Here is a 112033-nt window from a genome sequence, read left to right as displayed (position 1 = left end):
TTGGTGGCGTAGCCCACGGCCTTGAGGTAGCGGTCGTCCAGGTGCTCCAGGCCGGCCAGCAGCACGCCGTTCTTGGCCTCGGCGAACAGGTAGTCCTTGATCTCCACGATGCTGGGCACCGCGTCCTTCGGGTTGCCGAAGAACTCCAGGCACACGGTGCGCACGGCCTTGGGCATGCGGTGCACGATCCAGCGCGCGCTGGTGATCAAGCCGTCGCAGCCTTCCTTTTGGATGCCCGGCAGGCCGGCCAAGAACTTGTCGGTGACGTCCTTGCCCAGGCCCTCTTTGCGGAACACGCGGCCGGGGATGTCCAGGCGCTCGGTCTTGAGCAGCTTTTTGCCGCTGGCGTCGAAGGTGCGCAGCTCAAAGCTGGCCACGTCCACGTCGTGGATCTTGCCCAGGTTGTGGTTCAGCCGGTGCACCTCCAGCCACTGGGCGTCGGGGGTGACCATCTTCCAGCTGGCAAGGTTGTCCAGCGCCGTGCCCCAGAGCACCGCCTTCTTGCCGCCGGCGTTCATGGCCACGTTGCCGCCGATGCAGCTCGCTTCGGCGCTGGTGGGGTCGACGGCGAACACGAAGCCGTGCCGCTCGGCCAAGTCGGCCACGCGCTGCGTGACCACGCCGGCCTCGCTGAAGATCGTGGGCACCTCGCGGTCCAGGCCCGGCAGCTGCAGCATCTCGACGCCGCGCAGGGCCTCGAGCTTCTCGGTGTTGATGACCGCGCTCTTCCACACCAGGGGCACGGCGCCGCCGGTGTAGCCGGTGCCACCGCCGCGCGGGATGATGGTCAGCCCCAGCTCGATGCAGCTGGCCACCAGGCCGGCCATCTCGGCCTCGGTGTCGGGCGTCAGCACCACGAAGGGGTACTCGACGCGCCAGTCGGTCGCGTCGGTCACGTGGCTGACGCGGCTCAGGCCGTCGAACTTGATGTTGTCTTTGGCGGTGTGCTTGCCCAGGGCCTTGGCCGCGGCCTTGCGCAGGTCGTAGACCTCGCGGAAGCGCGCCGCGAAGCGGTTCACCGCCTCGCCGGCCAACTGCAGCAGCTCGCCCACGGCGGCGTCGCGGTCAGGGTCGGCCGCCGGGTTGCGGCGCTTGTCCACCTCGCGCAGGCGGTGCATCAGCGCGTCCACCAAGGCCTGGCGGCGCTTGGGGTTGGCCAGCAGGTCGTCTTCCAGGTAGGGGTTGCGCTGCACCACCCAGATGTCGCCCAGCACCTCGTACAGCATGCGCGCGCTGCGGCCGGTGTTGCGCTGCTGGCGCAGGCTGGAAGCCAGCTCCCAGGCGCGCGGACCCAGCAGGCGCAGCACGATCTCGCGGTCGGAGAACGAGGTGTAGTTGTACGGAATCTCGCGCAGGCGCGGGGCGTCGGCGTTGGCGAGATCGGGGTCGGCAACCCCCAGCAGGGCGGTCGTCGGCAATGGGGCGTTCATGGCAGGAAATGGGCCGGCGGCAGCGGCTTTTCAGGGGAACGGGCCCCCTTCGGGAGCCCAGGCTCAAGGGTAACCGAGCGCCTTCGCGCCAAAGGCATAACCTCTGGGGGAGCAGGCCCAAGACTCCGCCATCCACGAAAGCCGCCATGTCCCGCCCCATCGCCCTGTCCACCCCCTGGCTTTACCCGTTTTGGATCGCCCACCGCGGCGCGGGCCGCAGCGCCCCGGAAAACACCCTGGCCGCCTTCCGCCTGGGCGCGGCGCACGGCTACCGGGCCTTCGAGTGCGACGTGCAGCTCTCTCGCGATGGCGTGCCCTTCCTGCTGCACGACGACGCGCTGGCCCGCACCACCACCGGCCAGGGCCTGGCCTGCGAGCAGACCTGGCAGGCCTTGTCCTTGTTGGATGCCGGGTCCTGGCACAGCGCCGCCCACGCCGGCGAGCCGCCGTGCAGCCTGGCCGCCCTGGCGCGCGCCGCGCAGCAGCAAGGCTGGGCCCTGAACCTGGAGCTCAAGCCCAGCCCCGGGCAGGCCGCGCGGGTGGGCGCGGGCGTGGCGGCTTGGCTGCGGGCGCATTGGCGGGGCGCCACGCCCCCCTTGCTCAGCAGCTTCGAGCCCGAGGCGCTGCGCGCGGCGCGCGAGGCCGATGCCGGCTGGCCCCTGGCCCTGCTGCGGGAGCGCTGGTCGGCCGAGGTGCCCCGGCAGGCGCTGGACCTGGGGGCCTGCGCGGTGGTCTGCCAGCACGCGTCCTTGGACGCGGAGGCCATCCAAGCCTTGCACGACGCCGGGCTGCGGGCCCTGGCCTACACGGTCAACGAGCGCGCCGAGGCCGCGCGCTTGCAGGCCGCCGGCGTGGACGGCTTGATCACCGATGCGGTGACCGAATTCAAGCCCTGAGTGGCCGCCGAGCAACGGAGCGGCGCGCGGAACTGATCCAAATCAAGCCGGCCAACGCCCCGGCGTTCGGCCGCCGATCGACTTGACGCAGCGCAAATCCAAGGGCTTTCCCGAGGGGTGCAATGGCGCCATTCCAAACCCACTTTGAATGGAGTCCATCGATGAGCCGCAAGCAACTGACCACCCTCGTTCTGGGCACGTTGGCCGCCACCACCTTGCTGGTGGCTGTGCCCGCCGCCCACGCGCAAGACAGCGGCGACTGGATCGTCCGCGGCCGTGCGCTGCGCCTGGATTCGGCGAACAAGGACAGCACGGGCCTGGGCCTGTCGGTCAACGACAAGACCTTCCCCGAGCTCGACATCACCTACTTCTTCGACAAGAACTGGGCCGCCGAGCTGGTGCTGACTTACCCGCAAAAGCACGACATCCGCTCCAACGGCACCAACATCGGCTCGCTGAAGCACCTGCCGCCCACCCTGAGCCTGCAGTACCACCTGGATGCCAGCGGCTGGCGCCCCTACGTCGGCGTGGGCGTCAACGCCACGCTGTTCTCGTCGAACAAGTTCGTGCCCGCCGTGCAAACCGCGCTGAACCCGTCCATCGGCGGCAGCAGCTTCGGCCTGGCCTACGGCCTGGGCTTCGACGTCCCCGTGGGCGGCGGCTGGCTGTTCAACGTCGACGTGAAGAAGGTCAAGATCGCCACCGACATCAAGAGCAACGGCACCAAGGTCGGCGAGTTCAAGGTCGACCCGACGCTGTTCAGCATCGGTTTCGGCAAGCGCTTCTGACGCCCACACCAACGCCACCAACCCCCAAGCCGCCTTCGGGCGGCTTTTTCGTGCCCGCCGCCTAGACTGCCGGCCCTCTCCTTCCGTCTCGCCACCGACCATGCCCTTGGCGCACGAGTTCGACGTCGCCGTCGTCGGCGGCGGCTACAGCGGCAGCCTCACCACCGCTCACCTGCTGCTGCACTCGGCGCTGGCCGGCCGGCGCATCGCGCTGCTGCACGGGCCCACGCGCCCGGGCCGCGGCCTGGCCTACGGCACCTGGGACGACAACCTGCTGCTCAACGTGCCCGCCGGCAACATGAGCGCCTGGGACGGGCAGCCCCTGCACTTCGTGCAGCACCTGCAGCGCATCGACCCCAGCCTGCACGAAGGCTCTTTCGTCTCGCGCCGCCTGTACGGCGATTACTTGGAAGCGCAGTTGCAGCAGGCCCGAAAGGCGTCGGCGGCCGAGTTGCAGGCCCTGCCCTTGTCGGCGACCGCCGTCGTGCCCCTGCCTGGGGGCGGCTTCCGCGTGGCCACGCACGACGGCCCCGCCGTGCACGCCCGCCGCGTGGTGCTGGCCCTGGGCCACCTGCCGCCCCGGTGGCCGGCCCCTTGGGACGCCCTTCCCCCCGGCCAGCCCGGCTTGCTGCGGGCCGACGACGCGGCCGCGCTGCAGGCCTTGCCCGCGCAGGCCCCGGTGTTGGTGCTGGGCACGGGCCTCACCGCCGTCGACCTGCTGTTCCAACTGAGCAGCCATGCCCCGCGGCAGGTGCTGCTCCTGTCCCGCCGCGGCCTGCTGCCCCAAGCGCACCGCAACAGCCCCCAGCGCCCCACGACCGACGCCACGCCGCCGTGGCACGGCGCCGACGCGCGCGCCTTGCTACGCGGGCTGCGCGAAGCGGCCCAGCAGCGCGTGCAGGCCGGTGGCGACTGGCGCGACGCCGTGAACGCGCTGCGCCCGCACACACCGGCGCTGTGGCAGGCCCTGCCGCTGCGCGAGCGGGCGCGCTTCGCGGCCCGCTTGGCCCCGTACTGGGACGTGCACCGCCACCGCTTGGCCCCGGTGGCCGCGCACCGCCTGGCCGCCCTGCGCGACAGCGGCCAGGCCCAGGTGCTCGCCGGGCGGGTCCTGGAGGCGGCGCCCGACGCAGGCGGCTGGCGGGTGGGCTGGCGCGCCCGTGCCGACGGCGCGGTGCGCGCGCTTCGGGTGGCCGCGGTGGTCAACGCCACCGGGCCCAGCACCGACCTGGCGGCCGCCGACGACCCGCTGCTGAAGCAGCTCCTGGCCACCGGGCAAATCGCCCCCGACCCCTTGCGACTCGGTCTGGCATTGGGGCCCGACTTGGCCCTGCTGGACGCGCAAGGCCGGGCCCAGCGCGACCTGTTCTACGTGGGCCCGTGGCTGCGCGCCGCGCGCTGGGAAGCCACCGCCGTGCCGGAGCTGCGCCAGCACGTGCGCAATATCGTCAATGCTGTTGCTAGCTCACTCTGAGTGATGGCCTGCGGGATCATTCGCGTGCGCCCGATTGGGTAACCGAACGCTTCGCCTTTTCCGCGTAGCGATCCATGGACTGTTGAATCGTGGCCCGCAATTTCTCAACCGTGGTGCCACGTAGGGAAGTGCTCAACCATTTGCAATATTTGTGAGGGTCGTAAGACTTGGCGGCTTGCAGCATCCTGTTGCCGAGCTCTTCGGCGAACGCCTCCAATGCTGCCGCCTCCTTCTCCGAAACGGAGTCGAGCTCGCTGGCATTTGCGGCAAGGATTGGCTCGACGGCCTCTGCCATTCTTCGATTCATGGAGACGAACTCGGTCTCAAGTTCGGCGTGCGACTCAGGTGATGCCTCTTTGCAGTACGCCACTACTCGAGCCGGCCCGGACTTGTAAACCGCAGCAAGTCCATCCACCAGATTCGTCGCTGCATTGACTGGCATGGTCACAATGACCAACGCGGCGGACACCGCCGACGTGCACTTCGCGATTGACATGCTGATGACCTCATTCGGCCTTGAGATGGTGGGCCGACGATGTTAGGTCTAGCGATGGCTACCCGCCTGCTGCCCCCCAGTTGCAGGCCCCAGCAAATCAACAGCATGGCTTGGCCGCCCGGTCCATAGCCACGATCGAAACCACCCCAACTCAAGGCAGCATCGCCTCCGCCGGCTCGGGCGGCTCTCCCGCCTCGTCGGCCAGTTGGGGCAGCGTGGTCACCGCGCGCAGCACCGGCGAGCGCCACGCGGCCAGGGCCAGCAGCAGCGCGCTGGCGCCGGCGAAGCCCAGCGCCCAGCGCAGGCCCAGGTGCTGGCCCAGCCAGCCCCCCAGCAAGGCGCCCGGCGCCCCGGGCAAGACCGTGAGCCAGCGCATGGTGCTGGTCATGCGGCCGAGCAAGGGGCTGGGCGTCACGGCCTGGCGCAAGCTCAGGAAGTTGATGAACATCAGCACGGCGCCCAGGCCGAAGCAGCCGAGCATCAGGCCGAAGGCCAACACGCCCAAGGGACCGGCCGGCGCCACCGCCAGCAGCACCCAGCCAGCGCCCGTGACGGCAATGCCCAGCACCAGGCAGGGGCCCGGCCCCAAGCGCTCGCTCACGGCGTGGCCCTTGAGGCTGCCCAGCACCGTGCCCACGCCCAGGGCCACGTAGGCCAGGCCGATGGCGCCGGGGCTCAGGCCCAGTTCGCGCGAGGCCACCAGGATCTGCACCACCATGGCGCAGTAGTGGCAAAACTGCCAGGTGCCGATGACCCAGGCCAGCGTGGGCAGCAGCGCGTTGCCGCGCACGAAGTGCAGGCCGGTCAACAGCTCCTCTTTGAAGCCGCGGCCGCTGGCGCTTTGGACGACCTCGCGGATGCGCAGGCCGCGCAGCACCAGGGCCGAGGCCGCCAGCAGCAGCGCGTCCACCACCAGGGCCAACGGGGCGCCCACGGCCTTGATGAGCAAGCCGCCAAAGGCCGGGCCGGCCACCTCGGGGCCGCTGGAGGCCAGGGCGTTCTTGGCGTGGGCCTCCACCAGGCGCTCGCGGGGCACCACCTGGGTCAGCACCACCTGCGCCGCGCTGCCGGCCACCGTGTGCACGCTGCCCAGCACGAAGGCCACGACGTACATCCACTCCATGGTGAGCCAGCCCAAGGCTTGCGCCACCGGGATGGTGACCAGGGCCGCGGCCAGGGTGAGCTCGCCCACCACGTAGACCGGCAGCTTGCGCACGCGGTCCAGCCACACCCCGCTGGGCAGCGACAGCAGCACGAAGGGCGCCAGCTCCAGCGCCGTGAGCAGGCCCATTTGCTGGGGCGTGGCGTGCAGCAGCAACGCGGCCGTGAGCGGCAGCGCCAGCATGGTGATCTGCGCGCCGGTGGACGACATCAGGATGGACGACCACAAGCGCCGGTAGGCGCGGTCGCGCAGCAGGTCGTCGGGCTTGAGGCGGAAGCGCTCTCGCAGCGCTTGGAGCCAATGGGACAGGGAGGACACGGACAACTACTCCGGGGAACGGCACACGTGGGGGTCGGCGCGCTGGGCGGGGGCCCAGGCCGCGCCGCGCGGCGGCGGCAGCGCGCTTACGTGGCGTCGAGGAGTTTGGTCATGCGCCGCAGCTTAGGCCGGCTGGGCTTGGATGACTTTCGTCAGGGGTCGGCCCGACCTGCCAAGTACGCACCACGAGCGGGCACCTTTCGCGCCGTACGCACCACATTAGCGCCTCATTCGCACCATCGCGGGGCTTGTGGTGGTGCGCAGCACGCACCAAGGCGGGTACGCAATTTGCTGCCATGCACGCTTTCTGTGCCACCCTTCCCGGAGCATCGCCTTGGCGCCCCCCACCACCTCTGCCGACGTCCTCTTCATCCTGCTGGGCGCCATCATGATCTTGGCGATGCACGCCGGGTTTGCCTTTTTGGAACTGGGCACGGTGCGCCACAAGAACCAGGTCAACGCGCTGGTCAAGATCCTGAGCGACTTCGCGGTCTCCACCCTGGCCTACTTCTGCATCGGCTACACGGTGGCCTACGGCGTGAGCTTCTGGGGCAGCGCCCAAGCGCTGACGGCCCAAAACGGCTACGCGCTGACCAAGTTCTTCTTCCTGCTGACCTTCGCCGCGGCCATCCCGGCCATCGTGTCGGGCGGCATCGCCGAGCGGGCCAAGTTCAACCCGCAACTGGCCGCCACCTTCGCACTGGTGGCCTTGGTGTACCCGTTGTTCGAAGGCATGGCCTGGAACCAGCGCTTCGGCTTCCAAGCCTGGCTGGCCGCCCAGTTCGGCGCGGAGTTTCACGACTTCGCCGGCTCCGTGGTGGTGCACGCCGTGGGCGGCTGGATTGGGCTGGCCGCTGTGCTGCTGCTGGGGCCCCGGCAGGGCCGCTACCGCAAAGACGGCGGCATCGCCGCCCACCCGCCCAGCTCCATCCCCTTCTTGGCCCTGGGCGCCTGGATCCTGATCGTGGGCTGGTTTGGCTTCAACGTGATGAGCGCGCAGACCCTGGACAAGGTGTCGGGCCTGGTGGCCATGAACTCGCTGATGGCGATGACCGGCGGCACCCTGGTGGCCCTGCTGCTCGGCCGCAACGACCCCGGCTTCGTGCACAACGGGCCCCTGGCCGGCCTGGTGGCCGTGTGCGCCGGCTCCGACCTGATGCACCCGCTGGGCGCCTTGGTCACCGGCGGCGTGGCCGGGGCGCTGTTCGTGGGCATGTTCACCGTCACGCAGAACCGCTGGAAGATCGACGACGTGCTCGGCGTGTGGCCGCTGCACGGCCTGTGCGGTGCGTGGGGCGGCGTGGCGGCCGGCGTCTTCGGCTTGCCGGCCTTGGGCGGGCTGGGCGGCGTTGCGTTCGCCAGCCAACTCGTGGGCACCGCGGTCGGGGTGGCCATCGCCTTCGGCGGCGGCGCCTTGGTATACGGCGTGCTCAAGCGCACCGTGGGCCTGCGCCTGGACGCCGAAGAAGAGTTCAACGGCGCCGACCTGAGCATCCACAAGATCTCGGCCACGCCCGACAGCCCGGCCTGAGCCGGGCTGCGGCTCAGCAGGCCACGGCGGCCCCGTCGCGGCGCGGGTCGCTGGCGGCCACGTAGCCGTCCACGGCCGGGTCGCCCTGCGGATCGATCCGCCAGATGAACTGACCGGCGCCGAAGTCCTGGTAGCTGTCGTGGATGTCGCCCAGGTGGTGGCCGGCTTGCACCAAGCCCTGCAAGGTGGCGGCGGGCCAGTGCGGCTCGGCGTTGAGGGACAAGCCCTCGTTGAAGCGCCAGCGCGGTGCGTCGCAGGCGGCCTGCGGGTGCTGTCCGTAGACCAGCATGCGCACCAGGGTTTGCAGGTGGCCTTGCGGCTGCATGTTGCCGCCCATGACGCCAAAGCCCATCTGGGCGCGGCCGTCCTTGGTGAGGAAGGCCGGAATGATGGTGTGGAAGGGCTTCTTGCCCGGGCCCACCTCGTTCACGTGGCCGCGCTGCGTGGTGAAGCAGGCGCCGCGGTTTTGCAGGCTCACGCCGTAGCCCGGCAGCACCAGGCCCGAGCCGAAGCCCATGTAGTTGCTTTGGATGAAGCTGACCTGCATGCCGCGCGCGTCGGCCGTGGTCAGGTAGATCGTGCCGCCCTTGATCGGGTTGCCGGCGCCGTACTCCTGCGCCTGCGCCGGGTCGATCAGCGCCGCACGCCGGCGCAGGTAGTCGGGGTCCAGCAGTTGCGCCGGCGTCAGCGCCATGGCGCGGGGGTCGCCCACGTGGCGGTAGACGTCGGCGAAGGCCAGCTTCATGGCCTCGATCAGCAGGTGCTGGGTGCGCCAGTCGTCCACGCCGTACTGGCCCAGGTGCAGGTGGCGCGCCATGCCCAAGGCCATCAAGGCCGCAATGCCCTGCCCGTTGGGCGGGATCTCGTGCACCGTGTGCCCTTCGAAGTCGGTGGCGATCGGCGCCACCCACTCGGGCTGGTAGGCCGCCAAATCGGCCGCGGTGAGCGCGCCCCCGCCTTGCGCGGCGAAGGCCGCCAGCGCCGCGGCCACCTCGCCGCGGTAGAAGGCCTCGCCTTTCGTCTCGGCGATCAGGCGCAGGGTGCGTGCGGCGTCGGGGAAGGCGAAGCGCTCGCCCACCTTGGGTGCGCGGCCACGGGGCAAAAAGGCCGGGGCGAAGCCCGCGCCGTTGGCCAGCTCGGGCACCTGCGCGGCGCGGGCCCATTTGTCGGCCACGCCCACGGGCACGGCGTAGCCGCGCTCGGCGATCTCGATGGCCGGGGCGATGACGTCGGCGAAGGGCAGCGCGCCGAAGCGCTGGTGCAGCGCCACCCAGCCGGCGACGGCGCCTGGCACGGTCACCGTGTCCCAGCCGCGCGTGGGCATGGGGCGGTCGCCGAACCGCTCCCGCGTCCAGCCCATCGGCGCCGGGCCGCTGGCGTTCAGGCCGTGCAACTGCGTGCCGTCCCACACCAGGGCAAAGGCGTCGCTGCCCAGGCCGTTGGAGCAGGGTTCCACCAGGGTCATGCAGGCGGCGGTGGCCACGGCCGCGTCCACGGCGTTGCCCCCGCGTTGCAGCAGCTGCAGGCCCGCTTGCGCCGCCAGCGGGTGGCTGGTGGCCACCACGTTGCGGCCGAAGACGGGGCTGCGTCGGCTGGGGTAGCCGGAGGTCCAGTCGAAGTCCATGCCAGGGCTCCTGGTGGCGAAGGGGCGTTCAGCGAACGTGGGGGGCGCTGCGCAGCGTCTTCACGGCGCCCTCGCCCAGCGCGGCGCCGAAGCGCTTGGCCAGGCGCTCGGCCACGTTGTCGTGCGGGGTGTAGTCGATGACCTCTTCGGCCCCGACCACCTCGCGGGCCACGTGGTCGAGGTTGGCCAGGCCGTCGGCCAGGCCGAGTTCCACGGCGCGGTCGCCGTTCCAGACCAAGCCCGAGAAGGTGTCCTTGTCTTCCTTCAGGCGGTCGCCCCGGCCGGCGCGCACGGCGGCGATGAACTGCTGGTGCACGCCGTCGATCCAGCCTTGCGCCAGCGCGCGGTCGGCCGGCTTCAGCGGCGAGAAGGGGTCGAGCATGGCCTTGTGCTCGCCGGCGGTGATGAGCCGGCGCTCGACGCCGAGCTTTTCCATCAGACCGGTGTAGCCGAAGTCGTCGATCAACACGCCGATGCTGCCGACCATCGAGGCCTTGTCGACGTAGATGGCGTCGGTGGCCGAGGCGATGTAGTACGCGGCCGAGGCGCACACGTCCTCCACCACGGCGAACACCGGTTTGTCGTGCAGCGCGCGCAGGCGCTTGATCTCGTCGTACACGATGCCGGCTTGCACCGGGCTGCCGCCGGGCGAGTTGATGCGGATCACCACGGCCCGCGCGCCGCGGTCTTCGAAGGCGTTCTTCAGCGACGACACGATGAGCTCCGCGCTGGCCTCGGAACCGGCCGCGATCTCGCCGCGCACCTCCACCAAGGCCGTGTGCGGCGTGCCCGTGGTGGCGGCCGGGTGGTTGGGCGCCCACAGGCTCCACACCAAGAAGGCGCCCAGCGCCAGCCAGAGGAAGCGGAAGAAGTTGCGGTTGCGGCGCTCGCGGCGCTTTTCGGCCAGGAAGTCGCGCGCCAGCTCCAGCGCCAGCTGCTCGTGGCGGGCCAGGGCCGGGGATTCGGCCGCCGGGGCCGCGGCCGGCGCAGCGGGGGGCGCCTTCAGCATGTCGTCCGGGTTGGGGGTCGCGTCGGGCAGCGGCGGGGTGGGATCGGACGGGTTCATGGCAGGGGGGCCGGGGGCGGCTCGGAAGGGTCGGGGGGCGGCAGGGGCCGCTGATGCTGGCTAGGGTACCAACGCACTTGGCCGTTGGCTTCGGTCACGGTGACGGGAATGAGCCCGGCGCGGCCGCAGCGGCCCATCACGCAGGCGCCGGTGCTGGGGGAATAGACGGCCCCGTGCACGGCGCACAGGATGTAACGCTTGTCACTGTCCAAAAACTCGTCGGGCTGCCAGTCCAGCTCGGTGGGCACATGGGCGCAGCGGTTCAGGTAGGCCACCACCTGGCCGTCGAAGCGCAGCGCGAAGGCGCGCTCTTCGCGGCCGCAGTACAGCAGCTCCCACTGCACGCCCTTGCCGCGCTCTACCAGCGCGGCGCTGTCGCACACCCACAGGCCCTCGTCCAGCGCGGGTTCAACCATGGGTCATCAACCAAGCGTGCAGGCTGGGCACGTCGTGCAGCACGGCCAAGGGCCTCAGGGCCTCCAGCTCGGCCACCGGGTGGGCGCCAAAGCTCACCGCCAGCGCCGGGGTGCCGGCATTGATCGCCAGCTGCAGGTCGTGCGTGGTGTCGCCGACCATGAGGGTGCGCTCGGGCGCCACACTCAGCTCGTCCATCAGCTCGTTCAGCATCTGCGGGTGGGGCTTGCCGGCGGTTTCTTCGGCGGTGCGGGTGGCGTCGAACAGCGTGCGCAGGCCCACCTGGTCCAAGGCCTCGTCCAGGCCCCGGCGGCTCTTGCCCGTGGCCACGGCCAGGCGGTGGCCGCGATCCTTCAGCGCGTGCAGCAGGGGCACGATGCCGTCGAACAGGGTGACCTCGTGCACCGTGGCGAAGTAGTGCTTGCGGTAGGCGTGGCCCATGTCGCGGTAGCGCTCGCGCGGCAGGCCGGGCGCGGCGATCAGCAGGGCCTGCTCCAGGCCCAGGCCGATGACGTGCTGCGCCTTCTCCTGGCTGGGCTCGGGCAGGCCCATCTCGCGGGCGGCGGCCTGGATGCTGCGCACGATGCAGGCGGTGGAGTCGAACAGGGTGCCGTCCCAGTCGAAGGCAATCAGCTCGTGGTTCAGGGCGTGATTCAAGAGGGGGGACCGCACTGGTTGAGGGCAAGACAGGGGATTGTCCTGCGACCCACAATGCCCCGATGACCCCCACCCTTGTTTGGCTGCGGCGCGACCTGCGCCTGCACGACCACGCCGCCTTGCACGCGGCCTGCAGCACCGGCGGCCCCGTGTTCGTGGCCTTCGTTTTCGAGCGCGACATCCTGGACGCCCTGCCCCGCACCGACCGGCGCGTCGAGCTGATCTGGCACGCCCTGGCCGACATCGAGCGCCAGCTGCGCGAACGCGGCGTGGGCCTGATCGTGCGCCACGGCCGCGCACGAGAAGTCATCCCCGCCCTGGTGCATGAACTCAAGGCCCAGCGCCTCGTGTTCGCCCACGACGACGACCCCTTCGCCCTGGCCCGCGACGAGGCCGTGCGCGCCGCCCTGGCCGGCGTGCGTGTGGACAGCGTGCAAGACGTGACCGTGTTCGAGCGCCGCGAGCTGCTGACCGGCGCCGGCAAGCCCTACACCGTGTTCACGCCCTACAAGAACGCCTGGCACAAGGCCATGGCCGCGGAAGGCGCCGCCTGCCTGGCCGAGCGCGTGCCGAACCTGGCCGCCCTGGCGCCCTCCCCCCTGGCCACCGGCCTGCCCAGCCTGGCCGACCTGGGTTTCGAGGCCACCGACCTGCACGAGCGCTACCGCGGCGGCGCGACGCAAGCCCGCGCGCAGCTGGCCGAGTTCGTCAGCGAGCGCATGGCCGACTACGCCGACACGCGCAACTTCCCCGCCGTCAAAGGCCCCAGCTACCTCAGCCCCGCGCTGCGCTTCGGCCTGGTGGCCCCGCGCGAACTGGCCCGCGCCGCCTGGCCGCTGCGCGAGCAAGAGGGCGCCGGTGGCTGGCTTAACGAACTGATCTGGCGGGACTTCTACCACCAGGTGCTGCACCACCACCCTGGCGTGGTGCACGGCCCGCTGAAGACCGACTACGCCCGCGTGGTGTGGGACGAAGGCCCCGAGGCGGATGAGCTGTTCGCCGCCTGGTGCGAGGCCCGCACCGGCTACCCGCTGGTGGACGCCGCCATGCGCCAGCTCAACCAAACCGGCTACATGCACAACCGCCTGCGCATGGTGGTGGCCAGCTTCCTGTGCAAGCACCTGGGCCTGAACTGGCAGCGCGGCGAGGCCTACTTCGCCGAAAAGCTGCTCGACTTCGACCTTGCCGCCAACAGCGGCGGCTGGCAATGGGCCGCCAGCTGCGGCTGCGACGCCCAGCCCTACTTCCGCATCTTCAACCCCACGTCCCAAAGCGAGAAGTTCGACGCCAAGGGCGTGTTCGTGCGCCGCTACCTGCCCGAGCTGGCCCGCCTGACCGACGGCGCGATCCACGCGCCTTGGGCGGCCAAGCCGATCGAGCTGGGCGGTCTGCGTTTGGGCGTGGACTACCCGCGCCCCGTGGTGGACCACGCCGAGGCCCGGGCCAAGACCTTGGCGCGGTACGCGGTGGTGAAGGCGGGCTGAACGCCGGAAGGGGCCATGGCCTGACCCCTCGCCTGGGGGCCGAGCGTGCCCCAGGCGCTTTCTAGAATCGCCGGTTGGCCACCCTTCGGTGGCATCCAAAACAAGATCCTAGGGAGGAACGATGCTTGCATCGATGGGGAAGCCTTGGCTGACGCTGGGCGTTTGTGCGCTGTTGGTGGCTTGTGGTGGTGGGGGCGGCGACAGTCCAAGCCCGTCGCCGGCGCCCGCCCCTGCGCCCGCACCGGCCCCTGCCCCACCCCCGCCCGACGCCGACGGCGACGGCACGCCAGACGCCAGCGATGCAGCACCCCAAGATGCCTTGTGCGCGGCCGCCAGCGACACGTCCAATGGTCAGTGCCTGCGAAGGGTGCTCGCGGGGATGCGTTTGCGCGTCATCGGACATGGCGACGGCAAGGTCTACTTCTACGGCGAGGGCGACGCGCTCAAGCTCTACGGCTACGACCTGAAGACGCGCCATTTCATCGGCGAAGGCACGATCCAAGGCACCACCCCCACGGCCATGGTGTACGCGCCCGGCCTGACGCGGGTGTTCGTCGGCGATGGTCAAGGGCAAATCCGCGCCTATGGCCCCGACTTGCGCCCGGTGGCTGGCACCTTTGCCACGACCCCGATGGCGGTGCGTGGCTTGGCTGCCGCGGGCACCTACCTGGTGGCCCAGGACGACAGCGGTGCATGGGCCAGCCACCACGTTTTTGATGGCACGGGCAAACGGGTCATGAGCGAGGAATGGAACCACCCGCTCACCCAATGGGCCTGGGACGCCAACAGCAACCGGCTGTACTACTTCCGCGACGGCATGAGCCCCAACGACCTCATGTACGAGCGCATCGATCCGACCACCGGTCGGATCGTCGAGCGGGGCGAATCGCCCTACCACGGCAGCTACAACATCCAGGGCCCGATCCGCGTCAGCAGCGATGGCAGCAAAGTGCTTTTGGGCAGCGGCGACGTGTACGCCGCCCCGGCCCTGACTTGGTCCGGCCGCGTGCCGGTTGAATTCCAAGACGCGGACTGGCTGTCGAACGGCGAGTTGGCCGTCGTCGCCAACGACCGGCTGACCCGGTACGACGTCCGTCGCACCAAGGTCGAGGAACTGACCCTGGGCAACGGCCAACTGCTGGCGATGGTCAAGGACAGCGGCAAGACCGTGCTCGTCGTCAAGCGCAGCGATCGCTTGGACTTCGTGGACTACGAACCATCGGACGACAGCGACAAGGATGGCTACGCCAACGCCATCGACAAGTTCCCGCTGGACCGCACGGCCGCCGTGGACACCGACAACGACGGCTACCCCGACGCCTTCCTGCCGGGGTTCACCCAGGCCGACAGCCCCACGGGACTGAAACTCGACCACTACCCGCAAGACGCTGCCTGCTACGCCTTGGAGCAAGGCGATGGGCGCAAGTGCAACCCCCTGCTGTACGCCCCCGCGCCCGGTGCGCTGCAGGCGATGACCGACGCGCAGGGTCAGGTGCTGCTGTTCGCAGCCGACCGCGACCGGCTGTACCGCTGGTCGCCCCAGACCCGCACCTGGTTGTCGCCCCTGGCGGTCGGCCAGGTCGACGGCGCAGGTCGTCGCCTGCTGCCCAAGAAGGCGGCCTACTCGAGCACGCACCGCCGCATCTACCTGGGCTATGAGAACGGCCAGATCACGGCGATGGACACCGTGGATGGAGCCACCGAGCGCGCGTGGGCGCAGGTGGCCCTGCCGGTCTTGGGGGTGGCAGCCGTGGGCGAGCACGTGATGGCAGTGGACGCCAGCGGGGCCTGGGCCACGCACTACGTGTTCGACGCCTCGGGCAAGCTGACGGATAGCAAGGAATGGAACTACGTGTCGGAGCACTTCGAGTGGGCCCCGACGCAATCTCGCGTGTACTTCTTCCGCGACGGCACGTCGCCCAACGACTTGCATTACGAGCGGATCAGCGCCGCAGGCAAGATCGTCGAAAGCGGCGAAACGCCCTACCACGGCGAGGTCTGGTTCACGGGCCCCATCCGTGTCTCACAGGGGGGCGCCCGCATCGCCTTGGGCACCGGGGACGTGTACAGCACCGTGGACCTGCGGGTGGTGGCCCAGTTGGGCGGCCCCCTGACCGACCTGCAATGGCTGAGTGATGAGTCCTTGGTGTCGGTTGGTACTGAGGGTGGCTGTCGCCTGACCCGGCACAACAGCAGCCTGGCCCTCAGCGCACAGCAGTCGTGCAACGGCCAGCCGCAGGCGCTGGCGCGTGTGGGTGACAGTCTGTGGCTGATGAGTTGGGTCCAAGGCCAACTGGTGTTCAGCCAAGTCAGCTTCCCTTGAGGGATCTCGAGCCGACGCAGCGCCCTTCGTCAGTGGCCCCACACCAACTTGCCACCGTGGCTGAGCGCCGCGTGTGACAGCGCGGTGGGCGCCACGGCCTGGCCGTTGAGACGCACCACCGGGCCGCGGCCACTCAGGCGCAGTTGCCGCCCGTCGGCCAGTTGCAGGGTGGCGCCGCGCACCAGGGGCTGGCCCAGCACGTAGTGACCCGAGGCCGGCTGCGCGGGGTAGAAGCCCAGCATCGCGAAGACCAGCCAGGCGCTCATCTGCCCCGCGTCGTCGTTGCCGACGATGCCGTCAGGGCGCGTGCTGTAGAAGCGGCGTACCACCTCGGCCACGCGGGCGTGGCCTTGCTCGGGGCGGTCGCTGAAGGCGTAGAGCCAGGCGATGTGGTGGCTGGGCTCGTTGCCGTGCGCGTACTGGCCGATCAGCGCCTCCTGGCCCAGGTGCTTGTCGGGGTTGGGCACGGGCAAGGTGAAGAAGCGGTCCAGCCAACGGCCCAGGCCCTCGGGTCCGCCCAGGCGCTCGCGAAAGCCCTCGGGGTCGTGCAGGGCCGGGGTGGCGGTGTACTGGTAGGCGTTGGCCTCGGTGTAGTCGCCCGGGTTGTTCATCGGGCTGGTGGCCACCACGGGGTCGAAGGGCTCGCGCCAGCGGCCTTGGCTGTCTTTGCCGCGCAGGGTTTGGGTGCCTTCGTCAAACAGGTTGCGCCAGCTGCCGGCGCGCCGCGCGAAGCGCTCGGCCAGTTCGCTGCGACCCATCAGGCGCGCCACCTGGGCCAGCGCGGCGTCGCCGTAGCCGTACTCGGCCGTCTTGCTGACCGCCTCGCCCGGCGCTTTGTCAAACGGCAGGTAGCCGTACTGGTCCAGCCACTGCCAGCTGCGTTGCGCCCAGGCGGGTGCGCCGGGGCGGTCCTGCGTGCTGGTGGCCAGCATGGCCTGCAGCGCGGCCTCGCGGTCCACCGCAAAACCCTTGGCGATGGCGTCGGCGATGACGGGCAGGGCGGGGTTGCCGATCATGGTGTGCGTCTCGCGGCCCATCACGGTCCACAGCGGCAGGTAGCCCATTTGCTGCTGGTGGGCGACGAGGGTGCTGACGAAGCCGGGCACGCGCTCGGGCACGATCAGCGTGTACAGCGGATGGCTGGCGCGGAAGGTGTCCCACAGGCTCAGCGTCGAGTAGTACACGCCACCGGGGGCCTGGATCACCCCGCCCTGGGGGCCACGCACGCGGCCGTCCACGTCGGCGACGTTGCTGGGGTGCAGCAGGGTGCGGTAGAGCGCCGAGTAGAAGAGCCGCTTCGTGCCGGCGTCGGCATCGATCTGGATGCGCGACAGCAGGCGGTTCCAGGTGGCGTCGGCCTGCTGGCGGGCGATGTCGAAGCCCAGCGGGCCGATGGCGTCGAGATTGGCGCGCGCGCCGGCCTCGTCCACGGTGGACACGGCCACGCGGGCTTCCAGCTGTTGGGCCTGGCCGAGATCGAACGCCAGCAGCAAACGCGGCGCCTTGTCGCCCTCGCGCGGCGCCACCACGGCCTGCGCGGCGATGGGCCGGTTGAAGCGCACGATGAAGCTGGTCTGCCGCTCGACCCAGTTCTTGGCGTGCACCGTGCCCGTGACCTCGCCGCGCGCGGCGTCCACCGCGTGCTGGCTGTGGGTGACGCGCGGGCCGTCGCCGAACAGCAGGCCGTGCTGCATGTCCACCAGCACCTGCACGCGGCCGGGCCGGGCAAAGGTGTAGCGCTGGAAGGCCACGCGCTCGGTGGCGGTGAGGTCCACGCGCACGCCCAGGTCTTTGAGCGTGACGGCGTAATGGCCCGGGCGGGCGCGCTCGCTCGCCTTGTCGTAGGCGCTGCTGAAGTCGGTGGTTTGGGCCGTCCAGCGCTGGCCTTGCGCCGGCTGCAGCAGCACGTCGCCCAGGTCGCCGATGCCCACGCCGCTCATGTGCGTGTTGGAAAAGCCCAGGATGCGCGGCGCGCGGTACTGGTAGCCGCCGCTGAAGCTCCAGCCCCGGTCGGCGTTGTCGGGGCTGGGGAAGACCATGCCGAAGGGCACCGTGGCGCCGGGCGTCACGTGCCCCGTGCCGTCGGTGCCGATGAAGGGGTCGACGTGGCGGGTGAGGCCTTGCGCGTGCGCCCCTCCCAGGGCGGCCAGCAGCAGGGCGGCCAGGGTTGTGCGCATCAGCGACCCAGCAAGAAGGTCAAGGGCTCGTGCAGGCGGCGGGCCCAGTCGACCTCGTTGTGGCCGGTGCCCTCGTACACCCGGGTTTGGTAGCGCGCGCCGGGCACGAAGCCTTTCTCGGCCATCAGCGCGTCGATGCGCGGCTGCGCCTGGTCGTACTGGGCGTCCAGCTCGGTGGTGCCGCGGTCCATCCACCACTTGACGGACGCCGGGTCGGGCAGCGCGCCGCGCAGGTAGGCGATGGCGGCGCTGGGCACCTCGTCGTTGCGCTGGAAGGTGCCGATCCAGTGCGTGCTCAGGCAGGCCGCGCCGCCGAACACCTTGGGGTGCTCGCACAGCGCGTAGGCGCTGATCAGCCCGCCCATGCTGGAGCCCATCAAGAACGTGGCCTCGCGCTCGGGCCGGGTGGCGTACCTGGTGTCGATCGCGGGCTTGAGCTCTTCCACCAGAAACCGCAGGTAGGCGTCGCTTTGCGAGCGGCCTTGCAGGCCCTGATTGACAAGCCCCTGGCGCAGCGGCTCGGGCAGGTGCGGCAAGAACTTGGCGGGGAAGTACTCGGCGTGGCGGAACTTGCCGTTGTTCCAGGGGCCGACCACGATGAAGTCCTGCACCTGGCCCGCGGCCATCAGGCGCGCGGCCGCCTCGTCCACGTGCCAGGCCTTTCGGTTCCAGGTGGTGCTGGGGTCGAACAGCATTTGGCCGTCGTGCATGTAAAGCACGGCGTAGCGCTTGGCCTGCGGGTCGTAGCCCGGCGGGAGCCAAACCTCGACGTGGCGGGGGTCGACGAACTTCGACGGGAAGTTCGCCAGGCGCTCGACGCGCCCCGCGCGGGGGGTTTGCAAGGCCTGGGCCGGGGCGGCGGTGGGCGTCCACAGCGGGGCGGCGATCAGCGCGGGCGCCATGGCCAAAAAGGTGCGTCGGGTCATGGGGTGGGGGTCTCCGTGGCGGTGTCGTGGCAGGCCTGGTGGAAGCAGGCGCAGATGATGGCCCACAGGGCTTCGGCGTCGGCGAATCGGTCGCAGGGCTCGCCCTGCCAGGGGTCGGTGGGCGCGGCCTGGGTGGCCTGTTGGTAGTGCAGCCACATCGCGTGGGCGCCTTCGCCCACCGCCATGGGCAGCAGCTCGGCGTTGAAGCTCAAGGCGCTGCCGGGCTCGGCGTGGCGCAAGAAACCGGCGCAGCAGGCCGTCCACATCGCGCGGTAGTGGTCCAGGTACAGGCCCGGGCGGTCCAGCGGCGTTTGCAGGCAGCCGCTGTTGCCAATGCGGCCGTGAAAGGCGCGCACCCGCTCGAACACCGGCTGCAGGCGGGCCATGCGCTCGGCGAACTCGCCGCCGTAGGTCAGCTCTTGGCCGGTGTACCAGTGGCTCAGGTCGGCGGTGAAGCGCAGGTCGGGGAAGCGCTCCACCCAGCGCAGCGTGCGCCAGATGTCTTGCGTGGCCGTGGCGCGGTGCGTCTCCACGAGCAACCGGTGCCCGTGGCGGGCCTGCGCTTCCAGCAGCGCGGCGGCCAGTGCGTCCATCTCGGCGTCGCTGTCGAAGCCCGTGCCCAGGTGCAGGTTCGTGTAGAGCAGGCCCTCGGCGCGGTGCTGGCGGGCCAGGGGGTCGAGCTGCTCGGGCCGGGTCACGCGGGCGATGCCGCTGGCGTCCAGGCCAGCGCGCTGGATGGCACCCCACCCATCCCAAGCCTGGGCGCCTTCGTAGCCCTCGGCCTTCAGCAACTGCAGCTGCTCGTCCAGGCTGGCGCGCCAACCGCGCGAGGCCGGCGGCAGCGCCAGCAGGGTGCCCAGGTGGATGTCTTTGCGCAGGCGCATGGCGGCCTCAAGCCCGTTGCCACACCACGGGGTTCTTGCGCGTGGCGATGACTTCGCCCTCGCGCGCCCCGGGGCACCACTGGTCGCGGTCGTTGGCCTGCACGGGGTTGAGCGCCGGCACCAGGCGCATCGCGGCGTCCATGTAGATGACCGTCATGACCGAGCGAGGGCGATCGCTGACGTTGGCGCCGGCCTTGTGGAAAGTCCAGCCCAGGTGGAAGCTGACCTCGCCGAGCTCGAAGGCGCCGCTGACGAACTCGAAGCCGTGGCGGGCCATGTTGGCGCTGATCTTGTCCTCGCTTTCGTCGCTGATGCCAAGGTCGCGCCCAAACTCGACCGACTGGCTGCGCGCGTAAAACCCCAGCGGCCCCATGGCCTCGGGCACCGCCTGCAGCGGGATCCAGGCGGTGACGGTGCGGTCGCTGGCCAAGGGCCAGTAGTACTGGTCGGCGTGCGCGGGGGTGATGCCACCGCCCGGCTCTTTGTAGAGCGACTGGTCGTGGTACAGGCGCACGCCGCCCACCTGCAGCAGCTCGGCGGCGATGCGCCCCAGGCGTTGGCCCATCACGAAGCGGCCCACCAGCGGGCTTTGCTCCCACAGGTTCATCACCTGCAAGAAGGCTTTGTCGTAAGTGCTGCGTTCTTCGAGCGGACGCTGCTCGGTGTTGAGCGCGATGGTCAGGCGCGTGATCTCGGCACCGTAGTGCGCCAAGGTCTCGGGCGAAAGCACGTCCTTGAGCTTGATGAAACCGTCGCGGCGGAACTGCGCGATGTGGGCGGCGCTCAGGGCGTAGGGGGTATCGAGGTCGATCATGGTGGGGTGGAGGAGCTCAGGCATCGAGGCCCAGAAACACGGCCGCACCGCCGGCGAGCCCGGCGTCGGCGGAGGTGGCGAACTGGGCCCACAGCACCCGCGCGCCGGCCCAGGCCTCGGCCAGGGGCGCCGGCGTGGGCAGGGCCTGCGCGCCCAGGTTGAAGGCGCACAGCACGGCCTCGCCTTGCCATTCGCGGCGCAGCACCAACAGCGGCCCGTCGGCCACCAGCGCCGTCAGCGTGCCCAGGCGCAAGGCCGGGTGGCGGCGCCGCAGGGCGATCAGGGCGCGCGTGGTGTTCAGCATCGAGCCCGGGTCGGCGGCTTGGCGGTCCACCGCCAGCGGCGCATGGGCCGGGTCGGCCGGCAGCCAAGGCGGGGCGGGGCTGAAGCCGGCGTGCGGCGCCTCGGCCACCCAGGGCATGGGCGTGCGGCAGCCGTCGCGGCCTTCGCTCAAAGGCCAGTTGGCGATGCCGTAAGGGTCTTGCAGTTGCTCGAAGGCGAGCCGGCTTTGCGGCAGGCCCAGCTCCTCGCCTTGGTAAACAAATAGCGTGCCGCGCAAGGCCATGAGCAAGGCCATCCAGGTGCTGGGCGGCAAGGCGGCCTGGGCGGCGTCGCTCGGGGCCCCTGCGCTGAGCGCGAACGAGCCGCCGGCGCCGGCGCCCCAGCGGCTGGCCACGCGCACCGCGTCGTGGTTTGAAAACGCCCAGGCCGGCCAACCGCTGTGATCGGCCCAGGGGGCCAGGCGCTCCATCACCGCCGCCGCGTCGGGCCGCGGGCCCAGGAATGCGAAGGAGTAGGCCGTGTGCAGATGCCGCGTGCCCTCGGTGTAGGCCTGCATGGCGCGCACCGGCTCGGGCCCGCCGAGCTCGCCGACGCTGAATCGGTCTGCCCCTCGTCGGACGGGTACGTCCACCGATCCCCCGTGGGGATGCGGGCCGGCTTGGGAGCGGCCCGGCGCTCGGCCCGCTGCGTCGGAGTACGCGTCCAGCAGCGCGCGCAAGCGCTGCATGAAGGCCAGGCTCTCGGGCTGGTCGGCGTTGAACTGGTGGCGCTGCATCAGCACCGGGCTGTCGCCGCGCTCGCCCGGCGGCAGCGGCGGGTTGTCGCGCAGCAGGGGGTCGTGGGCGTAGAGGTTGGCGGTGTCGAGCCGGAAGCCGTCCACGCCGCGGTCCAGCCAAAAACGGCCCACGTCCAGCACGGCGTCTTGCACGGCCGGGCAGTGGAAGTTCAGGTCCGGCATCTGCGGCAAAAAGTTGTGCAGGTGGTACTGCTTTCGGCGCGGCTCCCAGCGCCAGGCCGGGCCGCCCATCCAGCTTTGCCAGTTGTTGGGCGGGCTGCCATCGGGCTTGGCGTCGGCCCACACGTACCAGTCGGCCTTGGGGTTGTCGCGGCTGCTGCGGCTTTCCACGAACCACGGGTGCTCGGCCGCTGTGTGGCTCCACACCTGGTCGATCACCACCTTCAGGCCCAGCGCGTGCGCACGCGCCACCAGCGCGTCGAAGTCGGCCAGCGTGCCAAAGCGCGGGTCGACGCCGCAGTAATCGCTCACGTCGTAGCCGAAGTCGCGCATCGGGCTCGGAAAGAAGGGGCTGATCCACAGCCCGTCCACGCCCAGCGCGGCGATGTGGTCCAGGCGCGCGGTGATGCCGGGCAGGTCGCCCACACCGTCGCCGTTGCTGTCGGCGTAAGAGCGGGGGTAGACCTGGTACAGCACCGCGCCCCGCCACCACGGGTGGGCCGAGGGGGCGGGGGCGGCGTTGGCAGCAGGGGGGACGGGCAGCGTCATGGCGGCGTCAGTGTGCGCAAACGCCCCCGCGCCAACTGCCTGCAAGGCCACCGATACTGACACTCATTCAACACTCAAGCCGGATCAAGCCCGCCATGAAGGTCAGCTGGGAGTCATCCGTCGCCGGCCCGCAGCACAGCGTGCGCTTGCTGCGCCTGCACCTCGCCGCCTTTGCCGCGCCGCTGCACGCGCACGACGCGCTGGAGCTGACCTGGATCGAACGCGGCGCGGGCCTGCGCTTCGTGGGCGGCGACGTGGCGCCCTTTGACGACGGCGACCTGGTGCTGCTGGCCCCGGGCCTGCCGCACACCTGGCACACCCGCGGCGAGCCCCCCGAGGGCGTGCGCGCCACCGTGCTGCAGCTGGACCTGACGGCCGCCGCCGCCCTGCTGCCCGAGTGGCGCCAGCAGGCCCTGCCCCTGCTGCAGCGCGCCGGCCAGGGCCTGCGCGTGCGCGGGGCCCTGCACGCGCGCACCAGCGCCGCGCTGGCCGCCCTGCCCCACGCCCCAGGCCTGGCCTTGCTGGGCGGCGCGCTGGCGCTGCTGGGCACGCTGGCCGATGCCCCGGACGACGCGCTGGCCCCCATCGACCGCAGCGCCCCCCGCGTGGCGCGCCCCAAGGCCACCGTGCAGCGCCGGCTGGACGGCCTGCTGGCCTGGGTGCAGGCCAACCTCGGCGCGCCCTTGAGCGCGCAGGAGGCCGCGGCCCACCTGCACGTCACCCCCGGCGCCTTCGCGCGCAGCTTCCAGCGCCTGGTGGGCAAGCCCTTCAGCGCCTACGTGAACGACCTGCGCGTGGGCGAAGCCTGCTTGCAACTGCGCCAGTCCGACCGCCCCGTGGCCGAGGTGGCCCAGCGCTGCGGCTTTGCCACCCTGTCGCACTTCAACGCCGAGTTCCGGCGGCGCACCGGCACCACGCCCCGCGCGTACCGGCAGGGGCGCTGAACGGCTGACCCGGGCCGCGGCGACACGCGCCTCCCGGCGGCCGCGGCCTCCAAGGCCCTCAGGCGCGCTGTTCGTCGCGCAACGTCACCACGGCGAGCCACCCGCAAGCCACGGCGAGCAGGCCAAACACGCCGATTGACGTCCACGTCCCGCCCTCCATCACCCCGGGGTGCAACACCGATTCGAAGATGTCCTTCGGGTTGACGTAGACGTCGATGGGCGCCCCCGGCACGTAAGCGCGGGCCAGTTCCTCAACCCGCGCCTGTGGCCCGCACGGCGCGGTTCCAAAGCTGCGGTTCCGGCCCGAGAAATGACCGCCTTCGAAGTCGTAGGTGTAAGCAAGGTCCAGGCAGTGGCCCACCTTGCGCCCACCGTCTCGCACTTGAACGGCGACAACCCGGCCCTCCACCCTCGTCCCATCGAGCGACTGCCGCACCTTCCAAACGTCCACCGCAAGCCACAGCACGTAAAAGGCGCATACCAGGCCCATGCTGACAAAGACGGCCGCTTCGAGCCCGGCGGAAACGGATTTACTGGGCATTCCAGCGTTTTATTTAACCGGCCTGGGTCGGTCGCAATAAGTGGTTGGGCAGCAACGCAGCCGAAATCACTGGTTTGCCTAAATTCCGAGGTCTAAGCTTCGATCCCTTGACGTCTTTGATTCGTTGCCGATTTTCTTCAATCTGTCGCTGAAAAATGACCGCTAGGTAGCCTGAGCCGCCCTTGGCACCAAGATCGACCTCCTTGAGCACGGCCACGATCTGGCTGTCGGTGAATCGGGACTTCTTCATGTAGGGACTCCGTTGCTGGGAATTCTCTATTTCCACCTGGACCAGATTTTCGAGATAGCTCCAGACCGGGCATTCCCATCGAACACTCCTGCAGTAGGGTTGGAGTGTCCACAAAACATGGGCAGGGTCAATGGGGAGTCCCTGTGGAGGGTTAGGCGTCAGTTCGTGAGATCTGGCCAGTTGGATCAATGGCACCGCCAAACAAAAACGAAGCGTGCAGGCTCTTGGAAGAATCAGTATCCATAAAGTTTCTCCAGGAAACCGCGCCGCTTGCCTATGCACGACTCAAGTTCAATCGCCCATTCCAACATTTCGCTCTGCGTTGCTGTCTTGGTATCAACCGGTGATTTTGACTGAAGCTCCGACCGACATGCAGCGCGGTGGTCTCCATTCTGGTATATGGCCGCAGTTTTCAACGCAACCCAGCCGCCGTACGCCAATAATACAAGAACTAAAACTTTCTTCATTGGAAATACATGTGAGACAGTTTCAGAGCCCCCAGGAATCGGTGCGAGACAGATTGGTGCATTTCTGACGTCCAACGTTGAAGCTGAGCCGCGAACGGCGGCGCTGCCGACGCGAGTTGGCTCAAGGGCGTTGTTAGGCGGTGTGGTTTGGCGTTCGCTCTCGCGCGCCTGGTAGCTTGTTCTTCGCGGCAAGGAAAGTCACAACCACTATGGAGATGACAAAGAACGCCATGCCATAGGTCTCGCCAAAGCGATAAGCCTCATCATGAGTAATCTTTGGATTGAACCTAACCGAATATTCGGCATACAGCCAGGCAAACGCAGCATTCACAAGGGCGAGCCAAAAGAGCGCAACGACAGTCTTTTTCATAGATGAATTTTCGGCCTAACGTTGGAGTTCAGCCGACCGGACGGCGCAGCTGGCAAGGGTCGGCTGCAATGACAGGTTAGGTGGCTGACGTGCGCACCAATCCATGAAGTGACACCTGATCGAGTTGAGCAACGCGCCACGTACGCGCTCCATTGAGATTGCAGCAACGCTCACGAATGCGCTGTCGTTCAAGCTCGTTTAGTTGCCCCTTTTCGCAGTTCTCCAAGGGGAAGAAGTCAATTTCCCAGTCATTTCTTAGCGCGGAGTACAAAGCGAAGTGAACAGCGCGATAGTTTTGCGACTTTCCACGTTCGCGCCGCGCATGAATCTTGAGCATATTCCGGCGGTACTCGTGCAGTCGAGCTTCGTCACGCGCCTTACCAACGTACGTGTACACCGCGCCATCCGACGACTTCACAGAAATGAAATACAGGAACGGTCGCTCAATATCTACGCCATCCTTAGAACGCCACAGGCTCTTCAGCTTGATCTCAAAGTCGATCACTGTTTGCCACCTAACGTGTTGTAGGGCGACAGGCGCTGCCGCCTAACACCGCATCGTGCGCCCTAACTCGGCGGGCATGATCGAGGGCAAGTGCTTGATTCATATCGACAAATCCGGCCAGATGTGGACTTTCATCCCGTACTAAAAAGCCGACAAATGCGGCGCGTTGTGACAAACGTGGTGAAACCCAGCAACGCGATGCAGCGTCCCTCATGATGCCAGCGGCATCACGACCGCCCGGGGCCTGGGCGCGGGCTGTTCAAGCCGCGGGCGCGGCCCCCTCGCCTGCCGCAGCCTGCAACCAAGCCGCCACACGGTTCCCCACCGCCTTGCTGCAGAGCAAGTCCAGGTGCCCCACGCCGGCGGCCACCCACTGCCGCTCGGGCGGGAAGGGCAAGCGCCGGGACGGGTCGCGGTGCTGGCCCAGGGCGCTGGGCAGGCGCACCAGGCCGTCGCCCAGCAGCTTGGGTGGCAGCGCGTCCGGGTCGGCGCCCAAGGTGCCGGCGATGGCCCAGCAGCGAACCTCGGGGGGCAGGCCCACCTCGGGGCCGAGGCCGTGGCGCAGGTCGGTGATGCCGGCGCTGCGCACGCGGCCCAGGCGGGCCAGGGGTGCGGCGTAGGGGGCGGCGTCCAGCAGCAGGTCCACGCCGTGGCCGGTTTTCTCCAGCGGGGCGCCGAAGTGCGGGGTGCCCAGGAAGACGAGGTCGCTGACGCGGCGCGTCCAGGGGGCGCGCCCGGCTTGGTGGAAGGCGCTGCGCGCCACGAGGCCGCCCATGCTGTGGGCCAGCAGCACCACGCGCGGCGCCGGGTGCGGCCACACGCGCAGCAGCTTGGCCATCAGCTCGGCGAACTGGCGGCCGTTGTCGGCCACGGGCAGGCCGGTGTTGTAGCGAAGGTAGACGGGCGTGAGGCCCAGCGCGGCGGCCAGCTGGGCGCCGTGGTCGTGGCCCTTGCGGCGCCATTGGCGGTCGTTCATGCACAGGCCGTGCAGGAGCACGAGCACGCCGGCGCTGGGCGTGGGGAATCGCTGGGCCAGCGCCGCGCGGCTGAGCACGAGGGGCTCGCCCTCGCTGCACAGCTGCATGGACTGGGCCAAGGGGTTGTGGGTGGCGGCGAGGTGATCGCCCAGCACGCCATTCAAAGCGGCGACGACGGCGTCGTGCCGGGGGCTGCGGGGGCCTTGCGCCACGGCCTCGGGCAGCAAGCCCAGCAACGCTTCGGCACTGCCGCCCACCAAGCGGGTGACGCCGTGCACGCTGCGGTACACGAGGCCGGTGAGGCCCCGGGTGCGCCCATCCTTGGGGCCGGGAATACCGGGCGGCCGTTGGATGCGGGCGTGCATGGCCTCGACCAAGCGCACCAGGCCCAAGGTGCCGTGGGTGGCCAGCCGGGCGGCGCCCGTCAAGGTGGCGCGGGGGGGCGTGCTGGGCACGGGTTTGGGCACGGGGGCTCCTGGGCCCAGCGGCGCCAGGCAGTGACCCACGATAACCGGGCGCGTGCCCGGGTGGGCACTCAGAGGGTGGGAGGGAATCGGACGTGCCCGAAGCGCCGGCCTAAGCGGCCGCGATCTAGGCGCAAAGCACAGCCGTAGCTCGTGCTACGGCGCGCATTTGCAACGACGAGCGAGGGGGCTTGGGGCTGCGAGGCGGGCATGGCTGATTTCCTCTCGCCCTCTCAGGCCGTGGGCGGCACCCAGCGGGCCAGCAGGCCCTGGTGGCGCTGGTGCCACTGGCCCAGGCGCAGGGCGGCGTCGCCGCCGAACTGGCCTTGCACGAAGTCGGCCACCAGCTCTTTGGTGGCGCGCTTGATGCGCGGGTTGGCCACGGGGCCGCCGGTGCCGCCGCGGTCGGTGAAGACGGAGTGCGAGCCGCCTTCGAACACGGCCAGGCCTTTGACGGCGCTGCCGGTGGCCTCGAACAGGGCCACGCGTTCGGCGGCCACGCTGGTGTAGCCGGGCACGCGGATGACGTCATCGGTGGCGGTGATGTGCAGGCTGGGCAAGCGGATGGCGGCCAGCGCGCGCTCGGGCTCGGGCACGCCGTGCAGGGGCGGGGCCGAGATGAACACCGCCGCGCGGATGCGCGGGTCGGCCAGGGGCGCTTCGCCCGGGATGGCGGCGCCCGCCAGCAGCAGGCTGGTGTTGGCGCCGTAGCTGTGCCCCGCCATGGCGATGCGGTGGGGGTCGACCAGCTCGGGGCGCTCGCGCTGCAGCTGGTCGAGCGCGAAGCGCACGTCCAGCGCGCGGGCGCGGGCCTCGGCGGTTTGCGCCGCGGCCTGCAAGCGGCCGACGAGGCTGAAGACGCTGCCGCTCCACAGCGCGCGGTCGCTGCCCACGTGCTGCACGTGCAGGGCCGCCATGCCTTGCGCGGCCAGGTGCTGGCCGAGGTAGCTGTAGCCGCGCCGCGAGCCGCCGATGCCATGCGAGAACACCACCAGGGGCAGGCCCTGGGCGGGGCGCGCGGTGGGCAGGTACAGGCGCACGGGCACGGGGCGCTGGCGGCTGACGTCGGCCCAGTCCAGGTCTTCCAGGCGCCAAGCCGGGGCCGCGGCCGGGGCCGACGCGGCCTCCGCCGCGCCCAGCTCGTCGCGGGCCCAGGCGGCGCCCGCGCTCAGGGCGGCGGCGCCCAGCAGCCAGTCGCGGCGCTTCATGCTTGGGCCTCCTCCTGGGGTGCTTGGCGGAAGCGACGCGGCGTGCACTTCTGGATCAGGTCGTCCACCACCTCGTACAGCACGGGGATGACGAGCAGGCTGAGGAAGGTGGAGGTGATGAGGCCGCCGATCACCACGATGGCCATGGGCGCGCGGAAGCTGGGGTCGGTGCCGAAGCCCAAGGCGATGGGCATCATGCCGGCGCCCATGGCCAGGGTCGTCATGACGATGGGACGCGCGCGCTTGTGGCAGGCATCGAGCAAGGCATCCAGGCGGCTGAGGCCGTGCTCGCGTTGCGCCACGATGGCGTACTCCACCAGCAGGATGGAGTTCTTGGTGGCGATGCCCATGAGCATGATCATGCCGATCATGGCGGGCATGGAGAGGTCGGTGCCCGTCACGTACAGCGCCAAGATGGCCCCCGGGATGGACAGCACCAGCGCGCCCAAGATGGTGACCGGCTGCACCCAGGCGTGGAACAGCAGCACCAGCACGATGTAGATGCACGCCACGCCGGTGCCCATGGCCAGCAAGAAGCTGGCGCTGAGCTCGGCAAAGGCCTCGGCGTCGCCGATCTCGGTCTTGATCACGCCCGGCGGCAGCTGCTTCAGGCTGGGCAGCGCGGCGGCGGCGGCTTGCACGTCGCCCAGGGCCTGGCCGTTGAGCTCGATCTCGAAGTTGACGTTGCGCAGGCGGTCGTAGCGGTCGATCTGCGCCGGGCCGCTGGCCAGCGTGACCTCGGCCACCTGCTGCAGGGGCACGGGGCCGCGGCTGCCCGGCACGGTGAGCTGCTCGATCAGCGCCAGGTCTTGGCGCGCGGCATCGGGCAGGCGCACGACGATGGGCACCTGGCGCTGGCTGAGGTTGAGCTTGGGCAGCAGCTGGTCGTAGTCGCCGCTGGTGGCGATGCGCAGGGTGTCGGCGATGGCCGCGGTGCTCACGCCCAGGTCGGCCGCGCGGGCGGCGTCGGGGCGCACGATGAGCTCGGGCCGCTGCAGGCTGGAGCTGCTGGTGACCTGGCCGATGCCCTTGAGCGTGCGCAGCTCGCGCTCCACCTTGGCGGCGTGCTGGGTCAGGGCCTCGCCGTCTTCGCCGGCCAGCACGAGCACGTACTTCTCGGCCGAGCCGCCGAAGGCGACGTTGATGCGGGCCCCCGGGATGACCTCCAGGCGCTGGCGCAGCTCGCGCTCGATGTCTTGCTTGGTGGTGCCGCGGCGTTCTTTGCGGGGCGTGAGGTTGAGCGTGAGCGTGGCCTTGCGGGACTCGGGCACACCGCCCATGGTGAAGGGGTCGGCGCCGGCCGCACCGCCGCCCACCGCGGTGTAGACCAGCTTCACGTGGGGGTGCTGGGCCACGATCTTCTCGGCCTGCGCGGCCACGGCCTGCGTCTGCGCGTAGGTGGCCCCAGGCTCCAACTGCAGGGTGACCTGGGTCTGGCTCAGGTCGTCGGGCGGGATGAAGGCCCCGGCGATCTTGCCGGCGAACAGCGGGCCGCAGCTCACCACGCCGAAGGCCAGGGTCAGCAGCAGCGTTTTGCCCTTGTGCGTGAACGACCAGCGCGCGGCACGCAGGTAGGCCGGCATCCACGCGGGTTCGGGGTGCTCCTTCTTGGGCTTCTTCAGGATGTAGGCCGCCATCATGGGCGTGAGCAGGCGGGCCACGACGAGGCTGAAGAAGACGGCGATGGCCGCCGTCCAGCCGAACTGCACGAAGAACTTGCCGGGCACGCCGCTCATGAAGGCGGTGGGCAGGAACACGGCGATGAGGGTGAAGGTGGTGGCGATGACCGCCAGCCCGATTTCGTCGGCCGCTTCGCGCGCCGCCTCCAGCGGGCTCTTGCCCATGGCGAGGTGGCGCATGATGTTCTCGATCTCGACGATGGCGTCGTCCACCAAGATGCCGATGACGAGCGACAGCGACAGCAGCGTGACCACGTTCAGGCTGAAGCCCATCCAGTTCATCACCATGAAGGTGGGGATGGCCGACAGCGGCAGCGCCACGGCGCTGACGAAGGTGGCGCGCCAGTCGCGCAAGAAGAACCACACGACGACCACGGCCAGGATGGCGCCTTCGATGAGCAGCCACATGCTGCCGTCGAAGTTCTCGACCACGGGGTCGACGAAGTTGAAGGCCTCGGTGACGGCGATGTCGGGGTGCGCGGCCTTCAGTTCTTCGATGGCAGCACGCGCGCCTTGGGCCACGTCCACCTCGCCGGCGCCCTTGGCGCGGACGATTTCGAAGCCCACCACGGGCTTGCCGTTCAAGAAGGCGCCGCTGCGCTGCTCGGCCACGCCGTCGGTGACCGTGGCCACCTGGTCCAGGCGCAGGCGGCGGCCGTCTTGCAGGGCGATTTCCATCGCGCCGAGGTCGGCCGCGGTTTGCACCGTGGCGATGGTGCGCAGGCTTTGCTCGGCACCGCCCAGGGTGGCGCGGCCGCCCGGGGCTTCTTGCTGCACGGCCTTGAGCTGGCGCGACACCTCGGCCGCGCTGACGCCCAGGGCCAGCAGGCGGTTGGGATCGAGCTCGACGCGCACCTCGCGGCTGACGCCGCCGACGCGCGACACGCTGCCCACGCCGCGCACGGCCAGCATGCGCTTGGTGACCTGGTTGTCGACGAACCAACTCAAGGCCTCGTCGTCCATGGTGCTGGACGACACGGTGTAGGTCAGGATCGGCGAGCCCGACAGGTTCATCTTGGTGATGACCGGGTCGCGCAGGTCGGCGGGCAGGTCGGCCCGCACGCGGCCCACGGCGTCGCGCACCTCGTCCAGGGCCTCTTGCAGGGGCTTTTCCAGGCGGAACTCGGCGGTCAGCGTGGCGGTGCCGTCCTGCACCTTGGCGTAGACGTGCTTCAGGCCCTGGATGGTGGCCAGTGCGTTTTCGATCTTGCGCGCCACCTCGGTTTCCATCTGCGCCGGCGCGGTGCCGGGCAGGCTGGCGGTGACGATGATGGTGGGCAGCTCGATGTCGGGGAAGTTCTGGATCTTCATCGCCCGGAAGCCGAGCACGCCGGCCACCGTGAGCATGATGAACAGCAAGATGGCCGGGACCGGGTTGGCGATGGACCAACGGGACACATTGAACATGGCAGCGACCCCTTACTGCTGGGCCGGGGCCGGCGCGCCGGCGGCGGGCGCCACGCGCACGGTGTCGCCGTCGGCCAAGAAGCCCACACCGCTCAGCGCCACGGCGGCCTTGGCGTCCAGGCCCTGCTTGATTTCAACGCGGTCGCCCTGGCGCTGGCCGGTTTCGACCTTGGTCTGGCGCACCTTGTTGCCGTCGAGCTTGAAGACGTAGCTGAAGCCGTCGCGCAGCAGCACGGCCGACTGCGGCAGGGTCAGCACGCTGCCCTCGCCTTGCAGCAACTCGCCGCGGGCAAAGAGGCCCGCACGGGCGCCCGCGGTGGGGGGCAGGTCCACGTAGACGAGGCCGTTGCGGGTTTGCGCGTCGATCTTGGGCGCCACCTGGCGCACGCGGCCGTCCACGCTGGCGCTGCCGATTTGCACGCGGGCCTTCTGGCCGACCTTGACCTGGTCCAGCAGCGGGCCGGGCACCTCGGCGCGCCACTCGAGGCGGCCTTGGCGCTGCAGGCGCAGCAGCTCTTGACCGGGTTGGGCCAGCGCGCCTTCCACGGCCTCGCGGGCGGTGATGACGCCGTCGTCGGGCGCGGTGATGCGGGTGTAGCCCAGGCGCAGCTCGTCGGCCATCAGGCGGGCCTTGAGGCTGGCGACGCGGGCCTCGGCCATGTCGGCAGCGGCCAGGGTGGCTTCGATTTGTTGGGCGCTCAGCGCTTCGGTGCCGGTGAGCGGCTTGACGCGCTCGGCCTGGGCGCGGGCGTCCCGGGCGTTGACTTCGGCCTCTTGCAGCGAGGCGCGGGTGGCGGCCAGGTCGGCCTGCAGGGTGCCGGGGCTCAGGCGCACCAGCAGCTGGCCCTTCTTGACGCGGTCGCCCACGTTGACCAGCACCTCGGCGATGCGCATGCCGCCCACCTCGGCGCCGATGACGGCCTCTTGCCAGGCCGCGACGTTGCCATTGACCGGCAAGCGCGTGGCCCATTGGGCCGCTTGGGCCTGGGTGGTTTGGATGGTGAGCGAGGGCTTGGCGGCAGGTGCCGCGGGCTTGTCTTGGGCGTGCACCGACAAGGCCAGGGCCAGGGCGCTGAGAACGAGGGCGGGTTTCATGGCGGGACTCCGGAACGCGGGGTGTTCAGTTCGAGGTGGGCGCGGTTTGCGCCGACGCGGTGGTGGCGCTGGCGGCGCTGTTGGCGTCGAAGCCGCCCCCCAGCACGCGGTACAGGCGCACCCAGGCTTGGGCGTGTTCGTGACGGATGGCAACGGCCGCGCTGTAGGCGCTGAGCGCATTGCGGAAGGTGCTGGCGCGCTGCGGGCCGCTTTGCACGCCGGCTTGGGCCAGGCGCGTGGCGTCGGCGGCGATGCGCTCCCACTCGCGCTGCGAGGTGTCGGCCTCGCGCTGGCGTTCGCCCGCGCTGGCCACCAATTGCAGGGCCTCCTCCACCTCGGCCACGGCGCCGCGCCAGCGCGCCTCGAAGGCCGCGGCGGCTTGCGCGGTGCGGGCCTGGGCGGCGTCGCGCTGGCCTTGGCGCAGGCCGCCGTCGAACAAGGGCAGGCTCAAGGAGGGGCCGATGGACCACACGGCGCCGCCGGTGCTGCCGCTGCCCCAACCGAGGCGCGCATTGCCGATCAGGCCGGTGAGGCTGAGCTGCGGCCAGGCTTCGGCGCGCACGCCTTGCTCGCTGTAGGCGGCGGCCAGCCACTGTTGGTGCGCCGCGGCCAGATCCGGACGCTGGGCCAGGGTTTGGGGCGGCAGGGCCGACCAGGCAAAGGGCGGTGCGGCAGGGATGCGACGCTGCAGTCGCGGCGCCTGGACCGCGGTGGGCGCCAGCTGCGGGGCCAGTTCGGCCGCCGGCTTCGCGGTCAGCAAGGCCAGGGTCTGCAGGGCGATGGCGGTTTGTGCGCGCTGGTCGGCGCGCACGGCCACCGCCGCCGCGCGCTGGGTGTTGAGCAGGGCCACGTCGCTGGCGCTGTCCAGCCCGCGCTGGCGGCGCAACTGCCCCCACTGCGCCAAACCTTCCGCGGCCTGCACGTCGAGTTCGGCGATCTCTTCTTGCGCCTGCGCGTGGCGCAGCGCCAGGTAGGCCGAGGCGACGTCGGCCGCCAGGCTCACGCGGGCCTCGTGCCATTGGGCCTGGGCGGCATCGGCCTGCGCTTGGGCAGCGGCGCCGTTGGCCCGGGCACGGCCGAAAAGGTCCAGCTCCCAGCTGGCGCTGAACTGCGCGCCGCTGGTGGTGGCGGGCTTGAAGTCGGGCGCTTGTTGCGCGCGGGTGGCTTGGGCGCCGGCCTGCACCTGGGGCAGCAAGCCGGCCGAGGCTTGGCGTGCTTCGGCCCGCGCCTGGGCCAGGCGCGCGGTGGCCGCCTGCAGCGTGGGGCTGGCGGCTTGGGCCTGGTCGATGAGGGCCACCAGCACCGGGTCGTCGAAGCGCTGCCACCAGCGGGCCAACTCGGCGGGCGAGCCCTGGTGCGGCAAGGGCGCCAGCCAGGCGGCAGGCAGTTGCGGGGTGGCGGCCACGGCTTGGGGCGGGCCGGCCGGTGGTGCGCTGGCGCAGGCGCTCAGCAACACGGCCAGCGCGATGGCGCTCGGCGCAAGAAGGCGTCGTGGGGTCATGGTCATGCTCAAGAAGAAGTCGTGGAAGCCCGGGCCGCGCGCTCGGCGGCCACCAGGGCCACGCCCCAGCCGACGATGCGGCGGCGCACGGCCAGCAGTTCGGGGTCGTCGTCCAGGAGGCCCGGCGTCAGGGCGTCCATGAACGGGCGGCTCAGGCAGTAGTCGTGCGCCATGGCGCACAGCGCGAAGGCGAGTTGGTGCACGGCGGTGTCGGGCTGCGCCACACCAATGTGCCGGGCCAGCAAGCGCGTCAAGGCATGGTGGTTGGGCCCGATGTGCGTGGACACCGCCTGCATGAAGACCTCACTGGGGTCCATGAGTTCGCGCAGGTACAGGCGCATGGGGTTGGGACCCTCCCCGTGGTTCATGGTCAGGAACGGGGCGAGAAAGCGGTCGAGCGCTTCGGGCAGGCTCAAGTCGGGGTGGTCGAAGCCGGCAAAGGCCTCGTTCATCTGCTGGATGGGCCGGCGCAGCACCTCGCGGTAAAGGCCGTCCTTGTCGCCAAAGTGGTAATGGATGGCGCCCGGGTTGGTGCCGGCGGCGTTGCAGATCTCGCGCGTGGTCACCGCGTCGAAGCCGTGCTCGGCGAACTGGCAGGCGGCGTGGAACACCAGGCGCTCTTTGGGGTCGTTCAGGTCCACGCCCATGAGCGCCGCCCACTGGGCGAGCAGGTCGGGGCTGGGGGCGTCGGGTGGGGCGGGTTTGCGGGGCGGCATGGCGCGCATGCTAACGAATCAGTCAAGCGCTTGCTTGGTTTTTTGAAAAGCCCTGACGAAGGCCCCCGGCAAAGCAGCCGGATGTCACGCCGGGCCGGGGGCGTACGGGTCCCCGCTAGGCGTGCGGGCGCCGGGGGACGGCACAATCGTTCGCAACGCAGCTTGAGACCTCGCAGCAACCATGAGCAACGACCTGGTGGTGTCTTCGCAATCGGCGGGCCTGGGACAGTCCAGCACGGTGGCCAGCAAGCAGTTCCTCACCTTCCGCATCGGCGCCGAGGAGTACGGCATCGACATCCTGAAGGTGCAGGAGATCCGCTCCTATGAAGCGCCGACGCGGATCGCCCATGCGCCGCACTTCGTCAAAGGCGTGGTCAACCTGCGGGGCGTCATCGTCCCCATCATGGACATGCGGCTGCGCCTGGGCACCGACGCCCAGTACAACGCCTTCACCGTCACCATCGTGCTGAACGTGGGCAACCGCGTGCTGGGCATGGTGGTCGATTCGGTGTCCGACGTGCTGGAGCTGCCTGTCGACCAAATCAAGCCGGCCCCGGAGATGGGGGCTGCGATCGACTCCCGCCACGTGACCGGCCTGGGCAAGGTCGGCGAGCGCATCTTGATCCTGCTGGACATCGAAGGCATGGTGGCCAGCCCCGAGTTCGGCCTCGCCGATTGAGGGTTCGGCGAGGGTGTTAGCACTCTCGCCTGATGAGTGCTAATATTTCGAGGCCGGGGTGCTGTACGCCCCGTCGAAAGGCCTCGACCCATGTCTGCCGCCACGCTCAGCGCTTCCAGCCACGCCACCTTGACGGTGCGCGACCCTTGGTCTTTGATCCCCTCGCTGGGGCATCTGGACGCCTACATCAGCGCCGTGAACCGGCTGCCGATGCTCACGGCCGATGAAGAACAGCGCTACGCCCGGGCCCTCAAGGAGCAAGGCGACCTCGAAGCCGCCGGCCGGTTGGTGCTCTCGCACCTGCGCTTGGTGGTTTCCATCTCGCGCCAGTACCTGGGCTACGGGCTGCCGCACGGCGACCTGATCCAAGAAGGCAACGTGGGCTTGATGAAGGCCGTGCGCCGCTTCGACCCCGACCAGGGCGTCCGCCTGGTGTCCTACGCCATGCACTGGATCAAGGCGGAGATCCACGAGTACATCGTCAAGAACTGGCGCATGGTCAAGGTGGCCACCACCAAGGCCCAGCGCAAGCTGTTCTTCAACCTGCGCAGCCTCAAGCACAGCCTGAAGCACGAAGCCTCCGACCCGAACCGGCAGGCCTTGAGCGAGGCCGAGATCGACCACGTGGCCCGCACCTTGGACGTCAAGCCCGAGGAGGTGGTGGAGATGGAAATGCGCCTGGCGGGGGCCGACCTCGCGCTGGAGCCGCAAGAGGGCGACGACGAGGACAGCCCGTCCTCCGCCCCCATCGCCTACCTGGCCGACGAAGGGCACGAGCCGACGCAAGTGCTGGCCGCCCGCGCCCGCGACGCCATGGCCAGCGACGGCCTGCAGCGCGCGCTGGACGTGCTGGACGAGCGCAGCCGGCGCATCGTGCAAGCCCGTTGGCTGGACGTGAACGACGACAGCAGCGGGGGCAAGACCCTGCACGAACTGGCCGCCGAGTACGGCGTCAGTGCCGAGCGCATCCGCCAGATCGAGGCGGCGGCCATGAAGAAGATGCGTCAGGCCCTGGCCACTGCCTGAGCCTGGCAGGACCGAGGCGCCCGTTCAGGCGCCTCGCAACAAGGTCCGCACGTCCCCGAGCAGGGCCTGCGGGCCGAGTCCGTAGCGCGCGTACAAGCGCAAGCGGCCCTGGGGGTCGAACACGAACGAGGCCGCGGTGTGGTCCATCGTGTAGCCCTCGCCCGTCTTGGCCGGCACCTTGTTGAACAGCACCCGGAACTCTTTGGCCACGGCGCGCGTCTCCTCGAGGCTGCCGCGCAAGGCCACCCCATCGGCGCCGAAGTTGGCCATGTAAGCCCTCAAGAGTTCGGGCGTGTCGCGCTCGGGGTCCACGGTGATGAACACCGGCACCACGCGGGCGCCGTCGGCACCGAGTTCCTGCTTGATCAGCGCCAATTCGCCCAGGGTCGTCGGGCACACGTCAGGGCACTGCGTGAAGCCGAAGAAAACCACCACAACCCGCCCCCGGAAGTCGGCCAAGCTGCGGCGCCGGCCGTCCACATCGGGCAGGTTGAAGTCGCGGCCGTAGGCCGCCCCGGTCAAGTCGACACTGGCAAAGCTGGTTTGGGCCGCGGGCTCGCAGGCACCCAGGCCGCCCAGGCTGGCCAAACCGGCCAGCAGCCAAACGCGACGGTCAACGGATTCCGATGGGCACATAGTGGTCGATCAACAGCGCTGCAAACAGCAAAGCCAGGTACCAGATGGAGAACCAGAAGGTGCGACGGGCCAGGGCTTCGTCGTAGCGGCGCCAGAGGCGCCACCCGAACCAGCAAAAGCGCAGGCCCAGGGCCAGCGCCGCCACCAGGTAGAGCAGCCCGCTCATGCCCATCAGGTAAGGCAACAGGGTGGCCGCCAACAGAATCCAGGTGTACAGGAAGACCTGCAGGCGCGTGAAGGCATTGCCGTGCGTCACGGGCAGCATGGGCAGCCCGGCCTTGGCGTAGTCGTCGGCGCGGTACAGGGCCAGGGCCCAGAAGTGGGGCGGGGTCCACAAGAAAATGATCAAGCACAGCAGCCAGGGCTCGGGCCCGAGACTGCCCTGGACCGCCGCCCAGCCCAGCACCGGCGGCATGGCCCCCGAGGCCCCGCCGATCACGATGTTCTGCGGTGTGGTCGGCTTCAACCACACCGTGTAGACGATGGCGTAGCCGACGAAGGTGGCCAGGGTCAGCCACAGGGTGAGCGCGTTGACCCACAGCAGCAAGATCAACGCCCCGGCCGCGCACAAGGCGACCGAGAACCCCAAGGCTTGCGTGGGGCTCAACTCGCCCCGCGCGGTCGGGCGCCAGCTCGTGCGCTTCATGCGCGCATCGATGCGGCGTTCGACCAAGCAATTGAACGCCGCCGCCGCCGCCGCAATGAGCCAAATGCCCAGCGCCCCAGCGCCCATGCGCTGCCACTGCGCGGCATCCGGCCAGCCCGGCACGGCCAGGGCCATGCCGATGACCGCGCAGAACACGATCAGTTGCACCACGCGAGGCTTGGTCAGCGCGTAGAACTGGGCCCATCGGCTGGGCACGCCACCGCCTTGCACAGGCACCTCGGTCATGCGCGAACCTCCCGCCTCAAGCTTTGCGGGGCCACGTGCGCGCCCTCCCCGACCCATCGCGCGCCCAGCACCGTCAGCACCACGACCCAGGCCGCGGCGCCCGCGCTGTGGGACAAGGCCGCCAACAAGGGCCAGCCCAGGACGACATTCGACACGCCGGACGCCACCTGCCACACCAACAGGGCCACCAGCGCCAACGCCCAGGGGCGCGTGGTCGGTGCGCGCAACTGCCAGGCCAGCGCCAAGGCCACCAAGGTGACGGCCAGCGCACCCAGGCGATGGGTCACGTGGATGGCCGTCAGGGCCGGGAAGCTCAGCAGCCCCCCCTGCCCGTCGGTGCCCAAGGCCCGCCAAACGCGGAAGGCGGCGGAAAAGTCCATCTCCGGCCACCACTGGCCCTGGCAGGTCGGCAAATCGCGGCACACGAGCACCGCGTAATTGGTGCTGACCCACCCGCCCAACATCAACTGCACGAACACCAACACGGCCAGGAGTTGCCAGGTGCGGATCACGGCCTTGGACACCGCGATCGGTCGCGGTGCCAATCGCTCGGCCTGCCAAGCCAGCAAGCTGAGCAAGCCCAGCCCGAGCATCAGGTGGCCGGTGACGACGGCCGGGAACAGCTTCATCGTGACCGTCCAAGCGCCGAAAGCGCCTTGCAGCAGCACCCAGGCCAAGGCCAGGCTGGCCCAGCCCGGATGCGGCAGGTCGGCCTGACGCCAGCGCCAGGCCAGCGCCGCCAAGACCAGGATCAGAAAACCAACGGCGCTGGCCCAGTAGCGGTGCACCATTTCAACCCAGGCCTTGCCGTGTGTGACGGGGCCCGTGGGGCGCAGGGCCACCTCGGCCGCGATCTCTTCGCGGGCGCCAATGGGGCTGACCGAGCCGTAGCAACCGGGCCAATCGGGACAGCCCAAGCCCGAATCCGACAGGCGCGTGAAGGCCCCGAACACCACCAAGTCGAAGGTCAGGAACAAGGTGATCAAGGTCAGCGCGCGCAAGCGCCGGCGCCGATCCAGCCCCGCGCTTCGCACCATCCACCAGCCCAAGGGCACGATCCCCAGGCCCAGGCCCAGCAGCAGCAACTGAAGCAGGGGCGACCAGTCCACGAAACCCGGGGTCATTGCGGGCGCCCCGCTTGGTCCCAGTGCACGCTGGCCTTGAGCAAGCGGTCCAGGTCCTTCTTGATCTTCATGGGATCGGGATGGGCGGGCGAGCGCCACATCCAGCGGCCCATCGGATCGACGAGGTACAGGTGCGAGGCCAGGGCCTGGCCGGTCGCAGGCTGCAACCACTGCCGCAGCGCATCGGCCGGCACCCGCAGCACGGTGGTCGACGGGGTCGCTTGCAAGGCCTTCAACAGGGCGGGCTGGATGGGGGCGTCGTCGGTGACGAGCCAGACCTTGTCCACGCGATCGCGGGCGCGGCCCAGCATCTCGCGCAGCTGCCGTTGCATGTACAGGTGGTTCTCGCACTCGCCCACACAGGAACCGCCATCGACCACCACCAGCAACCATTGCTGGTGCAGGCTGGCCGGTGCCACTGCCTTGCCGTCCAGGTCCCGCAAGGGCAAGGTGGGCGGCAACTCGGGCTGCGCGGCGATCAGCTCGCCGTAGGCCTGCCCCTGCGGCTTGATCACGTAGAAGGTGAAGTACGACGCCAACACCGGCAGCGCGCACAGCAGCACCACCACCACCATCATGATGCGGCCGCGGCGGGTTTGGTCCGAGCGGCTCAGGGCACGCAGGGCTTCGTCCTCGGGCGGCACGTGCACCGTGAGGTCAAGCGCGTGCGCGTCGGCGTCGCCAGGGGAGGAAAACTTGGAACCAGACATACAAACCCAGGGTCAAGGCCGACAACGCAAACCACTGCGCCGCATAGCCATGGTGTTTGGCCACGCCGTCGTCGGGTGAGGGCCAGTCGCAATCCAGCGGGGCGCACGAAGCGGTCTGCCACAGCACCCAAGGAACGGGGGCCTGGCCCAAAGCCGCAGCGCTGCCGGAAAGGTCGAGATTTTGCTTGAGCGGGCCATCGGCCGCCGGGCCCAGGTCATAGGCTCGCCACGCGTGAGGCGCCAAGCGACCTTCCACCTGGACTTCGCCCTCGGGCGTGGCAGGCCACGGCGGCGCCGTGTGCACGCCGGCGCCTTTGGGAACCCAACCGCGCTGCACCCAGACCAGCCCCCCTTGGTCCAGCTTCAGGGGCGTGAGCAGCACGAAGCCGCTTCGCTGCTTCAAGGGACGGTTGTCGAGCCAGAGGCTTTTCGAGGGCCACCACTGGCCGCGCCAAACCACCCGGCGTGCCGACCAATCGGTGTGGGCTTGGGCTAGCACGTCGGCGATCGACACGGGCGGCAATTGCGCCGCCCGCACCCGTTCGGCCTGCAAAGCCTGCTTCTGGTGGGCTCGGTCCAACTGCCAGATGCCCAGCCGGGCGGTCCCGAGCACCACCCCGAGCGCGGCCAAGGCCACTGCGGGGCCGGTCCATCGCCCCCAACGACCGCGGTCAACGGCGGGCTGCTGCATACTCGATCGCCATGAACTGGTTGTTTCTATTCGCCTTCTTGGGCATCTTGGGCGCGCTGGCCGGCGCGGGGTACTTCATGCTGCGACGCGGCGGTCAGCGGCGCGACGCGATGGCCAGGGCACTGGCCGTCCGTGTGGGCCTGTCGGTGACCTTGTTCTTGATCATCTTGCTCGCGTGGTCGATGGGTTGGATCGAACCCCGCGGCGTCCCGATTCAACGCTGAAGCGCCGCACCGACAAGCAAAAGCGCCGCCCACGGGCGGCGCTTTTCATGGGGCGACGTCGATCACATCCAGTACACGACGACGTACAGGCCCAACCACACCACGTCCACGAAGTGCCAGTACCAAGCGGCGCCTTCGAACCCGAAGTGGCGATCCTTGGTGAAGTGGCCCTTTTGCAGGCGCAGGGTGATGAACAGCAACATCAGCATGCCCACGAACACGTGGAATCCGTGGAAGCCCGTCAGCATGAAGAAGGTGCTGCCGAAGATGCCACTGGACAGCTTCAGGTTCAGGTCGCGGTAGGCGTGCATGTACTCGTAGCCCTGCACGAACAGGAACACGACGCCGAGCAGCACGGTCATCCACATGAAGGCGATGGTGCGCGCGCGGTTGCCGGCCACCAAGGCATGGTGGGCGATGGTCAGGGTCACACCCGAGGTCAGCAACAGCGCCGTGTTCAGCGTCGGCAGGGGCCAGGGACCGATGGTCTGGAAGGCCTCGATCGTGCCGGCGGGCGAGGCCGTCATGCCAGGGTTGCTGCTGGGCCACAGGGCCTTGAAGTCGGGCCACAGCAAGGAGGTGTGCTCGAGGTTGCCCAGCATGGGCACCGAGTGGACCCGGGCCCAATACAAGGCGCCAAAGAAGGCCGCGAAGAACATCACCTCGGAGAAGATGAACCAGCCCATGCTCCAGCGGAAGCTGATGTCGATGCGGTCGCTGTACAGGCCGCCCTCGCTCTCGCGGATGGCATCACCGAACCACTGCTTCAGCACGAACAGCCAGAACAAGAGGCCAAACGCCAAGGAGTACGCGCCCCAACCATGGCCGTTGATCCACTGGCCGGCGCCCAGGATGACGAAGAACAGCCCCAATGACGCCAGCGCAGGGTGGCGCGAGGGCCCTGGAACGAAGTAGTACGGCGCTTGGCCGCTGCTATGGGTTGCACCTGCCATGAGGCTTCTCCTTGTTCTCTAAACAGTTTTTCGCTCAGCCGGCGACGCCGCTGGCAATCACCCACCGAACCAGCACCACCAACGCCGTCACGAACAGGGCGGCGCCGGCGACACCGGCAATGATCACGTGCACCGGGTTGAGCTTGGCGATGTCTCGCTCGTGCTCGGCGCCCTTGCGCACGCCAAAAAACGACCACGCGACGGCCCGCATCGTCTGACCCAACGAAGCGGGGCGCTGCACCGCTTCCCGCAGGTCTTGGCCGGCCTCGCTCATGCGCCTGCCTTGGCCGGCTTGGCCTGCGCGAGCTTCTTGCCCGGCACCTCAAAGAAGGTGTAGGACAAGGTGATGGTGGTCACGTCTTTGGGCAACTTGGGGTCCACCACGAACACCACCGGCCACTCTTTCTCTTCACCCGGCGCCAAGGTGTACTCGTTGAAGCAGAAGCACTCGAACTTGTGGAAGTGCGCCATGCTTTGCTTCGGCGCATAGCTCGGGATGGCCTGCGCGGCCATGGTCCGATCTTGGCGGTTGCGAAAGGTGTAGTTCACCGTCACCAACTCGCCCGGATGGACCTTCACGAAGTTCTTCGCCGGCTTGAAGTCCCAAGGCCCCCGCGCATTGGCGTCGAACTCCACCGTGACCCAGCGGCTGCTGTCGATCTGCGAGTTCTTGGCCAGGTCGCGGCGCTCCACCTCGCTCAGCACGTTGATGCCCAGGGCTTCGCAAATGGCCCGGTACAGCGGCACCAAGGCGTAGCCAAACCCGAACATCAACGCACACACCACGACCAACTTGCCCACCAGGTGCAAGTTGTCGCGATGCAACGCTCGGCTCCAGCGCTTCATGGAATCAACTCGTCAAGAACGCCATCTTGGCCATGAACCCGACCGCGAAGGCCAGCGCCACGCTGGCCAAGATCAAGCCCAGGCGGCGGTTGGCTTTGCGCTGTTCGGCGTCCATGTCAACCAACGATCTTGGTGGCCGTGGCGTCCAGCTTCGGGGGCGTCTCGAAGGTGTGGAAGGGAGCCGGCGACGGCACTTCCCATTCCAAGCCTTCGGCACCTTCCCAGGGCCGCTGCGGGGCCTTCTCACCCTTGCCGCGCATCATGGGCAGCACGATGAACAGGAAGAAGTACACCTGCATCAGGCCGAAGCCCAGGGCGCCGATCGAAGCGATCAGGTTGAAGTCGGCGAACTGCAAGGGGTAGTCGGCGTAGCGTCGCGGCATGCCGGCCAAGCCCAAGAAGTGCATCGGGAAGAAGGTGACGTTGAAGAACAGCAGCGACAGCCAGAAGTGCAGCTTGCCGCGGAACTCGCTGTACATCACGCCGCTCCACTTCGGGCCCCAGTAGTAGACGCCAGCGAACAGGGCAAACAGCGAACCGGCCACCAGCACGTAGTGGAAGTGGGCCACCACGTAATAGGTGTCCTGGATCTGGATGTCCACAGGCGCCATCGACAGGATCAGGCCCGTGAAACCGCCCATCGTGAACACGAAGATGAATCCCACGGCCCACAGCATGGGCACTTCGAAGGTCATCGAACCGCGCCACATCGTGGCGATCCAGTTGAAGATCTTCACGCCCGTGGGCACGGCGATCAGCATCGTGGCGTACATGAAGAACAACTGACCCGTCACCGGCATGCCGGTCGTGAACATGTGGTGGGCCCACACGATGAACGACAGGATGGCGATCGAGGCCGTGGCGTACACCATCGAGGCGTAGCCAAACAGGCGCTTGCGGGCGAAGGCCGGCACGATCTGGCTGACGATGCCGAAGGCCGGCAAGATCATGATGTAGACCTCGGGGTGGCCGAAGAACCAGAAGATGTGCTGGTACATCACCGGGTCGCCACCACCGGCCGGGTTGAAGAACGTGGTGCCGAAGTGGCGGTCGGTCAGCGTCATGGTGATGGCACCGGCCAGCACGGGCATGACGGCGATCAGCAGGTAGGCGGTGATCAGCCAGGTCCAGGCGAACATCGGCATTTTCATCAAGGTCATGCCAGGCGCGCGCATGTTCAAGATGGTGACGATGATGTTGATCGAGCCCATGATCGACGAGGCGCCCAGGATGTGCATCGCGAAGATGCCAGCGTCCATGGAGGGCCCCATCTGCAGGGTCAGGGGCGCGTACAACGTCCAGCCTGCGGCAGGTGCACCGCCCGGCATGAAGAACGAGGCCACGAGCATGACGGCGGCCGGGATCATCAGCCAGAAGCTGAAGTTGTTCATCCGCGCGAAGGCCATGTCACTGGCACCGATCTGCAGCGGAATCATCCAGTTCGCGAAGCCCACGAAGGCCGGCATGATGGCGCCGAACACCATGATCAGGCCGTGCATGGTGGTGAACTGGTTGAACAGTTCCGGGTTCACGTACTGCAGGCCCGGCTTCGCCAATTCCAAGCGGATGCCCAGGGCCAAGAGGCCGCCGATCATCAACATGGCGAAGGCAAACAGCAGGTACAGCGTGCCGATGTCTTTGTGGTTGGTGGCGAACACCCAACGACGCCAACCCGTGGGGGCGTGGTGGTCGTGGTGATCGTCGTGGGCGTGGCCGGCCGCGTGGCCGTGCGGATCGAGTACAGCGCTCATGTTGTTGTCCTCGGCAAATTACTTGGCGCGAGCCGCCGCAAACTCAGCAGGCTGGATGACCTTGCCGGTTTGGTTGCTCCAGGAATTCTTGGTGTAGGTCATGACGGCCGCCAACTCGGTGTCATTGAGTTGCTTCCAGGCAGGCATCGCGCCATTGCCGGCACCCTGCAACAGGATCTGGATCTGTTTCTCGGGCTCGTTCAGAACAATCGCACTGCCGTCCAGGGGCTTGATGGGACCCGCGCCCTTGCCGTCGGCTCGGTGGCAGGCGGCGCAGTTGGCGTTGTAGACCTTCTCGCCGCGGGCCATCAGGCCGGCCAGGTCCCACACCTTGTTGGGATCGTCGGCCTTCGCGGCCATGGCCTTCTTCTGTTCGGCCACCCAGGTGGCGTAATCGGCCTGGCTCAGCACCTTCACATGGATCGGCATGTAGGCGTGCTCTTTGCCGCACAACTCGGCGCATTGGCCGTAATAGTCGCCCACCTTTTCGGCGCGGAACCAGGTGTCGCGCACGAAGCCCGGGATGGCGTCTTGCTTCACGCCAAAGGCCGGCACCATCCACGCGTGGATCACGTCGTTCGCGGTGGTGATGATGCGCACCTTCTTGTCGACGGGCACGACCAAGGGGTTGTCCACCTTCAGCAGGTAGTCGTCGACTTGGTCCGGCTTGCCGCTGTCGCTCATCGCGCGCTGGGCCGGGTCCAGGGTCGACAAGAAAGCGATGCCCTCCCCTTCGCCCTTCAGGTAGTCGTAGCCCCACTTCCACTGGTAACCCGTGGCCTTGATGGTCAGGTCGGCGTTGGTCGTGTCTTTCATGGCCACCACCACCTTCGTGGCGGGCAAGGCCATGGCGATCACGATCAAGAACGGCACCACCGTCCAAGCGATTTCGACGGCCACGGACTCGTGGAAGTTGGCCGACTTCGCACCCCGCGATTTGCGGTGCTTGAAGATCGAATAGAACATCACGCCGAACACCGCCACGAAGATGGCCGAGCAAATCCACAACATCATGTTGTGCAAGCCCATCTGCCACGTGGCAATTTGAGTCACCGGAGGCGGCAGATTGACCTGGTTGACGGCGGGGCCGCCGGGCAGGTCGTTCACGGCCCAGCTGGCTTGAGCCGCCAGCAAGGCGCCCATGGCGAGGCCGTTGCGGGCCCAAGCGCCCAGGCGATGCAGGGATTGGATGTTGTGGTTCATGTCTGCGCGTGGAGTCCGTGTGCAGGGAGGTGCGAGGCGCCGAAACGCAACGCGAAACCGGCAGCCCAGGCCTTCACCCAATCTGCCGGTTCAAAACGGGCGCGATTCTAGCCCCATGACTTGGTGGGCCTCACCGGGGAAGGTGCCTTGACTCCCATCAAAAGCGGTGGGCATTTCGAGTGCAAATTGAAGGCAGCCCAATCCACGTCAACTTCAAGCTTGGTCAACGGGCCGCGCCGAAGAAGATGGTCGCCATGACAGCGCGAGACCCAGCCATGGATTCGCGACCCCTCGGGCTGGGCCCTGGGTCGGGTGGGGCTGCGCGCGTCTGGCTCGCTGCGCTTGCGCCCGCTTGCCGGCTTTCCGGGGTTGAGGGCCCCACGCCGCCGCGTCTTGCCCTCCACCGATCCCCTTGCCGCCCTCTCCGCCTGGGAACACGACGTTCCCGGGCGGATTCAGGGTCCCAACAGCGCCTCCAAGGCCTGCTCCCGCACCCCCCAAAACGCCTTCAAGGCCTGCGCCTGCTCGCGCGCCTGCTGCTCGCGGGCGGGCACCCGAACAGGCCGTCGGGTGGCCAAGATCATCTTGTTCTTTTGCGTGTGCTCCAGGCTCACGAACTCGAACACTTGCGTGTCGTAGCCCTGCGCCTCCAACCACAGCGCTCGCAGACCATCGGTCAGCATTTCCGCCTCTTGCCCCAGATGCACGCCGTGCTTGAACAGGGGTTGCAGCACGCCCGGCGGTTGAAGCTGCCCGCGCAACTGCTTGTGGCAGCAAGGCGCCGTCAGGATGACGGCCGCGCCAGCGCGCAGTCCGTGGTGCAAAGCATGGTCGGTCGCGGTGTCGCAGGCGTGCAGGGCAATCATGACGTCCAGCGGCCGCACGGATTGATGCCCAACATCGCCCTGGGCAAAGTGCAGCCCGTCCAAACCCAGTTGGCGCGCCAAGGCTTCCGTCTCGGCCACCAGGGCCTCGCGCAACTCCACCCCCACCACGTCGGCTGGCCGACCCAAGCGCCTCAGGTGAGCGTGCACGGCGAAGGTGAGGTACCCCCGACCGCAGCCGAAGTCGGCGACCCGCACGGGCTGCCCCATCGGCAAGTCGGCCTGACGCAGGGCCGCGTCGAAGATCTCCACAAAGTGATTGATTTGCCGCCATTTGCGCGCCATCGCCGGCACGGGCACGGGCGCCCCCTGGGCCCGCTGCATCAACCCCAAGGCCTGCCAAGCGGGATCGTTCGCATCCAGCCAGCGGGGCTTCTCCCGGTTGTGCCCCGCCGGCACGGCGGCAGTGGCCGCCGGGGCGACGGCATGCCGGCTCAGCAAAGCCCGCTTCTTTTTGACGTCCAGCTGCCAATGGGCCTCCGGCGTCCACAGCGCCGCCGCACGAAAGTCCCGGCCCAGGCGCTCGGCCACAGCCGCCACAGCAGCATCAGGAGGAAGGTTTTGGGTCAGGTCCTTGGTCGCGTGTCGCCACACCATTTGGACGCAGGCCTGGCCCTTCAACTGCACTGGACGCAGCAAGAGGCGCTCGAGGTCCCCTGCGGCTGGCGTGGGCGCCGTCAGTTGCGCGCGGTGCCAAGCGTGGCCGCTTTGGAACGCGGCCGCGAGAAGCGCCAGGAATTGCGCGGTATCGTCATCCGGGATCGGGCTCATGCCGTGGATTGTCGACCTACCATGCGCGACCCAAGACCATGACCCCGACCTCGCGCGCCATCCAGCAAGCCGTCGTCGCTTGGCACAACCGCCATCCGCTCGCGGCCCGCATCGACGAAAGCCAGGTGCACAGCATCGGCTGGGTCGCCCTGCCCTTCCTGCGTCCGCCCCAAGGGGTCGAGCCGACGATGGACGGCAGCGAGGCATCCGGACCGGCCCCCAGCCCAGCAACGCCCACCCCCAAACGGCGGCATTGGGAGCGACTGGTGCGCGCGCAGCGCGCCACGAACGCCCCGTGGCCGGTGTTCAGCGAGGCCTTCATCGACGGCATCAGCGCCTCACGCGCCGCACGCTTCGCGGCGGCCCACGGGCTGTCTGTCGCCCCCCAGCAAGAGGGCGAGGACGAGGGCCAGCGCGCATGGCCGCAGCGCCGCATCGACGTCGACGGCCCCTTGGCGGAACACTCCGGGGGCGGTTGGCCGGTGGAGTTGTGGTTGATCAGCGCGGCCATCGACGTGGGCAAAGAACGGCGCCGCGTGCTGGTGGCGGCCGACGGCAGCGTGGTGGACGGTCCGCGTCATTGGCATCGCCGACGGCTTCAAGGCCTGTGGGTGCTGACGCTTGTCGCGGCCGCGGCAGGGACAGCAGGCTGGTGGTGGAGCCGCCCAGTCGCCCCGGAAACCTCCGAAGCCTCCGCGCCCTCCGGCCCAGCGACGGTGGCCAGCGCACCCGCGAGTGCGGCGGCGGGTCCCGAGCCGGCTTCCGGCCCAACCGCACTTCCCCCAACCGAGGCCAGCGCCCCGCCCACCACGGCCACGGCCGCTTCCGGCCTGCCGCAAGCGCCAGCCACCGCAGCCAGCACCGCAACAGCCGCAGCGTCGGCCGCCGCCGTCTCTGCCTCGGGCACCAACGACGAGCCGCCACCCGACATCCGCCCGCAACTGGTGAAACCGCTGCCCAACCGCCGCGGCCCGCCACCGCCACCGATGTTGGCGAGCAAGGCCACGGCACGCGCAGAAGCCGGGTCGGCGCCCCCAACCCCAGGCCCCGCGCCCACCGACGCGGCGCGCAACGCCACCGGCCCGTCCGGGGCAGAGACAAGTTCTGGGGCCTACAGAGGCGCAGCGACACCCGAGTCCATCCGTCCGGGTGTGCCGGCCAAGGGGCCGCTGATCGCCTTGGTGAGCCCGGCTTGGAAAACCCGCGCGGAAGCCGAGGCGATGTTGGCGCGCATGACCGAGCACCTGAAGGCCACCATGGCCCAGCAGGCGGGCCTGCACGGCGAGGTCATCGAGACCCCCGAGGGCTGGCGCGCCGCGGTCTACCCCTTTGCGACGCGCGAAGAAGCGGCCATCCTCAACGCCACCATGGTCGCCCGCGGATGGCGTACCCGCTCGGTCAGCTTCTGATCAGGACCGGTAGTCGGCGTTGATGCGGACGTAGTCTTCGCTGAAGTCGCAGGTCCACACCGTTTCGCTGGCCGCGCCGCGATTCAAATGCACGCGGACCCGCACGTCGCTGGCCGCCATCGCTTGGGCCGCTTCCGCTTCCACGTAGTTCGCCAGCCGGCCGCCCTCGCGCACCACGGCCACGTCCCCCAAGTCCATGTCGATCAGGGACTGGTCGAGATCGGGGATGCCGGCATAGCCCACCGCCGCCAAGATGCGGCCCAGGTTGGGGTCGCTGGCGAAGAAGGCGGTCTTCACCAAGGGGGAGTGGGCGATGGCATAGGCCACTTGACGGCTTTCGGCCGCATCCCGCCCACCGTCCACCTGCACCGTGATGAACTTCGTCGCGCCCTCGCCGTCCCGGACGATGGCCTGGGCAAGTTCCACCGCCAAGCTCTTCAAGGCGTCGCGCAACAGGGCCGCCTCGACCGAATCCAAGGCGTCGATGCGCGCGTGACCCGCTTGGTGGGTGGCCATGAGCAAGAAGCTGTCGTTCGTGCTGGTATCGCCATCGACCGTGATGCGGTTGAACGAGGCGTCGGCCGCCTCCTTCACGAGGGCCGGCAACAAGCTCGGAGCCACGCAGGCGTCGGTGGCCACGAAACCCAGCATCGTGGCCATGTTGGGACGGATCATGCCGGCGCCCTTGGCAATGCCGGTGAGCGTGACGGCCTTGCCGCCGATGGTGACTTGGCGCGAAGCCGCCTTGGGCAAGGTGTCCGTCGTCATGATGGCCTGCGCGGCCTCCAACCACGCATCGGGTCGGGCCGCATCGATCGCGGCACGCAAGCCCGCTTCGATGCGCTCAACCGGCAGCGTTTCCATGATGACGCCCGTCGAGAACGGAAGCACCTGCTGCTCGGCGAGGCCCAATTGGTCGGCCAGCGCCGCACAAGTGCGCCGGGCGCGCGCCAGTCCGTCCGCGCCGGTACCGGCGTTCGCGTTGCCGGTGTTGATCAACAAGGCGCGCACCTCCGGACCGTGCTGCAGGTGCTCGCGGCACACCTGCACCGGCGCGGCGCAAAAGCGGTTCTGGGTGAACACGCCCGCGACGCTGGTGCCGGGTGCCAGGAGCCACACCGACAAGTCGCGGCGGTTGGCCTTGCGAACGCCGGCTTGGGTGGTGCCGATGCGAACCCCCGCCACGGGCAGGAGTTGGGCGGGGTCGGGGCTGTGCAGTTGAACGGGCATGGTGGCGGCAATGAAAAAGGGCCGAGAAGAACTCGGCCCATTCTAGAAATCGAAGGACGGCAGGCGGGCGGGTGTCAGGCCAGCTTGCCGTGGCAGAACTTGAACTTCTTGCCACTGCCGCAGGGGCAGGGGTCGTTGCGTCCAACGCCGGGGTACTGGTCCGCCAGGGAGGGACCGCCGGCCGGCTCCTGCGACACCGACCCGTCTTCGTTGGGGTGGGTGTAGGTCACGTTGCGCACCTGCTCGGCCTGGGCCGCTGCGGCTTCGGCCGCGCGCTGCGCTTCGTCTTGGGTCTGGATGCGCACATTCATCAGCACCCGGGTCACCTCCAGCTTCACCGCGTCGAGCAACTGCGAGAACAGCTCGAAGGCCTCGCGCTTGTACTCTTGCTTGGGGTTCTTCTGGGCGTAGCCGCGCAGGTGGATGCCCTGGCGCAGGTAGTCCAAGGCCGCCAAATGCTCGCGCCAGCGCTGGTCGATGCTTTGCAGCAGCACCATGCGCATGAAGGGCGTGAACTGCTCGACGCCGATCAAAGTCACCTTGGCGTCGAACACCGTGTTGGCGGCGTTGACCACGAGGTTGAGGACGTCGTCGTCGGTGAAGGCATCGGCCGCGGTGGCGGTTTCCACCAGGGGCAGGTCGAGCATCCACTCGTCCTTGAGTTGGCGCTGCAGGCCCACCAAGTCCCATTGCTCTTCCAAGCTCTCGGGCGGCACATGGGCCCGCACGATGTCGGTCATCGTGCCTTCGCGCAGCGAGCGAACTTGCGGCAGCAAGTCGGCGGCCTCCAAGATGGCGTTGCGCTGCTGGTAGATCACCTTGCGCTGGTCGTTGGCGACGTCGTCGTACTCCAGCAGTTGTTTGCGGATGTCGAAGTTGCGGGCCTCGACCTTGCGCTGGGCGCCTTCGATGCTGCGGCTCACGATGCCCGCTTCGATGGCCTCGCCATCGGGCATCTTCAAGCGCTCCATGATGGCCTTGACGCGATCGCCGGCAAAGATGCGCATCAGCGAGTCGTCGAGGCTCAGGTAGAAGCGGCTGGCACCGGGGTCACCCTGGCGACCCGAACGGCCGCGGAGCTGGTTGTCGATGCGGCGGCTCTCGTGACGCTCCGTGGCGACCACGCGCAGGCCGCCGGCGGCCTTCACCTTCTCATGCAGCCCCTGCCATTCGTCGTGCAGTTGCTGGATGCGGCGCGCTTTCTCGTCGGCCGGCACCGATGGGTCGGCCTCCAGCAGTTGGACCTGCTTCTCCACGTTGCCGCCCAGCACGATGTCCGTGCCCCGACCCGCCATGTTGGTGGCGATCGTGATCACGCCAGGCCGACCCGCCTGCGCGATGATTTCGGCCTCTTTGGCGTGCTGCTTGGCGTTCAGCACGTTGTGTGGCAGCTTCTCCTTGGTCAGCATGGCCGACACGAGCTCGGAGTTTTCGATCGAGGTCGTGCCCACCAGCACCGGCTGCCCGGCCTCGTGGCACTGGCGGATGTCGCGCACCAGGGCGTCGTACTTTTCGCGGGCCGACTTGTAGACCAGGTCGAGCTCGTCCTTGCGAATCGTGGGGCGGTTCGGCGGAATGACCACCGTTTCCAGGCCGTAGATTTCTTGGAATTCGTAGGCTTCCGTGTCGGCCGTGCCCGTCATGCCGCCGAGCTTGGCGTACATGCGGAAGTAGTTTTGGAAGGTGATCGAGGCGAGCGTCTGGTTCTCGGCCTGGATCTGCACGCCCTCCTTCGCCTCAACGGCTTGGTGCAAACCGTCCGACCAGCGACGGCCGGTCATCAAGCGCCCCGTGAACTCGTCAACGATCACCACCTCGTTGTTCTGAACCACGTAGTGCGTGTCGCGCTGGAACACATGGTGCGCGCGCAAGGCGGCGTACAGGTGGTGCACGAGCGAGATGTTGCCCGGGTCGTACAGGCTGGCGCCCTCGGCCAGCAGGCCTTCTTCGGCGAGCAAGACTTCTGCGCGCTCGTGGCCAGCTTCGGTCAAGAAAATCTGGTGCGACTTTTCGTCGACCGTGAAATCGCCCGGCTCGATCACGCCCTCGCCCGTGCGCGGGTCGGCTTCACCGATTTGCTTCTTCAGCTTCGGGGCCACGGCGTTGATGTGGCGGTACAGCTCGGTGTGGTCGTCGGCCTGGCCCGAAATGATCAGAGGCGTGCGCGCTTCGTCGATCAAGATCGAGTCGACTTCGTCCACGATGGCGAAGTTCAGCGAGCGCTGCACCCGGTCTTCGATCGACTGCACCATGTTGTCGCGCAGGTAGTCGAAGCCGTATTCGTTGTTGGTGCCGTAGGTGATGTCGGCGTTGTAGGCCGCTTGCTTTTCTTCACGCGGCACATGCGGCTGGTTGATGCCGACGGTCAGCCCCATGAAGTTGTACAGCTTGGCCATCCACTCGGCATCGCGGCGTGCCAAGTAATCGTTGACCGTCACCACATGAACGCCCTTGCCCGACAGCGCGTTCAAGTAAACGGGCAGCGTGGCCATCAAGGTCTTGCCTTCGCCCGTGCGCATCTCGGCAATCTTGCCGCTGTGGAGCACCATGCCCCCGATCAACTGCACGTCGAAGTGGCGCATCTTGAGCACGCGCTTGCTGGCCTCCCGAACGGCGGCGAAAGCGTCAGGCAGGATCTGGTCGAGCGTTTCACCAGCGGCCAAGCGATCCTTGAGGACCTGCGTTTGCGACTGCAGCGTCGCATCGTCCATCGCCTCGTACTTGGGTTCCAGTGCATTGATGGCCTGCACCGTCTTGCGGAACTGGCGCAGCAGGCGCTCATTGCGGCTGCCAAAGAGGCGGGTCAGGAGCTGGGGCAACATGGATTCGGCGAACAGTGGAGAAGGCACGAGGGCCTGCATCTGGGGCGCAAGTTCCGCTTTTTCAAGCGAAATCACCGGCCAGGGCAAAAGCGCCGGAGTCTACCAGCCGGGCCTAAACTGAAGCCCATGTCTGGCCCCCGCTACCTGCATCGTCCCTTGCGGCCCACCGTGCCGGCGGCCGTGCCGGTGTCGCAGGCACTGCAGGCCCATGCTGGCTTGGTGCACCTCACCCAAATGGCCCAGGCCGCCCAAGCCCGGTTGACCACGGTCAAGAAGGGATTGCCAGTCAGCATGCACGGCAGTTTGGTGGCAGGCGCGGTCGACGAGGAGGGCTGGACCTTGTTGGTCACGAGCGCCGCGGCCGCAGCAAAGTTGCGCCAGTTCCAGCCGCAGTTGCAGGCCTTGCTGCAAGCCCGCTTCGGGCCCGGCCTGCTGCGCATCAAGCGCACGGTGTGATGGATGGCGTGGTGCCGGCTATCCGAATCGAACGGATGACCTACCGCTTACAAGGCGGTTGCTCTACCAACTGAGCTAAGCCGGCGTTCGGGTGAGGCTCAAGTGCCCCACCCCTTCATTTGACACGCTTGAGGGTTGGGCGCGGCGCCGGCCCGTCGGGCGGCGGTGCTGCATCCGACGATTTCACGGGCTCGGGCGCCAACCGGAGCCCCGTGGGTTCAACCGCATCGTCCTCCTCCATGGATGCCGACTCGGTGCGCTCGGCCGGAGCCGGAAAGGCCATGCCCTGGCCGTTCTCGCGGGCATAAATCGCCAAGACGTGATCGACGGGCACCAGCAGGTCGCGCGCCACCCCGCCAAAGCGGGCCTTGAACGCGATCCAGTCGTTGCCCAACTCCAGGCCTTGGGTGGCCTCCATGCCGACGTTGAGCACGATTTGGCCATCGTGCACATGTTCCATCGGCACACGCACGCCCGGCCCCACTTTCACGGCCAAATGAGGCGTGAAGCCATGATCCGTGCACCACTGGTGCATGGCCCGGATCAAGTACGGGCGGGTCGACGGGAGTTCGGCGGGCAGGTCCATCAGCGGCGCATGACCTTTTCCGACGGCGTCAGCGCTTCGATGTAGGCCGGGCGCGAGAAGATGCGCTCCGCGTACTTCAGCAAGGGAGCGGCGTTCTTCGACATGTCGATGCCGTAGTAGTCCAGGCGCCACAACAGCGGAGCGATGGCGACGTCGAGCATCGAGAAGTCGTCGCCCAGCATGAACTTGTTCTTCAAGAAGATCGGCGCCAACTGAGTCAGGCGGTCGCGGATCTGGCTGCGGGCCTTTTCCAACTGTTTGTCGGTCGGCTTGGGGCCGCCGCTGCGGTTCTCGAGGATGTTCACGTAGGCGAACAGCTCTTTCTCGAAGTTCAGCAGGAACAGGCGAACACGCGCGCGGGCCAGCGGGTCCCCGGGCATCAACTGCGGATGGGGAAAGCGCTCGTCGATGTACTCGTTGATGATGTTCGACTCGTACAAGATCAGGTCGCGCTCGACCAGGATCGGCACGTCGTTGTACGGGTTCATCAGCGCGATGTCTTCGGGCTTGGCGAACAGGTCGACGTCGCGGATCTCGAAATCCATGCCCTTCTCGAACAGGACAAAGCGGCAACGGTGCGAGTATGGGCAGGTGGTGCCCGAGTAGAGAACCATCATGGTGGTGGACTCCGAGTCAGTCGATCAACAGCAAAAACAAAACGCAGTGCACACCGTGTGGGTGCGCACTGCGCAAGGGGGCAAGCCGAAGGCTTACTTCACGTCCTTCCAGAACGCGGCATTCAGACGCCACGCCAGCACCGAGAAGATGCCCAGGAAGATCAACACGCCAACGCCCAAACGGTAGCGCTGGGCTTGCATGGGTTCAGCGGTCCAGGCCAAGTAGGCCACCAAGTCACCCACGGCACTGTCGTACTCGGCCTGGGTCATCTTGCCGGGCTTGACGACCGTCCATTCACCGGTGAAGACGTGCGCAGTGTGACCGTGCGACTCGATCTCCTTGAACACCGGCGTGCGCTCGCCTTGCAACTCCCACAGAACGTGAGGCATGCCGATGGACGGGAACACGAGGTTGTTCCAGCCCGTGGCCTTGGTGTCATCGCGGTAGTACGAGCGCCACAGGGTGTACAGGTAGTCGGCCCCCGAACCCTGCGAGCCGGCGCGCGAACGCGCCACCAAGGTCAGGTCGGGCGGCGTTGCCCCGAACCAGTCTTTGGCTTGCTTCGGGTCCATGGCGATGCGCATGGTGTCGCCGACTTTCTCGCCAGCAAACATCAAGTTGTCCTTGATCTGCTGGTCCGTCAACCCAATGTCACGCAGCTTGTTGTAGCGCTGGAACTGCGCCGAGTGGCAGTTCAAGCAGTAGTTGGCGAACAGCTTGGCCCCGTTTTGCAGGGCGGCCATGTCGCTCATCTTTTCGGCCGGGAAGCGATCCCAGGGGGCGCCGTCCCCCGCGGCCAAGGCCGAAGTGGCCAGGGCCCATCCACAGACCAGCGAGGCGAGGATTTTTTTCATTCGATTCGGCTCCGGATGGGGTCAGTGGGCAGCGAAGGTGACGCGATCGGGCACCGGCTTGAATTCGCCCTTGCGGCTCCACCACGGCATCAGCAAGAAGAAGCCAAAGTAGAACAAGGTGCCGACTTGCGCCACCAACGTGCCAGCGACGCTGGGAGGCTGGATGCCCAAGTAGCCCAGCACGACAAAGAACAGCACGAACACCACGTAGACCCAGGTGTGGCCGTCGGGGCGGTAACGGATCGACTTGACCGGGCTCTGGTCCAGCCAGGGCAGGAAGAACAGGATCACGACCGAGCCGCCCATGACCACCACGCCCCAGAACTTGGCGTCGTAGCCCCCCAGCAGCGCATCGATCAGCGGGTTGGCCAGTTCCACACCGGCCCAGCCCAGCAAGACCTTGGCAACGCCAAACGCGAAGAACGCCAAGGCCATCAAGCCCCAGTACCCCGTCTTCAGGATCGCGGGCCAGGTGGAGCGCCGCACCGACACCCAACCGACCGCCACGAAGAAGGCCCACAACACCGGCATGAAGTCCGAGGTGGTGGCGCGCAACATCGAGTAGAACGGCGTGAAGTACCACACCGGAGCGATGTGCGCGGGGGTCTTCAGCGGGTCGGCCGGGATGAAGTTGTTGAACTCCAGGAAGTAGCCGCCCATCTCAGGCGCAAAGAAGACCACGGCCGAGAACACGATCAAGAACAGACTGACGGCGAAGATATCGTGCACCGTGTAGTAGGGATGGAAGGGAATGCCGTCCAGCGGCTTGCCCTGCGCATCCTTCTTGGCCTTGATTTCCACGCCGTCGGGGTTGTTCGAGCCCACATCGTGCAACGCCAGCAAGTGCGCCACCACCAGGCCCAACAGCACCAGGGGAATGGCAATCACGTGGAAGCTGAAGAAGCGGTTCAGCGTCGCATCGCTCACGACGAAGTCACCTCGGATGAACAGCGACAGCGTCTCGCCCACGTAGGGGATCGCGGCGAACAGGTTCACGATCACCTGCGCACCCCAGTAGCTCATTTGGCCCCAGGGGAGCAGGTAGCCGAAGAAGGCCTCGCCCATCAGGCACAAAAAGATCGCGCAGCCGAAGATCCACACCAGTTCGCGGGGCTTGCGGTACGACCCGTACAGAAGGCCGCGGAACATGTGCAGGTAAACCACCACGAAGAAGGCCGAGGCCCCGGTGGAGTGCATGTAGCGGACCAACCATCCCCAGTCGACGTCGCGCATGATGCTCAACTCGACCGAGCCGAAGGCCAAGCCGGCGTCCGGCTTGTAGTGCATCACCAAGAAGATGCCGGTGACGATTTGGATCACCAGCACCAACAGCGCCAACGAACCGAAGATGTACCACCAGTTGAAGTTCTTGGGCGCGTAGTACTCCGCCATGTGCACCTTGTAGGCGTCGAACGCGGTCGGGAACCGGTTCTCCAGCCACGTCATGGTCTGCACGCCCAGCGATGCGCCCGCGGGCGCTTCCTTGAATTCGGCCATGGGGTTTCCTTATGCCTTGTCTTCGCCGATCAGCAGCTTGCTGTCGCTCAGGTACATGTGCGGGGGGACTTCGAGGTTGTCCGGCGCCGGCTTGTTTTTGAACACGCGGCCGGCCATGTCAAAGGTCGAACCGTGGCAAGGGCACAGGAAGCCGCCTGCCCAGTCGTCGGGCAGTGAGGGCTGAGCGCCGGTCTGGAATTTGTCGGTCGGCGAGCAGCCCAAGTGCGAGCAGATGCCCACAGCCACGAACACCTCGGGCTTGATGGAGCGGTGCGCGTTGCGCGCGTACTCGGGCGTCGGGTACGCCGTGCGCTTGCTGTCCGGATCGGCGACCTGGGGCGTGGTCTTGCTCAGGGCCTCCAGTTGCTCGGGGGTGCGGCGAACGATCCACACCGGTTTGCCGCGCCATTCGACGGTCAGCTTCTCACCGGGCTTGAGGGTCGAGATGTCCACTTCGACCGGTGCACCGGCGGCTTTGGCGCGCTCGGAAGGGGCGAAGGTGCTGATGAAAGGCACCGCGACGGCAGCACCGCCGGCCGCACCGGCGCAACCGGTGGCGATCATCCAGGTGCGTTTGCTTTGATCCACAGCGTGGTCGCTCATGGGCATCCTTGGTGGGTTCTTTTTTGGAGGGGGAGGGCAAGCCATGGCTTCCCCTCGGAAGGCGGGCGGCATTCTAGCCCCAGGGTCAAGCCCCTCCCCTGGGGCTGAGCCCGACCGAGGCCTACGGGTAAGCCGGAGGGCGGGTCAGGGGGCGCGCTCGAGAAAATCGCCGCTTTCCCCCAGCAGGTGCAACATGAGTTTTTTCTCGGAATTTCGCGAGTTCGCCGTCAAAGGCAACGTCGTTGACTTGGCCGTCGGCGTGATCATCGGTGGCGCGTTCGGCAAGATCGTCGACTCCTTGGTGGGCGACGTGATCATGCCGGTCATCGGCAAGATCGTCGGCGGGCTGGACTTCAGCGACTACTTCATTCCCTTGGCGGGCCAAACGGCCACGACCCTGGCCGAAGCCAAGAAGGCGGGCGCAGTGCTCGCTTATGGCAGCTTTCTGTCGGTGCTGTTGAACTTCATCATCCTGGCCTTCGTGATCTTCTTGATGATCAAGCAGATCAACCGCCTGAAGCGCGAGACCCCCGCACCGGCCCCCAGCGCCCCGCCACCGACGCCCGAAGACGTGGTGCTGCTGCGCGAGATCCGCGACGCACTCAAGCGCTGACCCCGAAGTCGCCCCAGGTCCTTTCAGGCTGGGGCATCATGGAGGGCGGCCAACGGCCGCCCTTTCGCCTTTTTCGCCCTGACGAACACCGACCCAAACCGCCATGGACCCCCACCTCTTGCACGGCATGCAGCACTTGAGCCAGGCATTCGAGTCGGCCATTTCTGACGCGGTGGAAAGTGCCGGGCGCCTGGCCATGTCGGCGCTCAAGGTGGCGCGACGCGACGAGATGCTGCTCACGCAGGGGCTGCTGCGCCAGCAGGCCAGTGCCTGCATGGCTCGCTTCGAATCCAGCTTGAAGTCGCAGTGGGGCTTGGTCGACGACAAGCCCAAGTCGTTTGGCAGCACCGGTTGGGGCGAGTTGTCACTGATGGAAGAAGAAGCCGTGGACCAACTGGTCGCGGCAGACCGCATTGGCATGTCGTTGTCCCATGGCAGTGAGTGGGAACTTCGGGCGGTCGAGTCCTACACCGCGGCGGTGTTGGGCGACCCCGAGGCGGGGCCCGACCGCAACCCCTTCCGCCCGGCCGTCGTGGCGCGTGCGCTCTTGGCCGCGGTCGATGGATTGACGGACCAGGCCGGCATGCGCCAGACGCTGAGCGAGGAACTGACCCGCGCCCTGGCCACGCGGATGCCGTCTTGCTACGCCAGCCTGGCCGCCGAGTTCCAAGCCGGGGGACTGCGTGCGCAAGACCTGCGTGCCGTCACCGACAGCAGCCCACGTCCGTCTGGCGGCGGGGCCGCTGGCGCCCCCGGTGGCGCAGGCGCCCCGGAGGCGTCAGGGCCGGTCGGCGCCGGCGCCAATGCAAGCGGTGGCGGCGGGGGCAACCCGTCCTTCGGCAGCGGCGCTGGCAGTCCGGGCGGACGCGGCGGCTTCCCGATGGGAGGCGCGATGCTGGGCCAGGTGGGCCCGCAGGTGATGGGCTTGCTGCGTCAGCTGCACCTGGGTCAAGGCAGTCCCATGCTCAGCCCGGTCGCGTTGGGCGACGCAGGCGGGCCGATGCCGGCCAACCTGATTCAGCAGCACCGCGGTGAACTGCAGCAAGCCGCCAACACGCCCTTGGATCACATGGTGATCGACGTGGTGGGCAGCCTGTTCGAGGCGATCCTGTCGGACCCCAAAGTGCCGCCGCAAATGGCGCGCTTGCTGGCGCGCCTGCAGTTGCCGGTGCTGCGCGCCGCGCTGGGCGACACCAGCTTCTTCTCGATGCGCAAGCACCCGGTGCGGCGCTTCGTCAACCGCCTGGCCTCCCTGGCCTGCGCGTACGAGGACTTTTCGCAAGACCCCGGCTTGGGCTTCTTGCAGCGCGTGGCTCCGCTGGTCGAGGAGATCGCCGCCGGCGACTTTGAAAAGGTCAAGCTCTACGACGAGCAACTCGACGCGCTTGAGGCTTTCGTCGCCGAGCAGAACCGCTTGGCGCTTCAGCAGCAGGGCCAAGACGCCGCCGAGCTGCTGGCCAAGAAGGAAGCCCTGGCCCGCCAGAACCTGCAGTACCAGCAAGAGCTCGAGAAGGCCCTGGCCGACCTGCCCTTGCCCGAGTTCCTGCGGCGCTTCTTGAGCCGCGATTGGGGCCCGGTGATCGTTCACGCCTCGACCCAAGAGGGCGAAGCGCAGGCGCAGGCCATGCGCCGGCTCGGCAAGGACCTGGCCCTGTCCGTGCTGCCCAAGGGCGGCAGCCCGCTGCGTCGCGAGTTCCTGTCGACGCTGCCGGTCATGGTGCGCTCGATCAACGAAGGCCTGGACCGGGTGAACAGCCCCGAGGCCATTCGCAAGCAGTTGTTCGCGGACCTGCTGCCAGTGCACGCAGAGTCCTTGAAAACCGCTGCGCTGTCGCCGCTGGATCACAACCTGCTGGTCAAGCGGATCGAAGCCGCCTTTGGCTTGGCCGTGCCGGACGAGGCGTCGGCCATCCGCGCCACCGCCGCACTCGACATCGACTTGGAGCAGGTGTTCGGCGACAGCGAAGCCAGTTCGGTGGGCCTGATTGGCGAAGCCGACGTGGCCTGGAATGGCACGGTGGACATCGTGCTTGAACCCGACGGCGCGCCAGAGTCCGAGCCGCTCCAGACCGTGGACATCAGCATCGACGGCCTGCCCAGCCCGGAAGCACCTTCGGTGAGCCGAGGGGGCGCGCTGTTCGACCACTTGGAGGTGGGATGCGTCTACCGCATGAACACCGGCGACGCCTGGCGCAAGGTAAAGCTGGCGCACATCAGCCAAGGGCGCAGCTTCTTCATCTTCACCGAGGGCGAGAAGTACCCCAAGACCCTCACCATGACGGCCCGGATGCTGCGCCGGCTGTGCGAGAGCGAGCGCCTGCGTGGTTACGAGAGCGCCCAGTTGCTCGAGCGCGCCACCGCCCGTGCCCGGGCCCAATTGGCCGCGCTGCTGCCCGCCGCAACGGCTAAGGCGTGAGCTGACGCGCAAAGTCCCAGGCGGCGCGGAAGCTGGCGGGGTCGGCCCGCCCGGAGCCGGCCAGGTCGAAGGCGGTGCCGTGGTCCGGGCTGGTGCGGACCCACGGCAAGCCCAGCGTGAGGTTGACGCCCTCGTCCAGGCCCAGGTACTTCACGGGGATGAGGCCCTGGTCATGGGTCATCGCCACCACGGCGTCGAAGGCGCCCTGGCGCGCACGCATGAAGACGGTGTCGGGCGCGTGGGGGCCGGACGCGTCCCAGCCCAAGGCTTGGGCGTCGGCGATCGCTGGCGCGATTTCTCGCAGATCCTCGTCCCCGAACAAGCCGCCCTCGCCCGCGTGGGGGTTGAGCCCAGCGACCGCGATGCGCGGCTGGGCGACGCCGAACCAACGGACCATGGCGGGTTGCAGCAGGCGCAAGGTCGTCAGCACGGCCTCCCTCGTCACGGCGTCGCAGGCGCTGCGCAAGGACTGGTGGACGGTGACGAGCACCACCCGCAGCTCGCGGTTGACCAGCATCATGCGCACGGCAGGCGACTGGGTCAGCGACTGCAGCATCTCGGTGTGCCCCGGGAAGTGGACGCCGGCGGCGTGCAGCGCCTCCTTGTGGATCGGCGCCGTGACCAAGCCACGGCCTGCGCCCGACTGGATGGCCCCCACCGCCGCCTCGATGCAAACGGCGGCCGCAGCACCGGCCCGGGCGTCGATCCGTCCCCAGGGGAGCGTCGACAAGTCTGGCAGGCCCGGGGGCGACCAAACCCCCATGGCGCCCGCAGGGACCTCTTCGTCCGGCCGGTCCAACTGGGCCACCGACAGCGCGATGCCACAGCATCGCAAGGCGCGGCGCATGACGCCCACATCGCCCACCACCACGGCATCGCTCTCGCGCGAGGCCGCCCAGGCCTTGGCAATGACTTCGGGACCGACGCCGGCCGCGTCGCCCATGCTCAGCAACAGTGGCTTCATGCGGGGTTGCTCAGGTCGATGAACTCGAAGGCCAGACCAAAACGGTCGACGAGGTGCGCGCCTAGCGCCTGGACGCCGTCGCGCTCGGTGGCGTGGTGCCCCGCGGCGATGAAGGCCACGCCGGTCTCCGCGGCCAGGTGCATCTGCGGCTCGCTGACCTCACCGGTCAAAAACACGTCAGCTCCGGCAGCGATGGCCGACTCGAAGTAGCCCTGGGCCCCACCGGTGCACCACGCCACCCGCCGCAGGACGCGGCCATCGCCGGGCAGGCTCACCACCGCCCGCCCCAAACGCTCGGTCACGTGCTCAGCCAATCTGGCCAAGTGGGTCGGCTCAGGCAGTTGGCCGCAAAAGCCCAAGTCTTGCTCGCCGAACCGCGCGTCCGCCACCCAGCCCAGGCGCGCTCCCAGGGCCGCGTTGTTCCCAAATTGTGGGTGGGCGTCCAGTGGGAGGTGGTATGCGAACAGGTTGATGTCGTGGGCCATGAGCCGCTTGACGCGCTGCGCCAGCCATCCGGTCAGGCGCCCGTCTTGCCCGCGCCAAAACAGCCCGTGGTGAACCAGCACCGCGTCGGCGCGCGCTTCGATGGCCGCGTCGATGAGGGCCAAGCTGGCCGTCACGCCGCCCACCACCCGCTGCACCTCGGACTTGCCTTGGACCTGCAAACCGTTGGGGCCGTAGTCCTTAAACTGACCCACGGCCAGCAAGTCGTGGAGGTGGCGTTCGATCTCTGACGTGCGGGTCACGATGGGTGGGTTCCTGAACATGTTGCGTCGTTGGTGGTTGATTTTTGCCCAGGCTTGTACGGTGGCCTTGGCGGGCTTGTTTGTGCTGGCCACCCTGCGGCCGGAGTGGTTGACGTTCCGGCCCTCGGCCCCAGCGCCGGCTTCCTCGCCGGCCTTGCCCATGCCGCCCGCCACGGGCTTGGCGGCGGCGGCGGAGCGCGCCGCGCCAGCCGTGGTGCTGCTGCGGACGGCACTCCCGAGCCGCCGCGCCACCCTGCCCCGCTGGCACCCGGAGGCGCCCGACGGGCCCCAGGGACTCGGATCGGGCGTGATCGTCGACGCCGACGGCCACATCCTGACCAACCACCACGTGGTGGCAGGGGCCGAGCGCATCGAGGTGCAGTTGGCCGATGGGCGCGAGACCGAGGCCACGGTGATCGGCTCCGACCCGGAAACCGACTTGGCCCTGCTGAAAGTCGATTTGCCGCGCTTGCCCGTGGCCCAGGCCGGGCGCACGGACCGCCTGCGCGTGGGCGATCCTGTTTTGGCCATCGGCAACCCTTTTGGCGTGGGGCAAACCGTGACCTCGGGCATCGTGAGCGCGCTGGGCCGCGACCAATTGGGCATCAGCGTCTTCGAGAACTTCATCCAAACCGACGCGGCCATCAACCCCGGCAACAGCGGCGGGGCCTTGGTCAACGCCCTGGGCGAGTGGGTGGGCATCAACAGCGCGATCTACTCCCGCAGCGGCGGCAGCCAAGGCATCGGCTTCTCGATTCCGGTGGAGTTGGCGCAGTCGGTGGCGCAGGCCTTGAAGACGGATGGCCAGGTCATCCGCGGCTGGATCGGGGTCGAAACCCGGCGCTTGAACGCGGAATTGATTGAGGCCTTGAAATTGCCCGAGAGCCAGCGCGGCCTGCTCGTCAGCCGGGTGGTCAACGAAGCCCCCGCCGCCAAGGCCGGGCTGCAGCCGGGCGACGTGTTGGTCAGCGTGTCGGGGCAGGCCGTGGACAGCCCCGAGGGCTTGCTGCGCGTCGTGACGGCGTTGGCCCCGGGGCAAGAGGCGCGGCTGAACGTCGAACGCAACCGCCAGCCCTTGACGCTGACGGTGCGCGTGGGAACGCGCCCGCTGCCACGAGTGTCACGCTGAAGGGTCGGCGCCGGCCTCGCGGTCGTCCCGCCCCCGGCGCAGCAGGACGGCCGTCCAGATGCCGAGTTCGTACAGCACCACCAGGGGCACGAAAAGGGCCAGCTGGGAGATCACGTCCGGCGGCGTGACGATGGCGGCCACCACGATGGCGGCCACCGCAAAGTAGCCACGCCACTCCTTGAGCTTCTCGACGCTGACGATGCCCAGGGAGGCCAGCACCACCACGGCAATCGGCACCTCGAAGGCGATGCCAAAGACCAAGAACAGGGTCAAGACCGTGCCGAAGTACTGTTCGATGTCCGGGGCCACCTGGATCGAGCTCGGCGCAAACGCCACGATGAACTTCGACATCGCCGGCAGCACCAAAAAGTAGCAGAAGGCCACGCCCGCAAAGAAGAGCACGGTGCTGGACACCACCAAGGGCAGCACGAAACGCTTTTCGTGGGAGTACAGGCCGGGCGCGACAAAGGCCCAAACCTGGTACAGCACGTAGGGCAGCGCCAGCAGCAGCCCGCCCATCAGCGTGATCTTGAGGGGCACCATGAACGGCGCGAAGGTGCCGGTGGCGATGAGCTTGGTGCCGCCAGGCAAGGCCTGGCTCATGGGCAAGGCCAGCCAGTCGTACAGCCCGCCTGGCGTGGGCCAAACACAAAGCAAGGCGAACCCGATCCCAATCGCCACCATGGCGCGGATCAAGCGGTCGCGCAGTTCGATGAGGTGCTCAACGAAGGGCTGCTCCGTACCAGCCAGTTCGTCTTCCGGATCGGGCTTTGCGCTCATCGGGGGGTCTTGGGTCGGTGTCGCGCCACGCGGGCCGCGCCCGACTGCACTTGGCGCTTGATGCCTTGCCGTTGCTTGAACCAAACGGGCATGTTGCTGCGGCGCACACGCCAGTTCTTGCGCCGCGGCTTGTAGGGCGTGGGCTGCCAGTCGGGGTCGGCCGTCCAGTTGTCGGTCAAGCCGGCCTGCGCCTCGTTGACCGTGCTGTGCAGCGTCTGAGAGACCTCCTGGGCGGCATCTTGGAACTGCTGCCGTGCCTTGGCCAACTCCTCCATTTCCATGGAGCGATTGACCTCGGCCTTCACGTCGGCCACGTAACGGCGTGCCTTGCCCAGCATGTGACCCACCGTGCGGGCCACCTTGGGCAGCTTCTCCGGTCCGATGACGATGAGGGCGACCGCGCCAATCAGCGCGAGCTTGTCCAGACCCAGGTCAAGCATGGGTGCCTGCCAACTGCTGCGGGGCGATCAGGAGTTGCTCTTCTCTTTGGCCTGCACGTCCACCGTGTTGGCGTCGGTGCTTTGGGTGACCCGTTGGTTCGGGTCGTTGGGCGCGGTATTCCCGTCTTTCATGCCGTCCTTGAAACCCTTGACCGCGGCGCCCAGGTCGGAGCCGACGTTCTTGAGCTTCTTGGTGCCAAAGACCAACACCACCACCACCAGCACGATCAGCCAGTGCCAAATGCTCAAACCGCCCATTGCAAGCTCCAACGAAAGAAGTTCATCATTTTAGGCGGCGCGTGTTGCCACCTTGTTTCAGACAGGGTCAGCCTTTGGCCCAAGGGCGCGGGCCGCCCATCACGTGCATGTGCAGGTGCATCACCTCTTGGCCGCCGTCGCGCCCGGTGTTGATGACCGTGCGGAAGCCCCCCGTCACCCCCAGCTCGCGCATCAGCTTGGGGGCCAGCACCATCATCTTGCCGGCCAACGCCGCATGGGCGTCGGTCAAGTCGGCATGGCTGACGATGTGCGCCTTCGGCACGATCAGCAGGTGCACGGGCGCCCAGGGGGCGATGTCGTGAAAGACGATCAAGTCCTCGTCCTCGAACACCTTCTTGGACGGAATCTGGCCGGCAGCGATCTTGCAAAAAATGCAGTTGGGTTCTTGGCTCATGGCAACTCAATCAGGGATGGCTCGGCGACCGGACAAGGCGCTCCAGCCTTGAACGATGCGGTACAAAAACCAAAGGGACACGATGAACCAGGCGATCCAGCCGGGCACCAGCAGAAGCACCCAGAGGGGCGCTGTCAGCAGATACGCCAAACCGGCCAACAGCACCGAGCGCAGCCGGAAGCGGAAATGGCTCTCCTGCCAGCTGCCTTGTGCGTCGCCTCGTTTCACAAGGTCCAGCACCACGGCAATCAAGAGCAACAAGACCCCGGGCTGAAAGCCGGGCAAGACCGCGCCCACCGCCACGATGAGGTGCAGCAGGTAGCTGATGGTGCTGACCGTGTGCAGGCTTTGTTCTTGTTCGGGGCTCAGCACCACTTGGGGTTGTTCCATGGGGTCACTCCTTGCGTGAGGCAAACTCTTCCAGGCCCGACAGCCCTTCTCGGCGGGCCAGCTCGGCCAGCACGGCCTCGGGCCGCACGCCGAACTCGGCCAGGGCCAGCAGGCTGTGGAACCACAGGTCGGCGGCCTCGTAGGTCAGCTTCGTGGCATCGCCGTCTTTGGCGGCCATGACGAACTCGGTGGCCTCTTCGCCCACCTTCTTGAGCATGGCATCCAAGCCCTTGGCGGCGAGCTTGGCCACGTAGCTGCTGCTGGGGTCGGCGGCGGCGCGGCGCGCGGCGATGGTGTCGGCCACGCGGGCCAGCACGGCGTCGGTCATTTGTAAATCCTCTCGGGGTCGACCAGCACGGGCTCCACCGTTTGCCAGGCCTCCCCATCCAACTGGCGGAAAAAGCAGGAGTGGCGCCCGGTGTGGCAGGCCACGCCGCAGCCCTCATGGCCCTGCTGCGTGACCTTGAGCAGGATGACGTCTTGGTCGCAGTCCAGGCGGATGTCGTGCACGGTTTGTACGTGGCCGCTCTCTTCGCCCTTGTGCCACAGGCGCTGGCGGCTGCGGCTCCAGTACACGGCCTGGCCGCGGGCCCAGGTTTGCAGCAGGGCCTCGCGGTTCATCCAGGCCACCATCAGCACGTCGTTGCTGCCCACTTCTTGGGCGATGGCGGGCACCAGACCGCGCTCGTCCCAAGCCACCTCGTCCAACCAAGGCGGTGGCGCGGGCGGTGCATCGTGGTGGGTCGGGCCGGCATGGCCCAACTCTTCGGCCAGCCAGCGCAGCACCGGCAAGGTGCCGGGCAACACCGGCCACACGGTGGCAGGAAGGCGCTGCCAGGCCATGCGCTGGCCCTCGCGCATGGCCAGTTCTCCCTGCCACTCGCGCACGGTCAGGAAGTGCAGGCGCACGCGGGCGTGGGGGTAGTCCACCACCTCGACGCGCCAAGGCGTGGTGGCGCCGATGGCGATGCCGAGCTCTTCGTGCAGCTCGCGGCGCAGCGCGGCGTCGGCGTCTTCGCCGGGCTCGAACTTGCCGCCCGGGAACTCCCAGTGACCGGGGTAGACCTTGCCGGGCGGGCGGGAAGTCAGCAGGAACTCGTCGGTGCCGCGGCGCAGCACGCCCACGGCCACGTCGGTGGTCTTCTTGTCGAGGATGGAATCGGTCATTCGAAGCGCCCCGCCACGTCGCGGGCGAATTGGTAGGCCACACGGCCACTGCGCGAGCCGCGCTCCAGCGCCCACACCAGGGCGGGCTGGCGCAGCGCCTCCAAGCGGGCCTCGGGCACGCCCAGGTGTCGCAGCCACTGCTGGGCGATGGCCCAGTACTCGTCTTGGCTGAAGGGGTAGAAGCTGATCCACAGGCCGAAGCGCTCGGACAAGGAGATTTTTTCCTCGACCGCTTCGCCAGGGTGGATCTCGCCATCGGGCCCACGGCCGCGGGCGTCGAGGTTGTCGCGGAGCTGCTCGGGCATCAGGTGCCGGCGGTTGCTGGTGGCGATGATCATCACGCGCTCGGCCTGGGCGGCCACGCTGCCATCCAGCGCGCTTTTGAGGCTCTTGTAGCCGGCATCGCCTGCCTCGAAGCTGAGGTCGTCGCAAAACACCACGAAACGCTCGGGGCGCTGGGCCAAGGCGTCCAGCACTTCAGGCAGGTCGGCCAGGTCGCCGCGGTCGATCTCGACCAAGCGCAGGTCCGGCCAGGCATTGAGGGCGGCCTTGACCAGGGAGCTCTTGCCGGTGCCGCGTGCGCCACTGAGCAGCACGTGGTTGAAGCCCCGCCCCTGCGCGAACTGCGCCAAGTTGCGCGCGAAGCGGTCGCGCTGGGCGTCGATCTCGCGCAGCTCGTCCAAACGCAGCGGACTCAGACGCGTGATGGGCTCGAAGCGCGCCGGTCGGCTGCGGTAGCGCCAAGCGCGGGCGTCGCCAGCAGGCGGCACCAAGGCCGTGCTTTTGAGGCCCAGGGCCTCAACCGCCTCGACCAGGCGCAGCAGAAGGACCTCGTTCACAGCCAACGCGCTTGCGCGTCCCAGTGCTCGGTGGGTCGCTCGCGAAAGCCCGAGCGCACGTAGCGCAGCAAGCGCCCTTGGGCGTAGGCCATGAGCACGGCGGCTTGGGCATTGGCGTCGACCGTGGGCGTGGCGCTCTCGAGCTCGCCCTCGCGCAGCCACTGGCGCAGGCTGGATTCGAGCCGGTCGAACAGGTGGTGGATGCGCACGGCCAAGCGCTCGTGCTCCAGGGCCAGCGCATCGCCGACCATCACACGGGCCATGCCGGGGTTGCGCTCGCCGAACTGCAGCAAGGCCACCACCAGCTTGCGGGCGCGATCGCTCGCCGGCAACGGCTGCGCCCCGATCTGCGTGACCACGCCGTACAGGCTGTCCTCGATGAAGGCGATCAAGCCCTCGAACATCTGCGCCTTGCTGGCGAAGTGTCGGTACAGCGCGGCCTCGCTCAGTTGCAGCTTGTCGGCCAACAGCGCGGTGGTGACGCGGTCGCCCGCCTCCAGCATCTGGGCCAGGGTCTGCAAGATTTGCAGCTTTCGCTCGCCCGGGGCGAGCCGAGCGCGGACCGCGTGAACCTCGTTCATGGCCGAGACCCGATGGGCCGCGCCCAGCATGTCGCGCCCCGGTCGGGGGATGGCAACCAGAAAGAGGTCGGGGGGTTCATTTGCTGCGGATCATGGTGCCGTAGGCCTGGTCGCTCAGCACCTCCAGCAACAGGGCGTGCGGCACGCGGCCGTCGATGATGTGCACGGCGCGAACGCCGGCGCGGGCCGCGTCCAGGGCCGAGGCAATCTTGGGCAGCATGCCGCCGCTCAAGGTGCCATCGGCAAACATCTCGTCGATTTGGCGGGCGCTCAAGTCGGTGAGCAATTGGCCTGCCTTGTCGAGCACCCCAGGCGTGTTGGTCAGCATCACGAGTTTTTCGGCGTTCAACACCTCGGCCAGCTTGCCAGCGACCACGTCGGCGTTGATGTTGTAGCTCTCGTTGTGCTTGCCAAAGCCCAGGGGCGAAATGACGGGAATGAAGGCGTCGTCCTGCAGGGCCTTGACCACGCTGGGGTCGATGGACTCGATGTCGCCCACCTGGCCCACATCGTGCTCGACCGTTGGGTCCTTCTGGTCGACCAGTTTGAGCTTCTTGGCGCGGATCATGGCGCCGTCCTTGCCCGTCAGGCCCACGGCCTTGCCGCCCGCTTGGTTGATGAGGCCCACGATTTCTTGCTGCACCTCGCCGGCGAGCACCCACTCGACGATGCCCATGGTCTCTTCGTCGGTGACGCGCATGCCCTGGATGAAGGTGCCCTTCTTGCCCAACTTGTTCAGCGCGTTCTCGATCTGCGGCCCGCCGCCGTGCACCACCACCGGGTTCAGGCCCACGAGCTTGAGCAGCACCACGTCCTCGGCGAAGTCCTGTTGCAACGACGGATCCGTCATGGCGTTGCCGCCGTATTTGATGACGATGGTTTTGCCGTGGAAGCGCTGGATGTAGGGCAGCGCTTGGCTGAGGATCTCGGCCTTCTCGCGCGGGGCGATGTGGGTGACGTCGGGCGCTTGGACGGAGGTGCTCATGGCAATCGGGACGGGGCAAAACGTGTCGGAACGACACGGCCGTGGATTCTAGGCAGCGACCTCGGCGACGCCCCGTTCGCCAGACCTCAACGCACGTTCTTGGCGCGGCGCACGGCCGACTGGTAGGTGGGGGCCTTGGCGGCCTGCTGGAAAGCCCGCCACAAGCCGGCCAATTCGGCCTCGTTCTGGCGGGCGAAAGGTTCGCCGAAGGCCACGAAGTAGTGCTTGCGGGCCAGCACCGGGCTCATGGCCTCCAGTTCGGCGAACTGGGGGTGGGCCTGCAGCAAAGCCTGTCCTTCGGAGGTGAACACCGCGGCCGCATCGGCCTCGCCGAGCTTGACCTTGGACAGGGTCATGAAGGCGCTTCGCTCCGTCTCGGTGACGGGCACGCCCATTTCTCGCAACTGGTTGGCCACCGAGTGACCGGCTTGCACCAAGACCGCGCCACCCGCGGCCAATTTCAGTTGCTGGCCGTTCCAACTGACCGTGGAGCCTCGACGGCGGTACAGGGTGTAAGCGTCTTGGCGCAACGAGAAGTTGGCGTCGGGCTCGCCGTCGCGCATCGGAAAGCGGAACGACTGGGCCCGCTCCGGCGTGTGGCTGAGGCCCACGTTGGCATCGGCGCGCCCGGCGGCGATCTCGATCAAGCACCGGCGCCCAGACAGGACTTGCAACTCCACCGTCCAGCCGGAGATGCGTTGGAAATCGCGCAACAGGTCGAAATCCAGTCCTTGACCGGCCACGCGGCCGTCGTTCTCGGCCACCCGCCAAGGCGCATGAGGAACGTCGGTCATGCACACCCGCAAGGCCTTGGCGTGCGCACTCCACCCCAATACCGTCAAGCCGATCGCCACGATGGCGCCACGCCACTCACTCACGGGTCTGCCCTTTCCAAAGACGCCGGCATTCTAGAAACCCCCCGGACAATGCAGCCATGCAAGCCCGCGCCTATTTGAAGCTGTCGGTGGCGGTGGCCCTGGTCACCATTGCCTTGAAGACCGCTGCTTGGTGGTTCACCGACGCCGTGAGCCTGCTGTCGGACGCCCTGGAGAGCCTGGTCAATTTGGCCGGTGCCGTCTTCGCCTTGACCATGGTGACCTTGGCTGCCCAGCCCCCGGACGAGGAACACCCCTATGGCCACCACAAGGCCGAGTACTTCAGCGGTGGATTCGAAGGCTTGCTGATCTTGGCTGCCGCCCTGGGCATTGCCGGCGCTGCGCTGCACCGCTTGTGGGCGCCCCAACCGCTGGAGCAGGTCGGCCTGGGGTTGGTGCTGGCCGTCGTCAGTTCCGCGCTGAACGGCGCGCTGGCCTGGGGCATGTTGAAAGCCTCCAAGGAACACCGCTCGATGGCCTTGGAGGCCGACGCCCGGCACTTGATGACCGACGTCTGGACCTCGGCCGGGGTGGTGGTGGGACTGGTTGCCGTCCAGGCCACGGGTTGGCTGTGGCTGGACGCCGGCATCGCCTTGGTGATGGCGGTGAACATCGGTCGCGAGGGCGTGAAACTGATTCGCGCGGCCGTCGACGGCCTGATGGACCGCGCCCTGGAGCCCGAGTTGTGCGAACAGATCGACGCAACGCTGGCCGGCTTCGTGCACGGCACCGTTCGCTTCGACCACGTGCACACGCGACGGGCGGGCAGTCGCCGCTACGTGGACCTGCACATGCACATGCCGGCCAGTTGGAGCTTGGGACGCGCCGCCGCGATCCGCACCTCCGTCGAACAGGCCTTGATGGCGGCGGTCCCGGGCTTGCGCGCCAGCATCCAATTGCTGCCCTTTGACGTGGAAGCCCACTTCGACGACCCGAAGGACTTGGCATGAAGGCCCTGTTGCAGCGCGTGACGCAGGCCGAAGTGCGCGTGGACGGCTTGGTCGTCGGCGCCATCGGGCGTGGGCTGTTGGTCTTGGTGTGCGCCGAGCCCAGCGACACGCCAGAGACCGGCCGGCGCCTGCTGGCCAAGCTGCTCAAACTGCGGGTGTTTGCCGACGAGGCCGGCAAGATGAACCGAAGCCTGCAGGACGTGGCCGGGGGCCTGCTGCTGGTGAGTCAGTTCACCCTGGCGGCCGACACGCGCGGCGGCACCCGCCCGAGCTTTTCCGCTGCCGCCCCGCCCGCGCAAGCCCGCAGCCTGTGGGACGCGCTGGTGGCCGACGCGCGCGAACTCCACCCCCAGGTCGCGTTCGGGGTCTTCGCGGCCGACATGCAGGTCAGCCTCGTGAACGACGGCCCGGTGACCCTGCCCCTCGCGGTGGACTGATGGGCAGCATCGCGCACCGACACCCGCGCCCCCCCTTGGCCTGGCCCGGTGTGGCTTGGCGCTGGCTGTTGGCCCTGCTGCTGCCCTTGGCGCTCGTGGCCGGCGTGCAGTGGCAATCCTTGCAACAAGAGAGCGATGCCCGCCTGGTGCGCCTGTCTGAGTGGCGCACGCTGGCCTCTGACGCCGCGCGGCCGCCCAGCGAGTTGGCCCAGGCCCCCACGGTGACCCTGCCCCTGCGGCGCTTGTCCGAAGGCACGGGCGTGCTGTGGCTGGAAGCCGACTTGCCCTCAGCGCCGCGCGAGGGCGAGGTGTGGGCCTTGGCCTTGGAGTACCGACCCTACGTGCGGGTCTACCTCAACGGTGCCCTGCTGGCCGATCCCGACCCCGACGCGCTCGCCGACCCGTCGCGCCGTCAGTTGTTGGTGGGCATGCGGCACCTTCAATTGACCCTGCCGTCCACCCTCTTGCAAGCGGGGTCGCAACGCTTGCAGTTGCGGCTGGAAGCCCCCTTGACGCAGCGGCAATCCCTCAACGCCCCAATGCTGGGCCCACGCGAGGTGGTGCTCGACCAGGATGCCTCGCGGCGCATGTGGCAGGCATTGCGCGGTTTCACGGCCGGTGGGGCGGTGTTGGCCGCTTTGTTCCTGGGCCTGGTGGGCTGGGTTCGGCGCGAGGAGCCCCTGTACCTCGTCAGCGCTGCGCACGTGGCCTTGCTGGCCTTGCTGCTCGCTCCATACGTCCTGAGCCAACAGCCCTTGCCCACGCCCTGGTGGCGCATGCTGCTCGATGCGGCCGACCTGATCGCCAAAGCCCTGCAGGTGGCCGTGGTGGCCCATTGGGCCGGGGTTTGGACCCCAGGGTTGCGTCGCTTTCTGATCGCGGTGCTCGCCGCGGGGTTGCCCATCGATCTGTGGGCGGCCTTTCACTATTTGTCCTGGAGCGATTTCAGCCATCCCTGGCCTTGGTGGGCCTTGGGCAGCCGGGCCCTGCTCTTGACCACGGCGCTCGGCTTGGCTTTGCATTGCCTGGCCCGCCGCCCCAGCATTGCGCAGTGGGGCAATGCGCTGCTCGTGGGGCTGTCGGCCTTCACCTGGGCCTGGGTAAGTTTGGCCTCGTTGGCCCTGCGCGCCCCCATGGTCGACAGCAACACCCTGGCCCACGCCGGCTGGGTGCTTTGGGTGGTGCTGATGCTGCAGCGGCATTTCGTGCAAAGCGCGCGGCGTGAGAAGGCGCTCCGCGATGAACTTTCGCGCGAACTGAAACGCCGCACGCAGGCCTTGGAGGCGGCCTACGCCGCCAAGGCCCAAGCCGAGCGCGAGCAAGCTGCGGGGGAGCAGCGCCAGCGCCTGCTCCAGGACCTGCACGACGGCTTGGGCGCCCGGCTGTTGACCCTTCGCTTGCAAGCGCGCGAGCTGACCCCCAGCAAGCTGGCCCAAGCCATCGACGAATGCCTGCTGGAAATGCGCCTTTCGGTCGACACCTTGACCGAAGACCAAGGCGACCTGGGCGTGCTGTTGGGCAGTTGGCGGCACCGGGTGGCGGGCATGCTGCGCAGCGCCGGCTTGGAGATGGACTGGCGCGTGATGGACGCCCCCACCCTGCCCTGCTTGCGCGGCAGTGGCGCGCTCGAATTGGTGCGTTTCCTGCAGGAGGCCTTGGCCAACACCGTGAGGCACGCCCAAGCACGGCGGATCACGGTGGGCACGTCGCGCACGCCCAGCCATGTGATCCTTTGGTGGATTGACGATGGCCAGGGCATCGACCCCGCGGCGCCCGAAGGCACCGGGCGCCGCAGCCTCGCGGCGCGGGCGCAACGCCTGGGGGGACGCCTCGACGTGTTCAGCCCCGCGCCCCGCGATTGGCTGGACGTGGGCACCGGCACGGCCTTGGCGCTGTCCTTGCCGCTGCCCAAACTAACTTGAACTTCAGTCTTCGTCTTGCCAGCGCGCCAGCCGGCGCTTGATCTCGTCCAGAACCTTGCGTTGGTCGGCCCCACTGCGCACCGCCATCGCGTCCCAATCGGGAGTGCGCAAGGTCAGCCGCCGGGCCAGGCGCAGCGCGATCGCGCCATCCTTGAGCTCGTAGGCCAATGCCTGGCGCCCTTTGAGCTCGAAGCCGCTGGCGCGTTCGCTCAGGCCCATCTCACGCAGGCTGCGCTTGAATTGCACCAGCGAGGCCTCGGCGTTGAACGGGGGCGGGGCAAAACCCCAGGTGTCGGTGTCGTCGCTCATGGCGGCCGATGGTAGCGAGCGCATGGCCAACAATTGGGCATCCTCACCCCTGTAATCGCCATGAAGCCGCCGTTGTTGTTGCTTGCGCTTGTTCCCGCACTGGGCCTGGCTGCTGCGGCCGACGTGGCGCCTTGGGGCGCAGAAGGCCTTCACTTCTCACACAAGGACTGGGAAGTGGCTTGCGACAACACCGGCACCTGCCGCGCCGCCGGTTACCAGCAGGACAGCGCCGAGCTGCCGGTGTCCATCCTCGTGACGCGTCGGCCCGGGCCGCGAACGCGGCCCACGGTGGAACTGATGCTCGGCAGCTACCAGGACCACCCGGCTGTGATGACGCTGCCACCCAACCCGGTGCTGACGATGTGGGTCCAGGGCCGCTCGCTGGGCGTCGTTCGGCTGAGTGAAACCAACTTCGTTGGGCGATTGAGCCCAGCACAAGCAAGCGCCTTGCTCCAGGCCTTGCCGGGCGCGCAGGTCGAGGTGAGCTGGCGCCGCGGCAAGGCCGAGTGGATGTTGTCCGACCAAGGTGCCCGCGCCGTGCTGCTGAAGATGGACGAGGCGCAAGGCCGCTTGGGCACGCCCAGTGCGCTGGTGGCCCGCGGCCAGCGCGACGAGGGCCAGGTGCCTGGCCCCCGACCCGCGCCCCAACTGCAGGCCGCCGCCGTGCCGCCCACCACCGAGACCGACCGGACATGGCCAGCACGGCAAGGCCCAGCCCTTCTGGCCGCGCTGCGCGCCACCGCGGCCGGCGGCAATTGCGACCGGCTGATGGAGCAAGCACCGACCACCTGGGAGGTGCGTCGCCTCAGCGGCCAGCAGTTGCTGGTCAGCGCCCCGTGCTGGATGGCGGCCTACAACTTCGGTGCCGGCGTATGGATCGTGAACGAACGTCCCCCCTACGCCCCGGTGATGGTGACCGACTCGGCCTCGGACATTGGCGACAACGAGGTCACCGCCTCGCACAAGGGCCGGGGCTTGGGGGACTGTTGGAGCAGCGAATCTTGGACTTGGGACGGTCAGCGCTTCGCCCGCAGCGAGGCCCACACCACCGGCCAATGCAAGTTCATCACTGCTGGCGGCGCGTGGGATCTGCCGACCTGGGTCACCAGCACCCGGTCGCGCTGAGGTTCGGGCGCCGCCGAGTGTGACGCCCGTCACGCCGGCAGCAGGGCCAATTCCCCCACTGCATCCAAGCGACACGCGGCTGCGTAAGGTGCTCCATCGCACAACGACGGAGTCTCCATGCATTCCCTCCATTCCCTGCCCTCATTGGCCACCCTTGCCCTGGCCATCGCCCTTGCACTGCCCGCCCAGGCCGGCGACGGCAAGCTGCTGCTGACCGGCGGCGTCTCCACCATCGACGGCGCCGCCGGCGGTGGGCTTACCCCCTGGGCCGTGACCGGCAGTTACGCCACGCAAGGCGAGTGGGGCGGCACCGCCTTCGTCACCCGCGCCACCACCAGCAACTACGGGCTTCGGGTGATGGGCGCGGCCTTGGCATGGGACGACCGCCTGGAGTTCAGCCTGGCCCGCCAGCGCCTGGACACCGAGAACAACCTTGCCCCATTGGGCCTGCCCGGCTTGCAGTTGGAGCAAGACATCGTCGGCGCCAAGTGGCGCCTCGCCGGTGACGCCGTGCTCGACAGCGACCGTTGGATGCCCCAAGTGGCCGTCGGGCTCTTGCACAAGCGTGCCAAGGCCAACGACCTCACGCCCACGCTCACCGGTCCCTTGGGTGCCAAGCGCAGCGGCAGCGAGGCCTACATCAGCGCCACCAAACTGTGGCTGGCGCCCGGCGTGCTGACCAACCTGACCCTGCGCGCCACGCGCGCCAACCAAAACGGCCTGCTGGGCCATGGCGGCGCCGAGGGCCGCCGCTGGCAGCTGATGCCCGAGCTGTCCGTGGTCAAGCTGCTGTCGCCCAGCGTGGCCGTGGGCGTGGAGGCCCGCCTCAAGCCGAACAACCTCGAGCGCAGCGTGTTGGGCGCCGGCGCCCTGCGCGAGCAAGATTGGTTCGACGCCTTCGTGGCCTGGGCGCCCAGCAAGCGCTTCTCCGTCACCGCTGCCTATGTGGACTTGGGGGCGATCGCACCGGCCGTCCAACCCAAACGCCAACGCGGCGCCTACCTGTCCCTCCAATTCGCCATTTGATCGAGTCCACCATGAAACTCAGCGCCACCGTCAAGGGCTTGACCCTCTCCATGTTGCTCGTCGCGGCCTGGTCTCCCACGCTGTCCTTCGCGGGCGATGACAGCCTGTACCGCGCATGGGGCGGCAAGGCCGGCATCCGTGCCGTGATGGACGACTTCGTCCCCCGATTGAAATCCGACGCCCGCATCGGCAGTTTCTTCCGTGACACCAACGCGCAGCATTTGGCCGGGCAACTGACCGATCAACTGTGCCAACTGGCGGGCGGCCCTTGCGTCTACGACGGCCCCGACATGAAAAGCGCCCATGAGGACATGGGCGTGCGTCGCTCGGACTTCCATGCGCTGGTCGAGATCCTGCAAGCCAGCATGGCGGCCCGTGGCATCCCATTTGCTGAACAGAACCGCATGCTGGCGCTGCTCGCCCCCATGCACCGCGACGTGGTGAGCTCGCGCTGACGCCAAGCCGGTTCGGTTCAGACGGGGCGGTCTCCCGCCAAGCTCCGCGGCGGTGGCGTGAACCGCACGATGTCGGCTTGGACGGGCGATTCCGGCCCCAAGACCTTCGATGGCTGAGGCGCCTGTGTGCTGGCCGGGGACGTGGCCGGGCTGCAATGCGGTGTCGCCGTTCCCATGTGCCCCAGTGCGGCCGGCACTGGCACCGGCAGCGCCGTCGCCGTGTTTGCGGGGTTTGAGCCAGGGCACACGCGGTCCCGGCCCCCGATGGCATGGACAGAGAAGGCTCGACGCTGGAGGGCGATCGCTTTCTGGCCGACCGGTTGCTGCCGATGGCGCGCCTCCCATCCGCATGTGTCGGGCATCTGCAGTCGAGATTGGGGGGCCGAGGCGTCCTGGCACCCGTTCTGCCAAGGGGGCACCGGCCCAGCGGCGCTGAACAACGGCCGACCTGGCCTGCAGCCCGATTCAGCGGACAGGCCTTGCACGATCAGCGTTTGAGGGTCTGGGGGCGCAGGGTGTCCCAGTTGGCCACGCCCAACCGCTGCCGGGCCTCGCGCTGAACTTCCACGGTGCGGTGGGCGCGCTGCTCCGGCGTCCAGGCGGTCCGAGGTCCGGACACGGTTTGACGCCGGTCGCCGCCGGCGGCCAGCCATGCCCCGAAAGAACTGTCGGCGACCTCCAATCCAGCGATGGCCGGTACAGGCGCTCGCGGGTCGCCTTCGGCGGGGATGGGACTGCCCATGGCTTGGGACGCCGGGCGTGCAAGAAGGGCACTGCTGGGGCGTTGAGGTCGGTTCATGGCACCACTGTGCCCAGCGCACACCCCGCCTCCCAGCCCCCCAAAGGTGGGGCCCCTTGGGGGGGATGGCCGTCAGGGCCTTGAACTCGGAACATGCCGGTCATGCCCATCGCTCACCGCTCCGTCGTCCTCGCGCCCCTTTGGGCGTTGGAAGTGCTGCGTCAACGCGGCCTCATTCGCCCGCCCGCCGTGGCCAACGCCATCCTGCCTGGCCTGGAGGTGCGCCCCTGCCGCTTCGAGACCTGGCTCGAGGCGGGCGGAGAACGGCGCCTCAGATTGCGCCGACCTGCTGAAACCCCTCTCACTCGCTGAAACCGCTCAGCGGCCGCGAGTGCTCAGAAGAGCTCGACGTCGCTTTCCTTGTCGCCTTCTTCTTGCAGGTGCCCGTCGGTGACCAGTTGTTCGAAGCCATGCACCTGGTCGCGGCCGTGGTGTTTGGCGTGGTACACGGCCTTGTCGGCGCGGTCGAAGGCACCCGCTGGGGTATCGCCCATGCGGATCGCGGTGAAGCCAATCGACAGGGTGACCTGACCGACCTGCGGGAAGGCGTAGTTGCGGCACTGCACACGCAGGCGCTCAAAGGCCGCTGCGGCATCGGCCACGTTGTCGGCACGCAGCAGCACCACGAATTCCTCGCCGCCGAACCGGTACAAGCGGTCGTGGTAGCGGAAGCAGGCGCGCATCAGGCGCGACAGCAACAGCAAGACCTCGTCCCCGATCAAGTGGCCGAAGTTGTCGTTCACCCGCTTGAAGTGGTCGATGTCGATCACCCCGAGCCAGTACGAGGCGCTGGGTTCGTGGCGGCGGTCGCCTGCCGCCACCGCCGTGGCCAGGGCCCCACCACCGCCGAGGAGCTTGAGAAAGCTGCCGTCGAAGGTCTTGCGGTTCAACAAGCCCGTCAGGGTGTCGCGCTCGGAGTAATCCAAGAGCCCCTGGAAGTTGTGATAGACCTTGACGATGGCGCTGACCGTGCGCTGCTCGGCCGGTGACAGGCGCGTGCGCGTGACGATCTCCAGCACGCCGTCGCCGTCGTGCTCGCTGAGCAACGGGAAGTGACAGGTGAACTCACTGCCCGCCGCCGACTCGCGCAGTTCGTGCTTTTGCAAGCAAGCCATGCGCGCCGGGAACTGCGCCAAAGGCGGCAACTCGGTGAGCGGCGTGGACAAGGGGTCGGCCGTGGCCACCGCGTCGTCGGCAGCCAGCCGCGCCCGTGTCATCCAACGTTGGTCATCGCCCGCCCCCACCGCCCTGTAAATGCTGACGGACAGGGGGGACAACATGTCGCGCATGGCCACCACCATGGTGACGTCCATGACATCCCGGTCCTTGTAGCCGGTGATTTCCGCGAGTTGTTCGACGACGTTGCCCATTCGGGGGGTTCGAGTCTGGCGTCAGGCCGTTGCGAGGTGGCGGGTGTGCTGGCGGATCAGGCCCAGCAGGTGTTCTTCATCGTAAGGCTTGCCGAGGTAGCCCTGCACGCCCAATGCCTGCGCGTAGTCCCGATGCTTCTCGGCGATGCGAGACGTGATCATGACCACAGGCAAGGCCTTGAGCCGCTGGTCGGCGCGGATGTTGCGGACCAAGTCGAAGCCGTCCATGCGCGGCATCTCGATGTCCGACAAGACCATGTCCGGCAACTCGTCGCGGGCCAACTGCTCCATCGCGTCCAAGCCGTCCTTGGCCAGCATCACGCGATAGCCCTCGCGCTCCAAGAAGCGTTGCGACACACGCCGCACGGTGAGGGAGTCGTCGACCACCATGATCAGCGGCGCTTGGGCTTCGACCTTGGCTTCGACCACCACCACCGGCGTGTCCGCCTGGTGCGTGCGCGCCACCGCGATGTGACCGTAGCGCTCGGCCAAGGCCACCGGGTTGTAAATCAAGGCCACCGAGCCACTGGCCAGCAAGCTGATGCCAGCCAAACCCGGGACGTGCATCAGCTGCGGGCCGAGGTTCTTGACCACGACTTCCTGGTTGCCGATGACCTCGTCCACGTGGATGGCGATGCGATCCGGGCCCGAATGGACCAACACGACGGCGGCGTGCTTGCCATGCAGTTGCGGATGCTCGTCGTGCGCCAAGAGCCCGCCCAACCAGTACAGGGGCACCGAGGCACTGCCGGCTTGCAACTGCCCGCTGGCATAAGCGCTGGTGAGTTGGGCATTCGGCAGGCGCAGCACCGTGTCGACGAGGCTGGCCGGCACGGCCACCTGCAGGTCCCCGCAGCGCAGCAGCACCACCTGGGTCAAGGCGGTGGTCAGGGGCACGCGCAGATCGAACTCGGTGCCCTTGCCCGCTTGCGTGCGGGTCAACACATAGCCACCCAGCGTGTTGACTTCCGAGCGCACGACGTCCATGCCGACGCCCCGCCCAGCCAGCTCGCTGACGCTGGACGCGGTCGAGAAGCCCGGCGCATAGATCATCTGCACCAGTTCGCTTTCGGTGGGTTCTCGGTCGGTGGGCAACAGGCCCAGCTTGGCCGCCTTCTCCCGAATGCCCGCCAGGTTCAAGCCGGCACCGTCGTCGCTGAAGGCGATCAGCACTTGGTTGCCCTCTTGCGAGAGGCGAACGCGCAAAGTGCCCATGTTGGGTTTGCCGGCCTTGCTGCGCGCGTCCGGCTCTTCGATGCCGTGGACGACGCTGTTGCGCAGCAGGTGCTCGAACGCGCCGATCAAGCGCTCCAGCACGCCGCGGTCCAGTTCGATGGCGCCGCCGGTGATCTCCAACTGCGCTTGCTTTCCGCTCTCGCGGGCGGCCTGCCGGACCACGCGATGCAAACGCTCGGCCAAAGAATCGAACTCCACCATGCGAGAGCGCAGCAGGTCATCCTGCAACTCGCGCGTGAGTCGGCTTTGCGCCGCCAACTCGTCTTCGCCCTGCGCGACGTTGCGCTGCAAGCTGCGCTGCACCGTGGCCACGTCGTTCACCGATTCGGCCAGCATGCGCGTCACTTCTTGGAAGCGCGTGTAGCGGTCGAACTCCAAGGGGTCGAAGTCGCTGCCGGCGGCCTTGGCCTGCTCTTGGCGCGAACTGATCTGGGCCTCGGCCTGCACCTCCAACTCGCGCAACTGGGTGCGCAGGCGCTCCAAGTTGTCGTCGAGTTCGAGCAAGGCGGTCTTCATCTGCGACAGCTCGCTCTCCATCCGCGCACGGCGGATGGAAACCTCGCCCGCTTGCGCGGCCAGGCGGTCGAGCAAGTTGGCCCGCACGCGAACCATGGCTTGGGCGCCGACCAAGGGCGCCGCGTCGGCCGCCTCCAATTCGCGCGCATCCTGGCCCACGAACTGCGACCAGTCGACGGCGGTGGGCGCCAGCGGGGGATGCTCCACGACCGGCGGCGCCAACAACTCGGGCTCCGAACGACGCAATGGCGCTTCGGCAACCGGCTCGACCGCCACAGGGGCTGCGACCACAGCAGGCGCTGGCTTGACGCCTTCACGGAGTTGCTTGCGAAGCCGCTCGAACTCGGCATCGATGTCGTCGCCTCGGTGCTGCAAAGGCACCACGTCGCCGGCGCTGCGCTCGGGCAGGGCCATGAGCGTCGCGACTTCGGTCTCCAAGCGGTGGGCCAACTCGCCCAGGCGCATGGCGCCGGCCAAGCGCGCGCCGCCCTTGAACGTGTGCAAGGTGCGCATGCAGGCGTCGCCGCGGGCCACGTCTTGCGGGTGCGTGGTCCAGTCGCGCAGGCGGCTCTGGAGCTGGTGCAACAGGTCGGACGCTTCCTCTTCGAAGATCTCCCACAACTCGTCGTCGATTTGGTCGGGCTCGCCCGGCACAAAGTCGTCGTCGTCGGGCAAGGTCAACGCAGCAACCGAAGTGGCTGCGGCCGGGACCTCGTTCAACTCGCCCATCGCCGTCTCGGGCTCGGACTCGGCAGCCCGCATGACCGGCTGGTAGGCCTGCAGGGCAGGCACCAAGTCGCCCTCCGGCGCCTGCAAGAAGCCCGCCGCGAACTGGTGCAGCAGGTGTGCGATGGCGTCGGCAGCGCGCGCGAAGAGCAGGCCGTCGTCGCCCGTCCAACCTTGCGCATGCTGGGCGCGGCCCAACGCATGCTCCAGCGCCCGCGCCAAGACCGACAGACCGTCGAACCCGACCGTGGCGGCATTGCCGGCCAGGGCGTGGGCATAGACCTCGCTGTTGGCGGGCGGCGCCTCGTCGTGGACCTTCGCCCAGTCGTGCAGCGCCACCGTGAGGCGCCGAACGTGCTCGTCGGCCTCGCCGATGAAGATGCTGTACAGGGTCTCGCTGATTCGCAGGTCGCCGATGCGCTTGTAGCCTTCGTCTTCGTCCTCTGCCGACTGCGGGAGGACTTCCCCATCGATCGCCTCAGCGGGGGCTTCGGCAACCTCGGTGGGCTCAGCGGGCGGCGCCTCAGAAGTGCCGGCCACGCCAAAACTGAGCGACGCTTCGGCCATCGGTTCGTCGACGGCGATGGGCTCGCTCGCCACCTGCGCCACATCGGTTTCGCCGTCGAGGGTCAAAACCAACTCGGCGTCGGCCACCGGCTCGGCGGCCAGGGCCTCGGGCTCCGGCAGGCTCAATTCGTGGGTGTCGTCGACCGGCAATGCCGCGTCCGGAGCACCGACGGACGCCGACATTTCGTCGGTCACGTCCAAATTGAGATGGAGGTCGGGCAGCGACTCCGGCTCCGACAAGGCCTCGACCGGCGTGGGCATGCCCAGATCCAGCTCGACGGCTGCCGCGATGGGCATGTCCAACTCGGCCGGCACCGTCTCCAAGGTGAGGTCCAAGGCCGCCATGTCGATCGGCGCCTCGTCCAGCGGCACCTCTGCCAGGGTGGCATCGGCATCCAAGTCGAGCCCAACGAACGCCAGCGGCTCGGCGGCCGTCCCAACGGTCTCTGCCGGTTCGGGCATCTCGAACGGGCGGGTGTTCTCGAAGTCTGCGTGATCGTCGCCCGCCTCGCCAGGACGCGGCAGGGGCAGCGTGGCGTCGGCATCGGCCTCCATGAGGGAGGCCAAGTCCAAGAGTTCTTCGTCGGCCAAGACCGCTTCGGGTTCGGCCTCGATCGCCGCCATCGCGAGCTCGACATTGAACTCCGTGTCGGCGTGTTCGGCTTCTGCCGGCGCTGCCACGGGTTCGGGCGTGCCCAGGGCGGGAATCTCTTCGATCGCCGGGGCATCCACGACGAGGGCCGGCGGCGCATCTACCGGGGCTGGAAGCGGCGTGCCCAGGCGGTGGGCATCGGCGCGGGCGCGAAGGCTGTCCGGGCTGAACGCGGCGGCAGAGCCGGCGGCGATGGCATCCCGCCAGGTCGCCAGCTCGTCCAAGGCCTCTGCGGTGAAGTCCAAGACCGGTCGGCCCAGCGGGGCTTCGTCGGCCAGCAACTTGTTGTACAGCTGCTCGATGGCCCAAGCGGCCTCGCCGAAGGCATTCAGCCCGACCATGCGCGAGCTGCCCTTGAGCGTGTGGAAGGCACGGCGGGCGTTGGTGGCTTGGGCCCGGTTGCCGGGCTCCTCCTGCAAGGCGGCCAAGGCCTCGCGGGCGTTGCCCACAACTTCGTCGGCCTCCTCGAGGAAGATTTCCAACATCTCCTCGTCGATCTCTTCGTCGGTTTGCACCGGAGCCGGCGCCACCACGGGTGCGGGGGCGGGCGCGGCAGGCACCTGCGAATCGAGGAAAGCCGTCAAGGCCTCCGTGCCGCTGACCGTGTCCACGTCCATAGGCGGGAGGGCCTCGCTGGGCAGCTCCGGCAGCTCCAGGTCGGGGAGGTCCAAGTCGGCGATGTCCAGCGCCGGCATGTCCAGTTCGCGCGCAGCGCTTTGCGTGACGGCAGCCAAGGTCGGCTGATCGTCGGCCTCGGCCTGCAAGGCCAGGCGCTCCAAGTCGCGGGCCAAGGCGGCCGGGTCTTCTGGCGCGGCTTGGACGGCCGCACGCACCTGCTCCACCAAGGCCGGTTCCGCCGGCGGGGCCGTGCGGCGCTCGGGCGCCACGTCGGCCACCAACTCGCCTTTGTCCTCGTCAAAGCGGAACATCGACTTGGCCAGTTGGGGCTGGACGTTGAGCATGTCGATGAGGAAGCCCAACTGGCCAAGGTTGCAGGCCAAGCGGTCGAAGACGGCGCGGGGTCCAGGCAGGCTTGGGTCGACTTCGGTCTCGGCCAAGCGATCCACTTCGTCGCGCATGCGAACGCAAGCAATCGCGGCCTGCGGCATGCCCAAGACGCTGAGCACGCCCCGCATCGCCGTGAGCGGCGATTGCACTTGAACCAGCTGCTGACGTCGCGCCGCAGGGTCGCGGAAGTACTCGTCGACCAGGCGTTCGACTTCGTTCAGGCTGTGGCGCAGTTCTTGCACCACGCCACTCATGGTTTGGCGGTCGCTGACGCGGCGGTACACGTCCTCCATCCAAGGCTCAAGCGTGTCGGTGCCTTGGCCGGTGGCGGCCAGTTGGACCCGCTCGGCCAAGCGAGCGACGCGGGCGGCTTGCTCGGGCTGGTCGAACACCGCGTCTTCCAAGGCCGCATCGATGTACAGCAGGGACGACGCCACTTCCATCGCCAGCGAAGCGGGCGGTCGGTGACCGGCCCGTGCCGTGACCACGGCAGCTCGCTGCAAGGTCTGCCCGAGCAACTCGCCATTGGCAAACAGCTGCGTCAGGGACTCGCTCAGGCTGCCGAAGGCCTCTTCCATGCCCGCGGCTCGGGCGGCCTCGCCCTCGGCGCTGGCGCCCCAGGCTTCCTTGGCCACCTGCAAACGGCGCTGCGCCTGCGCGATCCAACTGGGGTCGACGCGCCCGAGGCTGTCGTCGCGGTAATCGCCCGCAGACAGGTCCCGCAATTCGTACGCGGCGCGAACGGCTTCCAAGCAAGGCGCAGCACCCGGCGCCGGCTCGCGCGATTGCGCATTGAAGAACAGCAGGTCCTGCACAAGGCGTTCCGACACGTCGTCGTGCCCCTGGGCATGGCTGCGCAACTGCGCCACCAAGCGCGAACCCAGGCGCTTGACGAAGGCATCGGCCTCGATCAGCCCCAAACCCAAGGCCTCGTAATGGGCCGCGGCCAGCTGCCAGAAGCTGCCCAGGGGCTCACGGGCCAAAACCTGGCTCAAGCCTTTGCACAGGTCGGCCAGTTGGCCGGCGTGCTGGGGGCTGGGTTGGCGCATCTGTCGCAGCAACGCGGCGTCAAAGGCCGTGCGCAGCGCGTCCAGGCTGGGGACCTCGTCACTCAACGCAACTGGCGGCAAGGCATGCCACTCGAAATGCGCAGGCCAGAAGTCTGCCGGGTGAATGCGTTCGGCTTGGTTGAGCTCCTGCACGGCGCGGTACACCGAGAACAGGCTCAATGGCGACGGACGCCCCCCAGCCAGCAAGCGCGTCACATAGGTGAGCACCGCGAAGTCGGCGCGCTCGATCGCCTCGACCTGCGCCACCGTGATGGCCGCGCCGTCGGCCATCCGGCGAATCAGCCCTTCGTTGGCCTGCATGACCAAGGCGCCTTCGCGCAAACCGACCATCTGGACAGCACCACCGGCTTGGTGCATCGCCGTGGCCTGCAAGCCCAGGGCCGTGCGGGTCTGGGCCACGTCCAGTTGGTTGCTGGCCTGGCGCAGGTCGTACTCGCGCAGCGTGCGGCGCAAGCCCTTGTGCACGCCTTCCAGCGTGCGCCGCAACTCCTCGTTCACCCACGCCAGGGGCGTGAGGTCAGGGGCGGCCGTTGGGAGGACGGGGTCGGTCATGAAACGCGAATGAGAAGCGGCCGGGCCTTAAGCGCCAACCTTGAATCGGGCCACCGAAGTTTTCAGCGCGTCGGCCGAACGGGACAGTTCGTGCACCATCTTGGCCGTCGAACGCGTGCCCTCGGAGGTCTGTTCGGTCACGGCAAAGATATGTTGGATGTTGGCGGCCACGTCGTTGGCGGACGTGGCTTCCTGCTTCGCGCGGTTCGTGATGTTGGCCACCATCTCGTCCAGCTGGCGGGCCACGGCGTCGATCTCGTCCAGGGCCTGACCGGCGGCGTCGGACAGCTTCGTGCCCTCCACCACCCCCGAGGTCGAGCGCTCCATGGCGGCCACGGCGTCTTGGGTGTCGGTCTGAATGGCCTTCACCAGCGCCGCGATTCGACGCGTCGCGTCGGCCGAGCGTTCGGCCAGTCGCTGCACTTCTTCGGCCACCACGGAGAAACCGCGGCCAGCGTCACCGGCCGAGGCGGCCTGGATGGCGGCGTTCAAGGCCAGCACGTTGGTTTGTTCGGTAATGTCCGAAATCAGCTCCGTGATCTCGCCAATCTCCTGCGACGACTCGCCCAGCCGCTTGATGCGCTTGGAGGTTTCCTGGATCTGGTCGCGAATGGCGTTCATACCTTCGCGGTTGTTCTGCATCGCGCTCTTGCCCTGTTCGGCGGCTTCACGCGATTTGCGGGCCACGTCGGCCACGTCTTCGGCCTGCGTCGACACTTCGTTGATTCGGCCGGCCATCTGCAACACCGCGTCGCCCGTGGCACGAATCTCACGCAGCTGCTCGGTCGAAGCGGCCAGCAGCTCGGTCGAGGTTTGGTCGACTTGGCCGGTGGTCTCCGTCACCCGCGCGGCCGTGGCCTGCACCTGGCCGACGAGGTTGCGCAGCTCTTCCACGGTGTAGTTCACCGAGTCGGCGATGGCCCCCGTGATGTCTTCCGTCACCGTCGCTTGTTGCGTCAAGTCGCCTTCGGCCACCGCCTGCAGCTCGTTCATCAAGCGAAGAATGGCGGCCTGGTTGGCGTCGTTGACGCGCTTGGCTTCCAGTTCCTGCGCTTGGGCCTGGCGGCGGTCTTCTTCCGCCTTTTGGGCGCGGCGTTGTTGGCTCGAAATGAAGAGTCGGAACAAGCCGTAGCCGCCGTACACCAAGGCGCCCAAGGACGCCAAGAACAACAGGCCTTGCCACCAAGACAAGCCGCTGGCTTCGTCGAGCTTCTGACCCACGTCGTCCAGGCCTTTGCGCAGCGGCTCAGAGTCCTTGAGGATGTCGTTGGCCGCTTCGCGCGCCGCCACCAAGCCGCTCAAGTTGTTCAACACGGCACCGGCCTGTTCGCGGGTGCTTTCGAAGTTGACCAGCAGCTTCTTCAGGTTCTCGCGGGCCGTGCCATCGCGCGCGGCCGGCAAGTTCAATTCGCGGCTGCCGTTGAGCAAGCCTTCGGCGATGGCTTTGAACGCGTTCAAGTCGTTGCCCAGCAAGAACACGGCCTCGGGGCTCACACCCTCTTGCGTCAGGAACTCGCTGGCGCTCTTGCCGATGCGCTGGGTCAGCATCACCAATTGACCGGTGGCGGCAATTTCGGTGGCCGATCCCCCCGTTTGCAAGGCATGCGAGGCCACGGCTTCGGCCGATTCCAGCAAGTCCGAGGATTGGCGGTTGATCGCGCGCAGCGACTGGCCCACCTGGGTCAGCACCTTTTCCTGCTCCAGCACGGCCTTCACGCTCTTCTCGGCCTTGTCGACCATGGGCATCAGCGGATCGAGCGCATCACGCACCTTGCCCGGTGCGCGGGCCAATTTGCCGTCGCCCGAAGACAGGTTGCGGGTCACCCCAGTCAGGATGCCCAAGCTCTCGCGCAGTTCCGAGAACGACACGGGATTGCCCACCATGGCCGTCGACGTGGCCTTGGCCAAACGCTGCGACTGCGTGAGCGCCTGACCGGCTGCCCGCACCTGCTGCGCACTGCGATCGGCCAGCCAAATGGTCATGGCCACCATCAGCAGCGTGCCGACCAGGCCGCCGATGCCCACGCCCAAGTAAACCTTCTGCCAACTCACGGTGCGGTCGCCCACCTTCACGGGCAGAGGCTCCATCGTGGAGTAAACCGTGCTCGTCAGCGTGCTGTCGGCACCGGCCGTCAGCTGGCTGTCCTGGATCTGGGTGGTGGGGGCCGCGGTCGTGTCGGCGCCCTGAGGGTCGAGTTGAACGGCTTCGTAGACGCTGTCACGGGCGTCCTGCTGCGTGGAGTCGGCGCCGGTGCCAGTGTTTTTCATCTTGTCCAGAAAGCTCATGGAGTCCCTCGTCACGGTTTGATTCAAGTGGGGCGTTTCAGTTCGCCGCCGATTGGTTCAGGTGGGTTGCTGCCTGGGCATCAGGCCGCGGCCACGATGTTCAAGAAGGGTTCAAAGCGCACCAACAGTTCCAGGTCGATGACCTGCCAGCGGCGGCCTTGATCGTCCTCGCGCTGCTCGGACGCAAAGTGGGGGCGCTGCCCAACGTCGTCGGTCACGCGGCGAAGTTGGTCTTCGCTGCGCAAGCCCATCAATCGGTCCACCAGCAATGCGCAGTTGATGTTGAGTTCGTGGTTCAGCGACACCAACCGACCGCCACCGTCGGACCGCGGCCGCTGCCGCAGGCCCAAGAAGACCGCCAGGTCCACCACGCCGTGCAAGCCCCCACGCAGGTTGGCCACCCCCAGCATCCAGGGCTGGGTGTAAGGCACGCTGGTCATGGGGACCGGCGCAAAGATTTCGCCCGCTTGCTGCAGGGGCAGGAGCAGGCCCAGGCCACCGCAATCGACCGCCAACCAGCGCGCGGCTTGCGCCTGCACCTTGGCCGCGGCCAGGCGCTCGGCCAGGCGTTGCTGGAACTCGCGGAGGGCGACCTTGTTGCCCATGTCAGCCCAAGGCCTTGATCTTGGCCATCAGCTCGTCGGCCTGCACCGGCTTGACCACGTAGTCCTTGGCCCCTTGACGCAAGCCCCAGACGCGATCGGTCTCTTGGTTTTTGCTCGTGCACATGATGACGGGCACGTTGACGTAGCGCTCATCGCGGGTGATCGCGCGGGTCAACTGGAAACCGTTCTGGCCGGGCATCACGACGTCCATGAGGATCAAGTCGGGCGTGCCCTCTTCCAGGCGCTTCCAGGCCTCTTCACCGTTCTCCGCTGTGCGGACCGAAAAACCCCGCTTGGTGAGGATTTCGCTGAGGTGGTGCAGTTCGGTCTTCGAATCGTCGACCAAGAGGATGTTCTTGATGGTCATGGGAGGGTCCTCAGGCGCCGTGTTGACGCACGGCTTGCAGCAGTTGGTCTTTGGTGAAGGGCTTGGTCAGGTAGTCCTGCGAGCCCACCATGCGGCCCCGTGCCTTGTCGAACAGGCCGTCTTTGGACGACAGCATGATCACCGGCACGTGCGCAAATTCGGGGTTGCGTTTGATGATGGCGCAGGTTTGGTAGCCGTCGAGGCGTGGCATCAAGATGTCGCAGAACACCAGGTCGGGCTTGAAATCGCCCAACTTGGCCAAGGCGTCGAAACCGTCTTCGGCAAGCATGACCGTGAAGCCCCCTTGCTTGAGGAAGATCTCGGCGCTGCGCCGGATGGTGTTGCTGTCGTCGATGACCAGCACCTTCGAACCGGCGCTTGGGGCGGTGTTCTCGTTGTCACTCACGGCTCGTCACTCCCTGTGCAGGGTTGCACTCAGATCCGCACCATTTCGAAGTCTTCCTTGCGCGCGCCACATTCCGGACAGGTCCAGTTCATGTCCACGTCCGCCCAGCGCGTGCCGGGGGCGATGCCGTGCTCCGGATCGCCGCTGGCTTCGTCGTAAATCCAACCGCAGATCAAGCACATCCAAGTGCTGAGTTCGTTGCTCAATTTCGTCCTTTTGGGCTGGGCCATCGGGGTAGACAGCCCTCACTACAATCGATTCATTCTATGCACGGCCCCCCCTGGTTCCTGGGGGAACACCCATGGGAAATCCCTGGGGCGAGACGCCTCCAGCGGGTGTTTTGCACGGCCGAGCCCACCACATCATGACCACTGCCGACCTCCCCGACGCCGATGCGCCCCCCGCCGAAGAGGCCGCCCCCCCCAGCGTCATGAGCTTCAACGCCAGCGAGCCGACCGGGGCCGCGGGCCTGGGGGCGGACCAAGCCGCGATCGTCGCCATGGGCGCGCACCCCCTGCCGGTCGTCACCAGCGTGCTGATCCGCGACACGGCCGAGGTGTTCGAGCACCACGCGCTGGACGACGAGGTGGTGTCCGAGCAGGCCCGCTCGGTGCTGGAGGACATGCCCACCAGCGCCTGGAAGGTGGGCTTCCTCGGCAACGCCGAGACCGTGGCCGCCGTGGCGGAGATCCTCAGCGACTACCCCGACCTGCCCCTGGTCACCTACGTCCCCGCCACGACCTGGCTGGACGACGAACAGCAACAGAGCTACCAAGACGCCCTGCGCGAGCTCGTGCTGCCGCAGACCGCCGTGCTGGTGGGCAACCACGCGGTGCTGACCGAGTTCTTGCTGCCCGACTGGGATGCCGACCGCCCGGCCTCGCCGCGCGAACTCGCCGTGGCCGCGCACAAGTTGGGCGCCGCCCACACCCTGGTCACCGGCATCAACCTGCCCAACCAGCACGTGGACAACGTGCTGGCCGGCCCGCAAGGCCCGATCACGGGCGAGAAGTTCGAGCGCTTCGAGGCCAGCTTCATCGGCGCGGGCGACACCTTGTCGGCCGCCTTGGCCGCCCTGCTGGCCTCGGGCGTGGAACTGCACGAGGCCGTGGGCGAGGCCCTGACTTTCTTGGACCAGGCGCTGGACGCTGGCTTCCAGGGTGGCATGGGCCACGTCATCCCGGACCGCTTCTTCTGGGCGCTGCCGGCGCCCGAGGACGGCGAGGTCGACGCCGACCTGCCCGGCACCCCCACCGACGACACCCCGCCGCCCCCGCGCCGGATGCACTGAGACCCCGATGGACCGCAACCAACAGCTCTTCGAGCGGGCGCAAGCCTGCATTCCCGGCGGCGTCAACTCGCCCGTGCGCGCCTTCCGCGCCGTGGGCGGCACGCCGCGCTTCGTCCAGCGCGCGCAAGGCGCCTACTTTTGGGACGCCAACGGCACGCGCTACATCGACTACATCGGCTCCTGGGGCCCCATGATCTTGGGCCATGGGCACCCGGCCGTGGTCGAGGCGGTGCAGAAGGCCTTGGTCGATGGCTTCTCCTTCGGCGCCCCGACCGAGCGCGAGGTGGAGCTGGCCGAGGCGGTGATGGCCCACCTGCCCTCGGTCGAGCAGATCCGCCTGGTCAGTTCTGGCACCGAGGCCGGCATGAGCTGCATCCGCCTGGCCCGCGGCTTCACCGGCCGCAGCCTGTTCATCAAGTTCGAGGGCCACTACCACGGGCACGCGGACGCTTTGCTGGTCAAGGCCGGCTCGGGTTTGGCCACCTTCGGACACCCGACCAGCGCCGGCGTGCCGGCCGAGGTGGCGCAGCACACCTTGGTGCTGCCCTTCAACGACATCGAGGCCTTGGAGCTGGCGTTCCAGAAGCACGGGGCCGAGTTGGCCGCCGTGATGATCGAGCCCATCGCCGGCAACATGAACTTCGTGCGCACCACGGTGCCTTTCATGAAGCGCCTGCGCGAACTCTGCACCCAGCACGGCGCCTTGCTCATCCTGGATGAGGTGATGACCGGCTTCCGGGTGGCCCTGGGCGGCGCGCAATCGGTCTACGCCAAGGCCATCCCCGGTTTCGCGCCCGACCTGACCGTGATGGGCAAGGTCATCGGCGGCGGCATGCCGCTGGCGGCTTTCGGCGGCCGGCGCGACATCATGGGCAAGCTGGCCCCACTGGGCGGCGTGTACCAGGCCGGCACCTTGAGCGGCAACCCGGTGGCCACGGCCTGCGGCCTGGCCACGCTGCGGGAGATCGAGAAGCCCGGCTTTTTCGATGCGTTGGCCGCTCGCACACGCAGCCTGGTCGACGGCCTCAAGGCTGTGGCCCAAGACAAGGGCATTGCCTTCAGCGGCGACAGCGAGGGGGGCATGTTCGGCTTCTTCCTGATGCCCACGCTGCCGCAGAACTACAGCACCGTGATGACCACCGACGGCCCGGCCTTCAACCGCTTCTTCCACGGCATGCTGGACCGCGGCGTGTACTTCGCCCCGGCCCTGTACGAAGCCGGCTTCGTCAGCGCGGCGCACACCCAGGCCGACATCGACACCACGCTGGCCGCGGCGCGCGAAGCCTTCTAAGCTCCCTCCCTTCTTCAGTGAGCGGCCCGCCTCGGCGGGCCGACGCGTTCATGCACCTCCACATCCTGGGCATTTGCGGCACCTTCATGGGCGGCTTGGCGGCCATCGCGGTCGAGGCCGGCCACAAGGTCACCGGCTGCGACGCCAACGTCTACCCGCCCATGAGCGACCAGCTCACCCAGCTCGGCATCGAATTGATCGAGGGCTGGAGTCCCGAGCAGATGGCCCTGCAGCCCGACCTCTACGTCGTGGGCAACGTGGTCAGCCGCGGCAACCCGCTGATGGAAGCGATCCTGAACGCGGGAGCGCCCTACACGAGCGGCCCGCAATGGCTGCAAGAGCACGTGCTGCAAGGCCGGCACGTGATGGCGGTGGCCGGCACCCACGGCAAGACCACGACGACGGCCATGCTGGCCTGGATCTTGGAGTGCGCAGGGCTGCAACCCGGCTACCTGATCGGCGGTGTGCCGATGAACTTCAGCACCTCGGCACGGCTGGGCGCGGCACAGGCGCCCTTTGTCATCGAGGCCGACGAGTACGACAGCGCCTTCTTCGACAAGCGCAGCAAGTTCGTGCACTACCGCCCGCGCACCGCCATCCTGAACAACCTCGAGCACGACCACGCCGACATCTTCCCGGACCTGGCCGCCATCGAGACGCAGTTCCACCACCTGGTGCGCACCGTGCCCAGCGCGGGCAAGCTCGTGGTCAACGCCCGGGAAGAGGCTTTGAGCCGCGTGCTGGCGCGGGGCTGCTGGACGCCCGTGCAAGCCTTTGGGGCGCGCAAAGAAGAACCCGGCGTGTTGCGCGCCCGGGGCGAGCCGCACGCCTTTGACGTGCTGCGCGGCAGCCTGCAGGTGGGGCACGTGGCCTGGAACCTGACCGGCGAACACAACCAGCTCAACGCCTTGGCCGCGCTGGCGGCGGCAGAAAGCGTCGGCATTGCCCTCGAGGCGGGCTGCGCCGCCTTGGGGCGCTTCGGGAACGTGCGCCGCCGCATGGAGCTGCGCGGCACCGTGGCCGGCGTCTCGGTGTACGACGACTTCGCCCACCACCCCACGGCCATTCGCACGACGGTGGACGGCTTGCGCCGCCGCCTGAAGCCGACCGAGCGCATCTTGGCCGTGTTCGAACCCCGCTCGAACACCATGAAGCTCGGCACCATGAAGGCGCAACTGCCCTGGGCCCTGGAAGACGCCGACCAAAGCTTTTGCCACCGCAGCGGCCTGAGCTGGGACCCGGGCGCCGCCCTGGCCTTGATGGGCGAGCGCGTGCACGTGGCCGACGACATCGACCAATTGGTGCAGGCCATCTTGAAAGAGGCGCGCCCCGGCGACCACCTGCTGTGCATGAGCAATGGCGGGTTTGGCGGCATCCACGCCAAGCTGCTGGAAGGCCTGCGCGCGCGAAGCTAAAGGCGTCCACAAAGGAAAAGGGCCGGCATCGCCGGCCCTTTTCGTTGGGGGCCTTCGCCCCGCTGGGTGATGCGCCGATCAGCTGCGGCTCATCGTGGCACGCAGGGCCTCGTTCAAGGCCGACAGGCTGTCGGCCAGGTGCGCGCGGGTCTCGACGGAGGTGCCGCCCTTGGCCTGCGCGGCACGCAGGTCGCTGGCCAAGGCGTTGGCGTGCCAACGCACCAGGCTCAGCGCGTCGGCCGGCAGCGTGGGGGCACCGCGCGTGAGCAGGGTGACCACGCGCTTGAGGTGCTCGCGCTGCAGGTTGCGGCGCAGGCGATCGATCTCGGCGCCCGACTTCAACTCGCTCCAGACCGAACCTTGGACCGTGGCGTAGACCTCGCTCAGGCTGATGGCACCCTTGCGCTGGGCCTCGGGCACGTAGGCCGGCAACTCCAGCAGGCGCTTGGCCGTCGGAGCGCTGAGCAAGCGGTCCAGCGAGGCCAGCTGCAGGCGCAGCACGGCGCCGGAGATGTCCAGCAGGCTGCCGCGGTCCCACTCGTTGTAGTCGACCTGCAGGTTGCTCAAGAACTCGGGACGGAACTTGAAGCTGTCGGCGCTGAAGATGCCGCTGGCCAAGGCCTTGAGGGCCTCGCGCTGCTTGGCCGGATCGACCGGCGTGAAGGCCGCGCGACCGGTGGTACCGGGCAAGTCGCGCAGCGTGTGCACGCCGCCGACGAACTTCGACACCGGGTCCGCGCCCCGAGACAGCTGGTTCAGGCTGGACAGGATCACGCGACGGCCGCGGGTCGGGTCGTCGCCCAGCTTGGCGCCGCGTTCTTGCACGCGGGCCCACAGTTCCTTGGCCAGTTGCAGGCGCTTGCCGAAGTTGCCCAAGGGGTCGTCGCCCAGGTCGAACAGGTTGGCCATGGGGTCCATGCCCCCGGCGGCGTCCATGTCGTCGGCGTAGGCCAGGGCCGGCTCGGTGGAGCGGGCGGCGATCTTCGCCAGCTCCGCCTTTTCCGTGGCTGGGTCGAGCGGCTTGTAGGCGTACTCGATGGCCCAGTAGTCGTAGGCACCCAGGGTGGGCATGTTGTACGAGCCGACCTTCTCGCCCTTGAGCGGGACGTTGTAGGCGTTGTAGTCCATCACCGAGCCCGAGATGCCCTTGGCCTCGGTGAAGGCCTTGTCCTTCAGCTGTGCAGCCGTGATCGTGGTGCTGGCCTTGAAGTTGTGCTTGAGGCCGAGCGTGTGACCCACCTCGTGCATGATGGTGTCTTTGATGACGGCCTGCACGAAGGCTTCGGCCTCGGGGCTGTCGGGGTCCAGGTCGCCGCGGGCTTCCAGGATGTCCATCGCGAAGTTCATCTCCTGCGCGGCCAGGTGGCCGTAGTTGCAGTAGGCGTTGAACTTGTTGCCGTCCTTCCAGCTCAGGGACAGCTGGGCCAACTTGTCCAGGCTGCTGGTGGGCGTCATGTCTTCGACGATGAAGCGGCGCGAACCGCGGGCGAAGACATCGCTCATGCCGATGTCGGCGTCCAGGATTTCGCCGGTGCGCGGGTCGGTGTGGCTGGGGCCAATGGCAAAGCCGACATCGGCACCGACGAACCAGCGGATCGAGGCGTGGCCCGCGTCCATGTTGTCCCAGTTGGCGTCGTCGGGTTGCTGCTTGGCCACCACGGCGTTCTTGAAGCCAATCTTCTCGAAGGCCTTGTTCCATTCCAGGATGCCGGCCTCCACCGCGCCGCGGTAACGGGCGGGGATGTTCTTGTCCATCCAGTAGGTGATCGGCGTGACCGGCTCGCTCAGGGCGGCGCTCGGGTCCTTCTTTTCGAGGCGCCAGCGTTGCAGCAGGTGCACCCGCGGGTTGGCCTTCAGGTCACCGTCGAGGTCGGTGTAGCTCTCCATGAAGTGACCCAAGCGCGGGTCGATGTGGCGCACGGCCATGGGCACTTCAGGCAGGGCCTTGAAGTTGTAGACGTAGTCCACGAAGAAGCTGCGCGGGTCGGGCGTGGCCTGCGGCGGCGTGGGCACGGGCACCGGGGGCGGCACCAGGGGCGGCGCGGGGATGCGCGGCGTGGCGAAGTGCATGCGCGCGGTCAGGGTGGTCAGGCCTTCGTCGGCGCGGCCGGCGGCGAAGAAGCTGTTGCCGCGGTCGGGCGCGTAGGGCAAGCGGTAGGCGTACTCCAGGCGCGTGCTGTAGCCCGGGATGTCGGCCAGCAAAAAGCTCGCGTCCACCAGGAAGCTCTTGCGCTCGCCGTGGTCGGCGCTGCCGACCTGCGCGCTGGCCAACAAGCTGGGCGAGAAGGCCTGCTCGACGGCCCGCTTGCCTTGGCCCGAGGCGCGGAACTTGTTGTTCAGGGCCACCAGTTGCAGGGTGCGACCCACCAAGCGGAACTCGACCATGCTGTCGGGGCCCATCTGGCTGGCGTAGGCGCCGCGCTCACCGATGGCGTTGGCGATGTTGACCGTGAACAAGAAGGGCTTGTTCAACATCGCGCGCGGCACTTCCAGCAGCACCTTCTCGTCCTTGCGCCAGATCGAGAACAGGCCCTTCTCTTCCTTGAAGTCCTTGCTGATTTCGGCGAAGGGCTTCAGCGCGGTGGGATCGGCGGGCGGGCGGGCGGCGGCCGGCGCAGCGCCCGGCGCGGCCGCCGCGCCATTGGCCGGCTTCGGCGCCTCTTGCGCGAGGGCAGGCAGGCTCAACACCGCCACGGTCAGCGCGCTCAGCGCGGGCTTGAACAACTTCATGGGAAGGACCTCGGTTGGCAGCGGCACAACGCCGCAGGGGAAAGAATGGGGTCGGCGCGGGCGTGCAGCCCCGACGGGGAGGCGCAGCCTAGCGGCCCTTGCCTACACTGGCTTTCGTCATGCGATGCCCGTCAGGGCGAACCCCAATCGTGTCAACCCTGACCCACCTGTTGTACCTGCACGGCTTTCGCTCCAGCCCCCAATCCGCCAAAGCCCAGCGCATGGGCGCCTGGGCGCGCGAGCACGGCCTGCACTGGGCCTGCCCGGCCCTCCCCCCGTCACCAGCGCAAGCCATGGCCGAAGTCGACGCTTGGGTGCGCGACTGGCCGGCGGCCGGCTGCGCGGTGGTCGGCAGCTCCCTGGGGGGCTTTTACGCCGCTTGGGTGGCGCAGCGCCGCCCCAGCTGGCGCGTGGGCCTCTTGAACCCGGCCGTGGATCCGGCCCGCGACCTGGCCGCTTACATCGGCGAAAACCGCCAATGGCACGCGCCCGAGGAATCGTTCTACTTCCGCCCCGAGTACGTGGACGAGCTGCGCGCCTTGGACGCCGGGCCGCTTGCCCACCCGGCGCGCTGGATGGCCTTGATCGCCAAGGGCGATGAATTGCTCGATTGGCGCGAAATGCACGCACGCTATGGCCTGGGCCGCGTGCTGCTGCTGGCCGGCAGCGACCACGCGCTGAGCGACTTCGACCGCTGGCAACCCGAATTCACCCGTCACCTGCTGGACCCCCGATGAGCCCTCGTTTTCACCAGACCGTCGTCCTCCTTTCCGGCGCGGCCCAAGGCATCGGCGCCGCTGCGGCGCTGCGCTTCGCCCGCGAGGGCGCCCGCTTGGCCCTGCTGGACCTGAAGCCCGAGGCCCTGAACGAAGTGGCCGCGCAATGCCAGGCCTTGGGCGCCGAGGTGCTTGTGCAAGCCGGCAACGCCGCCGAGCGGGCCACCTGGGACGCCGCCGTGGCGGCGGTGCTGGCCCGTTGGGGCCGGCTGGACGTGCTGATCAACAACGCGGGCATCACCCGCGATGCCCGATTCGACCAGATGAGCATCGAGCAGTTCGACCTGGTGCTCGACGTCAACCTGCGCGGCGTCTTCCACGGCGCCCAGGCCTGTCTGCCGGCCCTGATCGCCAGCCAAGGCTGCATCGTCAACACGAGCTCGGTGGTGGGCCTGCATGGCAATTACGGGCAGACCAACTACGCCGCGGCCAAGGCCGGGGTCATCGGCATGACCAAGACCTGGGCCCGAGAACTCGGCCCCAAGGGCGTGCGTGTGAACGCGGTGGCACCCGGTTTCATTGCCACGCCCATGACCGCCGCCGTGCCCGCCAAGGTCACCGACAAGATGACGGCCGCGGTGCCGCTGCAGCGCTTGGGGCAGCCCGACGACATCGCCGCGGCCTACGCCTTCCTGGCCAGCGCCGACGCGGCCTACATCACGGGCACGGTACTGGAAGTGTCGGGCGGCCTGTCGATGTGAACCTGCGGGGCAGGGAACTGCAGCTTGCGGCTTCCCACGTCCGCCATTAGCCTTCGCGCTTCCGAGTCCCGAATCACGGGCGATGACGCTGGGAGGCCGAATGTTCGGAACAACGATTCGCCGGCAATTGCTGGTGAGCAACGTGGTGGGAATGGCCCTGGCCTTCCTGATCGGGGGCGTGGCCTTGGTGGCGAGTCAACGCCTCACCCAGAACAGCCAGGCGATCGCCGAGAGCGGCTCGGCCCTTCGCGCCCAAATGGCCGCCGACATGATGCACGACGCCCTGCGCTCGGACGTGCTGGCGGCGCTGCTGGCAGGGGTCAAGCACGACGAGGCACCGCGCAAGGAGATTCAGGCCGACCTGGCCGAGCACACCGAGACCTTCAAGAGTGCCCTGGCCCAGCTCGACGGCCTGGACCTGGACCCCGGCACCCGTGCTGCGGTGCAAAAGGTGCGCCCGGCGCTCGACGCCTATGCGGCCGCGGCCGCCCAGGTGGTGCGCCTCGCGTTCACTGACGTTGCCGCGGCCGAGGCCCAACTGCCGGCCTTCCAAGCGGCCTTCAAGGTGCTCGAGGACGACATGGAGGCCTTGAGCGGGCTGATCGAAGCGCGCAGCGCCGAGGTGCAGGCCCACAGCGAGAGCACAGCGCAGCAAGCGCGATGGCTCATTGGCGCCAGCGCCGTGCTCGGCGCGGTGGGCTTGAACTGGTTGTCGGCCACGATCAGCCTGCGCGTGGCCAAACCGGTGCGCGCTGCGGTGGCCGTGGCACAGCGGGTGGCCAGCGGCGACCTGAGCGAGCCGGTACCCATCCAGGGCAGCGGCGAAACCGCCAGCCTGTTGCAAGCCCTCGCCACCATGCAGGACCAACTGCAAATCTTGGTCGACACGGTGGCACGAACGAGTGGCTCCATCGCTCAGGGCAGTGCCGAGATCGCGGTGGGCAACACCGACCTGAGCCAGCGCACCGAGCAAACCGCGGCCGAGTTGCAGCGCACCGCCTCCACCATGGACGGCTTGACCGGCGCGGTGCGGCAAAGCGCCGAAACCGCCCGAAGTGGCAACGAACTGGCCGAACAAGCCAGTGAGGTCGCCCGTCGGGGCGGTGAGGCGGTGGGCCGGGTGGTCGACACCATGGGCGCCATCCACCAAGCCTCGCGCCGAATCGCCGACATCTTGGGCGTCATCGACAGCATCGCATTCCAGACCAACATCCTGGCCTTGAACGCCGCCGTGGAAGCCGCCCGGGCCGGCGAGCAGGGCAAGGGCTTTGCCGTGGTGGCGACCGAGGTGCGCACCCTGGCCCAACGCAGCGCGCAAGCGGCCCGAGAAATCAAGACCCTCATTGCCGACAGCGTGGACAAGGTCGAAACCGGGGGCGCGCAGGTGACCGAAGCCGGCCGCACCATGGACGACATCGTGACGCAGGTGCAAAAGGTCGCGCACATGATGGCCGACATTCAGCGCACCACCGCAGAGCAGAGCGACAACATCGCCCAGGTCGGCATCGCCATCCAGCAGGTGGACCGCATGACGCAGCAGAACGCGGCGCTCGTGGAAGAGTCGGCCGCCGCGGCCGACAGCCTCAAGCAACAGGCCGCCGACCTGGCCGCCGTGGTGGCCCGATTCCGCCGCGGGACCTGATCAGGCCCAGAGGCGCTCGGGCTCGCTCAGCAGGCCCTGCAGGGCTTCGGCAAAGCGCCCCACGTGCACCCCATCCACCAAGGCGTGGTGCACCTCGATGTTGACGGCCATGTGCACGCGCTCGCCCTCGCGTTGGAAGCCGCCCAGCGCCAGGCTGGGCGTCGCGTCGTCGAAGCCCCCGCGCCGCGCGTGGGTGAAATGCGTGAACGCCACCGCCGGCAGCGTGGTCATGTGCAATTCCCCGGTTTGCGCGGTGCGCACGCCCCAGGGGGACTCGGGTCGCAGGGCCTCGGCCACGGCGGCCAGCGCCGGGCCGGCGAAGTCCGCCAAGCGCTCGGCGTAGACGAGGCGCGCCACGGCAAAGCTGTCGTCGGCGCGCAAGACCGTGGGCGTGGCGTCCACCGCGCGCCACTCCACCGCCCCGCCCTCCGGCGTCAGGCGTTGGCGCAAGGCGGGCACGGCATTGGCCGCGCGCAGCACGGCGTGGTGGTAGGCCACGAACGCCGTCAACCCCGGCAAGCGCTCGCGCCAGCGGGGCAAGGCCGTCAGCAAGGCCCCCAACTCCACCGGGAAGGTGACGCCCCAACGCGGGCGCTCCGCCTCGCGGTAGAACGCGAAAGCCCGCGACCTCGGGCCCTGGGCGGGGTCGATGGGCAAGTAGGGCGCGTCGGCGTCCATCAGTGCCCCACCGGCTGGTAGGCCGGGTGCCCGAACTGCCACAGGAAGAAGCTCCACACATCGGCCTGTTCGTCCAGGCGCGAGGCGACGCTGGAGCCCATACCGTGACCGGCCTCGTAGTCCACGCGCAGCCACACGGGCTTGGCGTTGACGTTCTTGGCCGTGGCCGCTTGCAGGCGGGCGGCGAACTTGGCCGGCATCCAGGCGTCCACGCGCGGGTCGTTGGCGCCGGTCGTGACGATCACCGCCGGATACGCCTGCCCGTCCTTGACGTTGTGGTACGGGCTGAGCGCGAACATGGCCTTGAAGTGCGCCGGGTTGGTGACGGTGCCGAACTCGGCGATGTTGGGCGGCCCGTTGGGGGTGAGCTCCATGCGCAGCATGTCGCTGACCCCCACCGCCGCCTGGGCCGCGGCAAACAGCTGCGGCGCCTGGTTGATGGCCCCACCGATGGTGATGCCGCCGGCGCTGCCCCCGGTGCCCGCCAACAAGGCTGGGCTGCTGTAGCCCTGCTCGTTCAGGTACTTGGCGCAGGCGATCATGTCGCTGACCGTGTTCTGCTTGTTCACGATGTGCGCGCCTTGGTGCCAGGCCTCGCCCAGCTCGCCGCCACCACGGACGTGGCAGACGGCGAAGCGGCCCCCCAGCTCGTGCCACGCCAAGCGCGAGGCGCTGAAGCGCGGCTCTTGCGTGATGCCGTAGGCGCCGTAGCCGGTGAGGATGGTGGGCCGGGCCACGAGGGCGCCGGCCGGGCTGACGATGGACAGGGGCACCTTGACGCCGTCGTGGCTGGTGACCAGCACCCGTTCGGACTTCACCCCCGAGGTGTCGAGCTTGCTGGCCGGCTGCAGGGGCACCGTGCGCGGCGCCGTGCCGGGCTTGAGCACCAGGGTTTGCGGTGGCTGCGTCCATCCCTCCAGGCTCACCAGCCATTCGCCGCCTTTGAGCGACGCCATCTCACGCACCGTGCCCTCGAACGGCAAGGCCAGGCGTTGGGGCGCACCGCCGCCCAGCGGGACGCGCGTCAGACGGCTCACGCCGGCGTCCAGGCTGCGCACGAGCAGTTCCCCCTCGCCCTTGTCCATCTCCATCAGCACCTGTTCGCTGGGGGCCAGCAGCACGCGGGGGGCTTCACGGGTGCGCAGCGGGCGCATCACGAGGCTGCGGCGCGGGTCGTCTTTCTGGGTGAGGGTGACGAGGTGTTCGCCCACCAAGGTGGCGCTGGCCACCTTGTCCTGTGGGCCGACCACGCGGCGCCAGAAGGCACGCTCGCCCTTGTTGAGCAGTTCGGACAAGGGCGTCACGTAGTAGCTGCGGTCGCGGGCATCGCCGTGCAGCACCTCGGCCAGCGCCCAGCGGCTGTCCTTGCTCAGCTTCACGTAGGGCAGGTCGGCGATGTCGAACCGGTGCCGGGGCATGCCCCATCCGAACACGCGCACGTCGGCCTTGCCCCCAAGGCGGTACAGGTACACGGCGCTTTTGTTGTAGCGCTCGTTGGCCGGGTGGCGGTTGTAAAAGAAGCCGCTGCCGTCGGGCAGCCAGGCCACGCCAGGCTCGTTCAAGCCGGCATGGGCCAGGCGCTCGGCGCCCAGGGCCCCCGTCGCAACGTCCAACACCACCAAGGTGCTGTTCTCGCTGCCCCCCTCGCTCAAGCCCAGGGCGATGCGCTGTCCGTCGGGCGAGGGCGAGTACCAATCGATGCTGTGCTTGCCGGGCAGGCCGGGCACCGCCAAGGGGTCCAGCAACTGGCGCTCCGGGCCGTCCACGCCTTGGCGGATCCACAGGCGCCGCTGGTTCTGGCCCGGCTCGCGTTTCAGGTACACCACCTGCGCCCCCAGCGGCGCGTAGCCGCCGGTGCTGACGCCCGCGTCGGCCAATTGGCCCAGCCGGGTTCGCAGCGCCTCGCGACCGGGCAGGGTGCGCAGGCCGGCCGCGCTGAAGTCGGCCTGCGCCTTCAGCCACTGCTGGAACTCCGGCGACTTCATGTCCTCCATCCAGCGGTAGGGGTCGGTGACCGTGGTCCCGTGGTACCGATCCACCACGGGCTTGACGGGCGAGGCAGGCGGGGTGGGGAGCGGCGCTTGGGCCAGGGCCGAGCCCAAGGCCAGGCCGAACCAGGCCGAAATGGCGAGTCGCATGGGGTGCATCCGGTTGTGGGGCGAAGCGCTCAGTTTAGAAACAGCGCGCCCTTGACGTTGCGCAAGGCGCGGGGGCAGCGCCCTGCCTAGAGTGCCGCGGCTCCCACCTTGTCCCTCGATGCCGCCATGCCCACTGTATTGTTCGAAGAAGGCAATCACCGCTGCTTGATGTTTTCCGACCTGGCCGGCAGCGAGGGCGTGCAGTCCAACCAGTTCTTGCTCGTCCACGGCGACACCGGCGCCATCTTGGACCCGGGCGGCAACCTGGCCTACAACGAGCTGTACGTGGGCATGACCCGCTACTTCGCCCCGCACCGCCTGGCCGCCATCCTGGCCTCGCACGCCGATCCCGACATCATTGCCTCGCTCGACCGCTGGATGACGGCCACAGAGGCCACGCTTTACATCTCTCGCCTGTGGGAGCGCTTCGCGCCCCACTTCTGCAAGCCGGGCAAAACCAAAGGCCGCATCGAGGGCCTGCCCGATGCTGGCGCTCGCCTTCGCCTGGGCGATGGTGACAGCCGCTTTTCGCTGTGGGCCCTGCCCGCCCACTTTCTGCACGCCGAAGGCAACTTCCAGTTCTACGACCCGGTGAGCAAGATCCTGTTCTCGGGCGACCTGGGCGCCTCGCTGGGCGGCGCGCTGGATCCCGCCACCGTCGTCACCGACCTGGGCCCCCACCGCGTGCACATGGAAGGCTTCCACCGCCGCTACATGGTCAGCAACAAGGTGCTGCGCCTCTGGGCCGACATGGTGAGCCGCTTGGACATCAAGATGATCGCCCCGCAGCACGGCGCCCCCATGGCCGGGCCGGCGGTGGCGCAGTTCATCGACTGGGTGCGCGAGCTCGATTGCGGCGTCGATCTGTTCGGCCCATCCAACTACCAAGTGCCCGCCTGAACCTGGGCGCGAGCCGCCCCTCGGCCACAATCCGGCGGATGTACGGGTTGTATGACGACAGCGGCAAAGCACAAGGCGGCCGCATCCTTTCCGAAGCGGACGCCACGCTGCAGCTGGAGCTCGACTCCGGCAAACGGGTCAAGATCAAGCAGGCCCAGCTGCTGGCCAAGTTCGACAAGCCGGCGCCAGCCAGCTTGATCCAGGCCGCGCAAGCCCTGGCCGACGGCTTCGACCTGGACCTCGCCTGGGAATTCGCCCCGGAAGGGGAGTTTGGCTACGCCGATCTGGCGCGCGATTACTTCAGCGAGACCGCCGGCCTGGACCAACAGCTGGCCTGCTGGTTGGCCCTGACGGGCGCGCCGCACTACTTCCGCCGCGCTGGCAAGGGCGGCCAATTCAAGAAGGCCCCCCAAGAGCAGGTGCAAGCCGCCTTGGCCGGTCTGGAAAAGCGCCGGCTGCAAAACCTGCAGATCGAGCAGTGGACGGCGGAGCTTGTGGCGGGTCGTTGCCCCGAGGCGCTGCAAGGCCAGATTTACAAGTTGCTGTTCAAGCCCGACAAGAACGGCCCCGAGTACAAAGCCTTGGTGCAGGCCGCCTTGCTCGCCAAGCGGGCCCCGTTGGACCTGCTGCAAAGCGCCGGGGCGATCACCAGCCCCTACAGCTTCCACTGGCAGCGCTTCTTGTTCGAGCACTTCCCCAAGGGCACGGGCTTCCCGGCCTTGGAAGCGCCCGCCGTGGACCCCCTGCCGCGTGCCGACGTGGCGGCGTTCTCGATCGACGACAGCAGCACCACGGAAATCGACGACGCGCTGTCGGTCCAAGGCCTGGGCAGCGGCACGGTCACCTTCGGCGTGCACATCGCGGCACCGGGCTTGGCCATCGCACCGGGCTCGCCCTTGGACCAGCTCGCGCGCCAGCGCCTGTCCACCGTGTACATGCCGGGCTGGAAGATCACCATGCTGCCCGACAGCGTGGTCCAACGCTACACGCTGGTCGAAGGGCGCGACTGCCCCGCCCTGAGCCTGTACGTCACGCTCGACGAAGCGACGCTCGAGGTCAAGGGGACGGAAAGCCGCTTGGAGCAGGTGCCCATCGTGGCCAACCTGCGCCACGACAAGCTCGACGGCATCGTCACCGAGGCCAGCCTCACGGGCGAAGCGCCCGCCGACTACGCCTTCGCCCCCGAGCTCGCCTTTGCTCACCGTCTGGCGCGTCATCTCAAGGCCGGCCGCGAGGCCGTGCGCGGCAAGCCCGAGACCTTCAACCGCCCCGATTACAGCTTCAAGCTGGACGGCGAGCGCGACGCCCCGCCCACGGGCGACGAGACCGTGCACATCAGCGTGCGCGCGCGCGGCACGGCGCTCGACCTGATCGTGGCCGAAGCCATGATCTTGGCCAACAGCACCTGGGGGCTGTGGTTGGGCGAATTGGGCGTGCCGGCGCTGTACCGCAGCCAGGCCAGCCTGGCCCCGGGCATCAAGGTGCGCATGGGCGTCAAGCCCCTGCCCCACGCCGGCATGGGCGTGCCGGCGTACGCCTGGAGCACCTCGCCCTTGCGCCGGTACGTGGACCTGGTCAACCAGTGGCAGCTCATCGCCGCCATCCGCCACGGCCGAACGGCCGCGCTCGTGGCCCCGTTCAAGCCCAAGGACGCCGAACTGTTCGCCATCTTGAGCAGCTTCGACGCGGCCTACACCGCCTACAACGGCTTCCAGCAACAGATCGAACGCTACTGGTGCCTGCGCCAGCTTCAGCAATCGGGCACCACCACGCTGACGGCGAAGGTGATGCGCAACGACCTGGGCTTGGTGCGCGCCGACGAACTGCCCCTGGTGTTCAAGGCCCTCGGGGTCGAGGCCCTGGGGCGGGGAGACGGGGTTCGCGTGCAAGTCACCGGCATCGACCTGCTGACCCTGGAGTTGCACGCCCGCCTGTTGGAGCGCCTGGCCGTCCAGGACGCCCCCGAATCGGATGCGGACGACGACGACGAGGCCCAGGCTGCGGCCGCCCCCGTCGTGGTGGCGGTCGACCTGGCCGACGCCGAACCGAGTGGGGACGCGGCGGCATGAGCGCCACGTGGTCGCGCACCGAGCTGCTTCGCCAGCCCAGTGATTTCGCGCCCACGGAAATCGCCGTGGAGGCCGCGCCCGCGGGGCCGCCGGTCGCCCCCGCCCAACGGCCGCCCCGGCGCTGGCAGCGCCCCAGCACGCCGCTGCAGTGGGCACTCACCCTGTCGGTGGGTCTGCACGCCCTGCTCTTGTTCGTGCAACTGGCCGACCCCAGCAGCGCCACGCGCCGCTGGGTGGAGGACCGGCTCGACGTCGTACTCGTCAACACCCAGGGCCCGCGCCCGGCCGACAAGCCCCAAGCCCTGGCCCAGGCCAACTTGGCTGGCGGCGGCGATGGCGCGGCCGACGAACGCGCGCTGAGCCCGCTGCCGCCGTCGGTGGCCATGGAACTGGGCGACGCCCCGGATGTGCAGCACCGCGCGGTGCAGGCCTTGCAGCAGCAGCAGCAAGCGCTGCTGGCCCAACTGCGCCGCGACTTGGCCAAGCTGCCCGAGCCCAATCCCGAGGCCGAAGCCGCCACCGCCGAGGGCCGCGACCAGGCCGAACGGCGTCGCCAACTGCTGGCCTTGATGGCCCAGATCGAGCGGCGGGTGAACGAGAACAGCGCCGGCCCGCGGCAGCGTTACGTCAGCCCCGCCACCCAAGAGGTGGTTTACGCGCAGTACTACGACCGCGTGCGCCGTCGCATCGAGGCCCGGGGCACGCGCGACTTCCCCACCCAAGCCGGCCGCAAGCTGTACGGTCAGCTGACGATGAACATCACCGTCGACGCCGACGGTCGCGTCAGCAACACCGACGTGGTGCTGCCCAGCGGGAGTACGCTGCTGGACCGCCGAGCCGTGGCCATCGTCCGCGCCAGCGCCCCCTTCGGGCCCTTCAGCCCTGCCATGCGCGCCGAGGCCGAAGTCCTCGTCATCAGCGCCCGCTTCACCTTCGACCGCGACCACGGCGTGCAAGCCCGGTTGCAAGAGGCCGCCCCTTGACCGCCCATCGCCCCACCCGCCTTGCCGTCGTCGGCCACCCCATCGGCCACAGTCGCTCGCCACGCATCCATGCCGCCTTCGCCGAGCAACTCGGCTTGGACGTCGACTACCAAGCCGTGCTCGCGCCGCTCGATGGCTTCGCCCGCACCGTCGAGCGCCTGCGGCATGAAGGTTTTGCCGGCTGCAACGTCACCCTGCCGTTCAAGCCCGAGGCCTTGGCCTTGGCCACCCAAGCCAGCGCACGTGCCACCCTGGCTGGCGCGGCCAACACCTTGGGCTTCGAGGGCGACACCGTCTGGGCCGACAACACCGACGGGGTCGGACTGGTCTACGACCTCGTGGCCGCCCGATTCCCACTGGCGGGCAAGCGCGTGCTGATGCTCGGCGCCGGTGGGGCCTGCGCCGGCGCCATGGCGCCCCTCATCGAGGCGGGCCCCGCCGAGATTCGCGTCTTCAACCGCAGCGCCGACAAGGCCACCGCGTTGGTAGAGCGCCACCGCGCCTTGGCCCAACGCCATGGCGTCAACCTCAAAACCCTGGGCAGCCTGGACAGCGGCGCCGTGTACGACGGCGTCATCAACGGCACCAGCGCCGCGCTGGGGGGCACGGCCTTGGCCTTGCCCCGGGGCCTGCTCAAACCCGGCGGCTGGGCGGTGGACATGGTTTACGGCGCGGCGGCGCAGCCCTTCTTGGACTGGGCCGCCGCCGAGGGGGCGCAGGGTCGTGACGGCCTGGGCATGCTGGTGCAGCAGGCGGCCGAGGCCTTCTCGCTGTGGCTGGGGCAGCGGCCCGACCCCGTGCCCGTGCTGGCCGCCTTGCGGGCGGAGCTGTCGCCATGAGGGGACTGCTTCGGCTGCTGGGCCTGCTGGCCTTGGCGCTGCTGAGCCTGCAGCTCTACTTCGTGGCGCGCATCGGGCTGATGAACGTGCTCGACCCCGCCTCGACCACCTTCCAGCGCAGCGAAGCCCGCCGCATCGTGGGCAGCACCGGTGGCCTGGCGTGGTCGCAACGCTGGACCCCTCTCGCGCAGGTTTCGCCCCACCTGGGCCGCGCGGTGATCGCCAGCGAAGACGCCGGGTTCGTTGACCACGGCGGCATCGACTGGGAGGCCGTGGAATCGGCCTGGAACAAGAACCAGCGCGCCGAGGCCCGGGCCGAGAAGCGGGGCCTCAAGCGCCCGCCCAAGGTGGTGGGGGGCTCGACCTTGAGCCAGCAACTGGCCAAGAACCTGTTCCTCAGCGGCGAGCGAACGCTGCCCCGCAAGGCCCAAGAAGCGCTCTTGACCTTGACGCTGGAAGCCCTGTTGAGCAAACGGCGGCTGCTGGAGCTGTACCTGAACCACGTGGAGTGGGGCGAAGGCGTGTTCGGCGCCGAGGCCGCCGCCCAGCACTACTTCCGGGTGCCGGCCAGTCGCTTGAGCGCGGCCCAGGCGGCCCGGCTCGCGGTGATGTTGCCCGCGCCCAAGCGCTTCGAGAAGCTGCCGGCCTCGGCGTATCTGGCCAGCCGCAGCGCCACCATCCTGGCGCGCATGGGCGCGGTGGAACTGCCGTGAGCGAGCTGCAAGCTGAGATCGCCATCGCCACGGCCCGGCTCATCGCCGACGAAGGCCTGTCCTGGGGCGCGGCCAAACACCGGGCCCTGAAGGAGCTCGGCCTGCCGCCGCGCACGGCCCTGCCCAGCAACGACGAGGTGGAAGACGCGCTGCGCGAGCACCTGGCGCTGTTCCAAGCCGACACCCAACCGGCCGAACTGCGGGCGCTGCGAGAAACCGCAATGCGCTGGATGGACCGCCTGGCCGACTTTGACCCCCAACTGACGGGCGCCGCCTGGCGCGGCACGGCCAATCACTTCTCCGACCTGCACCTGCTCCTCTACAGCGACGACCCCAAGGCCCCGGAGATCGCCCTGATCAACGCCGGCCTGAGCCCGGACCCGGGCGCCCAAGAGCGCGACGAGCGCGGCCTGCCCTTGACCACCCTGGCCCTGCTGCTCCCCTGCCCGGCCTTGAAGCAGCAGGTGGGGCTGCACATCACCATCCACGGCAGCCACGCCCGCCGCGGCAGCCTGCTGCCCGACGCCCGGGGCTTGAGCCTGCGCGGCGACCGCGCCGCCCTGCGCGCCCTGTTGGAGTCCACGCCTTGATCCACCGTCGCCCCCTGCTGTTGGCCGGTTTGGCCGCCCCGGCCGCCGCCCTGGCCGCCCCCAAGGCGGCCTCCAACGCTCCCCCTGTGCCCGTGCCGGCCGAGTTGTGGGAGGCCCGGTTCGCCCGCCCCGAAGGCGGTGAACTGGACATGGCCGGGCTTCGGGGGCGTTGGCTGCTGATCAACTTCTGGGCCACCTGGTGCGCGCCTTGCGTCAAAGAATTGCCCGAGTTCAACGCCTTCGCCCAAGGCCAAGCGGCCCGCGGCAAGTCGGGTTGGCAGGTCGTCGGCCTGGCCATCGACGGCCCCACCCCGGTGCGCCAGTTCCTGGCCCGCTTCACGCCGCCTTTGGGCTTTCCGATCGGTCTGGCAGGCCTGAACGGCGCCGAATGGGCGCGAAAACTCGGCAATTCCGCCGGCGGCTTGCCCTTCACCGTGGCGGTGAATCCATCGGGCCAGCGGGTGTGGGCGCAACGAGGAGAAACCGACCGCCGCGCGCTGGAAGCCCTGGTACTTTCCCTGGGCTGAGACGATACTTTTTCGGCATTTCGCCGAAAAATCGGCCGATCTGCACCGAAAACGCTTAAAGTTCGCCCCTTCCCGTTTCTAGGCAAGCGGCTCTAAATGAGCGTTCTCGTCCTCCATGGCCCCAACCTGAACCTGCTCGGCACCCGCGAGCCGGAGGTCTATGGGCGCACGACGCTGGCCGAAATCGATGAGCAGTTGAAAGCGCAGGCCGCCGCCGCGGGCGTGGCCCTGAGCAGCTTTCAGAGCAACCACGAGGGCGCCTTGGTCGACCGCATTCACGCGGCGCGAATCGACGGCACCCGCTTCATCCTGATCAACCCCGCCGCGTACACGCACACCAGCGTGGCCCTGCGCGACGCCCTGGCCGCGGTGGCCATCCCGTTCGTGGAGGTGCACCTCAGCAATGTGCACCGCCGCGAGGCCTTTCGCCACCACAGCTACCTGTCCGACCTCGCCGTCGGCGTCGTCTGCGGACTCGGCCCCCAAGGCTACGGCCTGGCCCTGCAGCACGCCCTGAGCCGGCTGGACCCCTCACCTTCCGGAGCCCTTTGATGGACCTGCGCAAACTCAAAACCCTGATCGACCTCGTGTCCGAGAGCAACGTCTCGGAACTGGAAATCACGGAAGCCGAAGGCAAGGTTCGCATCGTGAAGGCCGGCCCCGTCGCCCAAGTGGCCCACGTGCTGGCGCCGGCCCCCGTGGCCGCCCCGGCCATGGTGGCCGCCGCCGCGCCTGCGACCCCGGCCGCCGCGCCTGCAGCCCCAGCCGCCGAGCCGGCCCCCTCGGGGCACGTGGTCAAGTCGCCGATGGTCGGCACCTTCTACCGCGCCTCGGGCCCGAACGCGAAGCCCTTCGTCGAGGTGGGCCAGTCGATCAAGACCGGCGAGCCCTTGTGCATCATCGAGGCCATGAAGATCATGAACGAGATCGAAGCCGATGCCACGGGCACGGTGGTCAAGGTCTTGTGCGAAAACGGCCAACCGGTCGAGTTCGGACAGCCGCTGTTCATCATCGAGTAAGGCGACCGCGCTCGTGTTCAACAAGATCCTGATGGCGAACCGGGGCGCTTGCGCGCCGCGTGGACGCTCTGCAGGGACGGCAGATTGCGCCCTGTGCGCAGCACAGGGGGCGATCGAGCCCCGGGCTCACCATGTTTAAGAAGATCCTGATTGCGAACCGGGGCGAAATCGCCCTGCGGATTCAGCGCGCCTGCCGAGAACTCGGCATCAAGGCCGTGGTCGTTTACTCGGAGGCCGACCGCGAAGCCAAGTACGTGAAGCTGGCGGATGAAGCCGTCTGCATCGGGCCGGCGCCTTCGGCGCAGAGCTACCTGAGCATGCCGGCCATCATCGCCACGGCCGAGGTGACCGACGCCGAGGCCATCCACCCGGGCTACGGCTTCTTGAGTGAGAACGCCGATTTCGCCGAGCGGGTGGAGTCCAGCGGCTTCGTGTTCATCGGCCCCACGCCCGAAGCGATCCGCATCATGGGCGACAAGGTCTCGGCCAAGCAGGCCATGATCAAGGCGGGCGTGCCCTGCGTGCCCGGCAGCGAAGGCGCGTTGCCCGAAGACCCCAAAGAGATCATCCGCATCGCCCGCCAGGTGGGCTACCCGGTCATCATCAAGGCGGCAGGCGGCGGTGGCGGGCGCGGCATGCGCGTGGTGCACACCGAAGCCGCGCTCCTGCACGCCGTGCAAACCACCCGGGCCGAAGCGGGTGCCGCGTTCGGCAACCCCGCGGTCTACATGGAGAAGTTCCTCGAGAACCCGCGGCACATCGAAATCCAAGTGCTGGCCGACCAGCACAAGAACGCCGTGTGGCTCGGCGAGCGCGACTGCTCCATGCAGCGCCGCCACCAGAAGATCATCGAAGAGGCGCCGGCACCCGGCGTTCCCCGTCGCCTGATCGAGAAGGTGGGCGAGCGCTGCGCAGCGGCCTGCAAGAAGATCGGCTACCGCGGCGCCGGCACCTTCGAGTTCCTGTACGAGAACGGCGAGTTCTATTTCATCGAGATGAACACGCGCGTGCAGGTGGAGCACCCCGTGACGGAACTCGTCACCGGCATCGATATCGTTCAGCAGCAGATTCGCATCGCAGCGGGCGAGAAGTTGCCCTTCACCCAGCGGCAGGTGGAACTGCGTGGTCATGCCATCGAGTGCCGCATCAACGCCGAGGACCCGGTGAAGTTCACGCCGAGCCCGGGCCGCATCACGATGTGGCACGCTCCCGGCGGCCCTGGCGTCCGGGTCGACTCGCACGCTTACACCAACTACTTCGTGCCGCCCAACTACGACAGCATGATCGGCAAGATCATCTGCCACGGGGACACGCGCGAGCAGGCCTTGGCCCGCATGCGCATCGCCCTGAGCGAGACCGTCGTTGAAGGCATCCAAACCAACATTCCGCTGCACCGCGAGCTGATGGTCGATGCCAAGTTCGTCGAGGGCGGCACGAGCATCCACTACCTCGAGGGCTGGATGGCCCAGCACAAGCGTTGAGCACCGCCCTTGTCGAACTCGGCCTGATCTGCCCGCAAGACCGGGTGGAGTGGGTGAGCGACGCGCTCATGGAACTCGAGGCCTTGTCGGTCACGGTCGAAGACGCCGATGCCGACAGCCCCGACGAGCAGGCCCTGTTTGGGGAGCCCGGGATGCCCGTTCCCCGCGCCGGCTGGGAGCGCTCCATCGTCAAGGCCTTGTTCCCCGACGAGCCCAGCGCCCAAGAGGCCGCCACCCTGCTGCTGGCGCAGGCGTGGGCGCACGATCTGCACGTGCAAGGCTTGGTCACGGTGGACGAGCAGGATTGGGTGCGGATCACCCAGGCCCAGTTCGCCCCGGTGCCGATCACCGAGGACTTTTGGATCGTGCCCAGCTGGCACGACACGCCGGCCCAGGCCCGCACCGTGATGCGCCTGGACCCAGGCTTGGCCTTCGGCACCGGCACCCACCCCACGACCCGCATGTGCCTGCGGTGGCTGGCCCGCCACGGCCGGGAAGACGGTCGGGTGCTGGACTACGGCTGCGGCTCCGGCATCTTGGCCATCGCCACTGGCCTGTTGGGCGCGCAACAGATTGACGCGGTGGACATCGACCCCGCGGCGGTCACCGCCACGACCCACAACGCCCAGGCCAACGGCGTCGCGCTGCACGTTGGCCTGCCCGAGTTGGCCCAAGGCCAGTACCAATTGGTCATCGCGAACATCTTGGCGACGCCGCTCAAGCTCTTGGCCCCCTTGCTGTGCGGCCATTTGGCACCCGGCGCCAGCCTGCTCCTGGCCGGGCTGCTGGAGCGTCAGGCCGAAGAACTGGCCGCGGTGTACGCCCCTTGGTTGGCATTGAGCGTGGCCGATCAAGAAGACGGCTGGGTGCTCCTCAGCGGGCGCAAAACCTGAAGGACCGAGGCATGCAGGCGCTGGCGACCCGTTGCCCCGAATGCAGCACCAGTTTCCGGGTTCAAGCCGCGCAATTGGGCGCGAGCCAAGGGTTCGTGCGCTGCGGTCGCTGCGACGCCGTCTTTGATGCGCGCCTGTCGCTGTTCGACTTGAACGATGGGCAAGCGGTGGCTTGGTCGCCGGCGCCGGCCGAGGCGATGGCCGATGGACAGGCCACCCAGGAGCCCGCAGGCGCGTCGATGGCACCGGTCGAACCGGATGAGGGGGTGCCGGGTGGCGTCGAGTCGGCCGCCGATCGACCGGAGCCGGCCTGGCGCGACGAGCCCTCCGAAGCGCCTGCGATTCACCCAGCCACGCCAGCCCCTCAAGACCATCGTGCCGAACCTGGATGGCGCGAACCGAGCATGGACGAGGTCGCGGCCCACGAAGACCCATTGGCGCCGGCCGACGTGAACGAGCGCCTGCGCGCCTTGTTGGGGGGCGATGGATCGAACCCGTCCCCTGCCGCGTCCGCTTGGTCGTCGCTGGCGCCTGCGCCCACGCCGCAGGCCGGACCGCGCTGGCTGACGGGGCTGGGGTGGTTGGCCGTGGCTGGCTTGGCGCTCGCCCTCCCCCTGCAATGGGGCTGGACGGAACGCGCGGCCTTGCGCGCCCGCTCGCCCGCCCTGGATCAGGCATGGCGACAGGTCTGCCCTTCTTGTGACGCGCCGGCTTGGGCCCAAATCGACGGCCTTCGCGTCGGTGCCAGCAGCCTGCGCCCCACGCCCCAAGGACAGGCCTACCAACTCCAAATCACCTTGCACAACGGGGCCGGGCACGCCTTGGCCTTGCCTTGGCTGGACCTGCGCCTGCAGGATGCACAAGGGCGCGTGGTCGTGCGCCGGTCGGTGTCGCCGCAAGAGCTCGGCGCCCGTGCAGACCGGCTGCCTGCGGGCGGCCAAATCACCTTGCAAGGCAGCTTCCGCGTGGACGCCGACCGCCGCGGCGCGGGCATCAGCGGCTACGAGGTCGGGCTCTTCCACCCCTGAGCCCCGAGGGGGCGTCCCACCCGTGGCAGGTGCCACGCCGAGTGGCGCTTCTGGTGAGACAGAAAAAACAACGCCCGCGCAAGGCGGGCGTTGAACACCAAGCCCCCGCGCCCGAAGGAGCAGAGGCGAGGTCCAGCTCAGGGCTTGTTGCCGGTCGGGAAAGGCCAGGCGGCTTGCGGGCTCAGCGTGGTCTTGGCCGCAGGGGCAGGCTTGGCCGGCGGCTGCTTGGCCGCAGCGGCAGGCTTTTTCGCAGCCGGCTTGGCAGCGGGCTTGGCGGCCGGCTTGGCAGCAGCCTTCTTCGCAGCGGGCTTGGCGGCCGGCTTGGCAGCAGCCTTCTTCGCGGCGGGCTTGGCGGCCGGCTTGGCAGCAGCCTTCTTCGCGGCGGGCTTGGCGGCCGGCTTGGCAGCAGCCTTCTTCGCAGCGGGCTTGGCGGCCGGCTTGGCAGCAGCCTTCTTCGCAGCGGGCTTGGCGGCCGGCTTGGCAGCAGCCTTCTTCGCAGCGGGCTTGG

General features: G+C 68.4%; 105 protein-coding genes, 1 tRNA gene and 2 pseudogenes (1 of these 108 cut by a window edge). 39 read left to right on the top strand and 69 right to left on the bottom strand.

Translation table 11 applies throughout. The features are described from left to right. A protein-coding gene (locus EOD73_RS16975) for a DUF3683 domain-containing protein (RefSeq protein WP_127684235.1) crosses the window boundary here: on the bottom strand, nt 1–1430 show its start. The gene continues 2446 nt to the left of window position 1, outside the view; 1430 of the gene's 3876 nt are visible here — the first part of the coding sequence; its start codon is at nt 1428–1430; its stop codon lies beyond the left edge, outside the window. A 146-nt stretch (nt 1431–1576) separates the two neighbouring features. Between EOD73_RS16975 and ugpQ the strand changes: the two genes are divergently transcribed. The 3 genes from ugpQ to EOD73_RS16960 all read left to right on the top strand — a co-directional run bounded on the left by ugpQ (nt 1577) and on the right by EOD73_RS16960 (nt 4588). After that, nucleotides 1577–2326 (top strand): glycerophosphodiester phosphodiesterase, encoded by a 750-nt coding sequence (gene ugpQ, locus EOD73_RS16970; RefSeq protein ID WP_127684234.1) that lies wholly within the window; start codon nt 1577–1579, stop codon nt 2324–2326. A gap of 161 nt (nt 2327–2487) precedes the next feature. Further along, nucleotides 2488–3114: an OmpW/AlkL family protein gene (locus EOD73_RS16965; RefSeq protein ID WP_127684233.1), complete on the top strand. Its 627-nt coding sequence runs from the start codon at nt 2488–2490 to the stop codon at nt 3112–3114. A 100-nt stretch (nt 3115–3214) separates the two neighbouring features. After that, entirely contained in the window at nt 3215–4588 is a 1374-nt protein-coding gene (locus EOD73_RS16960; protein ID WP_127684232.1) for an FAD/NAD(P)-binding protein, read from the top strand. 16 nt (nt 4589–4604) lie between these two features. Here EOD73_RS16960 and EOD73_RS16955 read toward each other — a convergent pair whose 3' ends face one another. Continuing rightward, a complete protein-coding gene (locus tag EOD73_RS16955) occupies nt 4605–5084 on the bottom strand; it encodes a hypothetical protein (protein WP_127684231.1) in 480 nt (159 codons plus the stop codon). Between the two features lie 151 nt (nt 5085–5235). Beyond that, nucleotides 5236–6564, bottom strand: a complete 1329-nt coding sequence (locus EOD73_RS16950) for an MFS transporter (RefSeq protein ID WP_240660769.1) — start codon at nt 6562–6564, stop codon at nt 5236–5238. 334 nt (nt 6565–6898) lie between these two features. On the opposite strand from EOD73_RS16950, the gene EOD73_RS16945 reads away from it, so the two are divergent. After that, complete coding sequence (locus EOD73_RS16945; protein ID WP_127684230.1) at nt 6899–8095, top strand: ammonium transporter; 1197 nt, start codon at nt 6899–6901, stop codon at nt 8093–8095. A gap of 13 nt (nt 8096–8108) precedes the next feature. Here the strand turns inward: EOD73_RS16945 and EOD73_RS16940 are convergent, their stop codons facing one another. From EOD73_RS16940 to EOD73_RS16925, 4 genes are read right to left on the bottom strand one after another with little or no spacing between them, the layout of a single operon-like run. After that, nucleotides 8109–9719, bottom strand: a complete 1611-nt coding sequence (locus EOD73_RS16940) for a gamma-glutamyltransferase family protein (RefSeq protein ID WP_127684229.1) — start codon at nt 9717–9719, stop codon at nt 8109–8111. A 28-nt stretch (nt 9720–9747) separates the two neighbouring features. Then, nucleotides 9748–10785 (bottom strand): S49 family peptidase, encoded by a 1038-nt coding sequence (locus EOD73_RS16935; protein WP_127684228.1) that lies wholly within the window; start codon nt 10783–10785, stop codon nt 9748–9750. Next, nucleotides 10782–11201: a Rieske (2Fe-2S) protein gene (locus EOD73_RS16930; protein WP_127684227.1), complete on the bottom strand. Its 420-nt coding sequence runs from the start codon at nt 11199–11201 to the stop codon at nt 10782–10784. Before EOD73_RS16930 ends, EOD73_RS16935 begins: the two co-directional genes overlap by 4 nt. Beyond that, nucleotides 11194–11856: an HAD family hydrolase gene (locus EOD73_RS16925; RefSeq protein WP_127684226.1), complete on the bottom strand. Its 663-nt coding sequence runs from the start codon at nt 11854–11856 to the stop codon at nt 11194–11196. Before EOD73_RS16925 ends, EOD73_RS16930 begins: the two co-directional genes overlap by 8 nt. Before the next feature lie 62 nt (nt 11857–11918). Between EOD73_RS16925 and EOD73_RS16920 the strand changes: the two genes are divergently transcribed. Continuing rightward, nucleotides 11919–13340 (top strand): cryptochrome/photolyase family protein, encoded by a 1422-nt coding sequence (locus EOD73_RS16920; protein WP_127684225.1) that lies wholly within the window; start codon nt 11919–11921, stop codon nt 13338–13340. A 379-nt stretch (nt 13341–13719) separates the two neighbouring features. After that, a complete protein-coding gene (locus EOD73_RS16915) occupies nt 13720–15663 on the top strand; it encodes a hypothetical protein (RefSeq protein WP_127684224.1) in 1944 nt (647 codons plus the stop codon). Between the two features lie 29 nt (nt 15664–15692). On the opposite strand, the gene EOD73_RS16910 is transcribed toward EOD73_RS16915, so the two are convergent. From EOD73_RS16910 to EOD73_RS16890, 5 genes are read right to left on the bottom strand one after another with little or no spacing between them, the layout of a single operon-like run. Then, the gene (locus EOD73_RS16910; protein ID WP_127684223.1) at nt 15693–17840 is read right to left on the bottom strand and encodes a GH92 family glycosyl hydrolase; all 2148 of its coding nucleotides are present in this window, start codon (nt 17838–17840) and stop codon (nt 15693–15695) included. Continuing rightward, nucleotides 17840–18766 carry an alpha/beta hydrolase gene (locus tag EOD73_RS16905; RefSeq protein ID WP_205702498.1) on the bottom strand — a complete coding sequence of 309 codons (927 nt, stop codon included), beginning with the start codon at nt 18764–18766 and terminating at the stop codon, nt 17840–17842. Before EOD73_RS16905 ends, EOD73_RS16910 begins: the two co-directional genes overlap by 1 nt. Beyond that, nucleotides 18763–19650: an IolE/MocC family protein gene (locus EOD73_RS16900; protein ID WP_127684222.1), complete on the bottom strand. Its 888-nt coding sequence runs from the start codon at nt 19648–19650 to the stop codon at nt 18763–18765. The genes EOD73_RS16905 and EOD73_RS16900 overlap by 4 nt, the downstream gene beginning before the upstream one ends. 7 nt (nt 19651–19657) lie before the next feature. Continuing rightward, entirely contained in the window at nt 19658–20464 is an 807-nt protein-coding gene (locus EOD73_RS16895; protein ID WP_127684221.1) for a phytanoyl-CoA dioxygenase family protein, read from the bottom strand. 16 nt (nt 20465–20480) lie between these two features. Then, nucleotides 20481–22250, bottom strand: coding sequence for an alpha-amylase family glycosyl hydrolase (locus EOD73_RS16890; RefSeq protein WP_127684220.1), 1770 nt, complete (start codon nt 22248–22250; stop codon nt 20481–20483). A gap of 95 nt (nt 22251–22345) precedes the next feature. On the opposite strand from EOD73_RS16890, the gene EOD73_RS16885 reads away from it, so the two are divergent. Continuing rightward, entirely contained in the window at nt 22346–23194 is an 849-nt protein-coding gene (locus EOD73_RS16885; protein ID WP_127684219.1) for an AraC family transcriptional regulator, read from the top strand. Between the two features lie 58 nt (nt 23195–23252). Here the strand turns inward: EOD73_RS16885 and EOD73_RS16880 are convergent, their stop codons facing one another. The 10 genes from EOD73_RS16880 to EOD73_RS16835 form a co-directional block, all read right to left on the bottom strand. Continuing rightward, nucleotides 23253–23735, bottom strand: a complete 483-nt coding sequence (locus tag EOD73_RS16880) for a DUF3592 domain-containing protein (protein WP_127684218.1) — start codon at nt 23733–23735, stop codon at nt 23253–23255. A 13-nt stretch (nt 23736–23748) separates the two neighbouring features. Next, nucleotides 23749–23985 carry a hypothetical protein gene (locus tag EOD73_RS16875; RefSeq protein ID WP_127684217.1) on the bottom strand — a complete coding sequence of 79 codons (237 nt, stop codon included), beginning with the start codon at nt 23983–23985 and terminating at the stop codon, nt 23749–23751. Nucleotides 23986–24585: 600 nt separating this feature from the next. Further along, nucleotides 24586–24822: a hypothetical protein gene (locus tag EOD73_RS16870; protein ID WP_127684216.1), complete on the bottom strand. Its 237-nt coding sequence runs from the start codon at nt 24820–24822 to the stop codon at nt 24586–24588. A 76-nt stretch (nt 24823–24898) separates the two neighbouring features. Next, the gene (locus EOD73_RS16865) at nt 24899–25327 is read right to left on the bottom strand and encodes a hypothetical protein (RefSeq protein ID WP_127684215.1); all 429 of its coding nucleotides are present in this window, start codon (nt 25325–25327) and stop codon (nt 24899–24901) included. A 259-nt stretch (nt 25328–25586) separates the two neighbouring features. Beyond that, a complete protein-coding gene (locus tag EOD73_RS16860; protein WP_240660768.1) occupies nt 25587–26771 on the bottom strand; it encodes an esterase/lipase family protein in 1185 nt (394 codons plus the stop codon). A gap of 230 nt (nt 26772–27001) precedes the next feature. Then, nucleotides 27002–27976, bottom strand: a complete 975-nt coding sequence (locus EOD73_RS16855; RefSeq protein ID WP_127684214.1) for an alpha/beta hydrolase family protein — start codon at nt 27974–27976, stop codon at nt 27002–27004. Then, nucleotides 27973–31062: an efflux RND transporter permease subunit gene (locus EOD73_RS16850; protein WP_127684213.1), complete on the bottom strand. Its 3090-nt coding sequence runs from the start codon at nt 31060–31062 to the stop codon at nt 27973–27975. The genes EOD73_RS16855 and EOD73_RS16850 overlap by 4 nt, the downstream gene beginning before the upstream one ends. Nucleotides 31063–31074: 12 nt before the next feature. Next, nucleotides 31075–32157, bottom strand: coding sequence for an efflux RND transporter periplasmic adaptor subunit (locus EOD73_RS16845; RefSeq protein WP_127684212.1), 1083 nt, complete (start codon nt 32155–32157; stop codon nt 31075–31077). A 25-nt stretch (nt 32158–32182) separates the two neighbouring features. Then, a complete protein-coding gene (locus tag EOD73_RS16840) occupies nt 32183–33658 on the bottom strand; it encodes an efflux transporter outer membrane subunit (protein WP_164846116.1) in 1476 nt (491 codons plus the stop codon). Nucleotides 33659–33666: 8 nt separating this feature from the next. After that, the gene (locus EOD73_RS16835) at nt 33667–34374 is read right to left on the bottom strand and encodes a TetR/AcrR family transcriptional regulator (protein ID WP_164846115.1); all 708 of its coding nucleotides are present in this window, start codon (nt 34372–34374) and stop codon (nt 33667–33669) included. Nucleotides 34375–34555: 181 nt separating this feature from the next. Here EOD73_RS16835 and EOD73_RS16830 point away from each other — a divergent pair, with 181 nt between their 5' ends. Together EOD73_RS16830 and rpoH are read left to right on the top strand one after the other, a co-directional pair. Continuing rightward, a complete protein-coding gene (locus EOD73_RS16830; protein WP_127684209.1) occupies nt 34556–35053 on the top strand; it encodes a chemotaxis protein CheW in 498 nt (165 codons plus the stop codon). Between the two features lie 90 nt (nt 35054–35143). Then, on the top strand, nt 35144–36079 hold the full coding sequence (gene rpoH, locus EOD73_RS16825) for an RNA polymerase sigma factor RpoH (protein ID WP_127684208.1): 936 nt from the start codon (nt 35144–35146) through the stop codon (nt 36077–36079). 24 nt (nt 36080–36103) lie between these two features. Here rpoH and EOD73_RS16820 read toward each other — a convergent pair whose 3' ends face one another. Genes EOD73_RS16820 through EOD73_RS16800 form a run of 5 tightly spaced genes read right to left on the bottom strand, consistent with a single transcriptional unit; the run spans nt 36104 to nt 40132 of the window. Then, a complete protein-coding gene (locus EOD73_RS16820) occupies nt 36104–36715 on the bottom strand; it encodes an SCO family protein (protein ID WP_127684207.1) in 612 nt (203 codons plus the stop codon). After that, entirely contained in the window at nt 36693–37607 is a 915-nt protein-coding gene (gene cyoE, locus EOD73_RS16815) for a heme o synthase (protein WP_127684206.1), read from the bottom strand. Before cyoE ends, EOD73_RS16820 begins: the two co-directional genes overlap by 23 nt. Continuing rightward, the gene (locus EOD73_RS16810; RefSeq protein WP_127684205.1) at nt 37604–38731 is read right to left on the bottom strand and encodes a COX15/CtaA family protein; all 1128 of its coding nucleotides are present in this window, start codon (nt 38729–38731) and stop codon (nt 37604–37606) included. Before EOD73_RS16810 ends, cyoE begins: the two co-directional genes overlap by 4 nt. After that, a complete protein-coding gene (locus EOD73_RS16805) occupies nt 38728–39441 on the bottom strand; it encodes an SCO family protein (RefSeq protein ID WP_127684204.1) in 714 nt (237 codons plus the stop codon). The genes EOD73_RS16810 and EOD73_RS16805 overlap by 4 nt, the downstream gene beginning before the upstream one ends. Next, nucleotides 39389–40132 carry an SURF1 family protein gene (locus EOD73_RS16800; protein WP_127684203.1) on the bottom strand — a complete coding sequence of 248 codons (744 nt, stop codon included), beginning with the start codon at nt 40130–40132 and terminating at the stop codon, nt 39389–39391. The genes EOD73_RS16805 and EOD73_RS16800 overlap by 53 nt, the downstream gene beginning before the upstream one ends. An 11-nt stretch (nt 40133–40143) precedes the next feature. Between EOD73_RS16800 and EOD73_RS16795 the strand changes: the two genes are divergently transcribed. Beyond that, nucleotides 40144–40356, top strand: a complete 213-nt coding sequence (locus EOD73_RS16795; RefSeq protein WP_127684202.1) for a DUF2909 domain-containing protein — start codon at nt 40144–40146, stop codon at nt 40354–40356. Nucleotides 40357–40418: 62 nt separating this feature from the next. On the opposite strand, the gene EOD73_RS16790 is transcribed toward EOD73_RS16795, so the two are convergent. The 7 genes from EOD73_RS16790 to EOD73_RS16765 all read right to left on the bottom strand — a co-directional run bounded on the left by EOD73_RS16790 (nt 40419) and on the right by EOD73_RS16765 (nt 46764). Next, a complete protein-coding gene (locus EOD73_RS16790; protein WP_127684201.1) occupies nt 40419–41309 on the bottom strand; it encodes a cytochrome c oxidase subunit 3 in 891 nt (296 codons plus the stop codon). A gap of 34 nt (nt 41310–41343) precedes the next feature. Continuing rightward, the gene (locus EOD73_RS16785; protein WP_127684200.1) at nt 41344–41583 is read right to left on the bottom strand and encodes a DUF2970 domain-containing protein; all 240 of its coding nucleotides are present in this window, start codon (nt 41581–41583) and stop codon (nt 41344–41346) included. Then, nucleotides 41580–42155: a cytochrome c oxidase assembly protein gene (locus EOD73_RS16780; RefSeq protein ID WP_127684199.1), complete on the bottom strand. Its 576-nt coding sequence runs from the start codon at nt 42153–42155 to the stop codon at nt 41580–41582. Before EOD73_RS16780 ends, EOD73_RS16785 begins: the two co-directional genes overlap by 4 nt. A gap of 4 nt (nt 42156–42159) precedes the next feature. Continuing rightward, complete coding sequence (locus EOD73_RS17885) at nt 42160–42270, bottom strand: cytochrome oxidase small assembly protein (RefSeq protein WP_240660767.1); 111 nt, start codon at nt 42268–42270, stop codon at nt 42160–42162. A gap of 1 nt (nt 42271) precedes the next feature. After that, entirely contained in the window at nt 42272–43906 is a 1635-nt protein-coding gene (gene ctaD / locus EOD73_RS16775; RefSeq protein WP_127684198.1) for a cytochrome c oxidase subunit I, read from the bottom strand. Between the two features lie 18 nt (nt 43907–43924). Continuing rightward, complete coding sequence (gene coxB / locus EOD73_RS16770) at nt 43925–45049, bottom strand: cytochrome c oxidase subunit II (RefSeq protein WP_127684323.1); 1125 nt, start codon at nt 45047–45049, stop codon at nt 43925–43927. Nucleotides 45050–45564: 515 nt separating this feature from the next. Next, nucleotides 45565–46764: a class I SAM-dependent methyltransferase gene (locus tag EOD73_RS16765; protein WP_127684197.1), complete on the bottom strand. Its 1200-nt coding sequence runs from the start codon at nt 46762–46764 to the stop codon at nt 45565–45567. A gap of 38 nt (nt 46765–46802) precedes the next feature. On the opposite strand from EOD73_RS16765, the gene EOD73_RS16760 reads away from it, so the two are divergent. Next, on the top strand, nt 46803–48173 hold the full coding sequence (locus tag EOD73_RS16760) for a hypothetical protein (protein ID WP_127684196.1): 1371 nt from the start codon (nt 46803–46805) through the stop codon (nt 48171–48173). Here EOD73_RS16760 and argJ read toward each other — a convergent pair whose 3' ends face one another. Both argJ and secA read right to left on the bottom strand, forming a co-directional pair. Then, complete coding sequence (argJ, locus tag EOD73_RS16755) at nt 48174–49403, bottom strand: bifunctional glutamate N-acetyltransferase/amino-acid acetyltransferase ArgJ (protein ID WP_127684195.1); 1230 nt, start codon at nt 49401–49403, stop codon at nt 48174–48176. Nucleotides 49404–49477: 74 nt separating this feature from the next. Next, complete coding sequence (secA, locus tag EOD73_RS16750; protein WP_127684194.1) at nt 49478–52225, bottom strand: preprotein translocase subunit SecA; 2748 nt, start codon at nt 52223–52225, stop codon at nt 49478–49480. A gap of 126 nt (nt 52226–52351) precedes the next feature. Between secA and EOD73_RS16745 the strand changes: the two genes are divergently transcribed. Continuing rightward, a complete protein-coding gene (locus tag EOD73_RS16745; protein ID WP_127684193.1) occupies nt 52352–52681 on the top strand; it encodes a hypothetical protein in 330 nt (109 codons plus the stop codon). Between the two features lie 9 nt (nt 52682–52690). On the opposite strand, the gene EOD73_RS16740 is transcribed toward EOD73_RS16745, so the two are convergent. From EOD73_RS16740 to petA, 6 genes are all read right to left on the bottom strand, one after another. Beyond that, nucleotides 52691–52766, bottom strand: a tRNA-Thr gene (locus EOD73_RS16740). A 30-nt stretch (nt 52767–52796) separates the two neighbouring features. After that, a complete protein-coding gene (locus EOD73_RS16735) occupies nt 52797–53267 on the bottom strand; it encodes a ClpXP protease specificity-enhancing factor (RefSeq protein WP_127684192.1) in 471 nt (156 codons plus the stop codon). After that, nucleotides 53267–53884: a glutathione S-transferase N-terminal domain-containing protein gene (locus tag EOD73_RS16730; RefSeq protein ID WP_127684191.1), complete on the bottom strand. Its 618-nt coding sequence runs from the start codon at nt 53882–53884 to the stop codon at nt 53267–53269. The genes EOD73_RS16735 and EOD73_RS16730 overlap by 1 nt, the downstream gene beginning before the upstream one ends. 93 nt (nt 53885–53977) lie before the next feature. Beyond that, a complete protein-coding gene (locus tag EOD73_RS16725) occupies nt 53978–54739 on the bottom strand; it encodes a cytochrome c1 (protein WP_127684190.1) in 762 nt (253 codons plus the stop codon). 21 nt (nt 54740–54760) lie between these two features. After that, entirely contained in the window at nt 54761–56236 is a 1476-nt protein-coding gene (locus EOD73_RS16720; RefSeq protein ID WP_127684189.1) for a cytochrome b, read from the bottom strand. A gap of 9 nt (nt 56237–56245) precedes the next feature. Then, nucleotides 56246–56839, bottom strand: coding sequence for a ubiquinol-cytochrome c reductase iron-sulfur subunit (gene petA / locus EOD73_RS16715; RefSeq protein WP_127684188.1), 594 nt, complete (start codon nt 56837–56839; stop codon nt 56246–56248). Between the two features lie 193 nt (nt 56840–57032). On the opposite strand from petA, the gene mscL reads away from it, so the two are divergent. Both mscL and EOD73_RS16705 read left to right on the top strand, forming a co-directional pair. Then, on the top strand, nt 57033–57452 hold the full coding sequence (gene mscL, locus EOD73_RS16710; protein WP_127684187.1) for a large conductance mechanosensitive channel protein MscL: 420 nt from the start codon (nt 57033–57035) through the stop codon (nt 57450–57452). Between the two features lie 103 nt (nt 57453–57555). Then, nucleotides 57556–59868 (top strand): DUF1631 family protein, encoded by a 2313-nt coding sequence (locus EOD73_RS16705; protein ID WP_127684186.1) that lies wholly within the window; start codon nt 57556–57558, stop codon nt 59866–59868. Here the strand turns inward: EOD73_RS16705 and pdxA are convergent. Then, entirely contained in the window at nt 59858–60832 is a 975-nt protein-coding gene (gene pdxA / locus EOD73_RS16700; RefSeq protein ID WP_240660766.1) for a 4-hydroxythreonine-4-phosphate dehydrogenase PdxA, read from the bottom strand. The two genes, EOD73_RS16705 and pdxA, sit on opposite strands and share 11 nt — an antisense overlap. Next, nucleotides 60829–61578: a Nif3-like dinuclear metal center hexameric protein gene (locus tag EOD73_RS16695; protein ID WP_240660765.1), complete on the bottom strand. Its 750-nt coding sequence runs from the start codon at nt 61576–61578 to the stop codon at nt 60829–60831. The genes pdxA and EOD73_RS16695 overlap by 4 nt, the downstream gene beginning before the upstream one ends. Nucleotides 61579–61597: 19 nt before the next feature. Here EOD73_RS16695 and EOD73_RS16690 point away from each other — a divergent pair, with 19 nt between their 5' ends. Further along, a complete protein-coding gene (locus EOD73_RS16690; RefSeq protein ID WP_127684184.1) occupies nt 61598–62707 on the top strand; it encodes a S1C family serine protease in 1110 nt (369 codons plus the stop codon). On the opposite strand, the gene tatC is transcribed toward EOD73_RS16690, so the two are convergent. From tatC to EOD73_RS16635, 12 genes and pseudogenes are all read right to left on the bottom strand, one after another. Next, nucleotides 62699–63487, bottom strand: coding sequence for a twin-arginine translocase subunit TatC (tatC, locus tag EOD73_RS16685; protein ID WP_127684183.1), 789 nt, complete (start codon nt 63485–63487; stop codon nt 62699–62701). The genes EOD73_RS16690 and tatC overlap by 9 nt on opposite strands. Then, nucleotides 63484–63927: a Sec-independent protein translocase protein TatB gene (gene tatB / locus EOD73_RS16680; RefSeq protein ID WP_127684182.1), complete on the bottom strand. Its 444-nt coding sequence runs from the start codon at nt 63925–63927 to the stop codon at nt 63484–63486. Before tatB ends, tatC begins: the two co-directional genes overlap by 4 nt. 27 nt (nt 63928–63954) lie before the next feature. Beyond that, nucleotides 63955–64185 (bottom strand): Sec-independent protein translocase subunit TatA, encoded by a 231-nt coding sequence (gene tatA, locus EOD73_RS16675; protein ID WP_127684181.1) that lies wholly within the window; start codon nt 64183–64185, stop codon nt 63955–63957. A gap of 67 nt (nt 64186–64252) precedes the next feature. After that, the gene (locus tag EOD73_RS16670) at nt 64253–64600 is read right to left on the bottom strand and encodes a histidine triad nucleotide-binding protein (protein WP_127684180.1); all 348 of its coding nucleotides are present in this window, start codon (nt 64598–64600) and stop codon (nt 64253–64255) included. Between the two features lie 6 nt (nt 64601–64606). Beyond that, nucleotides 64607–64990, bottom strand: a complete 384-nt coding sequence (locus tag EOD73_RS16665; RefSeq protein ID WP_127684179.1) for a DUF4870 family protein — start codon at nt 64988–64990, stop codon at nt 64607–64609. Nucleotides 64991–64994: 4 nt separating this feature from the next. Continuing rightward, on the bottom strand, nt 64995–65318 hold the full coding sequence (locus EOD73_RS16660; RefSeq protein ID WP_127684178.1) for a phosphoribosyl-ATP diphosphatase: 324 nt from the start codon (nt 65316–65318) through the stop codon (nt 64995–64997). Next, nucleotides 65315–65752, bottom strand: a complete 438-nt coding sequence (gene hisI, locus EOD73_RS16655) for a phosphoribosyl-AMP cyclohydrolase (protein ID WP_310733064.1) — start codon at nt 65750–65752, stop codon at nt 65315–65317. Before hisI ends, EOD73_RS16660 begins: the two co-directional genes overlap by 4 nt. An 84-nt stretch (nt 65753–65836) precedes the next feature. Next, nucleotides 65837–66157, bottom strand: a pseudogene (locus tag EOD73_RS17880) (NUDIX domain-containing protein); the annotation flags it as partial. Beyond that, the gene (locus EOD73_RS16650; protein ID WP_127684177.1) at nt 66154–66996 is read right to left on the bottom strand and encodes an ATP-binding protein; all 843 of its coding nucleotides are present in this window, start codon (nt 66994–66996) and stop codon (nt 66154–66156) included. The gene EOD73_RS16650 and the pseudogene EOD73_RS17880, both read right to left, overlap by 4 nt. Next, nucleotides 66993–67577, bottom strand: a complete 585-nt coding sequence (gene slmA / locus EOD73_RS16645) for a nucleoid occlusion factor SlmA (protein WP_240660764.1) — start codon at nt 67575–67577, stop codon at nt 66993–66995. The genes EOD73_RS16650 and slmA overlap by 4 nt, the downstream gene beginning before the upstream one ends. 76 nt (nt 67578–67653) lie before the next feature. Continuing rightward, nucleotides 67654–68562, bottom strand: coding sequence for an acetylglutamate kinase (argB, locus tag EOD73_RS16640; protein WP_127684175.1), 909 nt, complete (start codon nt 68560–68562; stop codon nt 67654–67656). An 86-nt stretch (nt 68563–68648) separates the two neighbouring features. After that, nucleotides 68649–69440: a substrate-binding periplasmic protein gene (locus EOD73_RS16635; protein WP_127684174.1), complete on the bottom strand. Its 792-nt coding sequence runs from the start codon at nt 69438–69440 to the stop codon at nt 68649–68651. 56 nt (nt 69441–69496) lie between these two features. Here EOD73_RS16635 and EOD73_RS16630 point away from each other — a divergent pair, with 56 nt between their 5' ends. Genes EOD73_RS16630 through EOD73_RS16620 form a run of 3 tightly spaced genes read left to right on the top strand, consistent with a single transcriptional unit; the run spans nt 69497 to nt 72746 of the window. Then, on the top strand, nt 69497–70387 hold the full coding sequence (locus tag EOD73_RS16630) for a cation diffusion facilitator family transporter (RefSeq protein WP_127684173.1): 891 nt from the start codon (nt 69497–69499) through the stop codon (nt 70385–70387). After that, on the top strand, nt 70384–70824 hold the full coding sequence (gene dtd / locus EOD73_RS16625) for a D-aminoacyl-tRNA deacylase (RefSeq protein ID WP_127684172.1): 441 nt from the start codon (nt 70384–70386) through the stop codon (nt 70822–70824). The genes EOD73_RS16630 and dtd overlap by 4 nt, the downstream gene beginning before the upstream one ends. 35 nt (nt 70825–70859) lie before the next feature. Further along, nucleotides 70860–72746 (top strand): sensor histidine kinase, encoded by a 1887-nt coding sequence (locus EOD73_RS16620; RefSeq protein WP_127684171.1) that lies wholly within the window; start codon nt 70860–70862, stop codon nt 72744–72746. Between the two features lie 3 nt (nt 72747–72749). On the opposite strand, the gene EOD73_RS16615 is transcribed toward EOD73_RS16620, so the two are convergent. Beyond that, nucleotides 72750–73055, bottom strand: a complete 306-nt coding sequence (locus EOD73_RS16615; RefSeq protein WP_127684170.1) for a hypothetical protein — start codon at nt 73053–73055, stop codon at nt 72750–72752. 60 nt (nt 73056–73115) lie between these two features. On the opposite strand from EOD73_RS16615, the gene EOD73_RS16610 reads away from it, so the two are divergent. The 3 genes from EOD73_RS16610 (at nt 73116) to EOD73_RS16600 (ending at nt 75661) form a co-directional block, all read left to right on the top strand. Continuing rightward, nucleotides 73116–74180, top strand: coding sequence for a DUF1176 domain-containing protein (locus EOD73_RS16610; protein WP_127684169.1), 1065 nt, complete (start codon nt 73116–73118; stop codon nt 74178–74180). Between the two features lie 117 nt (nt 74181–74297). Beyond that, nucleotides 74298–75206 carry a DUF3034 family protein gene (locus EOD73_RS16605; protein WP_127684168.1) on the top strand — a complete coding sequence of 303 codons (909 nt, stop codon included), beginning with the start codon at nt 74298–74300 and terminating at the stop codon, nt 75204–75206. Between the two features lie 11 nt (nt 75207–75217). Then, entirely contained in the window at nt 75218–75661 is a 444-nt protein-coding gene (locus tag EOD73_RS16600) for a group I truncated hemoglobin (protein WP_127684167.1), read from the top strand. Nucleotides 75662–76148: 487 nt separating this feature from the next. On the opposite strand, the gene EOD73_RS16595 is transcribed toward EOD73_RS16600, so the two are convergent. The 8 genes from EOD73_RS16595 to EOD73_RS16560 all read right to left on the bottom strand — a co-directional run bounded on the left by EOD73_RS16595 (nt 76149) and on the right by EOD73_RS16560 (nt 88051). Beyond that, nucleotides 76149–76403, bottom strand: coding sequence for a hypothetical protein (locus EOD73_RS16595; RefSeq protein WP_127684166.1), 255 nt, complete (start codon nt 76401–76403; stop codon nt 76149–76151). A 392-nt stretch (nt 76404–76795) separates the two neighbouring features. Continuing rightward, the gene (locus tag EOD73_RS16590) at nt 76796–77830 is read right to left on the bottom strand and encodes a GGDEF domain-containing protein (protein WP_127684165.1); all 1035 of its coding nucleotides are present in this window, start codon (nt 77828–77830) and stop codon (nt 76796–76798) included. Between the two features lie 21 nt (nt 77831–77851). After that, the gene (locus tag EOD73_RS16585) at nt 77852–84157 is read right to left on the bottom strand and encodes a hybrid sensor histidine kinase/response regulator (RefSeq protein ID WP_127684164.1); all 6306 of its coding nucleotides are present in this window, start codon (nt 84155–84157) and stop codon (nt 77852–77854) included. Between the two features lie 27 nt (nt 84158–84184). After that, a complete protein-coding gene (locus tag EOD73_RS16580; RefSeq protein ID WP_127684163.1) occupies nt 84185–86443 on the bottom strand; it encodes a methyl-accepting chemotaxis protein in 2259 nt (752 codons plus the stop codon). Between the two features lie 80 nt (nt 86444–86523). Further along, nucleotides 86524–87048 (bottom strand): chemotaxis protein CheW, encoded by a 525-nt coding sequence (locus tag EOD73_RS16575; protein WP_127684162.1) that lies wholly within the window; start codon nt 87046–87048, stop codon nt 86524–86526. A 1-nt stretch (nt 87049) separates the two neighbouring features. Beyond that, a complete protein-coding gene (locus EOD73_RS16570) occupies nt 87050–87415 on the bottom strand; it encodes a response regulator transcription factor (RefSeq protein WP_127684161.1) in 366 nt (121 codons plus the stop codon). A 10-nt stretch (nt 87416–87425) separates the two neighbouring features. Then, nucleotides 87426–87821, bottom strand: a complete 396-nt coding sequence (locus EOD73_RS16565; protein WP_127684160.1) for a response regulator — start codon at nt 87819–87821, stop codon at nt 87426–87428. A 29-nt stretch (nt 87822–87850) separates the two neighbouring features. After that, nucleotides 87851–88051, bottom strand: a complete 201-nt coding sequence (locus EOD73_RS16560) for a rubredoxin (RefSeq protein WP_127684159.1) — start codon at nt 88049–88051, stop codon at nt 87851–87853. 134 nt (nt 88052–88185) lie between these two features. Here EOD73_RS16560 and thiD point away from each other — a divergent pair, with 134 nt between their 5' ends. The 3 genes from thiD to mpl are packed head-to-tail and all read left to right on the top strand — an operon-like array spanning nt 88186 to nt 91818. Then, nucleotides 88186–89112 (top strand): bifunctional hydroxymethylpyrimidine kinase/phosphomethylpyrimidine kinase, encoded by a 927-nt coding sequence (thiD, locus tag EOD73_RS16555; RefSeq protein ID WP_240660763.1) that lies wholly within the window; start codon nt 88186–88188, stop codon nt 89110–89112. Between the two features lie 7 nt (nt 89113–89119). Beyond that, nucleotides 89120–90403 carry a glutamate-1-semialdehyde 2,1-aminomutase gene (gene hemL / locus EOD73_RS16550; RefSeq protein ID WP_127684158.1) on the top strand — a complete coding sequence of 428 codons (1284 nt, stop codon included), beginning with the start codon at nt 89120–89122 and terminating at the stop codon, nt 90401–90403. Between the two features lie 50 nt (nt 90404–90453). Then, a complete protein-coding gene (mpl, locus tag EOD73_RS16545; RefSeq protein WP_127684157.1) occupies nt 90454–91818 on the top strand; it encodes a UDP-N-acetylmuramate:L-alanyl-gamma-D-glutamyl-meso-diaminopimelate ligase in 1365 nt (454 codons plus the stop codon). 78 nt (nt 91819–91896) lie between these two features. On the opposite strand, the gene EOD73_RS16540 is transcribed toward mpl, so the two are convergent. Then, complete coding sequence (locus tag EOD73_RS16540) at nt 91897–94548, bottom strand: zinc-dependent metalloprotease (protein ID WP_240660762.1); 2652 nt, start codon at nt 94546–94548, stop codon at nt 91897–91899. Between the two features lie 146 nt (nt 94549–94694). On the opposite strand from EOD73_RS16540, the gene EOD73_RS16535 reads away from it, so the two are divergent. The 3 genes from EOD73_RS16535 (at nt 94695) to EOD73_RS17985 (ending at nt 97667) form a co-directional block, all read left to right on the top strand. After that, nucleotides 94695–95285 (top strand): YqiA/YcfP family alpha/beta fold hydrolase, encoded by a 591-nt coding sequence (locus tag EOD73_RS16535; RefSeq protein WP_375137446.1) that lies wholly within the window; start codon nt 94695–94697, stop codon nt 95283–95285. Next, a complete protein-coding gene (gene fabG, locus EOD73_RS16530; protein WP_127684155.1) occupies nt 95282–96025 on the top strand; it encodes a 3-oxoacyl-ACP reductase FabG in 744 nt (247 codons plus the stop codon). The genes EOD73_RS16535 and fabG overlap by 4 nt, the downstream gene beginning before the upstream one ends. Nucleotides 96026–96125: 100 nt before the next feature. Next, nucleotides 96126–97667, top strand: coding sequence for a methyl-accepting chemotaxis protein (locus EOD73_RS17985; RefSeq protein ID WP_164846114.1), 1542 nt, complete (start codon nt 96126–96128; stop codon nt 97665–97667). Here EOD73_RS17985 and EOD73_RS16520 read toward each other — a convergent pair whose 3' ends face one another. Then, nucleotides 97668–98345 (bottom strand): CatA-like O-acetyltransferase, encoded by a 678-nt coding sequence (locus EOD73_RS16520; protein ID WP_127684153.1) that lies wholly within the window; start codon nt 98343–98345, stop codon nt 97668–97670. Further along, the gene (locus tag EOD73_RS16515; protein WP_164846113.1) at nt 98345–100483 is read right to left on the bottom strand and encodes a prolyl oligopeptidase family serine peptidase; all 2139 of its coding nucleotides are present in this window, start codon (nt 100481–100483) and stop codon (nt 98345–98347) included. The genes EOD73_RS16520 and EOD73_RS16515 overlap by 1 nt, the downstream gene beginning before the upstream one ends. Before the next feature lie 126 nt (nt 100484–100609). Between EOD73_RS16515 and EOD73_RS16510 the strand changes: the two genes are divergently transcribed. The 12 genes from EOD73_RS16510 to EOD73_RS16455 all read left to right on the top strand — a co-directional run bounded on the left by EOD73_RS16510 (nt 100610) and on the right by EOD73_RS16455 (nt 111525). Then, on the top strand, nt 100610–101383 hold the full coding sequence (locus EOD73_RS16510; protein ID WP_127684151.1) for an oxygen-binding di-iron domain-containing protein: 774 nt from the start codon (nt 100610–100612) through the stop codon (nt 101381–101383). 38 nt (nt 101384–101421) lie between these two features. Beyond that, a complete protein-coding gene (locus EOD73_RS16505; protein WP_127684150.1) occupies nt 101422–103452 on the top strand; it encodes a ribonuclease catalytic domain-containing protein in 2031 nt (676 codons plus the stop codon). After that, the gene (locus tag EOD73_RS16500) at nt 103449–104435 is read left to right on the top strand and encodes a cell envelope integrity TolA family protein (protein ID WP_127684149.1); all 987 of its coding nucleotides are present in this window, start codon (nt 103449–103451) and stop codon (nt 104433–104435) included. Before EOD73_RS16505 ends, EOD73_RS16500 begins: the two co-directional genes overlap by 4 nt. Then, nucleotides 104432–105274 (top strand): shikimate dehydrogenase, encoded by an 843-nt coding sequence (gene aroE, locus EOD73_RS16495; RefSeq protein WP_127684148.1) that lies wholly within the window; start codon nt 104432–104434, stop codon nt 105272–105274. The genes EOD73_RS16500 and aroE overlap by 4 nt, the downstream gene beginning before the upstream one ends. Beyond that, nucleotides 105271–105987 (top strand): monofunctional biosynthetic peptidoglycan transglycosylase, encoded by a 717-nt coding sequence (mtgA, locus tag EOD73_RS16490; protein WP_127684147.1) that lies wholly within the window; start codon nt 105271–105273, stop codon nt 105985–105987. The genes aroE and mtgA overlap by 4 nt, the downstream gene beginning before the upstream one ends. Continuing rightward, nucleotides 105984–106577, top strand: coding sequence for a hypothetical protein (locus EOD73_RS16485; RefSeq protein ID WP_127684146.1), 594 nt, complete (start codon nt 105984–105986; stop codon nt 106575–106577). Before mtgA ends, EOD73_RS16485 begins: the two co-directional genes overlap by 4 nt. Continuing rightward, the gene (locus EOD73_RS16480) at nt 106574–107104 is read left to right on the top strand and encodes a TlpA family protein disulfide reductase (RefSeq protein ID WP_240660761.1); all 531 of its coding nucleotides are present in this window, start codon (nt 106574–106576) and stop codon (nt 107102–107104) included. Before EOD73_RS16485 ends, EOD73_RS16480 begins: the two co-directional genes overlap by 4 nt. A gap of 96 nt (nt 107105–107200) precedes the next feature. Further along, a complete protein-coding gene (gene aroQ / locus EOD73_RS16475; RefSeq protein ID WP_127684145.1) occupies nt 107201–107656 on the top strand; it encodes a type II 3-dehydroquinate dehydratase in 456 nt (151 codons plus the stop codon). Continuing rightward, nucleotides 107656–108123 (top strand): acetyl-CoA carboxylase biotin carboxyl carrier protein, encoded by a 468-nt coding sequence (gene accB, locus EOD73_RS16470; RefSeq protein ID WP_127684144.1) that lies wholly within the window; start codon nt 107656–107658, stop codon nt 108121–108123. The genes aroQ and accB overlap by 1 nt, the downstream gene beginning before the upstream one ends. A 131-nt stretch (nt 108124–108254) precedes the next feature. Then, nucleotides 108255–109604: an acetyl-CoA carboxylase biotin carboxylase subunit gene (gene accC / locus EOD73_RS16465; RefSeq protein WP_127684143.1), complete on the top strand. Its 1350-nt coding sequence runs from the start codon at nt 108255–108257 to the stop codon at nt 109602–109604. Beyond that, complete coding sequence (gene prmA, locus EOD73_RS16460) at nt 109601–110497, top strand: 50S ribosomal protein L11 methyltransferase (protein ID WP_127684142.1); 897 nt, start codon at nt 109601–109603, stop codon at nt 110495–110497. The genes accC and prmA overlap by 4 nt, the downstream gene beginning before the upstream one ends. Before the next feature lie 11 nt (nt 110498–110508). After that, nucleotides 110509–111525, top strand: a complete 1017-nt coding sequence (locus EOD73_RS16455; protein WP_127684141.1) for a DUF3426 domain-containing protein — start codon at nt 110509–110511, stop codon at nt 111523–111525. Between the two features lie 137 nt (nt 111526–111662). On the opposite strand, the pseudogene EOD73_RS17600 reads toward EOD73_RS16455, so the two are convergent. Then, a pseudogene (locus EOD73_RS17600) lies at nt 111663–112033 on the bottom strand (histone); the annotation flags it as partial.

Source organism: Inhella crocodyli, assembly GCF_004004565.1.
GTDB lineage: Bacteria > Pseudomonadota > Gammaproteobacteria > Burkholderiales > Burkholderiaceae_C > Inhella > Inhella crocodyli.
The sequence above is the reverse complement of the archived record's forward strand: the minus strand, read 5'-3'. Positions and strand labels throughout refer to the sequence as shown.

Coding starts and splice junctions, on each gene's coding strand:
- ugpQ (WP_127684234.1), top strand. CDS start 1,577: ATGTCCCGCCCCATCGCCCTGTCCACCCCCTGGCTTTACCCGTTTTGG.
- EOD73_RS16965 (WP_127684233.1), top strand. CDS start 2,488: ATGAGCCGCAAGCAACTGACCACCCTCGTTCTGGGCACGTTGGCCGCC.
- EOD73_RS16960 (WP_127684232.1), top strand. CDS start 3,215: ATGCCCTTGGCGCACGAGTTCGACGTCGCCGTCGTCGGCGGCGGCTAC.
- EOD73_RS16955 (WP_127684231.1), bottom strand. CDS start 5,084: ATGTCAATCGCGAAGTGCACGTCGGCGGTGTCCGCCGCGTTGGTCATT.
- EOD73_RS16940 (WP_127684229.1), bottom strand. CDS start 9,719: ATGGACTTCGACTGGACCTCCGGCTACCCCAGCCGACGCAGCCCCGTC.
- EOD73_RS16935 (WP_127684228.1), bottom strand. CDS start 10,785: ATGAACCCGTCCGATCCCACCCCGCCGCTGCCCGACGCGACCCCCAAC.
- EOD73_RS16930 (WP_127684227.1), bottom strand. CDS start 11,201: ATGGTTGAACCCGCGCTGGACGAGGGCCTGTGGGTGTGCGACAGCGCC.
- EOD73_RS16920 (WP_127684225.1), top strand. CDS start 11,919: ATGACCCCCACCCTTGTTTGGCTGCGGCGCGACCTGCGCCTGCACGAC.
- EOD73_RS16915 (WP_127684224.1), top strand. CDS start 13,720: ATGCGTTTGCGCGTCATCGGACATGGCGACGGCAAGGTCTACTTCTAC.
- EOD73_RS16910 (WP_127684223.1), bottom strand. CDS start 17,840: ATGCGCACAACCCTGGCCGCCCTGCTGCTGGCCGCCCTGGGAGGGGCG.
- EOD73_RS16905 (WP_205702498.1), bottom strand. CDS start 18,766: ATGACCCGACGCACCTTTTTGGCCATGGCGCCCGCGCTGATCGCCGCC.
- EOD73_RS16900 (WP_127684222.1), bottom strand. CDS start 19,650: ATGCGCCTGCGCAAAGACATCCACCTGGGCACCCTGCTGGCGCTGCCG.
- EOD73_RS16895 (WP_127684221.1), bottom strand. CDS start 20,464: ATGATCGACCTCGATACCCCCTACGCCCTGAGCGCCGCCCACATCGCG.
- EOD73_RS16890 (WP_127684220.1), bottom strand. CDS start 22,250: ATGACGCTGCCCGTCCCCCCTGCTGCCAACGCCGCCCCCGCCCCCTCG.
- EOD73_RS16885 (WP_127684219.1), top strand. CDS start 22,346: ATGAAGGTCAGCTGGGAGTCATCCGTCGCCGGCCCGCAGCACAGCGTG.
- EOD73_RS16880 (WP_127684218.1), bottom strand. CDS start 23,735: ATGCCCAGTAAATCCGTTTCCGCCGGGCTCGAAGCGGCCGTCTTTGTC.
- EOD73_RS16875 (WP_127684217.1), bottom strand. CDS start 23,985: ATGAAGAAGTCCCGATTCACCGACAGCCAGATCGTGGCCGTGCTCAAG.
- EOD73_RS16870 (WP_127684216.1), bottom strand. CDS start 24,822: ATGAAAAAGACTGTCGTTGCGCTCTTTTGGCTCGCCCTTGTGAATGCT.
- EOD73_RS16855 (WP_127684214.1), bottom strand. CDS start 27,976: ATGAAGCGCCGCGACTGGCTGCTGGGCGCCGCCGCCCTGAGCGCGGGC.
- EOD73_RS16850 (WP_127684213.1), bottom strand. CDS start 31,062: ATGTTCAATGTGTCCCGTTGGTCCATCGCCAACCCGGTCCCGGCCATC.
- EOD73_RS16845 (WP_127684212.1), bottom strand. CDS start 32,157: ATGAAACCCGCCCTCGTTCTCAGCGCCCTGGCCCTGGCCTTGTCGGTG.
- EOD73_RS16840 (WP_164846116.1), bottom strand. CDS start 33,658: ATGACCCCACGACGCCTTCTTGCGCCGAGCGCCATCGCGCTGGCCGTG.
- EOD73_RS16835 (WP_164846115.1), bottom strand. CDS start 34,374: ATGCCGCCCCGCAAACCCGCCCCACCCGACGCCCCCAGCCCCGACCTG.
- EOD73_RS16830 (WP_127684209.1), top strand. CDS start 34,556: ATGAGCAACGACCTGGTGGTGTCTTCGCAATCGGCGGGCCTGGGACAG.
- rpoH (WP_127684208.1), top strand. CDS start 35,144: ATGTCTGCCGCCACGCTCAGCGCTTCCAGCCACGCCACCTTGACGGTG.
- EOD73_RS16820 (WP_127684207.1), bottom strand. CDS start 36,715: ATGTGCCCATCGGAATCCGTTGACCGTCGCGTTTGGCTGCTGGCCGGT.
- cyoE (WP_127684206.1), bottom strand. CDS start 37,607: ATGACCGAGGTGCCTGTGCAAGGCGGTGGCGTGCCCAGCCGATGGGCC.
- EOD73_RS16810 (WP_127684205.1), bottom strand. CDS start 38,731: ATGACCCCGGGTTTCGTGGACTGGTCGCCCCTGCTTCAGTTGCTGCTG.
- EOD73_RS16805 (WP_127684204.1), bottom strand. CDS start 39,441: ATGTCTGGTTCCAAGTTTTCCTCCCCTGGCGACGCCGACGCGCACGCG.
- EOD73_RS16800 (WP_127684203.1), bottom strand. CDS start 40,132: ATGCAGCAGCCCGCCGTTGACCGCGGTCGTTGGGGGCGATGGACCGGC.
- EOD73_RS16795 (WP_127684202.1), top strand. CDS start 40,144: ATGAACTGGTTGTTTCTATTCGCCTTCTTGGGCATCTTGGGCGCGCTG.
- EOD73_RS16790 (WP_127684201.1), bottom strand. CDS start 41,309: ATGGCAGGTGCAACCCATAGCAGCGGCCAAGCGCCGTACTACTTCGTT.
- EOD73_RS16785 (WP_127684200.1), bottom strand. CDS start 41,583: ATGAGCGAGGCCGGCCAAGACCTGCGGGAAGCGGTGCAGCGCCCCGCT.
- EOD73_RS16780 (WP_127684199.1), bottom strand. CDS start 42,155: ATGAAGCGCTGGAGCCGAGCGTTGCATCGCGACAACTTGCACCTGGTG.
- EOD73_RS17885 (WP_240660767.1), bottom strand. CDS start 42,270: ATGGACGCCGAACAGCGCAAAGCCAACCGCCGCCTGGGCTTGATCTTG.
- ctaD (WP_127684198.1), bottom strand. CDS start 43,906: ATGAGCGCTGTACTCGATCCGCACGGCCACGCGGCCGGCCACGCCCAC.
- coxB (WP_127684323.1), bottom strand. CDS start 45,049: ATGGGCGCCTTGCTGGCGGCTCAAGCCAGCTGGGCCGTGAACGACCTG.
- EOD73_RS16765 (WP_127684197.1), bottom strand. CDS start 46,764: ATGAGCCCGATCCCGGATGACGATACCGCGCAATTCCTGGCGCTTCTC.
- EOD73_RS16760 (WP_127684196.1), top strand. CDS start 46,803: ATGACCCCGACCTCGCGCGCCATCCAGCAAGCCGTCGTCGCTTGGCAC.
- argJ (WP_127684195.1), bottom strand. CDS start 49,403: ATGCCCGTTCAACTGCACAGCCCCGACCCCGCCCAACTCCTGCCCGTG.
- secA (WP_127684194.1), bottom strand. CDS start 52,225: ATGTTGCCCCAGCTCCTGACCCGCCTCTTTGGCAGCCGCAATGAGCGC.
- EOD73_RS16745 (WP_127684193.1), top strand. CDS start 52,352: ATGTCTGGCCCCCGCTACCTGCATCGTCCCTTGCGGCCCACCGTGCCG.
- EOD73_RS16735 (WP_127684192.1), bottom strand. CDS start 53,267: ATGGACCTGCCCGCCGAACTCCCGTCGACCCGCCCGTACTTGATCCGG.
- EOD73_RS16730 (WP_127684191.1), bottom strand. CDS start 53,884: ATGATGGTTCTCTACTCGGGCACCACCTGCCCATACTCGCACCGTTGC.
- EOD73_RS16725 (WP_127684190.1), bottom strand. CDS start 54,739: ATGAAAAAAATCCTCGCCTCGCTGGTCTGTGGATGGGCCCTGGCCACT.
- EOD73_RS16720 (WP_127684189.1), bottom strand. CDS start 56,236: ATGGCCGAATTCAAGGAAGCGCCCGCGGGCGCATCGCTGGGCGTGCAG.
- petA (WP_127684188.1), bottom strand. CDS start 56,839: ATGAGCGACCACGCTGTGGATCAAAGCAAACGCACCTGGATGATCGCC.
- mscL (WP_127684187.1), top strand. CDS start 57,033: ATGAGTTTTTTCTCGGAATTTCGCGAGTTCGCCGTCAAAGGCAACGTC.
- EOD73_RS16705 (WP_127684186.1), top strand. CDS start 57,556: ATGGACCCCCACCTCTTGCACGGCATGCAGCACTTGAGCCAGGCATTC.
- pdxA (WP_240660766.1), bottom strand. CDS start 60,832: ATGAAGCCACTGTTGCTGAGCATGGGCGACGCGGCCGGCGTCGGTCCC.
- EOD73_RS16690 (WP_127684184.1), top strand. CDS start 61,598: ATGTTGCGTCGTTGGTGGTTGATTTTTGCCCAGGCTTGTACGGTGGCC.
- tatC (WP_127684183.1), bottom strand. CDS start 63,487: ATGAGCGCAAAGCCCGATCCGGAAGACGAACTGGCTGGTACGGAGCAG.
- tatB (WP_127684182.1), bottom strand. CDS start 63,927: ATGCTTGACCTGGGTCTGGACAAGCTCGCGCTGATTGGCGCGGTCGCC.
- tatA (WP_127684181.1), bottom strand. CDS start 64,185: ATGGGCGGTTTGAGCATTTGGCACTGGCTGATCGTGCTGGTGGTGGTG.
- EOD73_RS16670 (WP_127684180.1), bottom strand. CDS start 64,600: ATGAGCCAAGAACCCAACTGCATTTTTTGCAAGATCGCTGCCGGCCAG.
- EOD73_RS16665 (WP_127684179.1), bottom strand. CDS start 64,990: ATGGAACAACCCCAAGTGGTGCTGAGCCCCGAACAAGAACAAAGCCTG.
- EOD73_RS16660 (WP_127684178.1), bottom strand. CDS start 65,318: ATGACCGACGCCGTGCTGGCCCGCGTGGCCGACACCATCGCCGCGCGC.
- slmA (WP_240660764.1), bottom strand. CDS start 67,577: ATGAACGAGGTTCACGCGGTCCGCGCTCGGCTCGCCCCGGGCGAGCGA.
- argB (WP_127684175.1), bottom strand. CDS start 68,562: ATGAGCACCTCCGTCCAAGCGCCCGACGTCACCCACATCGCCCCGCGC.
- EOD73_RS16630 (WP_127684173.1), top strand. CDS start 69,497: ATGCAAGCCCGCGCCTATTTGAAGCTGTCGGTGGCGGTGGCCCTGGTC.
- dtd (WP_127684172.1), top strand. CDS start 70,384: ATGAAGGCCCTGTTGCAGCGCGTGACGCAGGCCGAAGTGCGCGTGGAC.
- EOD73_RS16615 (WP_127684170.1), bottom strand. CDS start 73,055: ATGAGCGACGACACCGACACCTGGGGTTTTGCCCCGCCCCCGTTCAAC.
- EOD73_RS16610 (WP_127684169.1), top strand. CDS start 73,116: ATGAAGCCGCCGTTGTTGTTGCTTGCGCTTGTTCCCGCACTGGGCCTG.
- EOD73_RS16605 (WP_127684168.1), top strand. CDS start 74,298: ATGCATTCCCTCCATTCCCTGCCCTCATTGGCCACCCTTGCCCTGGCC.
- EOD73_RS16600 (WP_127684167.1), top strand. CDS start 75,218: ATGAAACTCAGCGCCACCGTCAAGGGCTTGACCCTCTCCATGTTGCTC.
- EOD73_RS16595 (WP_127684166.1), bottom strand. CDS start 76,403: ATGGGCAGTCCCATCCCCGCCGAAGGCGACCCGCGAGCGCCTGTACCG.
- EOD73_RS16590 (WP_127684165.1), bottom strand. CDS start 77,830: ATGGGCAACGTCGTCGAACAACTCGCGGAAATCACCGGCTACAAGGAC.
- EOD73_RS16585 (WP_127684164.1), bottom strand. CDS start 84,157: ATGACCGACCCCGTCCTCCCAACGGCCGCCCCTGACCTCACGCCCCTG.
- EOD73_RS16580 (WP_127684163.1), bottom strand. CDS start 86,443: ATGAGCTTTCTGGACAAGATGAAAAACACTGGCACCGGCGCCGACTCC.
- EOD73_RS16575 (WP_127684162.1), bottom strand. CDS start 87,048: ATGGGCAACAAGGTCGCCCTCCGCGAGTTCCAGCAACGCCTGGCCGAG.
- EOD73_RS16570 (WP_127684161.1), bottom strand. CDS start 87,415: ATGACCATCAAGAACATCCTCTTGGTCGACGATTCGAAGACCGAACTG.
- EOD73_RS16560 (WP_127684159.1), bottom strand. CDS start 88,051: ATGGCCCAGCCCAAAAGGACGAAATTGAGCAACGAACTCAGCACTTGG.
- thiD (WP_240660763.1), top strand. CDS start 88,186: ATGACCACTGCCGACCTCCCCGACGCCGATGCGCCCCCCGCCGAAGAG.
- hemL (WP_127684158.1), top strand. CDS start 89,120: ATGGACCGCAACCAACAGCTCTTCGAGCGGGCGCAAGCCTGCATTCCC.
- mpl (WP_127684157.1), top strand. CDS start 90,454: ATGCACCTCCACATCCTGGGCATTTGCGGCACCTTCATGGGCGGCTTG.
- EOD73_RS16540 (WP_240660762.1), bottom strand. CDS start 94,548: ATGAAGTTGTTCAAGCCCGCGCTGAGCGCGCTGACCGTGGCGGTGTTG.
- fabG (WP_127684155.1), top strand. CDS start 95,282: ATGAGCCCTCGTTTTCACCAGACCGTCGTCCTCCTTTCCGGCGCGGCC.
- EOD73_RS17985 (WP_164846114.1), top strand. CDS start 96,126: ATGTTCGGAACAACGATTCGCCGGCAATTGCTGGTGAGCAACGTGGTG.
- EOD73_RS16520 (WP_127684153.1), bottom strand. CDS start 98,345: ATGGACGCCGACGCGCCCTACTTGCCCATCGACCCCGCCCAGGGCCCG.
- EOD73_RS16515 (WP_164846113.1), bottom strand. CDS start 100,483: ATGCGACTCGCCATTTCGGCCTGGTTCGGCCTGGCCTTGGGCTCGGCC.
- EOD73_RS16510 (WP_127684151.1), top strand. CDS start 100,610: ATGCCCACTGTATTGTTCGAAGAAGGCAATCACCGCTGCTTGATGTTT.
- EOD73_RS16505 (WP_127684150.1), top strand. CDS start 101,422: ATGTACGGGTTGTATGACGACAGCGGCAAAGCACAAGGCGGCCGCATC.
- EOD73_RS16500 (WP_127684149.1), top strand. CDS start 103,449: ATGAGCGCCACGTGGTCGCGCACCGAGCTGCTTCGCCAGCCCAGTGAT.
- mtgA (WP_127684147.1), top strand. CDS start 105,271: ATGAGGGGACTGCTTCGGCTGCTGGGCCTGCTGGCCTTGGCGCTGCTG.
- aroQ (WP_127684145.1), top strand. CDS start 107,201: ATGAGCGTTCTCGTCCTCCATGGCCCCAACCTGAACCTGCTCGGCACC.
- accB (WP_127684144.1), top strand. CDS start 107,656: ATGGACCTGCGCAAACTCAAAACCCTGATCGACCTCGTGTCCGAGAGC.
- accC (WP_127684143.1), top strand. CDS start 108,255: ATGTTTAAGAAGATCCTGATTGCGAACCGGGGCGAAATCGCCCTGCGG.
- EOD73_RS16455 (WP_127684141.1), top strand. CDS start 110,509: ATGCAGGCGCTGGCGACCCGTTGCCCCGAATGCAGCACCAGTTTCCGG.